The sequence below is a fragment of the Pseudomonas sp. PvP100 genome, from assembly GCF_017833055.1.
GTDB classification, from domain to species: domain Bacteria; phylum Pseudomonadota; class Gammaproteobacteria; order Pseudomonadales; family Pseudomonadaceae; genus Aquipseudomonas; species Aquipseudomonas syringae.
Genome location: NZ_JAFIBO010000001.1, coordinates 5,404,818 through 5,500,000, shown reverse-complemented (window position 1 = coordinate 5,500,000; position 95,183 = coordinate 5,404,818). Strand labels below are relative to the sequence as shown.

At 59.4% G+C, this 95,183-nt stretch carries 90 protein-coding genes and 1 pseudogene (2 of these 91 cut by a window edge); 51 read left to right on the top strand and 40 right to left on the bottom strand.

What is annotated here, in order from left to right; genetic code table 11:
* From msrP to JOE39_RS23790, 5 genes are all read right to left on the bottom strand, one after another.
* On the bottom strand, nucleotides 1–95 hold the 5' portion of the coding sequence (gene msrP, locus JOE39_RS23810) for a protein-methionine-sulfoxide reductase catalytic subunit MsrP (RefSeq protein WP_024691980.1). Its footprint begins 919 nt before the window's first position; only the first 95 of its 1,014 coding nucleotides appear in the window; it begins with the start codon at nucleotides 93–95; its stop codon lies beyond the left edge, outside the window.
* 69 nt (nucleotides 96–164) lie between these two features.
* Nucleotides 165–1,010: a CDP-diacylglycerol--serine O-phosphatidyltransferase gene (pssA, locus tag JOE39_RS23805; protein WP_003317706.1), complete on the bottom strand. Its 846-nt coding sequence runs from the start codon at nucleotides 1,008–1,010 to the stop codon at nucleotides 165–167.
* 146 nt (nucleotides 1,011–1,156) lie between these two features.
* Nucleotides 1,157–2,173 carry a ketol-acid reductoisomerase gene (ilvC, locus tag JOE39_RS23800; RefSeq protein ID WP_003427449.1) on the bottom strand — a complete coding sequence of 339 codons (1,017 nt, stop codon included), beginning with the start codon at nucleotides 2,171–2,173 and terminating at the stop codon, nucleotides 1,157–1,159.
* A 47-nt stretch (nucleotides 2,174–2,220) separates the two neighbouring features.
* Entirely contained in the window at nucleotides 2,221–2,712 is a 492-nt protein-coding gene (ilvN, locus tag JOE39_RS23795; RefSeq protein ID WP_002552075.1) for an acetolactate synthase small subunit, read from the bottom strand.
* A 2-nt stretch (nucleotides 2,713–2,714) separates the two neighbouring features.
* Complete coding sequence (locus JOE39_RS23790) at nucleotides 2,715–4,439, bottom strand: acetolactate synthase 3 large subunit (RefSeq protein ID WP_003317709.1); 1,725 nt, start codon at nucleotides 4,437–4,439, stop codon at nucleotides 2,715–2,717.
* 397 nt (nucleotides 4,440–4,836) lie between these two features.
* Here JOE39_RS23790 and JOE39_RS23785 point away from each other — a divergent pair, with 397 nt between their 5' ends.
* On the top strand, nucleotides 4,837–5,253 hold the full coding sequence (locus JOE39_RS23785; protein WP_003392629.1) for a DUF4124 domain-containing protein: 417 nt from the start codon (nucleotides 4,837–4,839) through the stop codon (nucleotides 5,251–5,253).
* Nucleotides 5,254–5,264: 11 nt separating this feature from the next.
* Here the strand turns inward: JOE39_RS23785 and JOE39_RS23780 are convergent, their stop codons facing one another.
* The 3 genes from JOE39_RS23780 to mrcB are packed head-to-tail and all read right to left on the bottom strand — an operon-like array spanning nucleotide 5,265 to nucleotide 8,691.
* The gene (locus JOE39_RS23780; RefSeq protein WP_003392631.1) at nucleotides 5,265–5,594 is read right to left on the bottom strand and encodes a YqcC family protein; all 330 of its coding nucleotides are present in this window, start codon (nucleotides 5,592–5,594) and stop codon (nucleotides 5,265–5,267) included.
* Nucleotides 5,594–6,352, bottom strand: a complete 759-nt coding sequence (locus JOE39_RS23775; RefSeq protein WP_221033631.1) for a hypothetical protein — start codon at nucleotides 6,350–6,352, stop codon at nucleotides 5,594–5,596. The genes JOE39_RS23780 and JOE39_RS23775 overlap by 1 nt, the downstream gene beginning before the upstream one ends.
* A 17-nt stretch (nucleotides 6,353–6,369) precedes the next feature.
* Nucleotides 6,370–8,691 (bottom strand): penicillin-binding protein 1B, encoded by a 2,322-nt coding sequence (gene mrcB / locus JOE39_RS23770; RefSeq protein WP_003427455.1) that lies wholly within the window; start codon nucleotides 8,689–8,691, stop codon nucleotides 6,370–6,372.
* Between the two features lie 130 nt (nucleotides 8,692–8,821).
* Here mrcB and JOE39_RS23765 point away from each other — a divergent pair, with 130 nt between their 5' ends.
* Together JOE39_RS23765 and JOE39_RS23760 are read left to right on the top strand one after the other, a co-directional pair.
* Entirely contained in the window at nucleotides 8,822–10,360 is a 1,539-nt protein-coding gene (locus JOE39_RS23765) for a bifunctional aminoglycoside phosphotransferase/ATP-binding protein (protein WP_210078205.1), read from the top strand.
* A 100-nt stretch (nucleotides 10,361–10,460) separates the two neighbouring features.
* On the top strand, nucleotides 10,461–10,805 hold the full coding sequence (locus JOE39_RS23760) for a pentapeptide repeat-containing protein (RefSeq protein ID WP_003317715.1): 345 nt from the start codon (nucleotides 10,461–10,463) through the stop codon (nucleotides 10,803–10,805).
* A gap of 356 nt (nucleotides 10,806–11,161) precedes the next feature.
* On the opposite strand, the gene deoC is transcribed toward JOE39_RS23760, so the two are convergent.
* Complete coding sequence (gene deoC, locus JOE39_RS23755) at nucleotides 11,162–11,947, bottom strand: deoxyribose-phosphate aldolase (RefSeq protein WP_003392637.1); 786 nt, start codon at nucleotides 11,945–11,947, stop codon at nucleotides 11,162–11,164.
* Between the two features lie 241 nt (nucleotides 11,948–12,188).
* Between deoC and JOE39_RS23750 the strand changes: the two genes are divergently transcribed.
* Nucleotides 12,189–12,518, top strand: a complete 330-nt coding sequence (locus JOE39_RS23750) for a Rieske (2Fe-2S) protein (RefSeq protein ID WP_003345054.1) — start codon at nucleotides 12,189–12,191, stop codon at nucleotides 12,516–12,518.
* Nucleotides 12,519–12,548: 30 nt separating this feature from the next.
* Here JOE39_RS23750 and sfsA read toward each other — a convergent pair whose 3' ends face one another.
* Together sfsA and JOE39_RS23740 are read right to left on the bottom strand one after the other, a co-directional pair.
* A complete protein-coding gene (sfsA, locus tag JOE39_RS23745) occupies nucleotides 12,549–13,262 on the bottom strand; it encodes a DNA/RNA nuclease SfsA (protein WP_003345056.1) in 714 nt (237 codons plus the stop codon).
* Nucleotides 13,262–14,434, bottom strand: a complete 1,173-nt coding sequence (locus tag JOE39_RS23740) for a pyridoxal phosphate-dependent aminotransferase (protein ID WP_024691975.1) — start codon at nucleotides 14,432–14,434, stop codon at nucleotides 13,262–13,264. Before JOE39_RS23740 ends, sfsA begins: the two co-directional genes overlap by 1 nt.
* 348 nt (nucleotides 14,435–14,782) lie before the next feature.
* On the opposite strand from JOE39_RS23740, the gene dksA reads away from it, so the two are divergent.
* The 12 genes from dksA (at nucleotide 14,783) to JOE39_RS23680 (ending at nucleotide 30,218) form a co-directional block, all read left to right on the top strand.
* Nucleotides 14,783–15,223, top strand: coding sequence for an RNA polymerase-binding protein DksA (dksA, locus tag JOE39_RS23735; RefSeq protein WP_003317723.1), 441 nt, complete (start codon nucleotides 14,783–14,785; stop codon nucleotides 15,221–15,223).
* 513 nt (nucleotides 15,224–15,736) lie between these two features.
* Nucleotides 15,737–16,624, top strand: coding sequence for a tRNA glutamyl-Q(34) synthetase GluQRS (gene gluQRS / locus JOE39_RS23730; RefSeq protein WP_210078207.1), 888 nt, complete (start codon nucleotides 15,737–15,739; stop codon nucleotides 16,622–16,624).
* A 98-nt stretch (nucleotides 16,625–16,722) separates the two neighbouring features.
* Complete coding sequence (locus tag JOE39_RS23725) at nucleotides 16,723–16,899, top strand: hypothetical protein (protein WP_002552060.1); 177 nt, start codon at nucleotides 16,723–16,725, stop codon at nucleotides 16,897–16,899.
* On the top strand, nucleotides 16,883–19,837 hold the full coding sequence (locus tag JOE39_RS23720; RefSeq protein ID WP_004415167.1) for a sensor histidine kinase: 2,955 nt from the start codon (nucleotides 16,883–16,885) through the stop codon (nucleotides 19,835–19,837). The genes JOE39_RS23725 and JOE39_RS23720 overlap by 17 nt, the downstream gene beginning before the upstream one ends.
* A 22-nt stretch (nucleotides 19,838–19,859) precedes the next feature.
* Nucleotides 19,860–21,293 (top strand): sigma-54 dependent transcriptional regulator, encoded by a 1,434-nt coding sequence (locus JOE39_RS23715; protein ID WP_004415163.1) that lies wholly within the window; start codon nucleotides 19,860–19,862, stop codon nucleotides 21,291–21,293.
* Nucleotides 21,294–21,990: 697 nt separating this feature from the next.
* The gene (locus tag JOE39_RS23710) at nucleotides 21,991–23,394 is read left to right on the top strand and encodes a polynucleotide adenylyltransferase PcnB (protein WP_003345072.1); all 1,404 of its coding nucleotides are present in this window, start codon (nucleotides 21,991–21,993) and stop codon (nucleotides 23,392–23,394) included.
* On the top strand, nucleotides 23,387–23,893 hold the full coding sequence (folK, locus tag JOE39_RS23705; RefSeq protein ID WP_003392646.1) for a 2-amino-4-hydroxy-6-hydroxymethyldihydropteridine diphosphokinase: 507 nt from the start codon (nucleotides 23,387–23,389) through the stop codon (nucleotides 23,891–23,893). The genes JOE39_RS23710 and folK overlap by 8 nt, the downstream gene beginning before the upstream one ends.
* A 228-nt stretch (nucleotides 23,894–24,121) precedes the next feature.
* Nucleotides 24,122–24,922, top strand: coding sequence for a 3-methyl-2-oxobutanoate hydroxymethyltransferase (panB, locus tag JOE39_RS23700; protein ID WP_003423024.1), 801 nt, complete (start codon nucleotides 24,122–24,124; stop codon nucleotides 24,920–24,922).
* Complete coding sequence (panC, locus tag JOE39_RS23695; RefSeq protein ID WP_003392648.1) at nucleotides 24,919–25,770, top strand: pantoate--beta-alanine ligase; 852 nt, start codon at nucleotides 24,919–24,921, stop codon at nucleotides 25,768–25,770. Before panB ends, panC begins: the two co-directional genes overlap by 4 nt.
* A 253-nt stretch (nucleotides 25,771–26,023) precedes the next feature.
* A complete protein-coding gene (gene pgi / locus JOE39_RS23690) occupies nucleotides 26,024–27,688 on the top strand; it encodes a glucose-6-phosphate isomerase (protein WP_024664031.1) in 1,665 nt (554 codons plus the stop codon).
* Between the two features lie 377 nt (nucleotides 27,689–28,065).
* Entirely contained in the window at nucleotides 28,066–28,932 is an 867-nt protein-coding gene (locus JOE39_RS23685; protein ID WP_210078209.1) for an oxygenase MpaB family protein, read from the top strand.
* Nucleotides 28,933–29,039: 107 nt separating this feature from the next.
* Complete coding sequence (locus JOE39_RS23680; RefSeq protein WP_210078211.1) at nucleotides 29,040–30,218, top strand: acetyl-CoA C-acetyltransferase; 1,179 nt, start codon at nucleotides 29,040–29,042, stop codon at nucleotides 30,216–30,218.
* Nucleotides 30,219–30,256: 38 nt separating this feature from the next.
* On the opposite strand, the gene JOE39_RS23675 is transcribed toward JOE39_RS23680, so the two are convergent.
* The 3 genes from JOE39_RS23675 to ptsP are packed head-to-tail and all read right to left on the bottom strand — an operon-like array spanning nucleotide 30,257 to nucleotide 35,823.
* Nucleotides 30,257–31,999, bottom strand: coding sequence for a PTS fructose-like transporter subunit IIB (locus JOE39_RS23675; protein ID WP_024663880.1), 1,743 nt, complete (start codon nucleotides 31,997–31,999; stop codon nucleotides 30,257–30,259).
* A gap of 12 nt (nucleotides 32,000–32,011) precedes the next feature.
* A complete protein-coding gene (gene pfkB / locus JOE39_RS23670) occupies nucleotides 32,012–32,953 on the bottom strand; it encodes a 1-phosphofructokinase (RefSeq protein ID WP_024663879.1) in 942 nt (313 codons plus the stop codon).
* Nucleotides 32,953–35,823, bottom strand: a complete 2,871-nt coding sequence (ptsP, locus tag JOE39_RS23665) for a phosphoenolpyruvate--protein phosphotransferase (protein ID WP_122220591.1) — start codon at nucleotides 35,821–35,823, stop codon at nucleotides 32,953–32,955. Before ptsP ends, pfkB begins: the two co-directional genes overlap by 1 nt.
* A gap of 354 nt (nucleotides 35,824–36,177) precedes the next feature.
* Between ptsP and cra the strand changes: the two genes are divergently transcribed.
* Complete coding sequence (cra, locus tag JOE39_RS23660; protein WP_024663877.1) at nucleotides 36,178–37,173, top strand: catabolite repressor/activator; 996 nt, start codon at nucleotides 36,178–36,180, stop codon at nucleotides 37,171–37,173.
* Nucleotides 37,170–37,970, top strand: a complete 801-nt coding sequence (locus tag JOE39_RS23655) for a TatD family hydrolase (protein ID WP_024663876.1) — start codon at nucleotides 37,170–37,172, stop codon at nucleotides 37,968–37,970. The genes cra and JOE39_RS23655 overlap by 4 nt, the downstream gene beginning before the upstream one ends.
* 35 nt (nucleotides 37,971–38,005) lie before the next feature.
* Here the strand turns inward: JOE39_RS23655 and ampE are convergent, their stop codons facing one another.
* The 3 genes from ampE to JOE39_RS23640 form a co-directional block, all read right to left on the bottom strand.
* Nucleotides 38,006–38,842, bottom strand: a complete 837-nt coding sequence (gene ampE / locus JOE39_RS23650; RefSeq protein ID WP_210080215.1) for a regulatory signaling modulator protein AmpE — start codon at nucleotides 38,840–38,842, stop codon at nucleotides 38,006–38,008.
* A 15-nt stretch (nucleotides 38,843–38,857) separates the two neighbouring features.
* Nucleotides 38,858–39,406: a 1,6-anhydro-N-acetylmuramyl-L-alanine amidase AmpD gene (gene ampD, locus JOE39_RS23645; protein WP_003317752.1), complete on the bottom strand. Its 549-nt coding sequence runs from the start codon at nucleotides 39,404–39,406 to the stop codon at nucleotides 38,858–38,860.
* A gap of 206 nt (nucleotides 39,407–39,612) precedes the next feature.
* Nucleotides 39,613–41,868: a DUF1631 domain-containing protein gene (locus JOE39_RS23640; RefSeq protein WP_122220592.1), complete on the bottom strand. Its 2,256-nt coding sequence runs from the start codon at nucleotides 41,866–41,868 to the stop codon at nucleotides 39,613–39,615.
* A 354-nt stretch (nucleotides 41,869–42,222) separates the two neighbouring features.
* Here JOE39_RS23640 and nadC point away from each other — a divergent pair, with 354 nt between their 5' ends.
* Both nadC and JOE39_RS23630 read left to right on the top strand, forming a co-directional pair.
* On the top strand, nucleotides 42,223–43,071 hold the full coding sequence (gene nadC, locus JOE39_RS23635; RefSeq protein ID WP_004415124.1) for a carboxylating nicotinate-nucleotide diphosphorylase: 849 nt from the start codon (nucleotides 42,223–42,225) through the stop codon (nucleotides 43,069–43,071).
* Between the two features lie 47 nt (nucleotides 43,072–43,118).
* Nucleotides 43,119–44,195, top strand: coding sequence for a TIGR00266 family protein (locus JOE39_RS23630; protein ID WP_161421657.1), 1,077 nt, complete (start codon nucleotides 43,119–43,121; stop codon nucleotides 44,193–44,195).
* Nucleotides 44,196–44,418: 223 nt separating this feature from the next.
* On the opposite strand, the gene JOE39_RS23625 is transcribed toward JOE39_RS23630, so the two are convergent.
* The 13 genes from JOE39_RS23625 to JOE39_RS23565 all read right to left on the bottom strand — a co-directional run bounded on the left by JOE39_RS23625 (nucleotide 44,419) and on the right by JOE39_RS23565 (nucleotide 55,963).
* Nucleotides 44,419–44,997 carry a TerD family protein gene (locus JOE39_RS23625; RefSeq protein WP_003317757.1) on the bottom strand — a complete coding sequence of 193 codons (579 nt, stop codon included), beginning with the start codon at nucleotides 44,995–44,997 and terminating at the stop codon, nucleotides 44,419–44,421.
* Between the two features lie 37 nt (nucleotides 44,998–45,034).
* Nucleotides 45,035–45,610 carry a TerD family protein gene (locus tag JOE39_RS23620; protein ID WP_003317758.1) on the bottom strand — a complete coding sequence of 192 codons (576 nt, stop codon included), beginning with the start codon at nucleotides 45,608–45,610 and terminating at the stop codon, nucleotides 45,035–45,037.
* 27 nt (nucleotides 45,611–45,637) lie between these two features.
* A complete protein-coding gene (locus JOE39_RS23615) occupies nucleotides 45,638–46,672 on the bottom strand; it encodes a TerC/Alx family metal homeostasis membrane protein (RefSeq protein WP_003345106.1) in 1,035 nt (344 codons plus the stop codon).
* Between the two features lie 26 nt (nucleotides 46,673–46,698).
* Nucleotides 46,699–47,148, bottom strand: a complete 450-nt coding sequence (locus JOE39_RS23610) for a tellurite resistance TerB family protein (RefSeq protein WP_003317761.1) — start codon at nucleotides 47,146–47,148, stop codon at nucleotides 46,699–46,701.
* A gap of 51 nt (nucleotides 47,149–47,199) precedes the next feature.
* Nucleotides 47,200–48,399, bottom strand: coding sequence for a TerD family protein (locus JOE39_RS23605; RefSeq protein WP_129396262.1), 1,200 nt, complete (start codon nucleotides 48,397–48,399; stop codon nucleotides 47,200–47,202).
* Nucleotides 48,396–48,989 (bottom strand): TerD family protein, encoded by a 594-nt coding sequence (locus tag JOE39_RS23600; RefSeq protein ID WP_003423042.1) that lies wholly within the window; start codon nucleotides 48,987–48,989, stop codon nucleotides 48,396–48,398. The genes JOE39_RS23605 and JOE39_RS23600 overlap by 4 nt, the downstream gene beginning before the upstream one ends.
* A 46-nt stretch (nucleotides 48,990–49,035) precedes the next feature.
* Nucleotides 49,036–49,782, bottom strand: coding sequence for an HAD-IB family hydrolase (locus JOE39_RS23595; protein ID WP_016567167.1), 747 nt, complete (start codon nucleotides 49,780–49,782; stop codon nucleotides 49,036–49,038).
* Nucleotides 49,783–50,733 (bottom strand): HpcH/HpaI aldolase/citrate lyase family protein, encoded by a 951-nt coding sequence (locus JOE39_RS23590; RefSeq protein WP_024664622.1) that lies wholly within the window; start codon nucleotides 50,731–50,733, stop codon nucleotides 49,783–49,785.
* On the bottom strand, nucleotides 50,733–51,827 hold the full coding sequence (locus tag JOE39_RS23585; protein WP_024664621.1) for a cysteine protease StiP family protein: 1,095 nt from the start codon (nucleotides 51,825–51,827) through the stop codon (nucleotides 50,733–50,735). The genes JOE39_RS23590 and JOE39_RS23585 overlap by 1 nt, the downstream gene beginning before the upstream one ends.
* On the bottom strand, nucleotides 51,820–52,578 hold the full coding sequence (locus tag JOE39_RS23580; protein WP_024664620.1) for a trehalose-phosphatase: 759 nt from the start codon (nucleotides 52,576–52,578) through the stop codon (nucleotides 51,820–51,822). The genes JOE39_RS23585 and JOE39_RS23580 overlap by 8 nt, the downstream gene beginning before the upstream one ends.
* Nucleotides 52,571–53,704, bottom strand: a complete 1,134-nt coding sequence (locus JOE39_RS23575) for a phosphoribosyltransferase domain-containing protein (protein ID WP_003392690.1) — start codon at nucleotides 53,702–53,704, stop codon at nucleotides 52,571–52,573. Before JOE39_RS23575 ends, JOE39_RS23580 begins: the two co-directional genes overlap by 8 nt.
* Nucleotides 53,705–53,770: 66 nt before the next feature.
* Complete coding sequence (locus JOE39_RS23570; protein WP_016567162.1) at nucleotides 53,771–54,910, bottom strand: trypsin-like peptidase domain-containing protein; 1,140 nt, start codon at nucleotides 54,908–54,910, stop codon at nucleotides 53,771–53,773.
* Between the two features lie 54 nt (nucleotides 54,911–54,964).
* Entirely contained in the window at nucleotides 54,965–55,963 is a 999-nt protein-coding gene (locus JOE39_RS23565; protein ID WP_003392696.1) for an ATP-grasp domain-containing protein, read from the bottom strand.
* A 119-nt stretch (nucleotides 55,964–56,082) separates the two neighbouring features.
* On the opposite strand from JOE39_RS23565, the gene JOE39_RS23560 reads away from it, so the two are divergent.
* Nucleotides 56,083–56,628 (top strand): DUF1523 family protein, encoded by a 546-nt coding sequence (locus tag JOE39_RS23560; protein WP_003317774.1) that lies wholly within the window; start codon nucleotides 56,083–56,085, stop codon nucleotides 56,626–56,628.
* Nucleotides 56,629–56,675: 47 nt separating this feature from the next.
* Here JOE39_RS23560 and JOE39_RS26600 read toward each other — a convergent pair.
* Both JOE39_RS26600 and JOE39_RS23555 read right to left on the bottom strand, forming a co-directional pair.
* Nucleotides 56,676–56,847, bottom strand: a pseudogene (locus JOE39_RS26600) (DUF433 domain-containing protein); the annotation flags it as partial.
* Nucleotides 56,848–56,986: 139 nt separating this feature from the next.
* Nucleotides 56,987–57,412, bottom strand: a complete 426-nt coding sequence (locus tag JOE39_RS23555) for a pilin (protein WP_003392698.1) — start codon at nucleotides 57,410–57,412, stop codon at nucleotides 56,987–56,989.
* 225 nt (nucleotides 57,413–57,637) lie between these two features.
* Here JOE39_RS23555 and pilB point away from each other — a divergent pair, with 225 nt between their 5' ends.
* Genes pilB through yacG form a run of 5 tightly spaced genes read left to right on the top strand, consistent with a single transcriptional unit; the run spans nucleotide 57,638 to nucleotide 62,252 of the window.
* Entirely contained in the window at nucleotides 57,638–59,332 is a 1,695-nt protein-coding gene (pilB, locus tag JOE39_RS23550) for a type IV-A pilus assembly ATPase PilB (protein ID WP_024648205.1), read from the top strand.
* A gap of 2 nt (nucleotides 59,333–59,334) precedes the next feature.
* Nucleotides 59,335–60,552 carry a type II secretion system F family protein gene (locus JOE39_RS23545; protein WP_024648206.1) on the top strand — a complete coding sequence of 406 codons (1,218 nt, stop codon included), beginning with the start codon at nucleotides 59,335–59,337 and terminating at the stop codon, nucleotides 60,550–60,552.
* Between the two features lies 1 nt (nucleotide 60,553).
* The gene (locus JOE39_RS23540) at nucleotides 60,554–61,426 is read left to right on the top strand and encodes an A24 family peptidase (protein ID WP_057445037.1); all 873 of its coding nucleotides are present in this window, start codon (nucleotides 60,554–60,556) and stop codon (nucleotides 61,424–61,426) included.
* Nucleotides 61,423–62,046, top strand: coding sequence for a dephospho-CoA kinase (gene coaE / locus JOE39_RS23535; protein WP_074909035.1), 624 nt, complete (start codon nucleotides 61,423–61,425; stop codon nucleotides 62,044–62,046). Before JOE39_RS23540 ends, coaE begins: the two co-directional genes overlap by 4 nt.
* Nucleotides 62,043–62,252: a DNA gyrase inhibitor YacG gene (gene yacG / locus JOE39_RS23530; protein WP_002552020.1), complete on the top strand. Its 210-nt coding sequence runs from the start codon at nucleotides 62,043–62,045 to the stop codon at nucleotides 62,250–62,252. Before coaE ends, yacG begins: the two co-directional genes overlap by 4 nt.
* A 126-nt stretch (nucleotides 62,253–62,378) precedes the next feature.
* Here yacG and JOE39_RS23525 read toward each other — a convergent pair whose 3' ends face one another.
* A complete protein-coding gene (locus JOE39_RS23525) occupies nucleotides 62,379–62,840 on the bottom strand; it encodes a hypothetical protein (RefSeq protein ID WP_057445046.1) in 462 nt (153 codons plus the stop codon).
* A 126-nt stretch (nucleotides 62,841–62,966) separates the two neighbouring features.
* On the opposite strand from JOE39_RS23525, the gene JOE39_RS23520 reads away from it, so the two are divergent.
* The 12 genes from JOE39_RS23520 to JOE39_RS23465 all read left to right on the top strand — a co-directional run bounded on the left by JOE39_RS23520 (nucleotide 62,967) and on the right by JOE39_RS23465 (nucleotide 74,790).
* Nucleotides 62,967–63,596, top strand: a complete 630-nt coding sequence (locus tag JOE39_RS23520) for a DUF1780 domain-containing protein (protein WP_003392710.1) — start codon at nucleotides 62,967–62,969, stop codon at nucleotides 63,594–63,596.
* A complete protein-coding gene (locus JOE39_RS23515) occupies nucleotides 63,593–64,126 on the top strand; it encodes an MOSC domain-containing protein (protein WP_003317783.1) in 534 nt (177 codons plus the stop codon). The genes JOE39_RS23520 and JOE39_RS23515 overlap by 4 nt, the downstream gene beginning before the upstream one ends.
* 216 nt (nucleotides 64,127–64,342) lie before the next feature.
* The gene (locus tag JOE39_RS23510; RefSeq protein ID WP_003392712.1) at nucleotides 64,343–65,641 is read left to right on the top strand and encodes an NAD(P)/FAD-dependent oxidoreductase; all 1,299 of its coding nucleotides are present in this window, start codon (nucleotides 64,343–64,345) and stop codon (nucleotides 65,639–65,641) included.
* A 435-nt stretch (nucleotides 65,642–66,076) separates the two neighbouring features.
* Nucleotides 66,077–67,291: a methyl-accepting chemotaxis protein gene (locus tag JOE39_RS23505; protein ID WP_057445044.1), complete on the top strand. Its 1,215-nt coding sequence runs from the start codon at nucleotides 66,077–66,079 to the stop codon at nucleotides 67,289–67,291.
* A 9-nt stretch (nucleotides 67,292–67,300) separates the two neighbouring features.
* On the top strand, nucleotides 67,301–67,669 hold the full coding sequence (locus JOE39_RS23500) for a response regulator (protein WP_002553206.1): 369 nt from the start codon (nucleotides 67,301–67,303) through the stop codon (nucleotides 67,667–67,669).
* Between the two features lie 23 nt (nucleotides 67,670–67,692).
* On the top strand, nucleotides 67,693–67,983 hold the full coding sequence (locus JOE39_RS23495) for an STAS domain-containing protein (protein WP_003347075.1): 291 nt from the start codon (nucleotides 67,693–67,695) through the stop codon (nucleotides 67,981–67,983).
* 46 nt (nucleotides 67,984–68,029) lie between these two features.
* A complete protein-coding gene (locus tag JOE39_RS23490) occupies nucleotides 68,030–70,141 on the top strand; it encodes a chemotaxis protein CheA (protein ID WP_210078214.1) in 2,112 nt (703 codons plus the stop codon).
* Nucleotides 70,142–70,170: 29 nt separating this feature from the next.
* Nucleotides 70,171–71,826, top strand: coding sequence for a methyl-accepting chemotaxis protein (locus JOE39_RS23485; protein ID WP_024663924.1), 1,656 nt, complete (start codon nucleotides 70,171–70,173; stop codon nucleotides 71,824–71,826).
* Nucleotides 71,827–71,862: 36 nt separating this feature from the next.
* Nucleotides 71,863–72,402: a chemotaxis protein CheW gene (locus tag JOE39_RS23480; RefSeq protein ID WP_010415607.1), complete on the top strand. Its 540-nt coding sequence runs from the start codon at nucleotides 71,863–71,865 to the stop codon at nucleotides 72,400–72,402.
* Between the two features lie 9 nt (nucleotides 72,403–72,411).
* The gene (locus JOE39_RS23475; protein WP_024662176.1) at nucleotides 72,412–73,221 is read left to right on the top strand and encodes a CheR family methyltransferase; all 810 of its coding nucleotides are present in this window, start codon (nucleotides 72,412–72,414) and stop codon (nucleotides 73,219–73,221) included.
* The gene (cheD, locus tag JOE39_RS23470) at nucleotides 73,218–73,751 is read left to right on the top strand and encodes a chemoreceptor glutamine deamidase CheD (protein WP_024683886.1); all 534 of its coding nucleotides are present in this window, start codon (nucleotides 73,218–73,220) and stop codon (nucleotides 73,749–73,751) included. The genes JOE39_RS23475 and cheD overlap by 4 nt, the downstream gene beginning before the upstream one ends.
* The gene (locus JOE39_RS23465) at nucleotides 73,714–74,790 is read left to right on the top strand and encodes a chemotaxis response regulator protein-glutamate methylesterase (RefSeq protein WP_003423093.1); all 1,077 of its coding nucleotides are present in this window, start codon (nucleotides 73,714–73,716) and stop codon (nucleotides 74,788–74,790) included. Before cheD ends, JOE39_RS23465 begins: the two co-directional genes overlap by 38 nt.
* A 100-nt stretch (nucleotides 74,791–74,890) precedes the next feature.
* Here JOE39_RS23465 and JOE39_RS23460 read toward each other — a convergent pair whose 3' ends face one another.
* From JOE39_RS23460 to JOE39_RS23450, 3 genes are all read right to left on the bottom strand, one after another.
* The gene (locus JOE39_RS23460; RefSeq protein WP_024960611.1) at nucleotides 74,891–75,694 is read right to left on the bottom strand and encodes a type III effector; all 804 of its coding nucleotides are present in this window, start codon (nucleotides 75,692–75,694) and stop codon (nucleotides 74,891–74,893) included.
* A gap of 165 nt (nucleotides 75,695–75,859) precedes the next feature.
* Nucleotides 75,860–77,143: a cellulase family glycosylhydrolase gene (locus JOE39_RS26595; RefSeq protein ID WP_122220595.1), complete on the bottom strand. Its 1,284-nt coding sequence runs from the start codon at nucleotides 77,141–77,143 to the stop codon at nucleotides 75,860–75,862.
* A gap of 103 nt (nucleotides 77,144–77,246) precedes the next feature.
* Entirely contained in the window at nucleotides 77,247–79,355 is a 2,109-nt protein-coding gene (locus JOE39_RS23450; RefSeq protein ID WP_210078216.1) for an NUDIX hydrolase, read from the bottom strand.
* 706 nt (nucleotides 79,356–80,061) lie between these two features.
* Here JOE39_RS23450 and JOE39_RS23445 point away from each other — a divergent pair.
* The 9 genes from JOE39_RS23445 (at nucleotide 80,062) to JOE39_RS23405 (ending at nucleotide 88,297) form a co-directional block, all read left to right on the top strand.
* The gene (locus tag JOE39_RS23445) at nucleotides 80,062–81,075 is read left to right on the top strand and encodes a LacI family DNA-binding transcriptional regulator (RefSeq protein ID WP_003392734.1); all 1,014 of its coding nucleotides are present in this window, start codon (nucleotides 80,062–80,064) and stop codon (nucleotides 81,073–81,075) included.
* A gap of 258 nt (nucleotides 81,076–81,333) precedes the next feature.
* Nucleotides 81,334–82,278, top strand: a complete 945-nt coding sequence (locus JOE39_RS23440) for a substrate-binding domain-containing protein (RefSeq protein WP_074908996.1) — start codon at nucleotides 81,334–81,336, stop codon at nucleotides 82,276–82,278.
* Between the two features lie 10 nt (nucleotides 82,279–82,288).
* Nucleotides 82,289–83,065 (top strand): ATP-binding cassette domain-containing protein, encoded by a 777-nt coding sequence (locus tag JOE39_RS23435; RefSeq protein ID WP_003392736.1) that lies wholly within the window; start codon nucleotides 82,289–82,291, stop codon nucleotides 83,063–83,065.
* A 14-nt stretch (nucleotides 83,066–83,079) separates the two neighbouring features.
* Nucleotides 83,080–84,099, top strand: a complete 1,020-nt coding sequence (locus JOE39_RS23430) for an ABC transporter permease (RefSeq protein WP_004415063.1) — start codon at nucleotides 83,080–83,082, stop codon at nucleotides 84,097–84,099.
* A complete protein-coding gene (locus tag JOE39_RS23425) occupies nucleotides 84,096–85,211 on the top strand; it encodes a phosphotriesterase-related protein (protein WP_210078218.1) in 1,116 nt (371 codons plus the stop codon). Before JOE39_RS23430 ends, JOE39_RS23425 begins: the two co-directional genes overlap by 4 nt.
* Nucleotides 85,208–85,963 (top strand): glutamine amidotransferase, encoded by a 756-nt coding sequence (locus JOE39_RS23420; protein ID WP_046235462.1) that lies wholly within the window; start codon nucleotides 85,208–85,210, stop codon nucleotides 85,961–85,963. Before JOE39_RS23425 ends, JOE39_RS23420 begins: the two co-directional genes overlap by 4 nt.
* A 12-nt stretch (nucleotides 85,964–85,975) precedes the next feature.
* Nucleotides 85,976–87,118, top strand: a complete 1,143-nt coding sequence (locus tag JOE39_RS23415) for a M20 family metallopeptidase (protein WP_116827524.1) — start codon at nucleotides 85,976–85,978, stop codon at nucleotides 87,116–87,118.
* Between the two features lie 193 nt (nucleotides 87,119–87,311).
* Entirely contained in the window at nucleotides 87,312–87,839 is a 528-nt protein-coding gene (locus JOE39_RS23410) for a hypothetical protein (RefSeq protein WP_057445029.1), read from the top strand.
* Nucleotides 87,840–87,853: 14 nt separating this feature from the next.
* Nucleotides 87,854–88,297, top strand: a complete 444-nt coding sequence (locus JOE39_RS23405) for a YetF domain-containing protein (protein ID WP_003317797.1) — start codon at nucleotides 87,854–87,856, stop codon at nucleotides 88,295–88,297.
* Nucleotides 88,298–88,329: 32 nt separating this feature from the next.
* On the opposite strand, the gene JOE39_RS23400 is transcribed toward JOE39_RS23405, so the two are convergent.
* From JOE39_RS23400 to JOE39_RS23390, 3 genes are all read right to left on the bottom strand, one after another.
* The gene (locus JOE39_RS23400; RefSeq protein WP_057445020.1) at nucleotides 88,330–89,001 is read right to left on the bottom strand and encodes a haloacid dehalogenase type II; all 672 of its coding nucleotides are present in this window, start codon (nucleotides 88,999–89,001) and stop codon (nucleotides 88,330–88,332) included.
* A gap of 104 nt (nucleotides 89,002–89,105) precedes the next feature.
* Nucleotides 89,106–89,261 (bottom strand): hypothetical protein, encoded by a 156-nt coding sequence (locus tag JOE39_RS23395; protein ID WP_003317799.1) that lies wholly within the window; start codon nucleotides 89,259–89,261, stop codon nucleotides 89,106–89,108.
* 157 nt (nucleotides 89,262–89,418) lie between these two features.
* On the bottom strand, nucleotides 89,419–90,339 hold the full coding sequence (locus JOE39_RS23390) for a LysR family transcriptional regulator (protein WP_057445018.1): 921 nt from the start codon (nucleotides 90,337–90,339) through the stop codon (nucleotides 89,419–89,421).
* 131 nt (nucleotides 90,340–90,470) lie between these two features.
* Here JOE39_RS23390 and JOE39_RS23385 point away from each other — a divergent pair, with 131 nt between their 5' ends.
* Genes JOE39_RS23385 through JOE39_RS23375 form a run of 3 tightly spaced genes read left to right on the top strand, consistent with a single transcriptional unit; the run spans nucleotide 90,471 to nucleotide 92,628 of the window.
* Nucleotides 90,471–90,965: a DUF1440 domain-containing protein gene (locus JOE39_RS23385; protein ID WP_003317801.1), complete on the top strand. Its 495-nt coding sequence runs from the start codon at nucleotides 90,471–90,473 to the stop codon at nucleotides 90,963–90,965.
* A gap of 56 nt (nucleotides 90,966–91,021) precedes the next feature.
* Nucleotides 91,022–91,591, top strand: a complete 570-nt coding sequence (locus tag JOE39_RS23380; RefSeq protein ID WP_003317802.1) for a hypothetical protein — start codon at nucleotides 91,022–91,024, stop codon at nucleotides 91,589–91,591.
* A gap of 20 nt (nucleotides 91,592–91,611) precedes the next feature.
* Nucleotides 91,612–92,628, top strand: a complete 1,017-nt coding sequence (locus tag JOE39_RS23375; RefSeq protein ID WP_057445016.1) for an SMP-30/gluconolactonase/LRE family protein — start codon at nucleotides 91,612–91,614, stop codon at nucleotides 92,626–92,628.
* Nucleotides 92,629–92,715: 87 nt separating this feature from the next.
* On the opposite strand, the gene JOE39_RS23370 is transcribed toward JOE39_RS23375, so the two are convergent.
* Complete coding sequence (locus tag JOE39_RS23370; RefSeq protein WP_032661036.1) at nucleotides 92,716–94,293, bottom strand: carbohydrate porin; 1,578 nt, start codon at nucleotides 94,291–94,293, stop codon at nucleotides 92,716–92,718.
* 167 nt (nucleotides 94,294–94,460) lie between these two features.
* Here JOE39_RS23370 and JOE39_RS23365 point away from each other — a divergent pair, with 167 nt between their 5' ends.
* On the top strand, nucleotides 94,461–95,183 hold the 5' portion of the coding sequence (locus JOE39_RS23365; protein ID WP_024960598.1) for an ABC transporter substrate-binding protein. It continues 552 nt past the right edge of the window; only the first 723 of its 1,275 coding nucleotides appear in the window; the start codon lies at nucleotides 94,461–94,463; its stop codon lies off the right edge, out of view.

The following is a 95,183-nucleotide window of genomic DNA, read 5'->3' as shown; positions in this document are numbered from 1 at the left end:
GAGCTGGCGAGCAGTGTGCGTCGCGAGAGATAAATGGATTCAGGCGTGACGTCCGACTCTTTGGAGTCGGACGCAGAAGGAAGCTTGATTAGCATGATGACTCCGCAGGCCAGGGAACTGATGCACCAATAGACTACGGAGTATGGTGGAAATTAGATCATTGACTAGGCTTTGCGGCGACGTAATAGATACTGAATGGGGCCGGACAGAGCGTAAGCGAGGAATATCAGCAGCAAAATGCGCGGCGGGTCGCTGAATACGACAGCAAACACCAAGACCACCGCCAGAATCGCAACGAAAGGCACGCGCCCCTTCAAGTCCAGTTCCTTGAAGCTGTTGTACTTGATGTTGCTGACCATCAGCATACCGGCGGCGGCGACCAGCAACGCAACGAGAAACGACAGCTTGGAGCCCTGAATCCCGAAATCGCTGAATGCCCAGACCGTGCCGGCCACTACACCTGCCGCTGCCGGACTGGCCAGGCCGATGAAGTAGCGCTTGTCAGCCTTGCCGACCTGAGTATTGAACCGTGCCAGACGCAATGCAGCGCCGGCTACATAGATGAAGGCAACCATCCAGCCCACCTTGCCCATGTCGCCCAGTGCCCAGCCGAACGCCAGCAACGCCGGGGCCACACCAAAGGCAACCATGTCGGACAGCGAATCGTACTCGGCGCCAAACGCGCTTTGCGTATTGGTCATGCGCGCCACACGACCATCCAGGCCGTCGAGCACCATGGCCACGAAGATCGCAATCGCAGCGAATGCGAAATACTTGCTCGCACCGGCGGTGTCACCTGCACTCATCGCGCTTTGAGCGCTCATGGAGCTGATGATGGAGTAGAAGCCCGCAAACAGATTTGCAGTGGTAAACAGGTTGGGCAGCAGGTAGATACCGCGATGCCGGACTTGCCGGCCTTCGGCATCATGCCCTTCTTCTACATGTTCATCGATCGGTAGCAGACTTTCAGCGTCAGAGGCCTTGATGGGCTCTTCAGGACGTTCGCTCATGGAGATTACCTTGCAGCGGTATGAAAAGGTTCGACACAGGTCTGCAGCGAGGGTTCGCCTGCAAACAATTGCAGCTTTATACCAGAGCCTGACCCATAACGAAAAAACGCGACCGATGGGCCGCGTTTTTTTGTGAAGCTGAATGCTTAGTTCTTGTCTTTGTCGACGATTTTGTTCGCCGCGATCCAAGGCATCATCGAGCGCAGTTTTTCACCGATGATTTCGATGCCGTGCGCAGCGTTGTTACGACGCTTGGCAGTCATCGACGGGTAGCCAGTAGCGCCTTCGGTGATGAACATCTTCGCGTATTCGCCGTCCTGGATGCGCTTCAGAGCGTTACGCATGGCCTGACGGGATTCGGCGTTGATGACTTCAGGACCGGTCACGTACTCGCCGAACTCGGCGTTGTTGGAGATCGAGTAGTTCATGTTGGCGATACCGCCTTCGTACATGAGGTCAACGATCAGCTTCAGTTCGTGCAGGCATTCGAAGTAAGCCATTTCCGGCGCGTAGCCAGCTTCAACCAGCGTTTCGAAACCGGCTTTGACCAACTCGACAGTACCGCCGCACAGAACAGCCTGCTCGCCGAACAGGTCGGTTTCAGTCTCGTCCTTGAAAGTGGTTTCGATGATGCCGGTACGGCCGCCGCCAACGCCCGAAGCGTAGGACAGGGCAACGTTCTTGGCGTTGCCGGAAGCATCCTGATAAACCGCGATCAGGTCAGGGATACCGCCGCCCTTGACGAACTCGGTACGCACGGTGTGGCCTGGAGCCTTCGGCGCGATCATGATCACGTCGAGGTCAGCGCGCGGCACGACCTGGTTGTAGTGAATCGCGAAGCCGTGGGAGAACGCCAGTGTTGCGCCCTTTTTCAGGTTCGGCTCGACTTCGTTCTTGTACAGCTGGGACTGGAACTCGTCCGGGGTCAGGATCATGACCACGTCGGCGGCAGCAACAGCAGAAGCGACGTCGGTCACTTTCAGGCCATGAGCCTCGGCCTTGGCGACAGTAGCCGAACCTTTACGCAGGCCGACAGTGACATCAACGCCGGAGTCTTTCAGGTTGCACGCCTGAGCGTGGCCTTGCGAACCATAACCGATGATGGCGACTTTCTTGCCCTGGATGATCGAAAGGTCACAGTCTTTGTCGTAGAAAACTTTCATGGAAATCCCCTGTTATCTTGGCCACGCAGGCCATTTGCTTAATTGATTTAAATGCTCAGCACTTTGTCGCCACGGGCAATGCCCGTTACGCCACTGCGTACTGTTTCCAGGATAGCGGCGGTGCCGATGGCCTGAATGAAGCTGTCCAGTTTGTCGCTCGTGCCGCTCAGTTGCACGGTGTAAACGCTGGCGGTGACGTCGACGATCTGCCCGCGGAAAATATCCGTGGTGCGCTTGATCTCGGCACGCTGCGCGCCGGTGGCCTTGACCTTGACCAGCATCAGTTCGCGCTCGATGTGAGCGCTTTCCGACAGGTCGACCAGCTTGACCACTTCGATGAGCTTGTTGAGGTTTTTGGTGATCTGCTCGATCACCTCATCATGACCTACGGTGGTGAGCGTCAGACGCGACAGGGTCGGGTCTTCGGTCGGCGCAACCGTCAGGCTTTCGATGTTGTAATTACGCTGGGAGAACAGACCAACGACGCGCGACAGTGCACCCGGTTCGTTTTCCAGCAGCAGGGAAATGATATGGCGCATGATTATGTCCGCTCCGTCTTGCTCAACCACATATCGCGCATGGAGCCGTCCTTGATTTGCATCGGATAGACGTGCTCGGTCACATCGACCTGAATATCCATGAACACCAGCCGGTCAGTCATGGCAAAGGCTTCTTCCATCTTCGGCTTCAGATCCTTCAGGTCCGTGACACGCATGCCGACGTGGCCATAGGCCTCGACCAGCTTGACGAAATCAGGCAGCGACTCCATGTAGGAGTGCGAGTGACGCGCGCCGTAGCTCATGTCCTGCCACTGGCGGACCATGCCCAGCACACCGTTGTTGAGCAGAATGATCTTAACCGGCAGACCGTACTGCAGGCAGGTCGACAGCTCCTGGATGTTCATCTGGATGCTGCCTTCACCGGTCACACAGGCGACGTGCGCATCCGGAAAGTTCAGCTTGACGCCCATCGCCGCCGGGAAGCCAAAGCCCATGGTGCCCAGACCACCGGAGTTGATCCAGCGGTTCGGCTTGTTGAAGCGGTAGTACTGCGCAGCGAACATCTGATGCTGACCGACGTCCGAGGTGACATAAGCATCGCCCTTGGTAACTTCGCACAGCGTTTCGATAACGGCCTGCGGCTTGATGACCGTGCCATCGCCACGGTTGTACGGGAACAGATCACCCGTACCGCGCCACTCGTCAATCTGCTTCCACCACGCGGCAACGGATGCCTTGTCGGGTGTCTCGCCGATCTCTTTCAAGGTGGCGACCATTTCGGTCAGCACGCTTTCGACAGGACCGACGATAGGCACATCGGCCTTGATGGTCTTGGAGATCGAAGCCGGGTCGATATCGATGTGGATAATTTTGGCGTTCGGGCAGAACTTGCTGGCGCCGTTGATGACACGGTCATCAAAGCGCGCGCCGACAGCCAGGATCACATCGGTATGGTGCATCGCGAGGTTGGCGGTATAGCTACCGTGCATCCCGAGCATGCCGACGAACTGACGATCCGTGCCCGGATAGCAACCAAGCCCCATCAGGGTGTTGGTTACCGGTGCATCGAGCAGTTGCGCCAGTTCGGTCAGTTGCGCCGAAGCATTGCCCATGATCACCCCGCCACCGGCGTAGACGATCGGGCGCTTGGCAGCCAGCAGCATCTCGACGGCCTTGCGGATCTGACCGGAATGGCCACGAACCGCCGGGCTGTAGGAGCGCAGCTTGGCTTTTTTCGGGAAGACGTATTCAAATTTTTCGGCCGGGTTGGTCATGTCTTTCGGAATATCGACGACCACCGGCCCCGGACGACCGGACTGCGCCAGGTAGAAAGCCTTTTTCAGGATTTCCGGGATTTCCGACGGGTGCTTGATCATGAAGCTGTGCTTCACGATCGGCCGGGAGATACCGATCATGTCGGTCTCCTGGAACGCGTCGGTGCCCACCAGCGTACTGGCTACCTGACCGGACAGGACCACCATCGGAATGGAGTCCATGTACGCCGTGGCGATACCGGTAATGGCATTGGTTGCACCAGGACCCGAAGTCACCAGCACCACGCCCGCCTTGCCGGTAGCCCGCGCATAGCCATCGGCCATGTGCGTGGCAGCCTGCTCGTGGCGAACAAGGATGTGGCTCACCGCCGGTTCTTTGAACAGGGCATCGTAGACATGCAGGAGGGCACCACCGGGGTACCCATAGATATGCTCAACGCCTTCGTCACGCAAAAAGCGGACGACCATTTCAGCGCCAGATAAAAGCTCCACGTTGTTCACCTCTAAAACGCCAGAATACCGCCCACTCCGGGACGGGTCTTAATAGGTTTACTGCCAGCAGAGCATGAGCGACGGTGGTCGCCGACTACGTCAGCACTGACTGAGCAAGTATTGGGAGGTCCCTGAGTGTTGCGGAACATTCCCACCCAGCGCGAGGTAACGCGTTGCGGGTGTTACAGGTCGGCGCGGGTGTGCGCCTCATGATCTACCGAGAGGGTCTGCTTCTGGCAGTCCTTCTACAGCGAACTTTGGATTGTTGTGATTCCCCCCCTTCAAGTCAAGCGATCCGTGCGCTTTCTTGAAACCCGGCGAGTGAAATCGCACCGTTTCGGACTGAAATGCACTGTTATGGTAGCTTTCTGCATGCACAGACTTTCAAGGACCCGACATGCATTGGATGATTCTCGCCGCCGCGCTGGCCATCAGCGCAACCAGCCAGGCCGCTTCGATCTACAAGTGGGTGGATGCCCAGGGCGTGACGCACTTTGATGCCCAGCCGCCCACTGGCCAGCCGGTGCAGGAAATCAATGTGCAGACACCGCCACCCGCTGCCGCGCCGGGCATGCCAGCGGACGATGGGGCTGCGCAGCAACGCGAGATTGACCAGAAAGTCAAAAGCCAGGTGAAGGCTCAGGAAGCCAAGCGCGCGGAAAATTGCGAGACCTTGCGCACCAATCTTGCGCAGTTGCAGAACAATCCACGCGTGCGCGAGCAGGTTGGAGGGGAGTCGAGGCGCCTTACGGATGAGAACCGCAAGACGCGTATCGACGAAACCAACAGGGCTATCAGCGAATACTGCCGCTAGAAGCGCGCCGATCAGCGCGCTGCTGTAATCAGCTGGTCGAACCGCGCCAGATGCGCTTGCAGTTGCCGGGTTTCACTCATGCACCCGGCATAAACCATCTCGGCCATTTCCAGAATGCCGGAAGCATTGGGTAATGGCAGGTCACGCTCAAGGATGACCTTCATCCGCGGCAGGAAAATCCATTGCAGCCACTGGGCGAACTCCAGGGTATCGACGCTGAACGGCTCCTGACTGGCGAGCGCCTGCTCACTGGGCGGTGTCGCATCCCACCAGCCCAGCAGGCGCAACTCGCGCTCTATCAACAACAGTTGCTCGGCAACCTCAGGCAAACGTCCGTCCATCAGCGAGCCTTTTGACGAGCCAGGGCAGCACCGGCCGCATCACCTTGCTTTTCGCGTGACTGAGCGATCAATCCCCACAGACTGGCCTGAAGGCTGGTGCGCCCGTTGGCGTAAGTCAGACCACGACGTGCCAGTTGCTCGGCCTGGGCTGCATCGCCCTGAGCCAGACGCACCTGAGCCAGACGATAAAGCACTTGCGGCTCGCGCGGTGCAACCCGCTGCGCCCGCTCGAGACTGGACGACGCGCCGTTGAGATCGCCACTGGTCTGCTGTTGCTGTGCAGTGGTCAGCAATGCCAGTACAGGCCCGTCAAGTTGCTCGTCCTCTGACAGACCGCCACCGCTGGACGGAATTCCGGTCGGGGCAGAGGCGGCCGGCATGCTGTAACTGTTGTTCGCGGGAGCCTGACTGACCGGGGCCTGATTGACCGGGGCCTGATTGACAGGAGCGGCATCGACAGGCGGAGTGTTGACACTGAACGGTGCCTGACTGGCGGGCGCAGAATAACTCTGTCCTGCATCGGCGCCGCCCGCGCCCGGCACCATCACTACGACGCCCGAGTCCTGCGGTACAGCTTGCGGCTGCTGTTGCACCGGAGCGGTGTTGGTGCGGTAAGTACCGTTACGCGAAGCTGCCGCACGTTCGCCGTTGGACACCTTGGAGCTCGAATCCACGACCGGAATCGAGCCGCGTTCCACACTGGCGCAGCCGTTCAGCAAGGCCAGTGCCGTTAAAGCTGGAATCCACCATTTATTCACTTCAAAACCTCGATTGCCTAGTTCAACCAACCCTTGACCCAGTCCATCACCTCAGTGGCAGGTGCCGGAGCGCCGCCGCATGTCGCGCCAGGCTGGGGCTCACTGCCGCGAATATACGGCATCTGCACGGCATTCGGGCAGCTTGCATCCGAACCCTGACCGGTCTGCGCATCGACCCACGCCTGAACGACGTTGTCCGGCATCGCCATGTCCAGCGGCAGCGGACCGGCCTTGCGCATGAAACTGGTCCAGACCTGCAGGGCACCGGTGGCACCGGTAAACGGTGTCTTGCCGTTGTCGTCGCGACCCATCCACACAACGGCCAGCAGGTCCTGACTGAACCCGGCAAACCAGCTGTCGCGCGAGTCGTTACTGGTGCCAGTCTTGCCCGCCAGATTCAACGAGCTCGGCAACACGTTGTAAACAGATTTGCCTGTACCTTCGCGCATGACCCGCTGCATCGCATTCTGCACCAGGTATATGGCACCCGGATCGAAGCGCTGTTCAATCTGGAACGGATAACGCTTGAGCGGCTCGCCTTCAGCGGTGAGCACGCTGCGAATACCACGCATCGGCGTATTGAACCCGCCGCTGGCGATGGTCTGATACATGGTGGCCACTTCCATCGGACTCAAGCCACCCGCACCCAGCAGCATCGACGGATAGGTCGGCCATTCGCGCGTCACACCCAGCTTGGCCAACGTCTTGAACACGTTTGGAATGCCCAGCTCAAGACCCAGCTTGGCGGTCGACAAGTTGTAAGAATGCGCCAGCCCCTGATACAGGAAGATATTGCCGTGTGACTTGTGATCGTAGTTCTGCGGTTTCCAGATCTGGCCATCGGCACCCTTGACCTGGAACAGTTCGTCGGCGATCCAGCTGGTCAAGGTGTACTGGCTTGGCCGTTCGAGTGCCGTCAGGTAAATAGCCGGCTTGACCAGCGAGCCGATCGGCCGAACCGCGTCGATCGCCCGGTTGAAGCCCGAGAACCCGGCCTCACGCCCACCGATCAACGCCTGCACTTCGCCGGTTTCCGGGTTGGTGACGACCATGGCCGACTCCACCTCATCAGAACCCTTGCGCCCGGCGAGCTTCTTGAACGTATCGTCCATGGCAGCCTGGGACTTCATCTGCAGGATCGGATCGAAACTGGTAAAGATCCGCAGCCCTTCTTCGGTCAAGTCTTCGTCGCGATAGTCTTCGCGCAGCTGACGCTTGACCAGATCGAGGAACGCCGGGAACGAGCTGTCGGCGAGGGTCCCGGTCTTGGTCACACCCAGTGGCATTTTCTTCGCAGCGGCAACCACTTCCGGCGTGGCGACGCCCTGCTGCTCGAACAGGTCGAGCACCAGATTACGACGCTCCAGAGCACGCTCCGGATTGCGCCGCGGGTTATAGAAGGAAGGCCCCTTGACCAGACCGACCAGCATCGCCACCTGATGGATTTTCAGTTCGGACAGCGGCTGGCTGAAGAAATACTGACTGGCCAGACCGAAACCGTGAACAGCACGCTGGCCGTCCTGGCCGACGAACACTTCGTTGAGATAGGCCTCGAGGATTTCCTGCTTGCTGTAATGGATCTCCAGCAAAACGGCCATCATGGCTTCGGTCAGCTTGCGGGTCAGGCTGCGCTCGTTGGTCAGGTAGAAGTTCTTGACCAACTGCTGGGTCAGCGTACTGCCGCCCTGGCGCATCTGCCCCTGCGAGGTATTGACCCAGATCGCCCGGGCAATGGACTTGGGCGACACGCCGAAGTGGTGATAGAAATCCCGGTCCTCGACCGCCACCAGCCCGTCGAGCAGATAGGGCGGCGCCTGATCCAGCTTGATCAGAATCCGGTCTTCCAGGTTCTTCGGGTACAGGCCGCCGATCAGCAACGGCTCAAGCCGCGCCACCGCAAGCTTTGCACCATTGCCCGAAGACAAGTCAGCTACGTAGTCACCGGAAAAGCGCACGCGCACCTGCTGCGCTGCGTCAGTGCCTTCGTAGAACTGAAAACCACGCGTGTTGAGGTCGACGGTATTGCCGTTCACCGCTGCGGCGCCGGGCCCGTTCGCCACGCTTTCGCGGCGATAGCCCAGGGCGTCGAGCTCGATGAGAAAGTCATCGCGGCTCAGCTTCTGTCCAACGAACAGCTCCAGCGGCCGTGCATAGACCTTGGCCGGGATGGTCCAGCGCTTGCCGGAGAATTTTTCCTGGACGATTGCATCGAGATAAATGGCCAGGCCGCCGAGCAGAACCAGGCCGACAATACCGAGCTTCAACGCCCAGCCCAGCCACTTGTTAAGGCTGCGGGGAGGTTGTTTTTTTGCAGAACGAGAGGTGCGGGATCGAGTCATGGGCGCGGATTATACGCACTTTACCGAGGATCGACAGACGCCCGAGTCAGCGGTTTGCAGCCTCGCGCCAAGCGGCCATAATGGCAGCATCGTGTACTTACATTTTGAACACATTCCTGAAGGATCGACCGTGAGCCAGTCTTTGATTGCTGCCCTGCAGAACCCTGCCCTCTTCCCCCATCCGGTGGAGAGTTTCCAGGTCATCGAAACGCACATTTCCTGGGTGCTGCTGACGGGTCCGTATGCCTACAAATTCAAAAAGCCGATGAACTTCGGCTTTCTGGATTTCACCACGCTGGCCCTGCGCAAGCATTTCTGCGAAGAAGAGTTGCGCCTGAATCAACGTCTGACCGACGACCTCTACATCGAAGTCCTGCCGATCACTGGCACAGAGAACGCGCCACAACTGGGCGGCGACGGCGAAGCCATCGAGTACGCGCTGAAGATGAAGCAGTTCTCGCAGGATGGTCTGCTGAGCACGCTGCAGGCCAACGGTGAAGTGACGACTGCGCACATCGACGAACTGGCGAGCCAGATTGCCGGCTTTCACCTGACCTCACCGCAGGTCGGGGCCGAAAGCGAACTCGGCTCGCCTGACAGCGTGATGGCCCCGGTGGTACAGAATTTCGAGCAGATTCGCCCGCTGCTGAGCGAAAAATCCGACCTGGCACAGCTTGATGCCCTGCAGGCGTGGGCAGAGTCGAGCTTTGCGCGACTCAAGCCGCTGCTGGCTCACCGCAAGGCCGACGGGTTCATCCGTGAATGCCATGGCGACATCCATCTGGGCAACGCAACGGTGATTGACGGCAAGGTCGTACTGTTCGACTGCATCGAGTTCAACGAGCCGTTCCGCAAGACCGACGTCTACGCCGACATCGGCTTTCTGGCAATGGACCTTGAGGACCGTGGCCTGAAATCGCTGTCGCGGCGCTTGATCAGTCAGTACCTCGTAGTCACCGGCGACTACGCAGGCCTTGAGCTGTTGAACTTCTACAAGGCCTACCGCGCAATGGTCCGCGCCAAGGTGGCACTGTTCACCCAGCCGGCCAATGCCGACGGTTTGCAGCGCGCGGCGACGCTTCGTCAGTACCGCAATTATGCCAATCTGGCCGAGAGCTACAGCGCCATCCCTTCGCCGTTTCTGACTATTACCCACGGTGTCTCTGCCGTCGGCAAAAGCCACGTAGCAATGCGTCTGGTGGAATCGCTGGGCGCCATCCGCCTGCGCTCGGACGTAGAGCGCAAGCGCCTGTTTGCCGGCCAGGGCCAGGATCTGTATGACGCGCAAGCCAGCAGCGCAACTTATGCCCGCCTGCATGAGCTGGCCTCCGCAACTCTGCGCGCGGGCTTCTCGGTGGTAATCGATGCGACCTACCTGAAGCGCGAGCAACGCGATGCGGCGGCAAAGATTGCGGAAAACACCGGTGTGCCGTTCCTGATTCTGGATTGCGAAGCACCACAGGCAGTGATCGCTGGCTGGCTTGCGCAGCGTCAGGCACAGAACAACGACCCCTCCGACGCCACACTGGAAGTCATCGAGGCTCAGCAGGCCAGTCGCGAGCCGCTAGGCGCCGACGAAATCCTGCGCAGCAAGAAGGTTGCAACCAACGTCAGCAGCGACCTGGACAGCCTTATCGACAACCTGCGTCAGCGCCTGCCGGGCCTTTAAACAGACGCATGGCCGTTGAGCGGTTAATGCTTCACGGCCTCAAGATGATGGCGATATACTGGCGCCATAATTCCAACGCAACGACATGTCCGAGGCCATCATGAGCCACCCCAAACAGATCGACTCACCGCTTTATATGCTGCTGCGCAAAGATGACGTCGAAGGTTTCAATCAAGAGAAACCACGAACCGGCACCATCGACATGGTCGGGGGCGACTTCAGAGGGCTGGACCTGCGCGAGCTGGACACCGCCGGCATCGACTTCACCGACGCCTATTTTCGCTCTGCCGACCTTCGCGGCCTGGACCTGCGCAATACGCCGATGGAAGGTGCGAGCATCGCTCACGCACAGATTTCAGGGGTGTTCTTCCCGGCCGAACTCTCGGCTGACGAGATCCTGATGTCGGTGAATTTCGGCACGCGCCTGCGCTACCGTACCCACTGATACCGCAAAAACGTTGCAGCCTGCATGCGCGATGCATAGCGGGCTGGCGATGTATCGCACTCTTTTCATGCCCCCCTTCTCTTGCATGCGCAACCCGGTCTTCGCTGTGCTCAGCACTTTTTAGCCCTCAAATATGCGTGCTGAATCAGGCGCAGGAACCGGCGTCCGGGCCACCAAAAGAAATGTTGACTTACAAATGAGAATCGTTATGATTATCACATCCGGTCGCGAGACTGGACGGTAGCCTGAAAGACCTTGGTTCGGACTTTCAGATTATCTCCTCATCAGGCTAATCACGGTTTTTGACCCGGCTCTTTGCCGGGTCTTTTTTTGCTCGGCACAAAACCACCGGTCATTCAAAAGCCAGCGCCGCCACCATGGGATTCGAGCAGGCCGAGCCTTGCCAGCAAATCGTCCAGCAAGCTCGATCCTCCCAGCCGTAAACGCCCGGCGCTGATCCATTGCAGACCAAATCGCGCGCGGACCAGTGCCATGTAAACACGCGCCTCGTCGAACGTACGGATCCCGCCTGCAACCTTGAGCCCCACTTGTCCGCCTACGTCAGCAATGGACTCCAGCATGATCCGTGCAGCCTGCGGCGTGACATGCGTGGCGGCCTTGCCCGTGCTGGTCTTGATGAAGTCAGCGCCCGAAACAATCGCATCGCGACACGCATCGAGGATCATTTGCGAGTCACGCAAGTCACCGGTTTCAAGGGTAGCGGTAAGCCTGACCTGCCCGGCACACAAAGCCGAACACGCCGAAATCATCGCCAGGCCGGGCTGCCGATCTCCGCCGAGCAACGCGCGAAAGGGATACACGACGTCGATCTCATCCGCGCCAGCCATCAGCGCAGCGCGTACCTGGGCGATGACTGACTGAACATTGCTGCTGCCATGAGGGAAATTGACCACGGCGACGACCTTGATATGACGAGCCTGTAGGCGATCCAGCGTGGTGCGTGCCAGACACACGAAACGTTGCTGGACGCTGACCGCGGCAACCGGCCCCACAGGCGTACAGGCACGCCGACAGATGCCGACAATGCGCTGCTCCGTGTCGTCTGTGTTGAGGGCGAACAGCTCAAGCAGCCCGATGACCTGACGCGCCAGTCGCTCATCATCTGCTGTCATCTCTTTCATAGTATTTCCGCTCTGCAAGACATGAGCGGACGATATATGGCTGCAAGGCCTACAAGCATAGGCGATGCGCTTAGAGACGAAAGCTACAGAAAGACAGGAAAGAACCGACGTACCCTGTAATGACTTCAACGTAACGCAGCGCATCAATCCGAAGAAAATGCCAGACTTGTCCGATCAGGCATCGCCCCTGAAAACTGGCACCCTAAAACGGGCCCTCTAACAACTGGCCTATGGAGGCTTCTTGATATTCCTTTGCACTTCAAGCCACCTGCCCGAAGCCCACAGCAAAGGCTTCGCGCTGGGCGAACATGCACTGTTTGCCGTGCGCCGCCAAGGCCAAGTGTTCGTCTACAAAAACCGCTGCCCGCATCGCGGCATTCCCCTGGAATGGCAACCCGATCAATTTCTGGACAGCAGTGCAAGCCTGATCCAGTGCGCTACGCACGGGGCGTTGTTTCTGATCGAGAACGGCGAATGCGTTGCCGGGCCTTGCGAAGGCCAGTCCTTGACCGTCATCAAAAGCCGTGAAGACGCCGAGGGCATCTGGGTGTCGCTGCATCTGGAGGCATGACGGAGTCTGAACCGCCTGTAGCCAGATGCCTCAATCCAGTCCGTGCACCTGCAGGCGACGGTCGATAAAAATCTCTTCCGACGTCAGTTGCGCACCGTAGGCAAGAATTTGCACACCGGCATCAATAGCTTCACGCAACGCCGCCGCGTAGGCAGGATCAATCTCCTGCGCAGGCCGCACAGCGTCGATACCGGTGAGATTGACGCAATACAGCAGCACGGCGCGCACGCCTTCGCGCGCCAGCGTCGCCAGTTCGCGCAGGTGCCGCGCGCCTCGCTGGGTCACCGCATCGGGGAATGCCGCCACGCTGGAGCCATCGAACCCCAAAGTGACACTTTTCACTTCCAGATACAGGTAGCCATCCGGATACTCCAGACGAAAGTCCACACGGCTTTTTTCCTGTCCGTAGGCCACCTCGCGCTTGAGCGCCGTGAACCCCGTCAGTTCGCTGATGACCCCGGCGCGCAAGGCCTCGTCAACCAGCGTATTGGCCCGTCCGGTATTGATACAGGCCAGGCGACCCTGCGGAGTTTCGCTGATTTCCCAAGTGCCCGGCAGTTTGCGCTTGGGGTCATTCGAGCGACTGAACCACACGCGCCCGCCGGGCATCATGCAGTTGAGCATCGAACCGGTGTTAGGGCAGTGAATGGTCAGCAACTCACCGCTATCGGTTTCGATATCAGCGAGAAAACGCTTATAACGCACCAGCAGACGACCCTGTTCAAGCTGCGGAGAAAAACGCATCAGACGCCCCAGCTACGCAGACCGCGAGCGATTCGCTCGACCGCCTGTTCAAGGCGCGGCAGGCTTTGCGTATAGGCAAAGCGCACGTGGTGCCCTGCCTGAAAACGGCCAAAGTCCAGGCCAGGTGTAAAGGCAACGTGCTCGGTTTCCAGAAAGTGCCGGCAAAAGGCAAAGGCATCGCCGCCAAACGCGGAGATATCGGCATACAAATAAAAGGCCCCTTCCGGCTCGACGGCAATACCGAACCCCAGTTCGCGCAGCGCTGGCAGCAGAAAGTCCCGGCGGCGGCCGAACTCGGCACGCCGTTGCTCGAGTATGGCCAGCGTCTGCGGCTCAAAGCAGGCGAGCGCAGCATGTTGCGCCATGCTCGGCGCGCTGATGTAAAGGTTCTGGGCCAGCTTTTCCAGATCGGCCACCGCATCCTGTGGCGCGACCAGCCAGCCAAGACGCCACCCGGTCATGCCGAAATACTTTGAAAAGCTATTGAGGACGAAAGCGTCATTATCCACCTCCAGCACACTGCTGGCGTCCACACCGTAGGTCAGGCCGTGATAGATCTCGTCCACCACCAAGTGGCCATTGCGGGCTTTCAATGCCTGAGACAAGGCTGCCAGTTCGTCACGACTCAATAGAGTGCCGGTCGGGTTGGCGGGCGATGCCACCAGAGCGCCGACACTGTTCTGGTTCCAGTGCTTGGCCACCAGCTCGGGGGTCAGTTGATAACGCTCCTGGGGACCTACCGGCACCAGCTGCGCCTCGCCTTCTATCAGACGTAAAAAGTGGCGATTGCACGGGTAGCCAGGGTCGGCCAGCAACCAGTGCTTGCCCGGATCGACCAGTAGACTGCTGGTCAGCAACAACGCGCCTGAACCACCCGGCGTGACCAGAATGCGCTGAGGATCAATGTCGACGCCGTAACGCTGGGCGTAAAACCCGGCAATGGCCTCGCGCAGCTGCGGCAGGCCGCGCGCGGCGGTGTAACGCGTCTTGCCGTCTGCCAGTGCCGCCTGGCCAGCCTTAATGATGGGCTGCGCAGTGGTGAAATCGGGCTCGCCGATTTCAAGGTGAATCACATCATGACCCGCCGCCTGCAATTCATTGGCACGCGCCAGCAACGCCATGACATGAAAAGGTTCTATGGCGCGGCTGCGCGCACTGTAAGGCTGGCTCATGGATATTCCTTTGGAGGGCGGGTGTTAAAACATGATTGTCATCACGTCGCGCCATGATTCTACCCAACCACCCGCCCGACGGTGTGTTTGCGGACTGAAAAACCCGGTTCCCGAACGCTGAATAAAAGAAAGCTACGACGGTGCGCAGCGACTAGAGTTCATTTAGATGCAGGGCAGATGCGAAATGGCCATCTCCATAAGAAGACGGCGTCGCCATGCTCGACAACCGGGAGTAGCGCACTCCGATTTGATCTGGTAAGTTCGCCCGCTTGCAGCTGCAGGGCCGACGGGTGTCGGTGATGGAACAATCCTGCGCAATAGATTAGAAGAGTGAGAGGCGGTCCAGACATGCCCACCCCAGAAAAGCAACAGAACCATCTAATCAGCGGCTTTGAGCCCTACGTGCAAACGAAGGGTGAAGAGTACATGGGCGAGCCGATGCGCGCGCACTTCACCAAGATCCTGAACAAGTGGAAGCAGGACTTGATGCAAGAGGTCGACCGAACGGTAGACCATATGAAGGATGAAGCTGCCAACTTCCCTGATCCGGCCGACCGTGCCAGTCAGGAAGAAGAGTTCAGCCTCGAACTTCGTGCCCGCGATCGCGAACGCAAGCTGATCAAGAAAATCGACAAGACGCTGCAACTGATCAAGGACGAGGAATATGGCTGGTGTGAATCCTGCGGCGTAGAGATCGGCATCCGCCGTCTTGAGGCTCGCCCGACTGCAGACCAGTGCGTCGACTGCAAGACACTTGCAGAAATCAAGGAAAAACAGGTCGGTAAATGACCTGGGGCCGCCTTTGACTGAAAAGACGCTTCGGCGTCTTTTTTTGTGCCTGTTGAAAGCACGATGACGGCGAATCTTGTTCCCACTCCTTGCTCATCGCTGTCCACAGCCCAACTGACTCCCATGCGCTCTTTGATCGCGATGGCACTGACGACGCAAATTGCGACGTAAGTGACGGCTGAGTCCTGGCGCTGATCCGGGGGTAGCCTGGCAGGACGCCAGGCTAGCCGCACCGGGCCATGGAGGGCCCGTTGCGGCGACCCCCGGATCAGTGACAGGGCGAAGGAACCCGACGAAGTCGGGCCGGAAACGGAGCCAGGGGCTTTGGTCACTTTGGCCCCTTCAAAGTGACTCGCCGAGGGGCGAAAAGGTGACCTGAGCCGAACCCCGCCCCATCTGACATCGCAGAACCGCTTTCCCATCGCCCGAAAAGCACTTCAAATAGCAGCCCGGCATAACCACACACTGCGTTCCACTTGCCCGCCCAAGCCCGTCACCCGTAACATCCCGCCCATGAAAAAACCGGCCTATATCGGGCGCTTTGCGCCGACTCCCAGTGGTTACCTGCATTTTGGCTCGCTGGTCGCAGCCCTCGCCTCCTATCTCGATGCGCGCGCGGCAGACGGTCAGTGGCTGTTGCGCATGGAGGATCTCGACCCGCCGCGTGAAGTAGCCGGCGCGCAGGCGGGGATTCTCGAGACACTCGAGCGCTACGGTTTTGAATGGGACGGCCAGATGGTGCGGCAAAGCGAGCGTCATGACGCCTACGCCGAGATCCTCCAGCGCTGGTTCAATCATGGCCTGGCCTACGCCTGCACCTGCTCGCGTAAACAGCTCGAAGACTTTCAGGGTGTCTATCCGGGTTTCTGCCGCAATGCCGGGCATTCGCCGGACAACGCCGCAATCCGCATTCGCGTTCCGGAGCTGGAATATCGCTTCGAAGACCGGGTTCAGGGCACCTTCAAAATGCACCTGGGGCGCGAAAGCGGTGACTTTGTAATCCGCCGGCGCGATGGACTGTATGCCTATCAACTGGCCGTGGTCATTGACGACACCTGGCAAGGCGTCACCGATATCGTTCGCGGTGCCGACCTGCTCGACTCGACACCCCGCCAGCTGTACCTGCAGGAACTGCTGGGCCTGCCCCAACCGCGCTACCTGCATGTACCGTTGATCACCCAACCCGATGGTCACAAGCTGGGCAAGTCCTATCGCTCCCCACCACTGCCGGCCGATCAGGCGACGCCGCTGCTGCTTCGGGCCTTGCGCGCATTGGGGCAGCCGCTCGATGCGCACATCACCGATGGCACCGCGCAGGAAGTGCTCGCCTGGGGCATACGTCACTGGAACGCTGACCTGATACCCCGACTGCGCAATATTGAGGAAGCCCGGATAGACTGATCCAGAGCGGTCGCCGCAAACTGCGACGCAAGGATACTTGCAGGTTATCCGGCATCCGTTAACATGCCGCTCCTCATCTACCAGCGCAGGGAGACCAGATGTACATATACCGGTTGGTTTTGCTTCTGGTGGTCGGCATTTATCTGTTCTCACCAGCCATCATGGACTGGTGGATCGATGCCACCGGTGCCTGGTATCGGCCCTACATGTTGTGGCTGATCCTGATTGTGGTGACGTTCATTCTGCAGAGCCAGCGAGATGCCGATGAGCTTTAGTCTGACGCAGATGCTGCTGGTCAGCGCCGCCTACCTGTTGGTGCTGTTCGGCGTAGCCTGGGTCAGCGAACATGGCCTGATTCCGCGCTGGATCATTCGTCACCCGCTGACCTACACCCTGTCACTGGGCGTCTACGCCAGCGCCTGGGCGTTTTATGGCACGGTTGGTCTGGCCTATCAGTATGGCTACGGCTTTCTGTCCAGTTATCTGGGGGTGTCCGGGGCCTTCCTCCTCGCGCCGGTGCTGCTCTACCCCATCCTCAGAATTACCCGCACCTACCAGCTGTCATCACTGGCCGATCTGTTCGCCTTCCGTTTTCGCAGTACCTGGGCCGGCGCGCTGACCACCGTATTCATGCTGATCGGCGTGCTGCCACTGCTGGCCTTGCAGATTCAGGCGGTCGCCGACTCCATCGGCATTCTGACCCGCGAGCCGGTGCAGGACCGGGTCGCAGTGGCATTCTGCGCACTGATCACCCTGTTCACGATTTTCTTCGGCTCACGGCACATCGCGACGCGCGAGAAACACGAGGGCCTGGTGTTCGCCATCGCCTTTGAATCGCTGATCAAGCTGATCGCCCTGGGCGGCGTCGGGCTTTATGCCTTGTATGGCGTGTTCGACGGCCCGCAACAACTGGAACTCTGGCTGCTGCAGAACCAGACCGCCCTCGCCTCGCTGCACACGCCTTTGCAGGAAGGCCCGTGGCGCACGTTGCTGCTGGTGTTCTTCGCCTCGGCCATCGTCATGCCGCACATGTATCACATGACCTTCACGGAAAACCTCAACCCGCGCTCGCTGGTCAGCGCCAGCTGGGGTCTGCCGCTGTTTCTGCTGTTGATCAGCCTCGCAGTGCCGCTGATCCTCTGGGCCGGGCTCAAGCTCGGCGCCACCACCAGCCCGGAATATTTCACGCTCGGCATCGGCATCGCCGCCAACAGCAAGTCTCTGGCCCTGCTCGCCTATATCGGCGGGCTGTCGGCGGCCAGCGGGCTGATCATCGTCACCACGCTGGCGTTGTCCGGCATGGCACTCAATCACCTGGTGCTGCCGCTGTATCAGCCACCCGCCGAGGGCAATATCTATCGCTGGCTGAAGTGGACACGACGCGGACTGATCGTGGCGATCATCGCGCTGGGTTACGGCTTCTACCTGATGCTCGGCGCTCAGCAGGACCTGGCCAATCTGGGCATCGTCGCCTTCGTTGCAACCCTGCAATTCCTGCCGGGCGTGCTGTCGGTACTGTACTGGCCGACCGCCAACCGACGCGGCTTCATCGCCGGGCTGCTGGCCGGCATTTCGGTCTGGGCAGTCAGCATGCTGTTGCCGCTGATCGGCAACCTGCAGGGCTTCTATATTCCCTGGCTGAACATGATTTATGTGCTGGACGACACCAGTTGGCACATGGCAGCCATCGCCTCGCTGGCCGCAAACGTCTTGCTGTTCACCCTGATCTCGCTGTTCACCAATGCCAGCCCTGAAGAAGCCGGGGCCGCCGAGGCCTGCGCAGTCGACAACGTGCGCCGCCCGCAACGCCGGGAACTGCACGCGGTGTCGCCGCAGGAGTTCGCCACCCAACTGGCCAAGCCGCTGGGCGCGAAAGCCGCGCAGAAGGAGGTCGAGCAAGCGCTGCGCGATCTTTATCTGCCGTTCGACGAGCGCCGCCCTTATGCCCTGCGCCGCCTGCGCGACCGCATCGAGGCCAACCTGTCCGGGCTGATGGGGCCGAGCGTTGCACAGGACATGGTGGAAACGTTTCTGCCGTACAAATCAGGCAGCGAAAAATACGTCACCGAAGACATACATTTCATTGAAAGCCGGCTTGAGGACTACCACTCGCGCCTTACCGGCCTTGCCGCCGAACTCGATGCCTTGCGCCGCTACCACCGCCAGACCCTTCAGGAACTGCCGATGGGCGTCTGCTCGCTGGCCGAAGATCAGGAGATCCTGATGTGGAACAGGGCCATGGAAGAATTGACCGGAATCGTCGCCCAGCGCGTAGTGGGTTCACGACTGGAAACCATTGCCGAGCCGTGGAAGGGCCTGCTGACCGGTTTTACCAGCCTGCCCGATGAGCATTTACACAAGCAGAAGCTCGGTCTGGACGGCCAGACACGCTGGCTCAATCTGCACAAGGCCGCCATCAACGAGCCTCTGGCGCCGGGCAACAGCGGGCTGGTGGTGCTGGTCGAAGACCTGACCGACACGCAGATGCTCGAAGACAAGCTGGTGCATTCGGAACGCCTGGCAAGTATCGGCCGACTGGCCGCCGGCGTGGCGCACGAGATCGGCAATCCGATTACCGGTATTGCCTGTCTAGCCCAGAACCTGCGCGAGGAACGCGAAGAAGACGGCGAACTCAAGGAGATCAGCAGCCAGATCCTCGAACAGACCAAACGCGTCTCGCGCATCGTCCAGTCATTGATGAGTTTTGCCCACGCGGGCGCTCATCAGCATAGCGACGAAGCCGTTTGTCTGGCCGTGGTGGCCCAGGATGCTATTGGTCTGCTGGCGCTGAACCGGCGCAATTTCGAAGTACACTTCTACAACCTGTGCAACCCCGAGCATTGGGCTGTCGGCGACTCGCAGCGGCTGGCGCAGGTGTTGATCAATCTGCTCTCCAACGCCCGTGATGCCTCCCCGGCAGGCAGCGCAGTCAGGGTCAGAAGCGAAGTATCCGAGCACACTGTGGACTTGATCGTCGAAGACGAAGGCAGTGGGATTTCAAAGGCAATCATGGACCGATTGTTCGAGCCGTTCTTCACCACCAAGGATCCTGGCGAGGGAACCGGACTTGGCCTGGCGCTGGTCTATTCCATCGTTGAAGAGCATTATGGACAGATAACCATCGACAGCCCGGCCGATCCCGAGCAACAGCGTGGAACCCGTATTCGGGTGACCTTGCCACGCCATGTCGACGCGACGTCCACCGCGAACTGAGACCGTCGAGAGAACTGAATCAATGCCGCATATTTTGATCGTCGAAGACGAAACGATTATCCGCTCAGCCCTGCGTCGCCTGCTTGAACGCAACCAGTATGAAGTCAGTGAAGCCGGCTCCGTTCAAGAGGCTCAGGAACGCTTCAGCATCCCGTCGTTCGATCTGATCGTCAGCGACCTGCGCCTGCCCGGCGCGCCCGGCACCGAACTGATCAAGCTCGGCGAAGGCAAACCGGTGCTGATCATGACCAGTTACGCGAGCCTGCGCTCGGCAGTCGATTCGATGAAGATGGGCGCGGTGGACTACATCGCCAAACCCTTCGATCACGATGAAATGCTGCAGGCGGTCTCGCGGATCCTGCGTGACCGGCAGACGGTCAAGCACCTTCAGGACGAACGCAGCGCCACCGCCAGGACCAGCAATGCTGAAAAAGGCCCGGCTCAGAACCATAACGGCGAGATCGGCATCATCGGCTCATGCCCGCCCATGCTGGATCTCTACAGCAAGATCCGCAAAGTCGCCCCAACTGATTCCAACGTCCTGATTCAAGGTGAGTCAGGCACCGGTAAGGAACTGGTCGCCCGCGCTCTGCACAACCTCTCACGCCGCGCCAAGGCACCGATGATTTCCGTCAACTGTGCGGCCATTCCCGAATCGCTGATCGAGTCCGAACTGTTCGGTCACGAGAAAGGCGCGTTTACCGGGGCCAGCGCAGGCCGCGCAGGTCTGGTCGAGGCCGCTGACGGTGGCACGCTGTTTCTCGATGAAATCGGCGAACTGCCCCTGGAAGCCCAGGCTCGCCTGCTGCGCGTATTGCAGGAAGGCGAGATTCGTCGCGTCGGTTCGGTGCAATCACAAAAGGTCGACGTACGCCTGATTGCCGCGACCCACCGGGACCTGAAAACACTGGCCAAAAATGGCGAGTTTCGTGAAGACCTGTTCTATCGCCTGCACGTTATCGCCCTGAAACTCCCGGCGCTGCGCGAACGTGGCAACGACATCCTGGAAATCGCTCGTGCGTTCCTGGTCCGCCAGAGCAGCAAGGTCGGACGCGACGACCTCAAATTTGCACACGACGCCGAACAGGCGATCCGCCATTACAGCTGGCCGGGTAACGTGCGCGAGCTGGAAAACGCGGTGGAGCGCGCGGTGATTCTCTGCGAGAACCCGGAAATCACCGCTGACCTGCTGGGCATCGACATTGAACTCGACGGGCTGGATGACGACGAGTACATGGGCATGGCACCGTTACCGGGCTCTTCCGGTTCGTCGGGCAACGAGCCCGCCGAAGACCTGTCGCTTGAAGACTATTTTCAGCACTTCGTTCTGGAGCATCAGGACCACATGACTGAAACCGAGCTGGCACGCAAACTGGGCGTCAGTCGCAAATGTCTGTGGGAACGCCGTCAACGTCTGGGTATCCCGCGGCGCAAGGGCGTGGCCAGCGAGACATAAAACCAGCCCAAGGCTCTGGCACGCGGTGCGCAGGGCGGGTACAAACTGTTACCTCAAGCGTTTCACGTAACAAAAGCCGGGTCTTACGGTAACGCAGGCCCGGCTTTTTTGTGTGCGCAAAACCGGCCTGTTGCCCGAAAAGCCCCGGTTTACGGGGCTTGGCAAAAGTTGGCACAGCTTCTGCTATATGCTTAGTACAAGAAGAACAACAAGCAGTACGACACCCACAATAAAAACAATACGAATCGACTCACGCATAACAAGAACAACACGGCGGAGGCGCAGCTAACTGATTCTTTTGGAGAGGAGTTGTATTTGGGCTTGCCCCGCAACCAGGCCGAGAACAACAAAAACTACCCTTAGGTAGCGCCTGAACTGGTTGGATCGAATGATCATTGCAACGCAGCGACCAAAGCAATCCGTTTGCTCTTGACTCCCGACTGGGAGGTTTCACAGACGAAAGTCTCGTGAATGGGCACTCAACAAAAACAAGAAGCCCAGGCAGAAAACAATAATAAAGAGCACACACTTTGGGGGAGCTTCGGCTCCCCCAGTAGCTTCCCCGCCTTGATCCGCGCCATCGTTTACCCTTCCGCGACAGCTTCCTACACCATCACTCGACTAAATGCTAGAATCCCCGCCCATCATGCGGTCATTCCACGTTTTTGGCCGAATATTCCTTCAAACAGTGCATCCCATGCTGAAGAAGTTGTTCCAGTCATTTCGTTCCCCACTGCGCAAACCGCAGCAACATACGCGCACCACGCCTGAAGTGCTCAACAGCAGCCAACATTCGCTGCAACGCAGTCAATTCAGCCGCTATGCCGTGAATATCGTCGAGCGCCTGCAGAATGCCGGCTACCAGGCCTATCTGGTCGGTGGTTGCGTACGCGACATGATGCTCAACATAACGCCCAAGGATTTCGACGTCGCCACCAGTGCCACGCCAGAACAGGTGCGTGCCGAATTCCGCAACGCGCGGATCATCGGCCGCCGGTTCAAGCTGGTGCACATCCATTTCGGTCGCGAAATCATCGAAGTGGCGACGTTCCGCGCCAATCATCCTCAGGATGATGAAGAAGAGGACAGCAACCAGTCCTCGCGCAATGAAAGCGGACGCATCCTGCGTGACAACGTATACGGCACGCTTGAAGAAGACGCCCAGCGTCGTGACTTCACGATCAACGCGCTTTACTACGACCCGGTCAGCGAGCGCGTTCTGGATTACGCCAACGGCGTGCATGACATCCGCAATCGCCTGATCCGCCTGATCGGCGATCCGGAACAGCGTTATAAAGAAGACCCGGTGCGCATGCTGCGTGCCGTGCGTTTCGCGGCCAAGCTGGACTTCGGCATCGAGAAGCACAGCGCTCAACCGATCCGCGCACTGGCGCCGATGCTGCGTGACATTCCATCGGCACGCTTGTTCGAGGAAGTGCTCAAACTGTTCCTCTCCGGGCACGCCGCCCCCACCTTTGAAATGCTGGTGGACCTGGAACTGTTCGAACCGTTGTTCCCAGCCAGCTCCAAGGCCCTGGAATACAACCCGACCTACACCCATACGCTGATCAGCAATGCGTTGATCAATACCGACCTGCGCATCAAGCAGAACAAACCGGTCACACCGGCGTTCCTGTTCGCTGCCCTGCTCTGGCCTGCGCTGCCGGCCAAGGTGCTGCGTGCTCAGGAACGCGGCATGCCGCCGATCGCAGCCATGCAGGAAGCCGCTCACGAACTGATCATCGAGCAGTGCCAGCGCATCGCCATTCCCAAGCGCTTCACGCTGCCGATCCGCGAGATCTGGGACATGCAGGAGCGCCTGCCGCGCCGTTCGGGCAAGCGCGCCGACCTGCTGCTCGACAACTCGCGGTTCCGCGCCGGCTACGACTTTCTGCTGTTGCGTGAAACTGCGGGCGAGCAGACCGATGGTCTGGGCCAGTGGTGGACCGATTATCAGGACTGCAACGACAGCGAACGCCGCGACATGATTCGCGACCTGAGCAACAAGCCTGAAGCGGCGGGCACAGCCCCGCGCAAGCGTCGTCGTAACAGCGGTGCCAAACGCAAGCGCACCACGGGCGAGGCGCAAAGCGGTGAATGAACCGCTGTTGGCCACTGAACGCGTGTACATCGGTCTGGGCAGCAACCTGGCTGCCCCGGCCGAGCAATTGCGCAGCGCCCTCAAGGCCATTGCGCAATTGCCCGATTGTCAGTTGAGCGGCGTATCGTCGTTCTATATCAGCGACTCGCTACTGCCCGGTCAACCGCGCTTCACCAATGCCGTCGCGGCAGTCGACACCTGCATGGCGCCGCTGACACTGCTTGATGCACTACAGGCCATCGAGCTGGATCAAGGCCGCGAACGCCACGAACGCTGGGGGCCGCGCACGCTGGACCTCGATATCCTGCTGTTCGGCGACCGCCTGATCGACGAGCCACGCCTCAAAGTGCCGCATTACCACATGCAGGCCAGGGCCTTCGTGCTGTACCCGCTGGCAGAGCTGGCTCCGGGGCTGACACTGGCCGACGGCCGCCTACTGAATCGTCTGCTCGATGATTGCCCGTTCACAGGCCTTGAACGTCTGCCCGCCGAGGCATGAAGCCTGTCTGTTACCGCGCCGTTGTAACCGGTCGGACGCACAGGTAACACCTTCAATTGACTTCACGCCCCCTCCTCACGAAGATAGGCCTCCCGCCGCCACACCACAGGCGAACGGGTGCGAAACAGGCCTTTGCAAAACACCGCGACACGACGGTGTGCCTGCTTTTCCAGGATGACTCTCACGCGCTGAGCACCCGTCTTCACAGCGCCTGATGGAGGACTTTACATGCCGAACATAACCGTTACGTCGCTGCTGGCCATGAAGCAGAAAGGTGAAAAAATCACCATGCTGACCTGCTACGACGCAACCTTCGCCCACACGGCCTCTCAAGCGGGTGTCGAAGTGCTGCTGATAGGCGACTCGCTGGGCATGGTCCTGCAGGGTCACGACAGCACCCTGCCTGTTACCACGGCTGAAACGGCGTACCACGTTGCGTGTGTGAAACGCGGCAACCAGGGCGCGATGATTCTCGCCGACCTGCCGTTCATGGCCAACGCGACGCTGGAGCAGACCCTGATCAACAGCGCGACGCTGATGCAGGCAGGCGCGCACATGATCAAGGTCGAAGGCGCTGCCTGGCTGGCCGAGTCGATCCGTTTGCTGGCCGAGCGCGGCATTCCGGTGTGCGCGCACATGGGTCTGACCCCACAGGCAGTCAACGTGTTGGGTGGCTACAAGGTGCAGGGCCGGCTGGAGGCGCAGGCGCGGCAGATGCGCGCCGATGCAATCGCACTGGAACAGGCGGGCGCAGCGATGATTCTGCTGGAGTGCGTGCCCAGCGAACTGGCCGAAGAAATCACCCAGGCGGTGAAGGTCCCGGTCATCGGTATTGGCGCGGGCAGCGCCACCGACGGGCAGGTCCTGGTGCTGCACGACATGCTCGGCCTGTCCATCACCGGACGCGTGCCCAAGTTCGTGAAAAATTTCATGACCGGTCAGCCCGATATCCAGTCGGCTATCCGGGCCTACGTGGCCGCAGTCAAAGACGTCAGCTTTCCGGCCACTGAACACGGATTCTCGGCATGAACACAGTAAAAACCGTACAGGACCTGCGCGCCGCTGTTGCGCGGGCACGCAGCGAAGGCAAGCGGATCGCGCTGACCCCGACGATGGGCAACCTGCACAGCGGCCACGCCGCGCTGGTCACCAAGGCGGCGCAGCGTGCCGATTTCGTGGTCGCCACTATTTTCGTCAATCCGCTGCAGTTCGGCCCCAACGAAGACCTGGCCACCTACCCTCGCACGCTGGCTGCCGATCAGGAAAAACTCCTGCAGGCCGGTTGCAACCTGCTGTTCACCCCAAGCGTCGAAGAAATCTATCCGCACGGCATGGCCGACCAGACACTGGTCAGCGTGCCGCACCTGTCGCAAGGCCTGTGTGGCGCCAGCCGTCCCGGCCATTTCGAAGGTGTCGCGACCGTGGTCAGCAAGCTGTTCAACATGGTGCAGCCTGACCTGGCGATCTTTGGTGAAAAAGACTTCCAGCAACTGGCCGTGATCCGGGCCATGGTCCGTGATCTGAACATGCCGATCCAGATCATCGGCGAACCGACGGTACGTGCCGACGACGGTCTGGCGCTGTCCTCGCGCAACGGCTATCTGAGCGACGATCAGCGCGCCGCAGCACCCGCCCTGTATCAGGCGATCCGTCAGATCGCCGACGCGATCAAGGCCGGCGAGCAGGATTTCGACGCGCTGCTGGCAAGCAAGAAGCAGCAACTGGAGGCTGCCGGTTTTCGTATCGACTACCTGGAGATACGCGATGCCACCAGCCTGCGGGCGACGACTGCCGACAATCGCGACCTGGTCATCCTCGCAGCGGCGTTCATGGGCAAAACCCGCTTGATCGACAACCTGCACCTGACCAGAAGCTGACAGGATGTGCGCTGGCAATGAACTAAGACACACCGGTAATGCCATACCGGTACAGGTTGCCTGAACCACAACCGACAGTATTCGAGACCAAACCCCGGTTGCCTGTGTGCGAAAAAGTACCGGGGTCATGTAAGGCGAGGCGCAGACAAACAGGTACGCGAAGGGTAGTCTGCGATGTGTAGCCCGTGAGAAAGCTTGCGACCTCGCTCCAAGAATATCCAAAGACAGAACCAGTTAAAGGAAACCCGCAGCGATGGCGTACTACCGCACTCCTTCCGATGTGACCGCTCTGCCCGCCTGGCAAGCGTTGAACAAACACCGCCAGGCCATGCAGAACTTCAGCATGCGCGAAGCGTTCAACACCGACCCGCAGCGCTTCAGCCAATTCACCCTCAGCAGCGCTGGCCTGTTTCTCGATTACTCCAAAAACCTGATCACCACCGAGACCCGCGACCTGTTGGTCAGCCTGGCGGGCGAAGTGGGCCTCAAGGATGCGATCAAGGCTCAGTATGATGGCGAGCTGGTCAACTCATCCGAAGGCCGCCCTGCCCTGCACACCGCTCTGCGCCGCCCGGTCGGCGACAAGTTGAAAGTCAACGGCGTCGATGTGATGCCGGACGTACACCGCGTACTCAATCAGATGACCGAACTGGTCGGCCGCATCCATGACGGCCTGTGGCGCGGTTACACCGAAAAACCGATCACCGACGTGGTGAACATCGGCATCGGCGGCTCGTTCCTCGGCCCGGAGCTGGTCTCCGAAGCGCTGGTGGCCTACGCGCACAAAGGTGTCCGCTGCCATTACCTGGCAAATATCGACGGCAGCGAATTCCATGAGCTGTCGATGAAGATTCGTGCCGAGACCACGCTGTTCATCGTCTCGTCGAAATCCTTCAACACGCTGGAAACCCTGAAAAACGCACAGGCGGCACGTGCCTGGTACCTGGCGCAGGGCGGCTCGGAAGTCGAACTGCATCGCCACTTCATCGCGGTGTCCAGCAACAATTCTGCGGCCGTAGCCTTCGGCATCCGTGAAGAAAACATCTTCCCGATGTGGGACTGGGTCGGCGGTCGCTATTCGCTGTGGTCGGCCATCGGTCTGCCTATCGCGCTGGCCATCGGCATGTCCAACTTCAAGGAACTGCTGTCCGGTGCCTACACCATGGACCAGCATTTCCAGAGCGCGCCGTTCGAGCAGAACATGCCGGTATTACTGGGTTTGCTGGGCGTCTGGTACGGCAATTTCTGGGGCGCACAAAGCCACGCGATCCTGCCGTACGATCATTACCTGCGTAACATCACCAAGCACTTGCAACAACTGGACATGGAATCCAACGGCAAGAGCGTCCGTCAGGACGGTACGCCGACGTCGACCGACACCGGACCGGTGATCTGGGGCGGCGTGGGTGCCAATGGTCAGCACGCTTACCACCAGTTGCTGCACCAGGGCACGCAGATGATTCCGGCCGATTTCATTGTGCCGATCGTCAGCTTCAACCCGGTTGCCGACCACCACCAGTGGCTGTACGCCAACTGTCTGTCGCAGAGCCAGGCACTGATGATGGGCAAGACCCGCGCAGAAGCCGAGGCAGAACTGCGCGAGAAGGGTATGGACGAGCAAGAGGTGCAGAAGCTGGCACCGCACAAGGTCATCCCTGGCAACCGTCCGAGCAATACGCTGGTGGTCGAGCGCATCAGCCCGCGTCGTCTTGGCGCGCTGGTGGCCATGTATGAACACAAGGTGTTCGTGCAGAGCGTGATCTGGGGCACCAACGCCTTCGACCAATGGGGTGTGGAGCTGGGCAAGGAAATGGGCAAAGCGGTGTACCAGCGCCTGACCGGCGGCACCGAAGAGCCGGCTGACGATGCATCGACACAAGGCCTGATCAACTACTTCCGCGGCCGTCACCGCGGCTGATTGTTTCCCTCTCGTTCCTACGCTCTGCGCTCAGCGTTACGCAGAAGTCTTGATGAGTAGGGGAAACGGGGCTTTTGTAGGAGCGACCGGGGCGGCGATCCGCCTTGTTCGCGAAGGCGTTATGTCAGACGCAGAAACTTCTGCGGCTGCACAGGGCCCTTTCGCGAACAAGTTCGCTCCCACGCCCTTCGGGCAGAAGCCCTGTACATCATCAGCGGATGTACGCTCTCCTTGTAGGAGCGAACTTGTTCGCGAAAGCTTTATTTCGAGTGATACATCTTTAGCGGATGTCCTTTCGCAAGCAAGCGAAGGGTCGCACGGTCCGTTACCACAAAAGTCTCTTTGCCGTACTTCCCTCCCCGATGCCCGAGCACGACATGGAATTCATCCGCACCCGCATCGAAAACCAGGTCATCAGCCTCACCGGCCTTGCCCTTGGTCAACTGGATCTGGAAAGCCCCAAGGGCGACCCGGGTCTGTTTGGCCCTCAGGCGGTGTGCTGGGAAGTGCATGACGATTTCACCAGCATGCTGGTCGGCGGCATCAGCGCATTGATGCTGCAGGCGCTGCACCCTCTGGCACTGGCGGGCATCTGGGACCACTCCAACTTTCGTCAGGACATGCTTGGCCGCCTGCGGCGTACCGGGCAGTTTCTGTCCGGCACCACCTACGGCTCCACGCGCGATGCCAACTGGCTGATCGACAAGGTCCGCAACATTCACCTGAACATCGTCGGCACCGCGCCCGATGGCCGGCCATATGCCGCCAGCGATCCGGATTTGCTGACCTGGGTGCATGTGGCCGAAGTCAGCAGCTTTCTCGCAGCGCATGTGCGCTATCTGAACCCGGACATGTCGCTCGCCGAACAGGACGCGTACTACGCTGAAACGGCGCTGGTTGCCGAGCGACTCGGCGCACGCAACGTCCCACGCTCCCGTCAGGCCATTGCTGACTATCTGGCAGACATTCGTGGCCAACTGGTCTGTGACCAGCGCAGCCGCGAAGTAATGCGCCTGCTGCTCGATGCGCCTGCACCCAACTGGCTGGCCAAGCCGTTTGGCGTATTGATGATGCGCGCCGGTATCGATCTACTGCCGGACTGGGCCAGCGACATGCTCGACGTCACGCAAAGCCCCTGCAAACGCCGAATGATCCGCTTGGGCGTCAACAGTACTGCGCCCATTCTGCGCTGGGCTGTGCGCGACGGATCGGCGCAACGTGCCAGACGCCGCATGGGCGTTTGAACGAGGCATGACGGTTTTCGGCAAACCGTGACCGGGCGGTTCACGGTTGGAACCTGCCTGCCTATCTGTGCCACCATGAGCGCTCAATAACAATGAGGATCAGCACCATGCACGACGTCGTTATCGTCGCCGCCACCCGTACCGCCGTGGGCAGTTTTCAGGGCTCACTGGCCTCTGTCGCCGCAGTCGATCTCGGCGCAGCGGTCATTCGTCAATTGCTTGCCTGCACCGGCGTGGACGGCGCGCAGGTCGATGAAGTCATCATGGGTCAGGTGCTGACCGCGGGCGCTGGTCAGAACCCCGCGCGGCAGGCAGCCATCAAGGCCGGCCTGCCCTTCTCGGTACCAGCCATGACCCTGAACAAGGTCTGCGGCTCTGGCCTCAAGGCCCTGCACCTGGCGACCCAGGCGATTCGTTGCGGCGACGCCGAGATCATCATCGCCGGCGGTCAGGAAAACATGAGCCTGTCCAACCACGTGCTGCCGGGCGCACGCACCGGACTGCGCATGGGCCACGCCAGCATGGTCGATACGATGATCACTGACGGCCTGTGGGATGCATTCAATGATTACCACATGGGCATCACTGCCGAGAACCTCGCGCAGCAGTACGACATCAGCCGTGAAGCCCAGGATGAGTTCGCCGCCTTGTCTCAGCAGAAAGCGCTGGCTGCGATTGAAGCCGGACGCTTCGTCGATGAGATCACCCCGATCCTGATCCCGCAGCGCAAGGGTGATCCGCTGTCCTTTGCAACAGACGAGCAGCCCCGCGCCGGCACCACCGCCGAGACCCTGGCCAAGCTCAAGCCTGCCTTCAAAAAGGACGGCACGGTCACTGCCGGCAATGCTTCCTCGCTGAACGATGGAGCTGCCGCCGTGATGCTGATGAGTGCTGCCAGAGCCGAGCAACTGGGCTTGCCGGTGCTGGCGCGCATCGCCGCCTACGCCAACGCCGGTGTCGACCCGGCCATCATGGGCATCGGCCCGGTCAGTGCCACGCGTCGCTGTCTGGACAAGGCTGGCTGGTCGCTGGCCGAACTGGACCTGATCGAAGCCAACGAAGCCTTCGCCGCACAGTCCCTGTCGGTGGGCAAGGAGTTGGGGCTGGATCCGCAAAAGCTCAACGTGAATGGTGGCGCTATCGCCCTTGGCCACCCGATTGGCGCGTCGGGCTGCCGCGTGCTGGTGACACTGCTGCACGAGATGATCAGGCGCGATGTGAAGAAGGGTCTGGCCACGCTGTGTATCGGTGGTGGTCAGGGGGTTGCTCTGGCGCTGGAGCGCTAGGGCAGGAAGAAGGCGCGGGTCAGCCCGCGCCTTGCCTATCAGGCGGCTGCGGGCGCCACTTCCATGTCAGCGGGCTCTGGACGCTTGATCAGCGCGTAGATCACACCGGTCAGGACACTGCCGGCGATGATCGCCAGCAGATAAAGCAGCGCATGGTTGATGGCGTTGGGGATCAGCATCACGAACAGGCCGCCATGCGGTGCCATCAGCTTGCAGCCGAAGTACATCGACAACGCACCAGTCAGCGCGCCACCCACGACACTGGCCGGAATCACCCGCAACGGGTCCTTGGCAGCGAAGGGAATGGCACCTTCCGAGATGAAGCACAGCCCCAGCACGAACGCCGCCTTGCCTGCCTCACGCTCGCTTTGGGCGAACTTGCGGCGAGCCAGAATCGTGGCGATGCCCATACCGATGGGCGGCACCATACCGGCAGCCATGGCAGTGGCCATCGGCGCGTAGCTCTGGGATGCCAGCAAACCGACCGAGAACGCATAGGACGCCTTGTTGATCGGCCCACCGAGGTCGACGCACATCATTGCGCCCAGCACCACGCCCAACAGGATCGCGTTGGTGGTGCCCATGCTGTCGAGGAAGTGCGTCAACGCTTCGAGCATCCCGGCAACCGGCTTGCCGACCACGTAGATCATCACCAGACCGGTGAACAGGCTCGACAGCAACGGGATGATCAGAATCGGCTTGAGCGCTTCGACGCTGGCCGGCAGACGTGCGTAGCGGTTGATCGCGGCAGCACTGTAGCCGGCCAGAAAGCCCGCGACGATACCGCCGATGAACCCGGCACCCAGCGTACTCGCCAACAGGCCACCGATCATGCCGGGTGCCAGCCCCGGACGGTCAGCAATCGAATAGGCGATGTAACCGGCCAGCAACGGCACCATCAGTTTGAACGCCGCTTCCCCACCGATCTGCATCAGTGCCGCAGCCAGCGTGCCCGGCTCTTTGAACGCAGTGATACCGAACACGAAGGAAAGAGCGATCAACAGCCCGCCCGCCACGACCATCGGCAGCATGAACGACACGCCGGTCAGCAGGTGCTTGTAGACGCCCGCCTTCTCTTGTCTGGCCGGCGACTTGGCGGCGGCCTCATCGGACTCCACTTGCCCTTCTGCCAGGGCCTTTTTCAGGGTGGCTTCGGACTGCTTGAGCGCGATACCGGTGCCGCAACGGTAGATCTTCTTGCCGGCAAAACGGTCGGTGTTGACTTCGATATCCGCCGCCAGCAGCACAACGTCGGCATCGGCGATGGCCTTGGCGCTGAGCGGATTGCGTGCGCCTACCGAGCCCTGGGTTTCAACTTGCAAGTCGTAATTCAGACGCTTGGCAGCCTGCTGGATCGCTTCGGCCGCCATGAACGTATGCGCTACACCGGTCGGGCAGGCCGTGATCGCAACGATGCGCGGTTGCCCGCCGGTGCCGCCGCTTGCCTGAGGCGCCGCGGCTTCGGACGCCACATGCACCTGGGCTTCTCGCTCGGCGCGCTGCAGAAAGCTGTCGACATCCTGCAAGGCATGCGCAGGCGAATCCTGAAACAGGCGCTTGCCGACAAAGCGGCTCAGGTCCACAGGACCGGTATTGACCACCAGAACAAGATCGGCGGCTTCGATGTCCTGGGCGGACAACTGTTGATCGGCCTTGTTGTGATCGATGATTTCGACGCTGGTTTCCCAGCCTTGGCGCAGGGCCGCCGCTTCGAGCAATCGTGCGCTGAGTACGCTGCTGACCTTGCCGCTCGGGCAGGCCGTAACTATGGCTAACTTCATGACGATCCTCTCTTATTGTTCTGAAAGGCTGCGTACAGTGACGCCGCCTTCAAGCCGTTTGAGTTGCGCGGCATCGGTGATGCCGAAACCGATCTGGGTCACCGCCATGGCGGCAATCGCTGTGGCAGTGCGCAGGGTCTTGTGCGGCTCTTGACCGGTGATCAAGCCGTGCACCATGCCTGCCAGCAGCGAGTCACCCGCACCGACCGTACTGGCCACGGTGACCTTGGGCGGCAGCGAATGCAGCGCCACGCTCGGGCTGAACCAGTGCACGCCTTCGGAGCCTTGAGAGATCACCACATGCTCGATGCCCTGCGCCTGCAAACGCGCAGCCGCCTCGGCTTGCGCAGCGATGGAGATGATCGGTGCGTCGAGCGCATCAGCCAACTCCTCGGTGTTGGGTTTGATCAGCCAGGGCCCGGCCTTAAGACCGGCGCGCAAGGCCAGACCACTGCTGTCCAGCGCCACTTTCAGACCGAGGTCCTTGAGCATCACCAGCAGTTTTTGCAGCCACTCCGGGGTGACGCCGCGCGGCAGGCTGCCCGCCACGACCACCACGTCGAAACCCTGTGCGATCTGTTCGACGCGGGTGAACAGCGCTTGCTGCGCCTCTTCACTGACCTGCGGCCCGGGGCCGTTCAAATCGGTGATGCGGCCACTGCCTTCGGCCAGCTTGATATTGCTGCGCGTTTCGCCCGGCACCCGGACAAACTCGTCGACGAACTGACGACGCTCGAACAACGCTTCGAACGCTTGCTGATTGTCGACGCCGAGAAAGCCGGCAACGGTCAGGTCATGGCCCAGATCAGCCAGCACCTGCGCCACATTCAGGCCTTTGCCGGCAGCGTGAGTGAGCATCGCCGTGCTGCGGTTGACCTGGCCCAGCTCCAACTGCCCCAACTGCACAGTCAGATCCAGCGCCGGGTTCATAGTCAGGGTAAGAATCTTCGCCATTACACAGCCTCCACAAGCGCGCGGACTTCGGCGGCGCTGCCCGCCGTCAGCGCATTTTGCGCCAGTTGCTGAGCGCTGCTCAGGGTCAGTTCACGTACGCAGGCCTTGACCTCGCCAATGCTGCGCGCCGAGACACTCAATTCATCCACGCCCAGGCCGACCAAGATCGGCACGGCCAGCGGGTCTGCAGCCAGTTCGCCGCACACGCCCACCCATTTGCCGTTGGCATGCGCAGCACGCACGGTCATGTCGATCAGTTGCAGCACCGACGGGTGCAGGCCGTCAGCCTGGGCCGACAGTGTCGGGTGGCCGCGGTCGATGGCCATGGTGTATTGCGTCAGGTCATTGGTGCCGATGCTGAAGAAGTCCACTTCCTTCGCCAGCACCGGAGCGATCAGCGCCGCCGATGGTACTTCGATCATGATCCCCAGTTGCAGGTCGCTGACCGGAATTTCCTCGCGCAGACGCTGGGTCATGTCCCGCGCCTGACGCCAATCTTCAAGCGTGCCGATCATCGGGAACATGATGCGCAGCGGGCCGCTGTCTGCCGAACGCAACAGGGCGCGAAGCTGGCTTTCCATGACATCCGGGCGCTGCAGGGTAAGACGGATACCGCGGACACCGAGGAACGGGTTTTCCTCTTTGGCGATCGGCCAGTAAGGCAGCGGCTTGTCGCCACCGACGTCCAGTGTACGCACCACCAGCGGACGCCCGCCCAGATCGGTCAGCACGCGGCGGTATTCCGCTTCCTGCGTGGCCTCATCCGGCGCCTGGGAATGCGCCATGAACAGCAATTCGGTGCGCAGCAGGCCGACGCCTTCCGCGCCCTGCTCCACGGCAGCCGGTGTGCCCGTACTGTCGCCGATATTGGCGAAGACTTCGACGGCATGACCGTCACGCGTCACAGCAGGCTCCATGCGCGCTTCGGCGGCTGCCTTGAGACGCTGCTCACGCGCGTCACGGTCCTGAACTGCGCGCTGCAGGGTTTCCTCGTCAGGTGCGACGGTCAGCCGTCCGCGCTGGCTGTCGATCAACAGTACGGTACCCGGCTTGAGCAGCAGCACTTCATCTCCGGCCCCCACCAGTGCGGGAATGCCCAGCGCACGCGCCACGATGGCACTGTGCGCGGTGGCACCGCCGCGTGCGGTAAGAATGCCAGCGACCTGCGCCGGGTCGAGGCGGGCAACGTCGGATGGGCCGACTTCATCCATCACCAGAATGTAGGGTTCGTCCGGGGCCGCAACGGTTTCGACGCCACAGATCTGCGCGAGCACACGGCGACCGACATCACGCAGGTCTGCGGCGCGCTCGGCCAGCAGTGCGTCCTGCAGTTGTTCCTGCTGAACGGCAGCGGTCTCGATAACCGTAGCCCACGCAGCAGCCGCGCTTTCGTCGTTATTGAGGCGCGCCTCGACTTCGTTGGTCAGTTCCGGGTCTTCGAGCATCTCCTGGTGAGTGATGAAGATTTCCCGGATAGCCTTGGACTTGCTGCGCTGAATGAGATTTTCGATATCGCTGCGCACCTCGCCGATCGCCTTGTGCAGGCGCTCGCGCTCGGCAGCCACCGACTCGCCCCGCTGGGGATAATCGAAGCTTTGCAGCACTTGAATATGCGCCGGCCCCATGGCAATGCCCGGTGAAGCAGACACAGCCTGCAACACGCTACCGGCTGGCGGAGCACTAAGCGGTTTGGCAGCAGCCGGGGTCGGCGCTGGCGCAGCCTCGGCCTGCGAGACGGCGGGCAAGGGTTCGACCTCCTCGCCCAGACCTTGCTCCACGGCTGCGATCAGGGCGGGTAGCGCGTCGTCGGCGATGGTCGGTTCGGCAATGAACTCCAGCGTCTGACCACGGCGGGCGCCGAGGCTGAGCAACTTGCTCAGGCTCTTGGCCGACACGGCGGCTTCGCCGGTTTCCAGCACGCGCATGCGGATCTCGCCGTCAAACTCCTTGGCCAACTGCGCCAGTATCTTCGCCGGGCGGGCATGCAAGCCATGGGCATTGGCCAGCTGAATCTGCCGGGTCGGCCACTCGGCTGGCAGTTCGCCGCCCAGCGCTTCGAGCACGGCGCGACTATTGGTGGCGTGCCCCAACTCGTGGCCACGGCCTTCGATCAGTAACAGGCACAGACGCTCGAGCAGCGCCTGATGCGCCTCACCGAGGCTGGCCAGGCAGAACAGACCGGTCAGCGGCTGGCCCAGATAGCGCATGGGTTTGTCGGGGGTGACGAACGCCAGGCCAGGACGATTGACGGTTTGCTCGCTGTGCAGCCACCAGAGGCCATCACCCAGCGACAACGCTTCCACTTGCTGGAGCACGGCGGCAAAGCCGTTACTCACGCAGTCGGCCTTGCGCAACAGGCGTGCGCCGCGCCAGACCAGTTCTTCAAAATCGTCGGCAGATACGCCGAGGCTGATCATCTGTGCGTCGAGCGCCAGTTCCTGCGGAGCGCCCTGCAATAGCTTGAGCAGGTCTTCCGGGGTCTTCGCTTCGCGCAGCGCCTGGCCAAGATCCTCTTCACCCAATGCGCGAGTCAGCAGTTGCAGCAGGCGCAAGTGCTCGTCGGATTTGGCAGCGATACCAATCGCCAGGTAAACCATTTGTCCGTCGCCCCAGTCCACCCCTTCGGGGAACTGCATCAGACGCACACCGGTGGTAAACACCAGGTCGCGGGTTTCGGGTGTACCGTGTGGGATGGCGATGCCCTGACCGAGGAAGGTCGAGCCTTGCTGCTCACGGTTCATCAGCCCGGTGAGGTAGCCCTCGGCAACCAGACCATCAGCGACCAGGTGGTCGGCAATCAGCTTAAGTGCGGCAGTTTTATCCACAGCCGACTGGGCCATGGATATTTGCTCCAGAGTGAGTTCGAGCATTGCCTTGACTCCTGTGCAGCGCCGAGGCGCCACCTGATTCTTGTTTTAATGGCGATCGTGTGATCGACAGCTTGGGGGGATGAAGGTGATATTCGTCCGAGTATCGTATCGGACATCACTTTCATCTCGATTGCAGCAGACAACAGGCGTGCTGAATCGTTTAATCTAGAATTGTCCGGCACGTTACTCGATTCTGGGGATTCATTGAAGCCCGGACGGTGCGATCACTGTGGGACAATTCCCAAAATACGTGAAGTACTTGGGAGTTTCCTACGGTCTGGTGTAAAGATCAGCGCCATGAAAAAAATAATTCGATTGTCCTGAGCCGCGTACCTAATAAAAGGAAACTCCGGGGTGAAACTGAGCGATATCGCACGTCTGGCAGGTGTTTCTGTCACTACGGCCAGTTACGTCATCAATGGCAAGGCCGAAAAACAGCGTATCAGCCCGGCAACGGTCGAGCGTGTCAAAGCCGTGGTCGAGCAGCACGACTTCCGACCCAACCCGCAAGCGGCGGGCCTGCGCAGCCGCCATAGCAAGACACTGGGCTTCATCCTGCCCGACCTGGAAAACCCCAGCTATGCGCGCATCGCCAAACTGCTCGAGCAAGGCGCGCGCAGCCTCGGCTATCAACTGCTGATTGCCAGCTCCGACGACGACCCCGCCAGCGAGTTGCAGCTTTTGCAGCTGTTCCGCGCACGCCGTTGCGATGCGTTGCTGGTCGCCAGCTGCCTGCCACCCGGTGACGACAGCTACCGCGAATTGCAGCTCAAGGGCATGCCGATCATCGCCATCGACCGGGAAATGAATCCCGAGTTTTTCTGCTCAGTGGTCAGCGACGACCATGACGCCTGCCTGCAACTGACCCACAGCCTGCTGCAAACCCGACCGCGCCACATCGCCCTGATCGGTGCACGTCCTGAACTGAGCATCAGTCGCGCGCGTGCCGCCGGCTTCGAACACGCACTCGACGGATTTACCGGAGCCACCATCGTCGAGCACGGCGAAGCGTTCAGTCGCCAGTGTGGTCAGCGTTTGATGACCGAGATGCTACAGCGCCAGGGACATTTTCCGGACGCGTTGATCACCACGTCCTACGTACTGCTGCAAGGCGTGTTCGATGTGCTGCAAAGTCAGGCACTGCAATCGACCCCACTGCATCTGGGTACCTTCGGCGATACGCAATTGCTGGATTTCCTGCCGCTGCCTGTCAACGCCATGGCCCAGCAACACCAACTGATCGCCGACAAGGCCCTGCAACTGGCGCTGGCCGCTATCGAGAAGGATGATTACAAGCCGGGCGTGCACGCTATTGCCAGGGCCTTCAAGCAACGTATTCACGAGGCGTGAAGGTGACGCTGATCGATACCCATACCCACCTGGACTTTGCGGACTTCGATGCCGACCGCGCTCAAGTGCTGGACAACTGTCTGGCGCTCGGCGTGCAGCGCATGGTGGTGCTCGGGGTGTATCAGCGTAACTGGCAGCGGCTGTGGGAGCTGACCGAAGCCAACCCATCCCTGTACGCGGCGTTCGGCATGCATCCGGTGTACATCGATGAGCACCGCACAGCACACCTGACCGAGCTGGGCGACTGGCTGACGCGCCTGCAAGGCCATCCGCAGCTGTGTGCGGTGGGTGAGATCGGTCTGGATTATTACGTCGATCAGCCGGACAGAGCGCGTCAGCAGGCGCTCTTTGACGCGCAATTGCAGTTGGCTAACGACTTCAACCTGCCCGCCTTGCTGCACGTGCGCCGCAGCCATGCCGATGTGATCGCGACGCTCAAGCGCCACAGGCCAAAGCGCAGCGGCATCATTCACGCCTTTGCCGGCAGCCGCGAAGAAGCGCGCGAGTACATCAGGCTGGGGTTCAAACTGGGTCTGGGCGGCGCCGCAACCTGGCCGCAGGCGCTGCGCATGCATCGGGTCATCGCCGAACTGCCGCTGGATAGCGTGGTGCTTGAAACCGACTCACCGGACATGGCGCCGGCCATGCATCCCTATCAGCGCAACAGCCCGCAGCACTTGCCCGACATTTGCGAGGCCCTTGCGGGGCTGATGAAGATCAGCCCCGAGCGCCTGGCCCAGGTGAGCACGGACAATGCCTGCGAACTGTTCGACTGGCCTCGCCTGTCACACAGCTGATATCACATGCTTGAGCCTGCGCAGCCAGGATCGGATCAGAGCAGAAGGGTCCACAGGGCGAACCCTGCGTACCAGACTACCGCGGCACGTACCAGCAGCTCCCAGAGCATGTCGAGGCCGGTGACGCCCTGCGCGCCCATCATCGGCGGCGGAACCTTGCTGGCGGCGCAGCCAACGCGCGTAATCAGTTGTGCAGCACTGATGTTCCAGTTCAACAGCTCATGCAGCATCACCCGGGTGACCGCGACAAAATTGCCGACCAATGCGAAGCTGGCGGCGAGCAGCCTGACCGGTACCCAGTCGAAGGCATGACGCAACTGCCCTGCGCGCTCCACCAGTGCGGGTGTCTTGCCGTGCTCGGCGGCAAGCGCCAATAGCCTGTAGGCCAGCGCAGCCACCGGGCCAAGTACGAAGTACCAGAAAATCACGGCGAAGAAACTCTGAAACGCCTGCCAGAGCAGGTAGCCCTGCACACCCTGCAGCAATTGCTCGCTGTTGTCCGCCTGCACGCCCATGTCGCGCTCGGCCACGTGCACCGCAGCCTGCGCATCGCCACGTCGGCAAGCATCGCGAAACGGCCCGAGCACCGCGATCAGGTCAACCCGGCCAAGGCTGTAGATCAACACCAGCAGGTGAATGGGCAGAACCAGCCAGCCATAGGCCACCGAGCCGATGATGGTCAGCGCCAGTTGCAGGATCAGCACGGGCACAAGCACCAGCAGCGCCAGCATTACCCAGGGACGTGTCGAGGTCCGCGGGCTGGCCTCGAGTTTTGCCAGTTCTTTCAGCCACGGCCCGTCACGCTGAACGCGCTGACGCAGGGCAGAAAACTTTTCGATAAGAACGGCCAGCAGTAACACCAGAAAACTCATTGTTCGTCCCTCACATCAATCCAGCAAAGCCGCTCGAAACCTGGCCCAGTCAAAACAGGGCCCAGGATCAGTCTTGCGTCCCGGCGCCACGTCACTGTGGCCACAGATACGCTCGGGGGTGATCGCCTCGAACGCCTGACGCAACTGTCGCGCCAGGTCGATCAGCGTGTCGTATTGCGCATCGGTGAAAGGCTGGTCATCCGTCCCCTCCAGTTCGATGCCGACGGAAAAGTCATTGCACCCTTCCCGGCCCTGAAAACTGGAAACACCGGCGTGCCACGCACGATCAAGACAAGAGACGAACTGAACGACCTCGCCATCACGTTCAATCAGAAAATGCGCTGAAACGCGCAGATCGGCAATCCCCACAAAGTAGGGATGCTCGTCGATGTCGAGCTGGTTCTGAAAGAAAGCCTGCACCTTGCCGGTCTTGAACTGTGCTGGGGGCAGGCTGATGTTGTGAATCACCAGCAGCGAGATTTCGCCTTCGGGTCGCGCATTGAAGTTGGGCGAGGGGCAATGCTGCACGCCGTCGCACCAGCCGCTTGCGGAGTCCAGTTGCATGAATGCTCCTTGAACGGGGGAAAATAAGTAGCGCTGATTATGCCCGTGACAGAAGCTAATATGGGGGCTTGGGTACAGATTCGCGATGTAGGAAACGCGCTGTAGACACCAAGGATCCGTGGCGGCGCGGCGTGGACTGCAGGCCGACGCGGGGCGTCGGCACCGCAGTCAAATGTGCGTCTGGCGACAGACAACATCGCCGCCAGTCAGGCGCCCTTGAGCTTGCGCAGGTTGCTGATGACGGACTCCAGGGCCCGATCGAAGAGCAGCGCATCATCGAGAATACGTACCGCGCCGCGGCGAAACTCTATGGCAAGACCGGTACGGGTCTTTTCCAGAACCTTCATGCCGGTCCGATTGACGAACACATAACGCCCGGTCGGCTCGACAATCGCGGTCAACTTGCAACGCAGTTTGTGCTCTTCATCTTCCTGAATCTCGACCCAGCAACCGACCCGCAGCTTGTCGACCATCTGCAGGCCTGCGTCGTCATCAGGTAGCTGGACCACCGGCTCATTGAGCATCTGCTCTTCAGCGGTAATCAGAACGATTTCCTCGATCACCTCCATCATCGGCGGGCCCTCTACGGCCTGGCCGTCTGCCTGCGTGGCATCGCTTTGCGCAGTGTCGCCCTCACTTTCCTGCAAGCGCGAGAAGTGCTGGAACGCTTTCACGTGCAGCGACTCCAGCTGACTGAAAAATTCGCTGGTGGCAAACGGGTCGAAAGCGGCACTGCTCAAGCCGTCACGCAGCGACTTGAGCAGTCCCGGAACCAACTCCAGCAGGCGCTGCAGGGCCTGCGGATCATCATGCAGCTCGACGCTCCAGATCAACTCGTCCATGGTCTCCAGCCCAGCCTGCCACTCGCTGGACTCTTCGCCATGCTTGAGGCAAGTCAGCAGGAGTACCTTGCTCCAGGCCTCCTGCAGCAGCCGCACAACAACCTCGGGCAAGGTTTTGCCCAGCAGGCGCTGATTCAGCTCGTGCTGCACCTGCTGCCGAGCCAGTTCGGCACGGGCGCGACCCTCTTCGGCATCGCGGGTACGCTGCTCAAGCAGTTCGCTGCGGCGACGTTCGTCACTGGTGAAGGCCAGAAAATCCGCCAGTAATTCGGAAAAGATCGCCGGATCATCTACAAAATCATTGAGCAGGCGCTGCACGATCTGCTCGACGCGCTGATACAGCGAGTCGCGCTGATAGTCGTCGCGGCCACCCCAGCCCAATGCGGCAGTGGCAATTTCGTTGAGCAGGCGACGGGCAGGATGACTGCCGCGGCTAAAGAAACTTTTGTCGATGACCGCCACTTTGAGCATCGGAATCTGCAGGCGTCCGATCAGAGCACGCAATGAAGGCGTCAGGTTGCGGTCATCGAGAATGAACTCGAACAGCATGGCGATCAGGTTGATGACATCTTCGTCACCGACACCGACGATTCTGGATTTTCCGGTCTTGACGTTGACGCGCGTCAGCAGTTGTTCCAGCTGATTGCGCAGGTCGAAATCGTCTGAAGTGTCCTGCGACGGCACATATTGCTGCAGGTGAGACAGCAGGCGCAGCAGGTCCCGGCTGGAAATCGGACGCACTTCGGCATTGGGCTCATGACGCGGCGCGAGGTGGCCGCGCACGTGCAGCAGCAGTTCCTGCAAAGCCGAGAACACCTCCTGCACACCCTTGTCGAGCTTGTCGGCGGCTTCGTTCAGGGCAGGGTCGGACATCTCGGCGGAGCGACTTCTGGGTGCCGCCCGGTCGGATGAGCGACGGGCCGGCAACGCTTTCATGTCCGGCAATACACCCGTGGCAATCAGCAACTGATTGGCTTCGCTGTACAGATCGTCCGTATTGGCCAGGACGTACTTCTCGAACAGTTTGAGAATGATCAGCTTGACCTTGATCTCGACGCCAAGGCTGCGCCCTGCCTCCAGAAAGAATCTGCAGAGCATCGCCGGCCCCAGCGGGTTGGAGTCTTCGGCAATGGCTTGAGGAATGAGGACGTTCAGGCGGGCAGTGAGCTGGCCCAGAGCGAGGGCGTCACGGCTCATGACTTTGCTGACCATGGCGTCCACGGCCACGGTCTTCTCGAGATCATCGTTGTGCACCAACGACAGCTTGTCGAAAGACACAGCGGCCGGAAGCACGGGTTCCTGAATCTGATACTGGCCCAGGACCAGGAAAGACTCGTAAAACTTGTCGAGAAAACCACGTTCTATGCTTTTGCGCTTGAGGCGCAGGTCACGCATGGCTTCAAAAAAGATGTTCTGCTCAGTATTGCTGCGGGCGCGGTCAGCCATTTCGAACAGCGTATCGTCAGCGTTATCGAACAACGCCTGCAATGCATCCTTGAGCTGCTGGGCCGCCTTGTCGCGAACCTGCAACAACACAACAGGTAATCGGGCCAAAGGAGTCCCCACCCCCTGCAAAGGGAACGATTTGCTCAACGGCACTACTTTTTCGTCGTTCGGCATTACACCCCCTGACAGGAAACAACCTGAACCCCATCACAAACGTGGCTTGCTACCCCCGCACTGTGAAGCGACCCTCTTGACCTTGCACAACGTCAAACCCATGGCGTCAATTACAAGTCGGATTATCTTTCAAAACTTGTCATCGACGCCAGTGAGACTTTTCTTTCATTCTCGCGAAAGAACCGGCAAGGCATTCGTGTGCAGCGATAGACCGCGATATTCGCGTTCCATCGCAAACGAATCTGCCAAACCGACCAACTGCACGTCTCCTGGGGTAACACCTTGGCAATGGCGCAGGTGGGTAAGCGGAATGCGGTGCCTTATACTCGAACGACTTTGCTACTGGAGCCCGCCATGCCGAATTTACGAATTGCCGACCTGACCGCCGAGATCGAGGCCAATGTGCGTCGCGCATTGCTGGAGGATGTCGGCAGCGGCGATATCACCGCCCAATTGATTCCGGCAGAGCGACTGGCCAAGGCCACCATCATTTCCCGCGATGCAGCGGTGATCGCGGGTACTGCCTGGGTCGATGCAGTCTTCCGGCAACTGGACCCGCGTGTCGCTGTGCACTGGCAAGTGACCGATGGCGATCGCGTCAGCCCGAATCAGGCGCTGTTTCACCTAGAAGGCCCGGCCCGCTCCCTATTGACCGGCGAACGCAGCGCGCTCAATTTCCTGCAGATGCTCTCGGGAGTGGCCACGCGTGCGCAGTACTTCGCGGACATGGTGGCAGGCACTCAGGTCAAACTGCTGGATACCCGCAAGACCCTGCCGGGCCTGCGCATGGCGCAGAAATATGCGGTCACCTGCGGCGGCTGTCATAACCACCGCATCGGGCTGTACGACGCGTTTCTGATCAAGGAAAACCATATCGCAGCCTGTGGTGGCATCGCTCAGGCAGTAGAAGCGGCGCACCGGATTGCACCCGGCAAGCCTGTGGAAGTCGAGGTGGAGAGTCTGGGTGAACTCCAGCAGGCGCTGGACGCAGGCGCCGACATCATCATGCTCGATGAACTAAGCCTTGATGACATGCGCAAGGCCGTGCGCCTCACCGCAGGCCGTGCCAGTCTGGAAGCCAGCGGCGGCATCAACGACGATACCCTTCGAGTGATTGCCGAAACGGGTGTCGATTACATTTCCATCGGTGCGATGACCAAGGATGTGAAAGCCGTGGACCTGTCCATGCGCCTGAGCCTCTGACACATCGCGCACAGCCAACTGTCACTGTTCGCTCGGGAGTAGACGCTTTGGAACAATGGTTTGTGATGAACGCGGGCAAGCAACTCGGCCCGATGGACGCGGATGCTGCGCGGCTGATCGCCCGTGAGTCGCCCGGTGCCTGGTGCTGGAAGCAAGGCATGCCGGACTGGCAGCCGATCTATCAGGTGCCGCAGGTGCGCGCCATGAAGAAGGACGGTGTGACGCCTTTTCCTGATCCGATGCCGGAGATGATCCAGCCCAAGCCGTCCGCGCTGCCCGCGCAGGCAGCCCCGACAAACGCGCCTGTCTCTGTACCCGCCAGACGCCCTTCCTTTACGCCCGACCCGAACGCCTCCGGCGGCTATGGCCTGGCGCAGACCACCGATGGCGTGGACTTCAAGCTCTACGGCACGGAAACCCAGTTCATCGAACTGGAGCTTGACCCTGGCGAAAGCGCCGTTGCCGAAGCCGGGGCGATGATGTACAAGACCTGCGACGTGCAGATGGAAACCATCTTCGGCGACGGCAGCAATCAATCGTCCGGGCTGCTGGGTTCGCTGTTCGGTGCAGGCAAGCGCATGCTGACCGGCGAGAGCCTGTTCACCACGGTGTTTTCGCAACAGGGTTCGGGTAAGGGCCGCGTGGCGTTTGCAGCGCCCTACCCCGGCACGATCCTGCCGCTCAACCTGCGTGATTTCGGCGGCAAGCTGATCTGTCAGAAAGACAGTTTCCTGGCCGGCGCCAAAGGCGTCTCCATCGGTATCCAGTTCCAGAAGAAAATCCTCACCGGCCTGTTCGGGGGCGAAGGTTTCATCCTGCAAAAGCTGGAAGGCGACGGCTGGGTGTTCGTGCATATGGGCGGCACGGTGCGCAAGATCGAACTGGCGGCGGGCGAAGCGCTGGATGTCGACACCGGCTGCCTGGCGGCCATGACCCAGACGGTCGATTACGATATCCGCATGGTCGGTGGCGGCATCAAGTCGATGCTGTTCGGCGGCGAAGGGGTGTTCTTCGCCAGACTGACCGGCCCTGGCACGGTATGGCTGCAAAGTCTGCCCTTCTCTCGACTGGCCGGGCGCATGCTGGCCGCAGGGCCATCGGGTGTGGGCAGAAGCGAACGCTGACTTCAGCACTACGTTATTAGACCGGAGACTGTGCTGCGCACTGGCGACTATCGTGCGGCGCTCTGCGTCGCATGCCTTTCTGGACGCTCCGCGTGCTCTTGCGACGCAGAGCGTCGTGAACTGCACTCCCACGCTGGAGCGTGAGGAACGATAGCGGTAATCAGCACCCAATAAAAAACCCCCGCCATCGCTGGCGGGGGTTTTTATTGGGCGCTGCTCGGGTTTAGCCGATTGCCACGCCGTGAGCTTCTGCCAACGGCTTCAGACCGCCGGCAAAGCCCTGGCCAATGGCCTTGAACTTGAACTCTTCGCCATTGCGATACAGCTCGCCGAAGATCATCGCGGTTTCAGTGGATGCATCTTCCGACAGGTCGTAACGAGCGATTTCCTTGCCGTCAGCCTTGTTCACAACGCGGATGTAAGCGTTGGAAACCTGGCCAAAGCTTTGCTTGCGCTCTTCGGCGGAATGGATGGTGACCGCGAAAACCAGCTTCTTCACTGCCGCTGCCAGGCCAGTGAGCTTGACCGTTACCGACTCGTCATCGCCTTCGCCAGCGCCTGAACGGTTATCGCCCAGGTGCTCGACCGAGCCATCAGCCGACTTCTTGTTGTTGTAAAAAATGAAGCTGTTGTCGTCCAGCACTTTGCCATTTTCGCCAACGATGAAGATCGACGCATCCAGGTCGAACTCGGTGCCATCGGTCACACGCGGATCCCAGCCCAGGCCCACGGTGATTTCTGTCAGGCCAGGAGCCTCTTTGGACAGGGAAACGTTGCCGCCTTTACTCAGACTTACTGCCATGTTCTTGATCCTTTCCAGAAAAGTGGTTGGGCGTGAATCAGAAATTCATGCCGAAAGAGTTGGCTACGGCTTTCAGTCCACCGGCAAAACCGCTACCCACGGCGCGGAACTTCCACTCGCCATTGTTGCGGTACAGTTCGGCGAAAATCATCGCGGTTTCAGTGGAGGCGTCTTCTGCCAGGTCGTAGCGAACGACTTCAGAGCCTGACTGCTCATTCAATACGCGAATGAACGAGCCACCCACTTGACCGAAGTTCTGCTTACGGCTGTCTGCGTCGTGAATGGTCACGACGAAAACAACTTTCTCCACATCGGCAGGGACACGGGCCAGATCGACCTTGACCACTTCGTCATCGCCGTCGCCAGCACCGGTACGGTTGTCACCGGTGTGCTCGACAGAACCGTCAGCGCTCTTGAGCTGGTTGTAGAAAATGAAGTCAGCTTCACTGCGGACCTTGCCATTGGCGGCCAACAGGAATGCGCTGGCGTCCAGGTCGAAATCCTGTCCGTCAGTGGCTCGCGGATCCCAGCCCAGACCGATCAATACTTTGGTCAGGGTAGGGTCGGTTTTCGACAGCGAAAGGTTGCCACCTTTTTGCAGAGTCAAAGCCATGATTCGTTTATCTCCTTTATCCAGTGTTTACGCTTTTTCTTCCGCGGATTCGTCTTTGCCCGGGAAGAGCAGGCTTGCAACGATACCGATGATCAATACGACGACTACCACCAGCAGGCTGGCATTGGCGCTGATCTCGTAACCGTGATGGAACAGGTGGTTGGTAGCATTCAGGCCCAATTTCAAGGCAATGAAGAACAGCAAGGCGATAACCGCTTTCTCCAGGTGCACCAGATAGCGCTTGAGGGCTTCCAGAACGAAATACAGGGTACGCAGACCAAGAATCGCGAACAGCATGGCCGAGAATACGATCAGCGGCTCGCGGCTCACGGCAATGATTGCAGGCACGGAGTCGAATGCGAACAGCACGTCGGAGATTTCCGCCACAACCAGACACAGGAACAACGGGGTCGCGAACAAAGCGCCTTTGGCCGCCAGCGTGATACCGGCGTTTTCAGGCTTTTTGACTTCCTGCTCCAGAACCGAGCGGCTGACGAAGAAGTTGCTGCCGTGCAGTTTTGGCCACACCGGGAACAGCTTCTTGGCGAAGCGATAAGCCATGTGTTGCGAGTAGTCGACTTCTTCGTCGTCGTCATCGCCCGCCCTGAGCATCATGATGGCTGTCCAGGCAACGATGACCGCAAACACCACTTCGACCCATGGACCCAGCGCCAGGAGGCCGGTACCGATGGCGACGAAGATGCCGCGGAAGACGATGGCGCCGATGATGCCCCAGTACAGAACGCGGTGGCGCAGGCCATCCGGAATCTTGAACCAGGAGAACAACGCCATGAACACGAACAGGTTGTCGACGCTCAGCACTTTTTCCAGCGCGTAACCGGTCACGAACAACGTGGCGACTTCAGAGCCGTGCTGGACATACAGGAAACCCGCGAAGGCCAGCGAAATGGCGACCCAGAAAATCGACCACGCCGAGGCTTGCGCGAGGGTGATTGGCTTGTTCCCCCGGTGGGAGAACATGTCGATAGCCATGGCCGTAACGGCCAGACCGACGAAAACCGCCATCGTGAGTGGAGGGAAGCCTAGAGAGGTGCTTTCCATTTAACTGCGTTCCTTAGGGTAAAAAATTACAGGTCGAAATCGGACGGGTTGAGGCCAAGCTCTCGACAGATCGTGCGGCAGACTTCCCGCTCTTTCTCATCGAAGCTGCCATCGGCGCCACCGATAGCACAGCAGACGCGCACCAGCAAACGGGCTGCATCTTCTTTCTTTTTGATCTTGCCGATGGTTTTCAAGGCCTCGGCGCGACCAATTTCAAAATCGAACTCGAACTTGGAGCAGGCTTCCTGGAAGCCCTGGATGACGTCCTTCATGTCGAAAACTTTCAGTTCCTGAGAGTTCTGAATGAAGCCGGCCATTTTCTGCTTTTCACTGGAGCTGATATCACCGTCTGCGGCCGATACCAGAGCACAGCCGGAAACCACAGCCTCCATGAATTCGCGATTCTTGAACTTCGAGACTTCCGAAGCCAGCTTTTCGCGAGCAGCTGTTGCGTTTGTTTTCAACCAGTCCAGCATGTCTATCTCCCATGAGGCGGCACAGCCAGCCCAGAAATACCACGGTATTGTTTACTTGGAACCGGCAGCCCAGCGCATGCCCCAGCCGTAGGCTTTGTCCATGTTGCTGTGGCCGTTGTGGAAATCCACACGACGCGTCACCTTGACCGCACCGTTGTCATTTTCCAGCAGGGCAATGGCACACATGCCCTGACGACCGCCCTCTTCATTGAGGCGAACCTCGATGGGCGGCTGGCCAGGCGCGTGAATGGTGACGACCCCGTCGGTTTCCTTCCAGTTCGGCGCACCTTCATAGATGAACGCGTAGACCAGAATGCGACGGATCTTGCTCCAGTGCGCGCCATTGATGTGCAGCCACTCACCGTCGCTGATCGAGCCGGTACGGTCATCGCCCATCAACTTGATGAACGGCTCGGTGTTGAGTGAACCGAACGAGTTGCCCAGCGCCTGAACAGCGCCTTTGAGACCGTCCTGCATTTCGAAGAGGCAGCCTACATCAAGGTCAATGGCATTGCTCTTCTTCATAGAGAAGAAGCCGCCGCCCTTGCTGTCGTTACGACGGTTCCAGTTCAGGTTGACCCGAATCTCACCGAAACCGGCACTGGATTTTTCCAGGCTGATCGAAGCACGGGTCTTGTCGAGCGTAATCTTGCTCAGACTGACGGTCGACTTGGGTGCAGGCACCGGAACAGGTGCAGGTGCAGGTGCAGGTGCAGGTGCAGGTGCAGGTGCAGGCTCATCCTGAGGCGCGGCGACTTCAACGCCGAAGTTTTTCGCCAATGGCTCAAGGCCGCCGGCAAAACCCTGGGCCACGCAACGGAATTTCCATGCACCCTGACGCAGGTAGAACTCGCCCAGAATCAGCGCGGTTTCTTTCATGCCACTGGTCGGGATATCGGCTTCGATACCGCCGGTGATGTTCAAGGCCAGGCGTGACACGCTGCCAAAACTGGCCTTGTTCTCATAGATGGTCGCCGTCAGGGCCACCTTCTCGATGACCGAGTCGAGACGGCTCGGGTCAAGACTGAACACCGCGCGTCCGGCCGACGCTTCCGTCTGCTGCAGCGCACCGCCGTTCACGCTTTTCTGGCCGTAGAAACACATGTCCTGATCGCCACGGACCTTGCCGGACGCGGTCAGCAGAAAAGCGGAGACGTCGATATCCGCATCCGCGATCGGAGAGTAGATAATTTCCACCGTCAGCGGGCCGGCAGCGACCGGCGCGTTTGCGCCCGGGACGAGTTGGGTCATGCGCGTACAGCCCCGATCGCCAGCTCGACCAGATCATCAGCAGTGCGACCGTTGGTGACCTGGCCTACTGCAGTGAAGTCCCAGCCCGACGGCGTGCGCGCCAGATAAGACATCACCACGCCGGTGTGCTGACCTTTTTCGGACAGATCAAAGCGACCCAGTTCGTTACGGCTGCCCAGATCGACAATACGGCAGTAGGCGTTAGCAACTTTTTCGAAATTCTGACCGGTGAACGAATTGACGGTGAACACCAGGTATTTGACGGCGGCAGGCAGTTTTTCCAGATCGACGCTGATGGTTTCATCGTCGCCCGCGCCTTCGCCGGTACGGTTGTCACCCGAATGCTGAATGGCACCGTCACGCGATTGCAGTTGGCGGAACCAGACCAGGTCGAGGGGCTTTTTGTCGGCGTCGAGCATGATGCACGAGGCATCCAGGTCGATATCGCCGCCGCCACCACCGAGCAATTTACCGAAGAAACCACTAGCTTTTTCAGGGTCCCATCCAAGTCCCATGCTGACTTTCTTGAGGCCTGTACCAGCAGTTTTCTCGAGTGAGATCGTCTGGTTCTTTGCCAAAGTGAGTGCCATTTTTCGCTCCATGTGACGTTGGATTTCGGATAAAAGTGTTACAGCCTTACCGTGTTGGCCCGTCTTTGCCATCAGGATTGTGTAACTTGGCGTTAACGGGGCCTTTATAACGGCCTCGACGCCACGTCGGATGGAACAAACGCCAGTGCGCATCCTGAGCAGCGGCGAGCAATTCGTGGTCACCTCGGGTGTCGCCCCAGGCGCGAACCCGGAACTGGGTCAGCGGCCCATAGACGCTCTCCAGCCGTGCAACTTTCGAGTCGCAGCGGCAGTTGCTGCCTTCGATCAAGCCGGTCAACTTGCCGTCGATCACTTCCAGATTGGTACCGATCAGCTCTACTTTCAGGCGATCAGCGAACGGTTGCAGGACCATAGCAGGCGATGCTGAACAAAGCGTGACAATGGCGCCCTTCTCGATTTCAGCGGCGATGGACTCCAGCGCAGCAGGACGCATCAGGCGTTTCCAGTGCGACTTGCAGAACGCTTCAGCCTTCTGCTGCAGCCATTGCACTTCGACGCCACTGAGGAAGGCCTTGATCAGGCGGCCCTTGAGTTCGTCGCGGGTCAGGCGCTTGGCCAGGTAGCCGATGCTGGGCAGCACCAGCCGCGCCATGCGCACCGAAAAGGCACGTTGCCCGAAGGCGAATTTGAGAAACGGGACAAAACTGTCGTGGCGGGTAATGGTCCCGTCGAAATCGAAAACCGCCAGCAGGCGCTGTTCCACTTCGATTTCAAGGTCGGGCCCTACAGGCTCAAGATCAGGTCCTGCGGTTTCAAGGTCAGGTTCTATCATCTAGCTAACTGCCTCAGCGAGTCGAATGCTGGCATCCATGATCGAAGCGGGTGCGGATAACACTCCATGCCATTTGGCGCGCTCCATGATGTGGGTTGCCCATTTGTAGTGGGTAGCCGGTTCACACATCGCGTCGTTGTACTTGAACACTGCGGGGGCCACAGAGTTCAAAATCATCCGGGCGGAGTTCATGTCCTCCAGACTGACGCGTAGCGCATTCTGAATGATATTGACCTGCGAGGGGTGAATTGCCGTTTTACCGACCAACCCATTGGTAATATCCAGCGCCAGTTCATGCTGCAGAATGTCAGGAGTGGCCAGTTGCTCGAACACCGGTGCGGTGAGCGAAAAGCCCTGCGCACCCATGACCCCCGCCAGCATGGGGATGACATACCCCATCGGCGTCGAATACAGGGTCATGGCCGGATTGCGGCGCAGCCCCAGGCAGCCCATCAGGTCATTACCCCCGATGCGCAGCGCAATGATCCGCTCGTACAGACTGGCCTTCAAGGCTTCCCCCAACTCGACCATCGCGGTCGGATTGAACACCTCGGGGGTTTCCAGTGTAGGCATCAACGCCAGCGAAGGATTGGTGACGGCCTGCTCCCAACTCGTCAGACTTTTCAGCGAGAGCTTGGGCACAACGAAACCGTCGACGTGCGCCATCAGCGGCCAGTCGTTGAGAATGCGCGCCATCGCTGCGTCCCTCGGACGCACGAACAGCAGCGGACCGTTGGCCGGACGACCGCCACGATCGCGGATTCGGGTGAGTACCTGACGAAGATTGATCAGCGCCGTGTCGACATCGGTCAGCGCCACGGCGTCTTCCAGACAGACGACCAGCGAACGCAGCTCGGGAATCTTTTCACCGAACACCACATCGACGATGTCGTCCCGGGTCGCGGGCATATACAGCGTTGCCCCCAGCGCATACGGCGAGAATAAGGCCATTAGCTCAGACTCCGAATGATGGTCACGGCCCGATAGGGCCCCAGGAGATCGCCCACTTCTTCGACGGGGATCCCCGCTTTTTCGGTCAGGTGCAACAGCAATTGCACGTCGCTGTCAGCCAGGTTGCGCACCAGTACATGATCCGGCACGCGGCGCATGACCGCTCTGGTGGCTTCGGCAATGCCCGGCTTGATGCGATTGAAGTTAGTGATCCTGAAGCGCTCGGCCAGACGGTCGACCACCTGTGATGCGGCGGCCTTGAGTTCGGTTCGCTGAGACAGCGTCCAGGGTGTCAGTGTGAGCGTAGAACTGTTTTGACGACGCTGGCTGTCGATCTGTTCAATAAAAGACTGCGTGACGTCGTGCTCCAGCAACTGCTCGTACACCACGCAACCGTGCAGCCCGCCGTCCGTCGGCCAGATAGAGCGCGACACCAGACCGGACACCGTGGCACCGAGAATGCCGGACGGAATCACCCAGTCTTCTGCCGACGCTGCCAGCCAGGCGCTGCCGCACGGATCGGCCAGCACCACCAGCCGAGGTTGATCCGGGAAGCGTTTATCGCCCGCCAAGCTGCGACGGATCTCCCCCGAAATCGCGCCCTTGCCGGTCCAGCCGTCGACGAACACGATGTTCTGCGCGCCGTGGGCCTGAATGATGGCTTCAAGCGCCACCGTATCAATGCCGCGATCACGGACGATACTGATGCCGTAGTGGTGCGCTTCGCGGCCCAGATCGATCAGCGCCCGTCGCAACAGCACACCCAGCGGCAGACCGGCGCGCACGAACGACACCAGAATGATTTCAGCACCTGCGCACTCGCGGGCGAGCGCCTGGGCCAGGGCCTGTACATCGTCGGCCATGCGCGCGCCGTTCTGCTCGAGCGCCCGCTCATACAGCGCCTTGTGGGCGACGCTTGGGGCCGACTCTTCGCTGATCATTTCCGAATAGTGTTTCTGTCGCGTCTGAATCAGGCGCTCCTTCTCCTCGACGCTGGTGGTCTGTAGCGCCACGCCGCGCAACAGAAAATGCACATCATCGTGCAGGTAACTGCCGCTGCCGACCGTATCGAGCCCGTGAACGGGGTCACTCATGCGCTGCTCCGACAAACATTTTCGCCAACTGACTGCGGGCAGGTGTCGCCCACCAGTGGCACTCGTCCATGAAACCCAGATCGGTAATGCTGTCGCCAAAACCGAGCACCGGGCGTTCGCCATTGGTCGCTTTGTCGCGCCGCAGCCACTCCTGGACCGCGTAACGCTTGGCCAGCCCTTCGGGCAGGAAGGCCAGATTGTTGCCGTTGCCGTGGATATGCATGCCGTCGAGCAAGCCCCGCGCCTGCACTTCGGCCAGTACTTTGCCGAGGATGCTGTCATCGCTCTCGTTGTGCTTGGTCACCACGTAATGGAACAGCTGCGCCTCTTCGACCACCCAGCCGCGCAGTGAAAACCCCAGCTCCTGACCGATCGCCAGCGTCGTCGCCGACAGCTCATGCAGGCGCGACTGGTAACTGGCCAGGGTCTTTTTCATCTGTTCGTTCCAGTCATGGTCCAGCCGTCCCATGACATCGAGCATCACCCCACCATGGGAGCAGATCGCGCCTGCGGTGAACGGTAGTTTGACCCGGCTGTAGGCCTCGACACTGCGCGCCGTCACCGGCACCACATCGGAATGCGCCAGCAGCCAGTGCGCGAACGACTTCTGCACGTTGGTCATGTAGCCGTTGGCATTACCCGTGATGTCCAGGGTTGCGACGTGCTTTTCAATGTCAGCCGGCGTTTTGCGCGCGGTCTGGAACAGGGTGTCGTCCAGATCGACGAAGATCAGCGGGCGGTCGTTACTCATCGCAGATGACCTCGGCGTTCAGTGCTTCGATCAGCTCGGCAGGCACGGCCTGCCTAGGTGTTTCGGTACAGATCAGCACCCGGTCGAACTGCCCCGGCCGCACGTTGTAGAGGAAGTTGGGAATGCCCAGGCCATAGTTGTCGGAGAACGACAGCGCATGGTCGATGGCGTGACCGAGTGCAATCGGTGAACGGCTGGTGGAACTGAAATGCACGTCGGCTCCGGCTTTTTCCAGACGCTCGGCGAGCAGGAACGGGCGCCAGACGAACTCACTGGTGCCAACCACCAGAATGCGTTCGCCCTTTTTGACGGTAATGCCGGGCGCCAGCGTATCGGCCACCGACAGCACACCCATGCGCCCCCAGTCGTTGGCAGTGACCAGCGGCCAGTCACCCATGGCGACGGTGCCGACTTCCGGCATCTCCGGCAGCGGCGCGCTTAGGTCTTCATCAAAGGAGTACGAGCCTTGCAGCAGCGAGACCTGCTCTGCCACTGCGCCCATCGAGGTACTGACCGCGCCCGCCGACCAGTCGGTGAGCACGCAGGTCACTACCCGCTCGATCTTGCTCAAGCCGGCATCGACCAGCGCCTGATGCAGATTGATGAAGGTCTTGCCTGTCGACGCCTCGTCATCGACCAGCACCAGCGAACGGGCACCGAGCATCATCTCGCGTAACGCCGGATCAACGGGCAGGTGGATCAGATGAGCGCTGGCGTGGCTGTGCTCTTCTTCAAAGCGGGCGAACAGCGCGCTGCCGGTCGGATGGCGCGTACTGACCATGTACAGGGCATCCGGGCGCGTTGCGCTGTAGGCACGGTGTACCCCGGCGCCGAGGCCCACGGCGGTTTCGGCCATGCCGATGACCAGCACCGGGCCGGGCAGGTCTGCGGGGATCTTGTGCGCCAGGTCCTGAAAACTTTTCAGCATCACGCTCGGGCGCGCAGGGATGTGGCGTCCCAAGACTCGGGACACGAAGAGAAACGCGCGCTTGGGGTTACGCCGCTCGGCAAAGCCGAACAGGGAATCCGGAGCGATGGTCGACGAATCGACGCTGACATCGAGACGACCACGAAGCAGATCAGCACGAAGCTTTGTAGGGTTGGAAAAAGCTGCGCTGCTGTCCATCGATAAATTCCTGATTAGCGGGGCCGCAGCCCCTGACGCCTGCAGACCAGCCAGGCAACACCGACTTCATTGGCGAGAGGCTTCAACGAGCCATAACGACGACTGAGCGGTGCGTGAGATTTCTGTGGTGGTGTAGGACCTTTCCGGGCGGGCATGCGCAGCGTCGATGCGGCACGCCTGCAGAAAGGCCAGCAACAGTGCGGACTTCACGGCGAAGTTCATGTTTTGCCCGTCCGGTACGGTTGAGGTCACCATGCCAATCACCGCGCCCCCGTTGTCGAATAACGGGCTGCCACTGGACCCCGGCTGTATCGGTGCCGTGAACTGAAACAGGCTGGCATCGTTGTGCAGGCCGAACAGACCGGAGATCCCGCCCTGAGTCACCTGCAACCCGCCACCTGAAATGGACGCCAGTGGATAGCCCAAAACCGCTACGGTATCACCCGGCTCACAGCCCTGCCCGTCCCGGAATGTAACCGGAGACAACAGCGGTGCGCCCTGCACGCGCAGCAGCGCGATGTCATTGCGACGGTCGATGACCACTGGCTCGGCCTTGTAACGGCCCTCCAGTGAAGTGATGTAGAACACGCCCATGTCTTCGATGACATGCGCACAGGTCATGACGTGCGCCGGGCCGACCACGAACGCTGTGCCGGTCGCCGACTCATGCCGTGGCCCGCCACCCGAACCCGCAGACGGGCGGCGCGGATGACGGTCGTCCACGTCCAGACCGATCTTGCGCCCGAACGCCGACAGTCCATACGCCGAGCCTTCGCTCAGCGCGCGGAATTTCCATTGCTCATTGCGCTGGTAGAACTCGCCGATGATGATCGCCGCTTCGCCGTTATCGCGCAGGTCCAGGCGGTGCTCGATATCGCCATCCACTTTGAGGTGCAGGCTGCCGATATCACGGATCGGCCCCATGGCCGCATAGACATAGACCATCAGCAGCACGCGATCACTGCCTGTCGGCAACCTGTCCAGCCTTAACGTGCAGCCAACGTCCTGAGGGCCGCCGCTCCACTCCATCCAGCCTTGTTCCTGATGCAGCAACGCTGGATCGCCCATCGGCTGGCGCTTGTCGTTGACCGCCAGCAAGGCGACCGCTGCGTACTCACCAAAAACCGAAGACTTACCGCTCTCCAGGTTCCAGGTGCAGTGGGCGTTAGCTAAAGCAGTGTTTGCACCTGGCGCAAGAAGCTTCATGCCCGATCCTCCCTGATAAGAGCGATTAGTGATAGCAAAAATCTATTATCACGATCAAACCGAGGCCCGTACAGCGACCGTGATGGCCTTGACGCGGATATCTTCGAGCCAATGTGTTTCCGGTTCTTTCAAGCCGAGACGCCGTGCCGCGAAAATACCCGGCAGGTTGATGCCGGTTTCACGGGTGTAGCCAATGCCGCCTGAATAACGCGGGTTGATCTCCAGCAAGCGCGGCTTGCCATCCGCGTCGTCGCGGGTCTGCACATTGATCAGCCCGTCGCAGGCAAAATGCTCCGCCGCGCGGACTGCCAGTTTTACCGCTTCGCTGTCACGCTCGAAGGTCTGATTGAGCCCAACCTTGCGCCGCCCGACGAAGGCAACCGCCTTGCCGTGCTCGCAGACCATGTCCACCGAACACTCACTGCCCGGCATGTACGGCATGAGCAGCATGGCGGGAACATCATCAGCCTGACGATAAGCATCAAGGTACGCCTGAAAGGTCGTCTCACGCGCATCGGGGTTGGCGAAACAACGAAAATCGTCAACGTCGGTCTTGAAGCGCCAGAAGCCGCGGCCGTAAATCCCGACCACCGGCTTGATGCACACCTCGCCAGACACCGCCAGCGCATCGTAAGCCGCCTGCAACTCCTCGGCATTGCTGACGGCAATCCCCGGAATACACGCCAGCCCCGCCGCCTCGGCCGCTGCCGTGAAACGACTCTTGTCATCGACATCCATGAAGGTCTGCAGGGACGTTCCGCCGGTAACGAGGTCCAACCCTTCAGCGACAAAACGCGCACGCTGCGCTTCGTAAAAGCTGCCTATCCGGCCGGCGACAATAATCTTGACGCCCAGCGAGCGAGCAGTCTGCAGCACCCAGTCGATACGCTCTTCGTTATCGACCGGCTCTTGCAGCGCCACATCGGCCTGCCCGGTGATTTCGGAACGCTGCTGGCGATGCGAAGCGATGATCTGCACCGACACAGGCAGCGCATCGCGCGCGCCCATGATCACTTCACGCTGGCTGGATTGCCCTTCAAGGAACCAAATCATGTCAATCTCCGGGAGACAACGCCGTCAGCAACGGCCTTGTCGAATTTTGTAATAACTGTTTTGCTTCGAAATGTTCGGATTAGGGCAAAGTCACGCAATTTTAAACAGAGGACGCTGGTATGAAGTGGCTGAGAAGGTCGATTTGGCTTGTGGTATTCGTTGCACTGGGGATCGGCGCATTAAGCCTCTACTACGTCCTGCCGCGCCATGATGTCGTGATGATCACCGGCGTGGAAGTCAAAAGAATGGACGCCGACGGCGTCATCAACGCCGAAAACCCGGCAGACGGCCCGACCCGCGACGTGTACTTCATCAACACCGAAGACCCGGACAGCAAGAAAGTCGTGGTCTACCGCAACGAAGACACCGGCTGGAGCTTCCCGTGGTACTTCAAATTCGACTCCGCCGACATTCAGGCCAAAGCCCAGGGCTACTCGCGTGACTCCCAGCAACTGGCGCTGATCCGTTACTACGGCTGGAGGATAACCATCCTGTCGATGTTTCCCAACGTGACAGAGGTTGAAGCGGTGACGAGTCGCGATCAGCCGTTTCCGATTTTTAACACGATCTTTTTTGTGGTGGTGGGGTTGCTGGTGGTGATGGTTGTGGTTGGGGTTAGGAGGAGGTTTAAAGGGCGGGCGCGGGTTGATGGGGTGGTTAGGTAGAAGCCAATCCCTGACCTGAGCAGTCAGTAACTGCCTGGCCACGTATCTTAAGCTGCGTGGCTACGCTCATAGGTAACAGCCGCTTTCACTGCGACAGGCGCAATCTCATAGATTAAAGCCACACGCTTCGCGTTCTGGCCTTCAGCTAGATAAGAATGATAGATCGTTGCTGTGTCGATTCCCGTTGTTGCCAAAATTCCTTGCCTGATCCAAAACAACTCAGTAAACAGTTTTTTGAAAAGGTATCCCGACCAAAAAGGTCGGGACATTTTGATCTATAATCTAAATTCTTTTTTATCAGGGAAAATCAAATTAGCAACCCGATTAAAAAAGATTTTAAATATCACAAAATAGATACTTATCGGCAGCTCGTCGGACGGAAACGCTGGTCAATAGTACCGCCGCATGTCCATGTAACGACATTATTACCTGCGGCTGCCACAGCCGGAGCTAGCGTAATGGTCTGACCACGAATTGCAGGGTTCGAGTTTACAGCATCAGCTGTAGCGGTAATCAATCCATTAGCACCAATCACTACAGAAGTCGTATAGCGACCAGTTGCTCCGCCATAGCCAGCAGCTTGGTTAGAAGCAGGAAATGCACCTGTTGATTGATAATTTTCAGTAACTGCGACCTTAGCACCATCAGTCAGACCGATCAGCTCAGCCACTTGGGCTCGAACCGTATAATCCTGATATGCAGGCAGTGCGACCGCCGCCAAGATACCGACGATTGCAACAACAATCATCAATTCAATAAGGGTAAAACCTTTTTGTGATCTCATATCTATTTCTCCGAGGCGTCAATTTGGGTGCCTTGATGAGGTCCAAGCACACCTCATGCCAAAATGTAGCCAGCCGAGAATTTCCCTCTTGCATCGAAGAAAATGTTTGTTCCACTGTCCAGAAATTTTCAGAAACTGACAATTTTCGTCACACACGTCGTTGCCATTTGGCAGCAAAGCCTGACTGCGCTATAAACCCTCAGACTGTCTGTGTCCGGTGGTTTTATGACTGATGCTGTTCTCACTGGCTTGGCCAAACAATTGGTCTTAGCCGAGCTGCTTACTGAACCTGTTGCGCTGCAAGCGTATCAACAGGCGCGTCGTGACAAAATTTCGTTAGTGAGCTATTTGGTTCAGAACGGACTAGTCAAAAGCCTGACGCTGGCAGAAATGGCTTCCGATCAGTTTGGCGTCCCCTTCATGGACCTAGCCAGCCTGGACAAAGAAAGCCAGCCTAAAGGCCTGGTGAGTGAAAAGCTGGTTCGACAACATCACGCGCTGCCGCTGTGGCGACGCGGCAATAAACTGTTTATAGGGATTTCGGACCCTACGAATCATCAGGCGGTGACTGATATTCAGTTCAGCACAGGTCTGAACACCGAAGCGATTCTGGTCGAAGATGACAAGCTGACGACCGCGATAGATCGGTTCTTTGACAATGATAGCGGTCTGGGCAATCTGGAAGATGTCGATCTTGGTCTGGATATCGAACCGGCTGATGGCAAGGAAACTTCCCTCGCTACGCAGAATGACGCAGACGATGCCCCGGTGGTGCGATTCGTCAACAAAATGTTGATGGACGCTATTCGGTTAGGATCGTCCGACCTGCACTTTGAGCCTTACGAAAAGATCTTCCGCGTGCGGTTGCGTACCGACGGCATCTTGCATGAAGTCGCTAGACCACCAATTCATTTGGCGAACCGTATCGCCGCGCGCTTGAAAGTGATGGCCAGCCTGGATATCTCGGAACGACGCAAACCGCAGGACGGAAGGGTCAAGTTGCGGGTGTCCAAAACAAAGGCCATCGATTTTCGTATGAATACCTTGCCCACACTGTGGGGCGAAAAGATCGTGATGCGGATCCTCGACCCGACCAGCGCTCAGATGGGTATCGATGCGCTGGGCTATGAGCCAGAACAAAAGGCTTTGTATCTGGAGGCGCTGAAGCAGCCGCAAGGTATGATTCTTGTAACCGGCCCGACAGGCTCCGGCAAGACCGTGTCCCTGTATACCGGCCTGAATATCCTTAATACCGTGGATATCAACATTTCCACAGCTGAAGACCCGGTAGAGATCAACCTGGAAGGCATCAATCAAGTCAACGTCAACCCGCGCCAGGGACTGGACTTTTCCCAAGCCTTGCGCGCATTTTTGCGTCAAGATCCCGACGTGATCATGGTCGGCGAGATACGAGACCTGGAAACTGCCGAAATCGCCATCAAAGCTTCGCAGACTGGCCATATGGTGCTTTCCACACTGCACACCAACAGCGCGGCGGAAACATTGACTCGCCTGCACCATATGGGCGTTGCAGCATTCAATATTGCAACAGCGATCAACCTGATTATTGCGCAACGACTTGCGCGGAAGCTGTGTAGCCATTGCAAGAAAGAACTGGATATCCCTCGCGACACACTGATTCAGGAAGGTTTTCCAGAAGCTAAAATCGGCACCTTCAAGATCTTTGGACCGGTGGGCTGTGAGCACTGCAATGGGGGCTACAGAGGCAGGGTCGGTATTTACGAAGTGGTCAAAAAAACACCGGAGCTGGAGCGCATCATCATGGAAGAAGGCAACTCACTGGAGATCTCCAGACAGATGCGCAAGGACGGCTTCAATGACCTGCGTACCTCCGGACTGTCAAAGGCCATGCAGGGCATAACCAGTCTTGAAGAAGTCAACCGCGTGACCAAGGATTAAGCATGGCCAGCAAGGCAGTCAAAGTCATCGTTTACACTTGGGAAGGTGTTGACAAGAAAGGCACTAAAACCAGCGGCGAACTGAGCGGCCATAATCTGGCGCTCGTAAAGGCCCAGTTACGCAAGCAAGGCATCAACCCTACCAAGGTGCGTAAAAAGTCTGCGTCGATATTCGGTAAAGGTAAAAAAATCAAGCCATTGGACATCGCGTTTTTTTCTCGGCAGATGGCAACGATGATGAAGGCTGGCGTACCATTGCTGCAGTCGTTCGACATAATCAGCGAGGGTGCAGAAAACCCGAACATGCGAACATTGGTAAACTCTCTGAAGCAGGAAGTTTCAGCAGGTAACAGCTTTGCGACGGCTTTGCGGCAAAAGCCCGAATATTTCGACGACCTCTTTTGCAATCTTGTGGATGCTGGTGAGCAAGCCGGCGCACTTGAGAGTTTGCTGGACCGAGTTGCGAGCTACAAAGAGAAGACCGAAAAGCTCAAGGCAAAAATCAAAAAGGCTATGACCTATCCCGCTGCAGTATTAATAGTAGCAGTTATAGTTTCAGGAATTCTGCTTATCAAAGTTGTACCACAATTTCAATCAGTGTTCGCTGGATTCGGAGCAGAGCTGCCGACCTTTACTTTGATGGTTATTGGACTATCCGTTTTCGTACAGGAGTGGTGGCTAGCGATCATCGGGATTTTTTTTGCTTCGATATTTATGTTCAAAAAATCGTATAAAAAGTCTCAAAAATTTCGCGACAGTCTGGATCGTTTTTTATTAAAAGTGCCGATTATAGGACCGCTAATTTTTAAATCTTCAGTAGCCCGCTACGCACGCACACTAGCGACGACGTTTGCAGCTGGCGTCCCGTTGGTAGAGGCGTTGGATTCAGTCGCAGGAGCGACCGGCAATGTCATATTCAAGAACGCAGTCAACAAGGTCAAGCAGGACGTCTCGACCGGTATGCAGCTTAACTTCTCAATGCGCTCCACCGGGGTTTTTCCTAGCTTAGCAATTCAGATGACTGCTATAGGTGAGGAGTCCGGCGCACTTGACAGTATGCTCGATAAAGTTGCGACCTATTACGAGGATGAGGTAGATAACATGGTAGATAGCCTGACCAGTCTCATGGAGCCTATGATAATGGCAATCCTAGGCGTGGTTGTAGGAGGTTTAGTAATTGCTATGTACTTACCGATTTTTAAATTAGGAAACGCAGTCTAATATGCCCCTACTCGACCTACTGGCCAGCTCCCCCCTGGCCTTCGTCACCACCTGCTGCATTCTCGGCCTGATCATCGGAAGCTTCCTCAACGTGGTCGTCTACCGCCTCCCGATAATGATGGAGCGCGACTGGAAAGCCCAATCCCGAGAACTGCTCGGCCTGCCCGCCGAACCCGATCAGCCCGTCTTCAACCTGAACCGCCCCCGTTCCAGCTGCCCGCATTGCGCGCACAAAATCCGCCCGTGGGAAAACCTGCCGGTGATCAGCTATCTGCTGCTGCGTGGCAAATGCTCGCAGTGCAAAGCGCCGATCAGCAAACGCTACCCGCTGGTCGAGCTGACCTGCGCAGTGCTATCAGCCTACGTGGCCTGGCATTTCGGCTTTGGCTGGCAGGCGGCGGCGATGCTGGTTTTGAGCTGGGGGCTGCTGGCGATGAGTCTGATTGATGCTGATCACCAGCTGTTGCCTGATTCTCTGGTGCTGCCACTGCTGTGGCTGGGCCTGATCGTCAACGCTTTCGGGCTGTTTACCTCGCTGAATAATGCGCTATGGGGAGCGGTGGCCGGCTATCTAGCGCTGTGGTCGGTGTTCTGGCTGTTCAAGCTGGTGACCGGCAAGGAAGGCATGGGTTATGGCGACTTCAAGTTGCTGGCCATGCTGGGCGCGTGGGGCGGCTGGCAGATTTTGCCGTTGACCATCCTGTTATCGTCGCTGGTGGGCGCGGTGCTTGGGGTGATCATGATGCGTGTGCGCAGGGTCGAAAGCGGTACGCCGATTCCCTTTGGTCCTTATCTGGCCATTGCGGGGTGGATCGCTTTGCTCTGGGGTGGTCAAATAACCGACTCTTACATGCAGTTTGCCGGTTTCAGATGACTCACCCTGATGAAAAACCCTGGATTCTTGGCCTGACTGGCGGCATCGGTAGCGGTAAAAGTGCAGCGGCAAAGTGTTTTAGCGACCTTGGCGTCGACACTGTGGATGCCGACCATGCCGCCCGCTGGGTAGTAGAGCCCGGGCGCCCGGCGCTGGAGCAGATAGCGGCGCACTTCGGTACAGGCGTGTTGCAGACCAGCGGCGAGCTGAATCGAGGCGCGCTGCGCAAGCTGATCTTCGAAAACCCCGAGCAGCGGCGCTGGCTGGAAGCGCTGCTGCATCCGCTGATCAATCAGGAAATCGTCAGCCATCTGGCCAAGGCCAAATCGCCGTATGCCATTTTGGTCTCGCCATTGCTGGTCGAGTCCGGGCAATACCGCATGGTTCAGAGGCTGCTGGTGATCGATGCTCCGGCGCACCTCCAGATAGAACGCACCATGCTGCGCGACAGCTCCAGCCAGGAGCAGGTCGAAGCCATTCTCAAGGTGCAGATCCAGCGTGAAGACCGCCTGCGTCATGCCAACGATGTGCTGGTCAACGACCGCGATCACGCCTGGCTCAGCAGCGAAGTCGAGCGGCTGCACCACTTTTACCTTACTTTGCGTGGAGGCCAATCATGAGCCAACCAATGACCGTTCAATGCCCAACCTGCGACGCCCCGGTGGAATGGAGCGCAGCCAGTCCGAGCCGCCCGTTCTGCTCCGAGCGCTGCAAACTGATCGACCTGGGAGCCTGGGCTTCTGAAGAGCATGCGATTCCGGTGAGCCCGGATGCTGAGGACGAGTTGTTCTCGGGTGATCTGGAGGCTCCGCACAGGGGGCATTGATAACAAGTCGATGCGAAGCAACTCGCTTATACGCAACTACGAGGGCTATCTTTCAGTCGCATCTCAGGACGCCTGTGATGGCCCTTTCGCGAGCAAGCTCGCTCCCACGACGCTCATGTCTCTCGATCATTTACGGTCCAACGCAGCCCTCAATGCATCAGCACTGCCAAACTGCTGCTGACTGACCAACTGCCCGTCGCGCAACTGTAACCACAGCACCTTATCGTCATCGCCTGCGTACTGCGGCACGATGCGCGCCTCTCGATCGAGCATCACGCGATAGCTGTAGTCACGCATTTTGGGGATGGCGAACATGTTGGCGATGATGGTTGGCATTTTCTGGATGTCAGCGACAAACACCGTGTGGCGTGATTCCAGAAAGCCTTTTGGCTTGTCCTGAAGGGCGGCATTCACCAGCTTGGCGGCGTCCATGCTGCGTGCGACCAGCAGGGTTTGTGTCTGGTTGTTCAAGGTGTAGGGTTGATCGTATTGATCGAGCAGTGTCCAGGAAGATAGACGCTCACCGACTTGCAGGGCGTTGGCGGTGAGGGGCAGCAAGGCCAGCAGCAGGATGGGCAGAAGCTTCACAGGTCGATTCTCGATAAAAACGGCGCCTGCGAACATTTATGGCAAGCGATCAAAAAATGAATTGCCAGTCTACACCCCTGCATTCACTCTTCCAGTCATGGCAACTTGAACGCTAAGCTTGGCCCTATGGATGACTCAGACTACCTGCGCCTGTTGACGATCCAGGCCGAACAAGCCAACGCCTTTCTTTCCAATGCGCGGAAGTGGGAGCGTGAGCGCTGGGTTTGTCAGCGCCTGTTGCAGGGGCTGAACATTACGCATCGTAATGAGGACTTCATGCCTGCCAGTCAGGAGCCGCCGGATGTGCTGTTTCGTGACGGGCGCTTCGAGGTGTTTTTCGTGCTGGATGAGGGGCGGCGTCTCAATGACGAGTGGCGCGAGGAGCTGGCGCGACGACGAAGCGCGTTCTCGTTGAGCCAACTGGTACGTCGGGAGGCCAAGCCTAAGCGGATTCCGGCCTCTGAACTGCTGCACCGACTCGCCCCTACCCTGCGTAAGAAATCCACCAACTATCGCGAACGCGGCATTGATCTGGGCGGGCTGGATATCATTGCCTTCGCCAGCCTCAAGCGCGAGGTGCTGGACCTCAACAGCCACTTTCCACCACCGACCGAGTACCTGCGTCAGGGCTGGCGTTCGTTGTCGCTGGTGGGGCCGACCTTCGCTCGGGTATTGTTCGCGCATCCCGGCGCTCCGGATTTTCTGCGTACCAATCTGGGGCGCAGTGTCGTTTTCGATGTTGGAATCAGTTTATGAGCCCCTTGCAGGAACTGCTGGCCGATGTGCCGCAACAAGGTCGTGTGCGCTGGATAGGCGTGCGTCCGCAATCGCGGGTCGAAATGATCGAGCTGGATGCCGTGGAAGCACGTCGTGAAGCAGGTCTGACCGGCGATCACTCGCGGCCTGGCCCGCGCAATGCGCGGCAGGTGACGTTGATCCAGTGGGAGCATCTGGCGGTGGTTGGCTCGTTGCTGAACCGCGCGGCGGATAACCCCATCGTGCCGCAGGATTTGCGGCGCAATCTGGTGATCAGTGGCATCAACCTGTTCAGCCTGAAGAATCGACGCTTTCGGATCGGTCAGGCGATTTTCGAAACCACCGGCTGGTGTCAGCCTTGTGCGCGACTTGAACAACGCCTTGGTCACGGGACGTTCCAGGCGGTGCGCGGGCATGGTGGAATCACCGCGCGAGTGTTACAAAGCGGAATCATCCGCCTGGACGATACGCTGCAGGTCGAGCCGCTGGAAATCACCGATCCGTGGCCCCCTGCCCGACAGCACGCCTGAGACAACGGATAAATTGAGCAGACACCTGAACCCGGGACCGCAAAGGTGTGTCGAAGAGTACCTTCAGGCACACCGGCATCCAGTCGAGCGCAGACCGCTCCTGACCCGGACAGTGTCGTGACGAACCCATTATTGAGCCTTCTGACGCTATGAGCTGCCTTGCGCTCGCGAAGATCGAGCTCCCCCCGAATTCCTTAAACCTTCCGAGTAATCCTTATGACGCATCGTATTGTTATCGTTGGCGGAGGCGCTGGCGGTCTGGAGCTGGCTACCAGTCTGGGCAAGACCCTGGGCAAGAAAGGCACGGCCAGTGTCACGCTGGTTGATGCCAACCTGACGCATATCTGGAAGCCGCTGTTGCACGAAGTGGCTGCCGGTTCGCTCAACTCGTATGAGGACGAGCTGAACTACGTGGCTCAGGCCAAGTGGAACAACTTTCAGTTTCAACTCGGGCGCATGACCGGTCTGGACCGCGCCAGCCGCCAGATTCATCTGGCCGAGACGCTGGATGAAAACGGCGCAGAACTGGTTCCGGCACGCAGCCTGGGTTACGACTCGCTGGTCATCGCCGTGGGCAGCACCACCAACGACTTCGGCACCAAGGGCGCGGCAGAGCACTGCCTGTTTCTCGACAGCCGCAAGCAGGCCGAGCGCTTTCACCAGCAACTGCTCAACCACTACCTGCGCGCCCACGCCGGTCAGGCCGACAGCGCGCAGGAAATCACCGTGGCCATCGTGGGTGCCGGTGCAACCGGTGTCGAGCTGGCAGCAGAGCTGCACAACGCGGCGCATGAGCTGGCGGCTTACGGGCTGGGTCAGATCAAGCCGGAAAACCTGCGCATCACGGTGATCGAAGCCGGCCCACGGGTGTTGCCCGCGCTGCCTGAGCGCATCGGCGCGCCGGTGCACAAGACGCTGGAAAAACTCGGTGTGACGGTGCTGACCAATGCAGCAGTCAGTGAGGTGACGGCTGATGGCTTGATCACCGCTACCGGGCAGGTCATCCCGGCCAGCCTGAAGGTCTGGGCGGCAGGTATTCGTGCCCCGGCCTTCCTGCATGAACTGGATGGGCTGGAAAGCAACCGGATCAACCAGTTGCAAGTGCTGCCGACACTGCAAACTACTCGTGACGAAAATATCTTCGCCTTCGGTGACTGCGCGGCCTGCCCGCAAAAAGGCACCGACCGCAACGTCCCGCCGCGCGCTCAGGCCGCCCACCAGCAGGCATCCTTGCTGGTCAAATCGCTGCGCTTGCGGATCGAAGGCAAGACGTTGCCTGAGTACACCTACAAGGACTACGGCTCGCTGATCTCGCTGTCGAGCTTCTCGGCCGTCGGCAATCTGATGGGTAACCTGATGGGCAGCGTGATGCTTGAAGGCTGGCTGGCGCGGATGTTCTATGTGTCGCTGTATCGCATGCACCAGATGGCGCTGTACGGCACCTTCCGCACCCTGATGCTGATGCTGGGCAGCAAGATCGGCAAAGGCACCGAACCGCGGATGAAGCTGCACTAAGGCACGCAAGACTCATCGTCATACACCGGCCCCCACCGACTCTCATGCCAATGCCCTGCATTGGCATGCAGCCTGAGACGCTTCTGCGTCCCTTCTTGAATTCACCTGTGCAGCGCAGAACTTGCGACGCAGAGCATCGTGAAACGCATTCCCACGCTGGAGCCTGAGGAACGATCACCCCACTATCGTGCGGCGCTCTGCGTCGCATGCCGTTCCGGACGCTCTGCGTCCTCTCCCAAGTGAATCCGGCTGTTCTGCCAACGCGTTTGCGGCGCCGACTTGCGGTGCCCCGAATACCCGCTATTTTTAACAGGATCGGGTTGTGCGCCAAGCAATCGGACGGAAGGCTCTCGTACTGTTATCAAGTTTGTCTGCGGCGCGCAGATAACCATTGAGTCGTGTACAACGCTGCACTGTTCAGGGATCGAACCCATGATGTCGAATCAATACAGTAGTACTCCTGCACAAAATCATCCGCGTTTCATCTGGTTCTCACTCATTCCCGTCATACCCGCCATTGCCTGGATTCTCACGCAGTTCGGCACAGGTACGGCCAATCTGGTGGCTTGCGCTGTACTGCTGGCGATCGGTCTAGGCGCGTGTGCCTGGGCTGCACGTTCACAGCAGATCGAAGTGCGCCGCGCAGTGGCTCAGGCGCTGGATCTTCACCAGGCGCATAGCGCACAAAGCAGCGCCATGGCGTCCAACGCCCAGTTCAATGAGATCCTCCTAGGTGCCATGCCGATCTGGGCCAAGCAGGTCGAAAGCTCGCGCCAGCAGACCGAAACCGCGATTGTCGAGCTGAGCACGCGTTTCATGGGCATTTCCGAGCGCCTGCAGGAAACCGTACAAGCGTCGCAACACGCTGCCGGTGAACTGGACGGTCAGAACGCCGATGGTGCGCTGAAAGTGTTGTCGCAGAGTGACAGCGAGCTGAGCCAGGTAATCGACTCGCTCAAATCCACTCAGGCCAGCCGCGACCAGACGCTCTCCCAGGTTCGCAGCCTCACCGCCTACACCGGCGAATTGCGCACCATGGCCGCCGACGTTGCAGCGATTGCCGCACAGACCAACCTGCTGGCCCTCAACGCGGCCATCGAAGCGGCGCGCGCCGGTGAGGCGGGCCGTGGCTTTGCCGTAGTGGCCGATGCGGTGCGCAGCCTGTCGAGCAAGTCCAGCGAAACCGGTCAGCAGATGTCCGCCAAGGTCGACATCATCAACAACGCCATCACCCAGCTGGTGCAGGCCGCATCGAGCGGCGCCGATCAGGACAGCCATTCGGTGGCCGCTTCCGAACAAAGCATTCAGAACGTACTGGAGCGCTTCCAGAGCATCACCGGTCGCCTGGCCGAGTCCGCCGACCTGCTCAAGCAGGAGAGCTACGGGATTCGCGACGAAATGACCGAGGTTCTGGTGAACCTGCAGTTTCAGGACCGGGTCAGCCAGATTCTCGCCCACGTACGCGACAACATCGACTCGCTGCACGCGCACCTTCTGCAGGCCAGCCAATCCCCTGATGAGGCGGTCGCCATCGACGCCCGGCAATGGCTGGCGCGCATGGAGTCCACCTACGCGACCGACGAGCAACGTCGCACTCACCGAGGTGAATCGGCAGCACAGCAGGATTCGCAGGAAATCACGTTTTTCTAGGAGTAAATCATGGCTAAGAGTGTATTGGTGGTCGACGATTCAAGCAGCGTCCGGCAAGTCGTCGGTATCGCGCTGAAGAGTGCCGGATACGACGTTATCGAAGCCTGTGACGGGAAGGATGCACTGGGCAAGCTCACCGGGCAGAAAGTGCACCTGATCATCAGCGACGTGAACATGCCGAACATGGATGGCATCACTTTCGTCAAGGAAGTGAAGAAGCTGGCCAGCTACAAGTTCACGCCCATCATCATGCTGACCACCGAATCCCAGGAATCGAAAAAGGCTGAAGGTCAGGCCGCAGGCGCCAAGGCGTGGGTCGTCAAACCGTTTCAGCCGGCACAAATGCTCGCAGCGGTTTCCAAGCTCATCCTGCCCTGAGACCCAGGCCCATGGAGGCCAGCATGCCCACGCCAGACGAAAACGCTACCGACACTGCACGCGTGCAGATAGATGGCGAGTTGACGATCTACACCGTGACCGAACTGGCCGCCAGGCTATTGCCACAGATCGGCGCTGCGGCACGCCTGGAGGTAGACCTTTCTCAGGTCACCGAGATGGACGGCGCCGGTCTGCAACTGCTGGCTGTGATTCAGCGCGAAGCCGGCAAGACCGGGACTTCGCTGCATTTGACCGGGCAAAGCAAGGCGGTCAGCGAAACCTTCGAGTTATGTAATCCGGGTGTGGTGCTGTAGCGCGTCCATTTGCAGTACTGCCCAGTGATCGATCAAGGAAGTCATCGTGAGTATTAATCTCGATCAGGCACAGCAGACGTTTATCGTTGAAGCGCGTGAGCTTTTGCAGGCCATGGAGGAATCCCTCCTGCAACTCGAAAGCGAGCCCGGCGACCAGGACGCGATCGGCGCGGTTTTCCGCGCAGCGCACACCATCAAAGGCTCGGCCGGACTGTTCGGGCTGACGCCTATCGTCAGTTTTACTCACATCGTCGAAGACGTGCTGGATCGTCTGCGTGAAGGCAGCGTTTCGGTAAACGCCGAGCTGATCGCCGTGCTGCTCAAATCCGGCGATCACATGCTTGAGTTGATCGACGTGGTCGCCAGCCGTGGCGAGCAGATGCAGCAACCTGCACTGGAGCGCGAGGCAGCGCTGCGTCAGGCGTTGCAGGTCTTCCAGGCACCGGCCAGCGCCGGGGCCGCTGACAGCGCGAGCGCGTCGGTCGTCAGCGATGATGAACCGTCAGCCGAAGTGCTCTGGCATATCTCGTTGCGCTTTGGCGTGGATGTGTTTCGCAACGGCATGGAGCCGCTGTCGTTCCTGCGCTACCTCAATACCCTGGGGCGGATGGTCCAGGTCACGACGGTAACCGACAGTATTCCCGCAGTTGAGGCGTGGGACCCGGAATCCTGCCACTTGGGTTTCGAGATCGACTTCCGCTCTGCTGCCGGGCACGCCGCGATCAACGAAGTCTTCGATTTCGTGCGTGAAGACTGCGCCGTGGAAATCACCCCGGTGAACGAGACGCCAGACCCTGTCGAGCCCACCGGCACCGAACTGGTCTCGCAGCCCGAGCACAGCCCTATGGTGGCCAGCGGCGAACTGCTGGGCGATCAGCGCGCAGTGCCACGTACGCCCGCAACCGCAACCGCAACCGCTGTAGAGCGCCCTTCTTCGGCCGGCGAGCAGAAAAACAAGGATGGCCGCTATGTGCGCGTCAACGCCGACAAGCTCGACGAGCTGATCAATCTGGTCGGCGAGCTGGTCATTGCCAGCGCTGGTGCCAGCCTGCTGGCCAAGTCGTGCGACAACGACCCGCTTCAGGAAGCCAGTTCCACTGTATCGGGGCTGGTCGAGCAGATTCTGGATGGCGCGCTGCACCTGCGCATGATCCCCATCGGCGACACCTTCAATCGCTTTCGCCGTGTGGTGCGCGATGTCAGCCAGGAACTGGGCAAGGACATCGACCTGATCATCAATGGCGCGGAGACCGAACTGGACAAGACCGTCGTCGAAAAGATCGGCGACCCGCTCATGCACCTGCTGCGCAATTCCATGGACCACGGCATCGAGAGCGCCGAAGCACGTCGCGCAGCAGGCAAACCGGCCAAAGGTCATCTGAGCCTCAACGCGTACCATGACTCGGGCAGCATCGTCATTGAAATCGCCGACGACGGGGCCGGACTCAACCGCGAGCGCATCCTCGACAAGGCCCAGCAACGCGGACTGGTGGCGGCCGGCGCAAGCCTCACCGATCAGGAGATCTACAACCTGATTTTCGAGCCAGGTTTTTCCACTGCCGAGGCCGTCACCAACCTTTCGGGGCGCGGTGTCGGCATGGACGTGGTCAAGCGCAACATCACCTTGCTGCGCGGCACGGTGGATCTGGACAGTCAGCCCGGTCAGGGCACCATCGTGCGCATCCGCCTGCCGCTGACGCTGGCGATCATCAACGGTTTTCTGGTCGGTATCGATCAGTCGACTTACGTGATCCCGTTGGACATGGTGCAGGAATGCATCGAGCTGGACGAACACAACCGGCAGTTGACCCGTGACAGCGGCTACCTGGACCTGCGTGGCGAAGTGCTGCCGCTGGTCTACCTGCGCGACCACTTCAATCATGAAGGCCCGGCCGCCAGGCGCCAGAACGTGGTGGTGGTGCGTTACGCCGAGCACAAGGCCGGACTGGTGGTCGATGAACTGCTGGGCGAGTTCCAAACCGTTATCAAACCTCTGGGCAAGCTGTTCGGCGCGCTGCGCGGCATCAGCGGCTCGACGATCCTGGGCAGTGGCGCGGTGGCGTTGATTCTCGACATCCCCGCCCTGCTCAACCAGATCGTAAACATGGAGGCCCGCTCGACCCAGGCGCCTCAATCCCTGTTGCCCACTTCTCGCTGACGGATTCGCAATTCCCAAGGAGTTACTTCATGAAATGGTTCTACGATCTGAAGATTTCCACCAAGCTGATTACCTCGTTTCTGGTGGTTCTGGCGTTGACCGCGGCCATGGGAGTCTTTGCCATCCTCCAGCTCGGCCAGGTCAACCAGGCCGCTCAGGATATCAAGGAAAACTGGATGCCGTCGATGCGTGCGGCCGCGGGCATGCGCTTCTACGCGGCCAACTACAGGCTTAAGGAAAACCGTCATATCGCCGCAGACGCTGCCCCGGAAAAAGCTCAGATGGAGCTTGAGGCTGCAGAAGCGCGCAAGCAGTTTGAAGCGCGACTGGCCATTTACGACAAGTTGATTTCCAGTGATGACGATCGTCAGTTGTTCAATAGTGTGAGCGCGTCATGGGCCGCCTACTTGAAGGTCAGCAACGACCTGTTCGATCAGTCACGCCAAAACCTGGAGGCTCAGGCGCGGGCGTTGCTCAAGGGCGAATCCAAGACGCATTTCGATGAAGTGACCACTCAATTGCAAAAAATGGTCGAGCTGAATGAAGCTGGCGCGACTATCGCTGGCAACAAAGGCACCAGCCTGTACGAAACCTCCCGCATCTCGATCATCGTGGTACTGATTGCAGCCTTGCTGATCGGCCTGGGTCTGGCGCTGTTCATTGCCAGGATCATCTCCCGCCCGCTGAAAGAGGCCGCAACGGCCGCCGAGCAGCTGGCAGAGGGCAATCTCAACGCTCACATCGGCCACGGTTCCAAGGACGAGACCGGCATGGTGCTCAACGCCATGCGCAACATGGTCGGCAAGCTGTCGCACATCATCGGCGAAGTGCGTAACGCCGCCGACAACCTGGCCAGCGCCTCGGAAGAAGTCAGTGCCACCGCGCAGTCGATGAGCCAGGCCACCAGCGAGCAGGCCGCCAGTGTCGAAGAGACCAGCGCGTCGGTCGAGCAGATGAGCGCCAGCATCAACCAGAACACTGAGAACGCCAAAGTCACCGATGGCATGGCCAGCAAGGCCGCCAAGGAAGCCACCGATGGCGGCGAATCGGTGCAGCAGACCGTCGTGGCGATGAAGAAAATCGCCCAGCGCATCAGCATCATCGACGACATCGCCTACCAGACCAACCTGCTCGCTCTCAACGCTGCCATCGAAGCCGCCCGTGCCGGCGAACATGGCAAGGGTTTCGCGGTTGTGGCCGCCGAGGTGCGCAAGCTGGCCGAACGCAGCCAGGTGGCCGCGCAGGAAATCGGCGAGCTGTCGTCGAGCAGCGTGGACATGGCCGAGAAGGCCGGCAAGTTGCTGGACGAGATGGTGCCTTCGATCAACAAGACCTCCGACCTTGTGCAGGAAATCAGTGCCGCGTCGGAAGAGCAGGCAGCCGGTGTGGCGCAGATCAACACTGCCATGACCCAGCTCAACCAGGTCACCCAGCAAAACGCATCGAGCAGCGAAGAACTGGCGGCTACTGCGGAAGAAATGAGCAGCCAGGCCGAACAACTGCAACAGGCCATGAGTTTCTTTACCCTCGACGCATCGCCACGGGCGGTGGCGCAGAGCAGTACGTTCGACAGCCGCAACAGCCCGAACCGTCAGCCTCCGCGCCCACCGCAACAGGCTCCGCGCAAGGCATTTGCGCAAAGCATGGCGGGCGCACCGGACGAATCGGAATTTACCCGTTTCTGATTGCCGGCTTCGATAGAGACTCCAGGGGAGAACGACATGGGCTCATTGGTCACGACTCGGCAGGCCGCAGCGACGGTCGAAGAAGAGGCGCAGTACCTGACTTTCATGCTCGGTGGCGAGATGTTCGCCATCGGCATTCTGGGCATCAAGGAAATCATCGAGTACGGCAGCCTGACAGTGGTGCCGATGATGCCCGCCTTCGTGCGCGGGGTGATAAACCTGCGCGGTGCGGTGGTGCCGGTGGTTGATCTGTCGGCGCGTTTCGGGCGGCAGAACTCGGCCATCACCCGGCGCTCGTGCGTGATCATCATCGAGGCCAACAGCGAGGACGGCCAGCCGCAGGACATCGGTCTGCTGGTCGACAATGTCTCGGCGGTGCTGGAGATTCCGGCGTCGCAGATCGAGCCGCCGCCGAACTTCGGTGCGCGAATTCGCGCCGACTTCATCAGCGGCATGGCCAAGGTCGACGGCAAGTTCGTGATCGTTCTTGAGGTCGACCGCGTGTTGTCCATCGATGAAATGTCCAGCCTGGCCGAGGCAAGCCAGTCGCTGCCGACCGACGTCGACGCGACGTGAGGTCTGCACATGCCTGATACAGCGTCGCTCACCGATCGAGAATTCGGCCAGTTCCAGAACTGGCTGTACAACGCTGCGGGCATCAAACTGACGCTGGCCAAGAAAGCGCTGGTCGCCGGCCGTCTGTTCAAGCGTCTCAAGCATTACGAGCTGGACAACTATGGCGAGTATTTCAAGCTGATCATGAACGATCAGCGCAACGGCGAGCTGCAAGTGGCGCTGGACCTGCTGACCACCAACGAAACGTACTTCTTCCGCGAACCCAAGCACTTCGATTTTCTGCGTCAGCAGGTGCTGACCAAGGTGACACCCGGCAAAATGTTCCGCATCTGGAGCGCCGCCAGTTCGTCTGGCGAAGAGCCCTACAGCCTGGCCATGACTCTGGCCGAACAACTGGGCACCACCCCTTGGGAAGTGGTCGGTTCGGACATCAGCACTCGCGTGCTGAGCAAAGCGCGCAGCGGTCACTACCCCCTGGAGCGTACCGAAACGTTGCCGCAACCTTTGCTGTTCAAATACTGTCTGAAAGGCATAGGTCGCCAGGAAGGGACCTTTCTGATCGATAAGTCGTTGCGCAGCCGGGTCAGTTTCGTGCAGGTCAATCTCAATGACACCCTGCCGGATCTGGGCGAGTTCGACGTCATTTTCCTGCGCAACGTGATGATCTATTTCGATCAGGAAACCAAAAGCAAAGTGGTCGCGCGGTTAATTCCGCGTCTCAAGCCAGGAGGCTATTTCATCATCAGCCACTCAGAAAGCCTGAACGGTATAAATGACATGTTGAAAATGGTCTCCCCTTCGATTTACCGCAAACCATGAACACGCCTGTGGGTGTCGCCGAAATAGTACTCGGGCCTGGCGAAGTGGTCTTTCAGACCCGGCCGACCCGCCTGCGCACGTTGCTGGGTTCATGCGTGGCGATTACCTTCTGGCACCCGTGGCGGCGTATTGGCGGCATGTGCCACTTCATGCTGCCCGGGCGCATACGCCGGCATCAGCCACTGGACGGCAGGTACGCTGACGAGGCGATGGAAATACTCATTCGCCATGCACTGGCCAATGGCACCCTGCCCGAGGAATATCAGGTCAAGCTGTTCGGCGGTGGCGAAATGTTTCCTGCTCATCGCCATGACCTGCACATGCAGAACGTCGCTGACAGCAACGTTCACGCGGCACTTGCGCTGGCCGAACAAAACCGTCTGAAACTGATGGCTCAGGACCTGGGCAGCACCGGCCATCGCAGCATCATCTTCGACCTGTGGGACGGAAACGTATGGGTCAGGCACCAACCAATGGAAGCAATGGAAAAAGATGCCAAACAAAAAAATCAGCGTACTGCTGGTCGATGATTCGGCTGTAGTTCGTCAGGTACTGGTGGCCATTCTCAACGATACCCCCGACATTCATGTCATGGGTGCGGCGTCAGACCCGATATTCGCCATGAGCAAGCTCGCTCAGGAATGGCCGGACGTCATTGTGCTGGACGTGGAAATGCCACGCATGGACGGCATCACCTTTCTCAAGAAGATCATGAGCGAGCGGCCGACACCGGTGGTGATCTGCTCGTCGCTGACTCAGAAAGGCGCGGAAACCTCATTGCAGGCGCTGTCTGCCGGGGCGGTGGAAATCATCACCAAGCCCACCACCGGCCTGAAGAACTTCCTCATCGATTCGGCTGCCGAGCTGGTTGCCGCAGTACGCGCAGCAGCCAACTCCAACGTCAGAAACCTCGGCAAGCGCACCGCCGCCCCGGTGCTGACCCCGGCCAGCAAACTGACCGCCGATGCCATTCTGCCGGCTGCCAGCGGCCATGCCATGGCGCAGACCACTGAACGCATCGTTGCCATCGGCACCTCGACAGGCGGTACACAGGCACTCGAAGCGGTGCTTACGGCCCTGCCTCGCGTGTGCCCGGGCATGGTCATCGTCCAGCACATGCCGGAGAAGTTCACCGCATCGTTCGCCGAACGCCTGAACAGCCTGAGTCAGATCGAGGTGCGCGAGGCCAGAAACAACGACCGCATCCTGCCCGGCCTCGCGTTGATCGCCCCCGGCGGCAAACACATGATGGTCACGCGCAGCGGCGCCTACTACCACGTCCAGGTCATCGACGGCCCGCTGGTCAACCGCCATCGTCCTTCGGTGGACGTGCTGTTCCGTTCGGTGGCCAAATTCGCCGGCAAGAACGCCACCGGCATCATCATGACCGGCATGGGCGACGACGGCGCACGCGGGCTCAAGGAAATGCTCGACGCCGGCAGCGCGACAGTGGCTCAGGACGAAGCCAGCTGCGTGGTGTTCGGCATGCCCAAGGAAGCGATCAAACTGAACGCGGCGCAGCGGATCATTCCGCTGCAGGAGATTCATCAAGCGATCCTGCACCGGTGAACCCGAAGCTGTCGCCGTGCAGCCAGCGTTTCTTTCGACACTCACGTTTCACGACAGAAACCCCGGGCGCACGGCAAAGGCAGTGCTCAGAAAAACAGCCTTACCGGGCCCACGGCGGCGGCAGCAAGGCCTGATGGTCAGCGCTGGACCTGGATGACCCTGAAGCCCCGTCAGAGAATGAGACCAACTGGAAAAAAGGCTCGGCCTCCAGGTTCCTGTGCTGATTGGAAGTCCCTGATCTGTTGCTTTTATGCTCATTGCGATAAGACGCATAGCTCCAGTGCCCCGGGGAGACATCGGAGTCCGGGCGATGGCTGCTCTGCCTTACACCGGCGGCGCTCAGCTCCTGTTCGATACTGCTGATCATCCCCCTCATTTTGCCCATGTACTCTGGGCTGTAGGTGTTGTCTTCACGGTCGGGCTTGGCGTAGATCGTGAACTGAGCGCCCAGCGCCACGCGCTGCTTTGCCGCCGGCATCTCTGCTTGCAGGCATTTCATGTCAGTCACTTTCCACGAGTCAACCGGGCTGTCGCTCGCCTGCAGTATTTTGCCTATCGCATTGAATGCATCCGGTACATCCTCAGGTGCAACGCTGAGGTGGATCTTGTCTCCGGCAAACTCCCCCTTGCAGTTCGGCTCCAGGCGATCCATATGGATGAAGACCTCAGACCCCGTCATCTTGAAATGATTGGCGGCAGTCCAGCCACCGTGATTTTCACCCAGCGCGCTTTGCGCGACGTCATAAGTGGGGGCACGGTGATTAACGGCAAAACGTGTCTGTGTGTTGGCACGCACTTCGCTCTGATTCAAACGGCGCAATTCCGCACCTGCATCCTTCTTCAAAGTCGGCTGGGCAATGGCCGTATTGAGTTTTAAATTGAAGGCGGGTCTGTTGATAGGCATAGCTTTTATACCTGCTACTTATCGGTCATGAAAACAGGGGGTTGCGCAGACAGCGCAGCATCTGTGCAACCTCTCCAACTCGCCGCTCTGCACTGGTCGTTGTCGACCTCACAGATAGCTGCCCGCTGAGTGGTCAACAGACAAATCAGGTTCCATGAAACAGGATCAGGAAAACTGATCGCCTTTCGAGAAACCGACATCGTGTTTGATCTTGCCGTTCTCGAACTGGTCCATCCATGGCAGCACATCGGCGCCGGCCGCTTTCAGGGCGCCCATGTTGTCCTTCACGGCCTGGTTGGCGCCGTCGCGCTGTTCGAAGTTACCGCCTCCGGTCCAGTTGGCGTTACCGACTTCACCGATTTGCGGCTTGAAGCCCGCGCTCGTAAGCGCCTTGATCTCCGATGACAAACGTGAGGAGGCATCGGCACCGCTGGCGTACTCATGGATACTGCCGATCAGGCCAGGGTTGTTGCTGCCGTTGGCGGCTTTCAACTGATCAGCGTATTTGACCAGTCCGCTTTCCCCGCCGGCGGTCAGACCACCACCCCAATTGCTGTCCTCCACCACGATGTCGCCTTTGTAACCTGCGTCGCGGGCTGACTTGATCAACGTGCTCTGCATATCGGCCCAACCTTGAGTGGCACTCTTGCCGCCCTCATTGAACGTATCGAGTACAAAACTCGGATGGTGTCCAAGGGCAGAAACCACGTTTTTGACATCGTCGGCGGCTTGTTTGAGCTTGTCGCCGGACAAGACATTGCCACCACCGCCATTGGCGTTGTCACGAAACGTAAACTGAATCTTGACCCCTTGTTTGTCGCCGGCATCGACCATCGCCTTGAGTTTGGCCATTTGCGCCGGGTCATTGATCTGGTCATGGGTCATCTGGATGCGAAGTGTTTCCCCTCCGGCATTTTTCACGTCCTCGACCATTTTTTGCGCTGCCTCAGGAGACGCAATCCGGTCAGGAACCGTATTCGCGCCGCCATGAGAACCCAAGCCAGTGTTATTGAACGGTTGGGCTTGATTTGGCTGCTCAGACAGTCCTGAGTCTGGCGTCGAACTGGCAGCACCGCCGGGAGAAGCAGAAGCCCGACCTGGCCCGGACGAAGCAGGGGACGGGTTCTCGGAAGGGTTATTTGCAGAAGAGTTACTTGCGAAAGAATCACCGAGCAAGCGTTTCAGCAGCGCCTGAATCAGCGTCGTCAACGCCTCGATCAAGTCACTTTGATCGCCCCCTCCTGCTTGTCCATTCACGGTGGTGGCGGTTGTCGGCGCGCCATTCCCCCAACTCACCGTGTTCGGCGAGCGCTGGGTACTTTCCGGAGGAAGAAAGTGCACGGCATTGCTCGACGATTTACCTGAATAGTCCGGACTCGGAGCCTGGTTGCCCGATGAGACAGGCGACCACCCCGGGCTGTTGTTGCTTACAGAGGTATTCATGCTCATTTCATTACTCCTTTTTTGTGGAGGTAACGCGTTTGGGTGAACGGGTTTTTGTGCAGGACTTCAGAAATCCTTTATCGTCTTTCCGCGTTCAAGCAGATGAAATTCATTTGAAAGGACCCTTTAGATAAGCCCGTTCGGCGTCTCGCAAGATGGCAATATCCAGGGCGTTGGGTAGCAGTCTTTTGGCCTCGGTAATGTTTGCCAGCTTGACGCTTTGAGATTCAAAACCCATATCGGACGGTGTGCCATCTATGCGTTTGGCAAGGTAATAACGAGTACGGGATGTTGTTCGGTCGTAGTCACCGATAAAGCCGTGGAATTCCACCAGAAGCCCCGTCTCTTCGTAGACTTCCTTGAGCGCATTGGTCCTCAAGTTCAGACCGGCTTCCTGCTTTCCCTTGGGAAAAGCGTGCGTTGCGCCGAACGGGTGATTGGTCGGCTCGGTGATCCATACCCTGCCGTCGGGCTCAAAAATGATCGCTCCACTGGCGGGAGCAAGGTGCGGAGAACGCTTAAATTCCGGCTCTGTGAAGTTGACCGCCCGGGTTGTAAATCGGCGCCAGCCATCCATCGTGTTCGGGGGTGTAAATGATCTGAAAGGCAGGTTGTTCATGCTGCCACGGACAGCGCTGTGGGGTACAAAAACGGCTGTTGCGTATCGATCACGCCACGTATCCAAAGCGCTGGGAGACGTGGGGTTTTTAACAGTGACAACATTGCCGCGCTCGTTCTTTTGGCGATGAATATAAGGAAGCGTCTGCTTCATATCGACCAGCCACTTCTTCCGACTGATCAGTCTTTTACCGAGCTCAATGCGTTCGCTGTGATTGCCAGGGCCGTGTTCTGCGCAAAGTGCTGCAATACGCGCGTCCGGTATTTTTTCTATCGCTGCAATACCCTCGCGGATGTCATGACGCTCGATTTTCCGGAAGGCAAGACTGGACGAATTGTCTTCACGAGACAGCATCGTAACCAGCTCCATGGGCGTGGTACCGAACTGATTACCCTTGTGCTCCCCTTGGGCGCGGAATACCAGCGCACCGCCAAGGTCGATGCGCACAGGTTTGTTACGGTGATTGAAGATGACATTGTCCCCCGTCAGACCGATGACATCCCAGTTCGCCAGCCAGGCATCCACCGCGAAGCCGCACTTCAACTGGCTATTTTTCGCCAGCGTATCGAGGTCTTTGGGGTTCCCTACTATCAGTTTTGAAATCAGTGCGGGCTTGCCTTTGCGGGACGCCAGTTCTATGTCAGGAACATCGATTCCTGCGGCACGGTACAGCCTGGAGGCAAGCACCTCGTTTCGAAGCCTATTGGCAGACGGGTTGGTTTTTACATACCACTTAACGCCATTGGGCGCTTGAAACAATCCACCTGGATTAGAGCCCTTGGCGCCAGAGAGTTGTTTCCATTTATCAGTCTCGACGAGGGCGAATTCACCTCCCCTCTTGGACCGCCCTAAAACAGTCATGTCGACGACAATGAACTCACCGCTCCGGCGAGCCTGCGTAATTTCGTACCGGTTGGTGATATCCAGAATGACTTCATGTTCACTCTTGCTGGCCACCGATAACGGCAACCGGCTCTCACTGAGTGTCACACCCTTTGCACCACTGTGGTTGAGCGCGGGAACGGCAGGCATCGCTTTCAGTACAAAAAGAACCGGTGTTTCTTTTTTCCTGTTCGCGTTCACCAGCGCAAAGCCTTGCGAAACAGCTGACACTGTCGAGGCGCTGGCCACCCCGGTCGCGGTGTAAACGCCTTTAACCACGCGCAGGCCGTGAATAAGACCATGGGCTATTTCGCGACTGCGGTAACCCTTGGAGGTATTCAGTAAAAGCGACGCCGCCTCATCATCCAGAGATATCCCCCGATAAAGCACTTTAGGATGATCCGACTTGGCCAACTCAATGGAGTAGCGCGGTATGGAGGCTCTCAGGTCCGCAAATTCTTCTTCGGTTGTTTCAGAGGCCGTGTACTTCTGCAGCAGTCGCATGAACTCTTTGCCGTCTATCGAATCCAGTACGCTGTCCTGCCGACCCGCCAAACGACACTCTTCGGCAGTATTGAATTCCTCCACTGGAACTCCCTTGCCTCGCCCTCGCGAAACAAAGTTGGGCACTTTATTACTGGCAGGCCCCAGTGCCGAGGTACTTTGAGCGTTTGAAAACCCAAGGTGACTGAAGTTGTGTTTTACGGGATTTATCATTAAGCCCTCCTGAGCGTTCGTCTTGGGGCACGCGATGAACATTCGTCCTTGGAGTTACAGGCATCAGGACTGTTATCAGACTCGAACGCCATCAGCCGATACTCACAAGGCACATAGCCACTTTTCGGGTTGATCCAATCATGGATAAAGCCTGCTGATAATGAAGAGACCCCAGAAAGCAGCCAGTTGCTATCACCGAGAGAATATTGAAAATAAGCAGCGCTTATAATTGGCTGAATGGCATTCATCGCAAACACTCATCGCCCGCATTTATTGGAAAATTGAGTAACTGAGTGTCGCAGTGTGCTATGCGGTTCCATTAAGCACACAAGAGGGGCTTCTTTAATGGAGAGCTATCACTGTAAGTGATCTACATTCGTGGCGAATGTCTTAAAGCCAATGCAAGGAATACCTGGACTACTTGCGTGACCGTAGTATGTGAAGTGATCAGACATACGTCATACGACAACATATAAATAATGAGCCATAGTTAGTTACGTACCAACAGCTCAAGACGGCACACATTCGCTTCAGCAGAGCGTGTCGCAAACGTGCAAAAAGTCAACGGTAGCTGGCGGACCAACGCCCCACATGGATTTTTTCGACGCAACCCGCAGAGAAAATCGTCGGGCTGTTCGGGTACGCATGAGAAGATACCGGCACATCACTTCAATGCTTCGTTTTTCAGGCATCAAAGCCGACCGCTATGACCAGACCCGTAACGCTCAAGGATGTTGCCAACCATGCAGGTCTTTCCAAGGCTGCGGTGTCGCGCTATCTGAACCGAAGCATCAGCCTGCCGCCGGAGACCGCGAAGCGTATCGATACGGCGATCAAGGCGCTGGACTACCGGGGCAACAGTCTGGCCCGGCGCCTGAGCAAAGGCGGCAGTGAGACCATTGGTCTGGTGCTGCCGGACATCGCCAACCCGTTTTTTGCCGAGCTGGCAGACGCGGCCGAGGAAGAGGCGTCCGCACATGGTTACAACCTGGTGCTGTGTGTCACCCGCAACCTGCTTGAACGCGAAAGCACTTTTGTGCGTTGGCTGGATTCACGTAACGTCGATGGCTTGCTACTGGTCAGCAACCGCCCGGATGACGGCACGCTGGCCAGCCAGCTGATGAGCTACCGCAATATCATTCTGCTCGACGAAGATGTTCCCGGCACGTCGCAGCCCAAAGTCTTCGCCGACAACCATCAGGGCGGTCGACTGGCGACGGACTATCTGCTCCGCCATGGACATCGACGCATCGCTCATGTGTCCGGGCCGTCGGCCTTGATGAGTGCCCGCGAACGTTATGCAGGCTACCGGGAGGCGCTGGCGCTGGCGGGCATCGCAGAAGTGCCGGAATACCTGTGCTTTGGGGATTACAGCCGTGAGTTCGGGCGTATCGCAACCGCTCAGCTACTCGCCCTGCCCCATCCTCCGGAGGCGATTTTCGCCGCCAGTGACTTCATCGCCCTGGGCGTGCTCGATGTCCTGCGTGAGCGCAATATCAGCGTGCCCGATGCCATGTCGCTGGTGGGTTTCGACGACGCCGTCTACGCCAGCCTGCTGACCCCGCCGCTGTGTACCATCCGCCAATCCTCTAGAGAGCTTGGCCGTCTCGGTGTGGCGCAATTGCTGCAGCGAATGACCGGCGGCGACTGTGCGCAGGACGTCGTGCGCGTACCCGTAGAGCTGGTCTGCCGGGGTACGGTAGCAACGCGCAGTGACTGATTGCGGGGCAACCAGTAACACCCGGCATTAAATCAGTGCACTGCCGTTTGCCTCCTGAAAAGCCGATGATTGCGGAAAACTGTGGCGCATCAAGGATGTATGGTCACTGGAAGGCGTCACGAAAAAAATGGCACACAATCTGCTTTCTCCAGTTCTTAAACCTGAAGACAAAGCTCATTTGTCTTTTTTTTGAGACGACTGGTAAACCGGTTTACCGATCTGATTTGCCACACCGGCAATCAGGCTAGGAGGATGGCAATGCTGCGTTTGAGCAAGCGTTTCACCCTGACCCTCGGCGTTGTTTTGGCCTTGGCGTTGTCACCCATCATTCAGGCCCAGACCGGCAAACGTCTGGCTCTGGTACAGGTCAACCAACAGGCGCTGTATTTCACCCAGATTACCCAAGGCGCACAGGCGGCGGCGAAAGCTGCCGGAGCAGAGCTGGTGGTGTTCAACGCCAACGACAATCCGTCAGCCCAGAACGACGCCATCGAGGCCTATATTCAGGACAAGGTCGACGCGATTCTGGTCTGCGCCATCGACGTCAACGGTATCAAGCCGGCAGTCACCGCAGCCGCGCAGGCGGGAATCCCGGTGGTGGCAATCGATGCTGTGATCAATGGTGACAATGCCGTGCAGGTCGGCGTGGATAACCGCGAGGCAGCCCGACAGATCGGCCAGTACACCGGCGAATACATCAACCGCGAACTGGCGGGCCAGGCCAGCATCGGCGTGGTCGGAGCCCTCGGCTCCTATGTGCAGAATCTGCGTCTGGACGGCTTCCGCGAGGGTCTGGCAAAGACCGCCAGCCAGGCGAAGATCGTCAATACCGTCGACGGTAACAATGTGCAGGACACCGCCCAGGCGGCGGCGGAAAACCTGCTGACCGCCAACCCTGATCTGCAGATCATTTATGCCACTGGCGAACCCGCCCTGATTGGCTCGGTTGCCGCGAGCGTGTCGCAAGGTGCCGGCGAGCGGGTCAGGATTTTCGGGTGGGACCTGTCCTCTCAGGCAGTGCAGGGTCTGGATGACGGCTCTGTCGCGGTGGTGGTGCAACAGAACACGCAGGCCATGGGCAAGACGGCGGTGGAGTCGGCACTGGCGCTGTTGTCCGGAAAGACCGTGGCTCGCGAACAGAGTATTCCCGTCACGCTGGTGACCAAAGCCAACCTGGCAGCCTATCGCGCCGAATTCAAATAAGGGGCTCAGCATGCAGACGCCTGGCGAAGTGCCTCGGGTACAGATGAGTGCCATCACCAAACACTACGGCTCGATAGCCTCGTTACGCGGTGTCGATCTGCTGTTGCAGCCCGGTGAAGTGCTGGGGCTGGTGGGCGACAACGGCGCAGGCAAATCCACGCTGACCAAGATTCTGTCAGGTGCGGAGTTACCGACCAGCGGACGAATCGTCATCGATGGCGAGGAAGTCAGTTTCAGCGGCCCGGCAGATGCGCAGCGCTGCCATATCCAGATGGTGTATCAGGACCTGTCGCTGTGTGACACCGTCGATGTGGCCGGAAACCTCTTCATGGGCCGCGAACCGATGCGCCGCGTGCTCGGCGTGCCGTTGCTCGATGAGACGCGCATGCACCACGAAGCTCGGCAGATTCTCGAAGCATTGGGCATCACCATTCCGGATACCCGCGCGCAGGTACGACACCTTTCCGGTGGCCAGCGCCAGGCCGTTGCGATTGCCCGTGCGGCAGCCTTCGGGCCTAAGGTTCTGATCATGGACGAGCCCACCGCTGCCCTCGCGGTAGCCGAAGTCGAAGCGGTTTTGGAGTTGATTCGTACCATCAGCCGCCAGGGCGTCAGCGTGATTCTGATCACCCACAGGTTGCAGGACCTGTTTCTGGTCTGCGACCGCCTCATGGTGATGTATGACGGCGCCAATCTGGCCGAGCGAAGGATCGCCGACACCGACCTTAACGAGGTCGTCGAACTCATCGTCGGGCATAAATTCACTGCCCGCTCCGCTAGCGCCTGAAAGGATATGACGCCATGAAAACGCTCGATCTCACGCGCCAACGCATTCTGCCGCAGTCGCTGTTCAAGCGCCTGCTGCACGACTTTCCCGGCGTGGTCAGCATCGGCCTGTTTTTCGCCCTGTGCTTTGTGCTGTTCGCGCTGGTGACCGATAACTTTTTAAGCGGCGCCAACCTGCTCAACGTTATCCGGCAAAACGCACCGTTGCTGATTGTCGCGGTGGCGATGACGCTGGTGGTCACTACCGGCGGCATCGACCTGTCGGTCGGCTCGACCCTGGCGCTGGTCGGTGCGCTGGCGGCCATGGCGCTCAACGCCTGGCACCTGCCCTGGCCGCTGGTTCTGCTCGGCGGACTCGCTGTGGGCGCGATGATCGGGGCGCTGAACGGCTACTTCATCGCCTACGCGGGCATCCCGGCCTTTATCGTCACCCTGGCCACCCTGACCATTATTCGTGGCCTGGCGATGCTGCTGACGCAAGGCTATTCGATCCCCGTTCCACGCGAGGAAACGGCATTTCTGGCCCTGGGTCGCGGCTGGTTTCTCGGCGTGCCGCTGACTGCCTGGCTGGCCTTGCTGGTCACACTGGGCGGGGTGCTGGTGCTCGGCAAAATGCGCTTTGGCCGCTACCTCACGGGCATCGGTGCCAACGCTGAAAGCGTGCGCCGCGCCGGGGTGAATCATCGCGGAGTATTGCTGCGGGTCTACATGCTCAGTGGCATGGCGGCCGCCCTGGCCGGCATGATCGTCACGGCCAGGCTGGGCAGTGGCTCCTCGAATCAGGGCGAAGGTTTCGAACTGGAAGTGATTGCCGCCGTGGTCCTCGGCAGCACCAGCCTGTTCGGTGGCTTCGGCACGATTGTCGGCACACTGTTAGGGGTGCTCACCATGGCTGCAATCAAGAACGGGCTGATTCTGGCCCACGTCTCACCGTTTTACACGCAAATCGCCACGGGCCTGATCGTACTGCTGGCGATCTGGCTGAACACGCGCATTCTACGTACCGGCCGCCCACTCGGGAGGGCTGGAGCATGAGCCTGTTTCGTCATCCTTCACCCCTGCCCCTTGGCGTCGACAGCGGCCATGCCATGACCGTGCTGGGGCCAGTGCCGGTCGAGCGTCTTGGCGTCACCCTGATGCACGAACACATTCTGCTCGACGCTTCGGGCAAATGGGTCGCACCCAGTTGCTGCGGCGAACGGCACCTGGCCGAGCGCCCGGTAAGCATCGAACTGCTCGGCGAGCTGCACATGAACCCGTTGGTCAGCCGCGACAATTGTCAGCTGTTCGATGTCGACCTCGCGTGCGAAGAACTGCTGAAGTACCGGGCGCTGGGCGGGGAAACGGTGGTCGATCCGACCAATCTGGGCATCGGCCGCGACCCGCAGGCCTTGCAGCGGATTTCCCGTATGACCGGCCTGAATATCATCATGGGTGCCGGTTTCTATCTGGAACCCTCGCACCCGCATTACGTGCACGAACGCTCGGTGGAACAACTGGCGGAGCAGATCATTCATGACGTGGGCGGTGGTGAAGAGAAGCCCGAGGTGATTGCCGGCCTGATCGGCGAGATAGGCGTTTCCGCCGCGTTCACGGCTGACGAAGAGAAATCACTGCGCGCCGCAGCCCGTGCAAGTGCCGCGACCGGCGTGCCGCTCTCGGTGCATCTGCCTGGCTGGGAGCGTCTCGGCCACCGGGTACTGGACATCGTTGAGGCAGAAGGCGCCGACCTGCGCCACACAGTGCTGTGCCACATGAACCCGAGCCACAGCGACCCCGCCTATCAGCATGCGCTGGCAGCACGCGGCGCGTTTCTGGAATACGACATGATCGGCATGGGTTACTACTTCGCCGACGAGCACGCGCAGTCGCCCAGCGATGAGGAAAACGCGCGGGCCATCGTCGCCCTGATCGAGCACGGTTTCGGCGCGCAAGTGCTGTTGTCTCAGGACGTCTTTCTGAAAACCATGCTGACTCGTTACGGCGGTCATGGTTATGGCTACCTGCTGAAACACTTTGTCCCGCGCCTGCGCCGTCATGGCGTTACCGGTGAACAACTCGAAAACCTTTTGATCGACAACCCGCGCCGGGTCTTTCAGCGCGGCTTCCAGGCTCCTTTTTCATCGCAGAGGAATGCAACGTCATGAAACAGTCCGTATTGCTGGCTGGCGAATCATGGGTCAGCACGTCAACCCACATCAAAGGCTTCGATCAGTTCGACAGCGTCACTGCGCACAATGGCGCACGGCGTTTGCTCGCGGAGATGGCAGACAGCGACTATCAGATCACTCAAATGTGCGCCGATCAGGCCCAGACCGACTTTCCGGCCACGGTTGAAGCACTCAGTCAGTATCAGGCGGTGATCCTCTCCGACATCGGTGCCAATACCCTGCTGCTGCACCCGGACACCTGGCTGCGTGGCAAGCGTACACCCAACCGGCTCAAAGCCCTTCGCGAGTACGTTTTGCAGGGCGGCGCATTGATGATGGTCGGCGGCTACTTCAGCTTTCAAGGCATCAACGGCGGCGCACGCTACCGCGGAACGCCTGTCGAGGAAGTCTTGCCCGTGCGCTGCCTGCCTTACGACGATCGTGTCGAAGTGCCGGAAGGCTTTCTGCCGCAGATCAACAGTGGTCACCCGATACTGCAAGGCCTGGGCGGCGAATGGCCGTACCTGCTTGGCTACAACGAAGTTGAATTACATCCCGAAGCTCAATTGCTGGCCACCGTCGAAGGCTCTCAGCACCCGCTGCTCGCCGCGCGTGAGGTCGGTGCCGGACGCACTCTGGCGTGGACCAGCGACCTTTCCGAACACTGGCTGCCGGAAGCGTTTCTCGACTGGGAAGGCTATCGCCGCTTCTGGATCAACAGCCTCGACTGGCTGACTCGCCGCACCTGACCGGAGGCTCCGATGCTTGATGACCCGATAGCCCTGACCCGAGCCCTGCTGGCGTTCCAGACCCTCAACCCGCCGGGCGATGAAGAAGCGTGTGCGGCTTTTCTTGCCGAACAGCTGACCCGCCACGGGTTTGTCTGCGAGCTGCAGCGTTTCGGTGAGCGCCGTTTCAATCTGGTCGCCTGGCTTGAGGGCGACGGACACGGCAAACCGCTGGGGTTCACCGGCCACCTGGATACCGTACCGCTCGGCAATGCCATTTGGAGTCACTCGCCGTTTGCCGGTGAGATCGTCGACGGCCGGCTGTACGGGCGAGGGGCCAGCGACATGAAAGCGGGCATTGCCGCCTTCATCGTGGCCTGCCAGCGCAGCCGTGATTCCATTCAGCGCGGGCCCGGCGTTCGTCTGATACTTACCGGCGGAGAGGAAACCGGCTGTGACGGCGCCAAGGCCCTGTGCAGTGACGCGCCCCATTTGCTCGGTGAGCTGGGCGCACTGCTGATCGGAGAGCCTACAGCCAACTACCCGATACTCGGGCACAAAGGCGCGCTATGGCTGCGCTGCGCCAGCCATGGCCTGACGGCCCACGGCGCCATGCCGGAAGAAGGCGTGAACGCTATCTACCTGGCCGCCGAACACATTGGCCGCGCGCAGACCTTTGAAGTAGGCCCTGCACATCCGCTCATGCGCAAGCCGACGCTGAACGTCGGCACCATCAGCGGCGGCCTGAACATCAACTCGGTGCCGGACTACGCAGCGTTTACCCTGGACCTGCGCACTGCACCGAATCTGGACCACGATGAAATTCGCGGACGGCTGGCGGCCCACCTGGGCAGCAGCGCGGAGTTGAGCACCCTGATTGATCTGCCTGGTATTTGTGCCAGCCCCGACGAGCCTTGGGTGCAACAGGTTTTTGCACGCTGCCAGGCCTTGCATGACGCTCCCCTGGAGGAAAAGGCAGTGCCCTACTTTACCGATGCTGCCGTGCTGCTCCCCGCCATCGGCTATCCGCCCACCCTTATTCTCGGCCCGGGGGAGCCCGCTATGGCGCACAAGGTCGATGAGTATTGTGAAGTCGACAAACTTCACCAATGCGTCGAGTTGTATGCCGGATTGATCGAAGACTGGACAGCCATGCACGCGCCGATGAACGACTGACGCAAGACTCTCACCAGCCCTTCATAGCCCTCCTCGTCGGCATTCGCTCGACTCACATTCGAACCGGCTGCGCAAGGCGGCCACTCACCCGGAACGGCCATAGTCATGACAAGGATGTAAACCGTTCTGGACAGCGGACGGGGTGAACGCGTAATAAGGTGTCTACAAAATTTCCCTAATGGACAGCACGTTAATGGCACTAAGCGGTGATGAGGCGGACGACCATGAGTTCCGCAGCCGGTCATATCCCGTCCAGGAAGATATGGCGCAGCAGCGTCGAGTCTGGCGCTTTGAGCGCATCGGCTGGGCAGGCCTGATTGTACTGATAGTGCTGACCCTGGCCGGCTTGTTTTCCAAAGGGCCGTTGAGCCAGGTCGAGCCTCAAACGGCAGACGGCAAACTGCAGGTGAGCTACGAGCGTTTCAGCCGCAACGGCAGTCAGGACGATATGATTGTCACGTCCAAAGGCGCCTCCTCCGAGATGCGTTATCTGGTCGTCGGCAGTGGGCTGCTCGAAGGCGTGTCGATCGAGAAACTTAATCCCCAGCCTGCACCCCTTCACAGCGAAGGCCGTGATCTGGTCATTCCGATGCAGGCCGACAAGGACGGTTTAGCCACTTTGTACCTGACTGTTCGCAGTAACGGGGTGGGACTGTACCGAGGGCAAATGCATATGCTGGGTGGCGAAACCCTGCCGATGCCCAGGTTTATCTACCCGTAGAGAGAAAGCGATTTATGGATGCAGTGCTCAGAGCAGCAGCGATTTATTTTGTCTTGATGGTCTTGTTTCGTGTTGCCGGACGCCGCTCCCTTACCGACCTCACCACCTTCGATTTCGTCCTGTTGCTGATCATTGGCGAGGCCACTCAGCAAGCGCTGCTGGGCGATGATTTTTCGGTGACTAACGCGATACTGATTATCTCCACCCTTATCGCCATAGACGTCGGCTTTTCCCTGGCCAAACGTCGATCGAAGCGACTGGCCAAATTTCTGGATGGCGGCCCCACGGTCATCGTGGAAGACGGCAAGCCACTGACCAAGCGAATGAGAGAGGCGCGCATCAGTGAATCCGATGTGATGGAGGCAGCACGAACCACGCAAGGGATCGTGGAGATGAAGGACATCAGGTACGCGATCATTGAAAGGAATGGCGAGATATCGGTCATCCCCTTTAAATAAGGGACGGCTTGAGGACGACTCGCGAATCAGCGCTAAAGCTTACCTGCGCAGAGTTTAATGGCGACATCCTGAACATCTTTGCCGATCAAGTCAGGCTGGGTGCCTATCGGGTTGAGCACCTTTCCCGGACGCTCGACAAACGCAGTGCGACACCCAGCCTGGGCGGCGCCGGCGATGTCCCAAGCGTGCGCAGCGACCATGACCATCTGATCGGTGGCGATGCCCAAGCGCTGTGCGACCATTTGGTAGGTTGCCGCGGCTGGCTTGAATTGACTGATTTCGCTGCCTGCCATGATGTGCTCGAAGCAGCCGGTCAATCCTGCAAATTCGAGCTGTTGCTGCAGCGCCTCCAGCGCGCCATTGCTCAGGGCAATGAGCACAAATCCGTTGTCGTTCAATAACTGCAGTGCCTGATGAACGTCCTTGTGCGCAGGAAGAGATTTGATGGCAGCGGCCAAGGCGTGGCACTGATCGTCGCCCACTTCCACCTGGTGCCGTGCGGCAACCATTCTCAAAGCGCCCTGCGCCAGATCACCAAACGCCTGGTACTGGCCGGTTATGGTGTTGGTCATCCAGCACTCTTGCAGCGTCAGGAACCATTCGGTGCGCAAACGGCTGTCGCCGAACAGTCCCGCGAAGAAAGCGTCGAGCGCGGCCAGATCCAGCAGCGTCTCGTTTACGTCAAAAATGATGTGTTTGAGCATGCTATGAGCCCCTGTTGCCTGCCTGAAGTGCTGACCTCGAAGGAGTAGCCCAGCGGATGCTGACATCAGCCAGCACCGCCAAAGGTCACGATCAGATCACTGGCTTACGCCTGTTCTTCCTGCTCGTCATCATCATGCTTGAGTGCCGGCTTCATGCCTGGCTGAGGCGCATGCTCGGCATTCGGCGCGATTTCTTCGCCGTGGTTCTTTTTCTCTTGCTGGACTTTTTTGTCGTGGGCAACGTTACGTGGATCGGTCATGGGAATTCCTTGATTGGCAGAGGATTCGAACACCCATCGACGTGATGCATGGGTTTGAGCGCCGGGGCAAGATTTGGAGTCAGGCCGTAGCAAGGCGTTCAGTGCATTTGAACCGGCATGCGAATAGCGGGTTTGGGCCTGAGCCCAGGCGACGGTGTCATGACTCGGCGGACGCCAGCTTGAACGCCGGCGACTGAACCAGCTCCATGATCACGTCGCGCAAGGACTGCGCACACGGAGACAGCTCGCGATACGCCAGCGCCAGTACATAGGCAACAGGTGTGCCTGGGCCCGTCAGCTCCCGACAGGCCAACCGCCCCGGCTGTCGTCGGGCATAGCGCTGCGGCATGAGCGCCACGCCCATTCCTCCGGCGACCAGCGCGGCGGTGGTCTGCATCTGGCGAGGCTGTTGCACGACCCGGGGGGTAAAGCCCGCACTGGCGCAGGCCAGCAAAATATGCGAGTGCATGCCCGGGCCATGATGCGGGGCGAACAGAATCCAGGATTGGTCTGCCAACGCCGCAAGACCGATGGATGTCTGCTCGGCCAAGGGATGATCCTGCGGCAGCACCGCAACCATGCGGTCCTCGAACAACGGCTCGATCTGGATGTTGCCCGGGTCGATGACCGGCAACACCAGAATGCCGACGTCCAGCCGGTCATTGCGCAGGCCTTCAAGCTGCTCGGGTGGGGTGGCCTCCTGCAGTTGAATATCGACGTTCGGGTTCGCGGCCTGATAGCGACGCAGCAGCGCCGGCAGTAAACCATCGACCACGCTGTCGACAAAGCCCAGGCGAATCGTACCGAGCATGCCGGCCGCTGAGCGACGTGCCATTTCGCAGGCCCGTTCGGCCTGCAGCAGTGTCTGCCGCGCCTCGGCCAGAAACACGACGCCCGCAGTGGTCAATTGCGTAGAGCGCGTACTGCGCAGCAACAACTGCACGCCCAGGCATTCTTCCAGACGACGAATCGCAACGCTCAGGGGCGGCTGTGACATGTTCAAGCGCTGCGCAGCCTTGCGAAAATTCAAGGTTTCAGCGACCACCACGTACTGACGCATCAATTTCAAATCAATCATCTGATATTTTTTTAGTATCAATGAGCTATCAAATTAGTATGTTACAAATAAATGAGCGTTGCACATACTTCGTGGTTCAACGGCTGGGGCGAGATCGCTCACAGCCTGGTCTATGAAGAAGGGGCGCTGATTTGAACACGCGAGCGTATGGTGTCGCCGCACTGGCCGGCTTTGTCGGGGGCAATGTTTCCAGTTTCATCAAATGGGGCACGGAAATACCCTTCCCGCCTCGCACGCCGGACCGCCCGGTCCCGCCCGTGGAGATGCTTGATTCGCTGGGCATCAACGCTCAGCAGCTGACTTATGTGTATTCCGAGCATGTGGTGAATTACGGCAGTGCTCTGGTCCACCATGGCTTTTCCATCTTCTTCGCCATGTTCTATTGCCTGCTTGTACTCAGGTATCCGCGCACCGCCCTGTGGCAGGGTCTGGGTTTCGGCCTGTTGATGACCCTGGGGTTTCACGGCGTCATCCTGCCCGCGTTCCATTGGGCACCGCCGCTGTGGGAGCTGCCCGCGTCGGAGTTGCTGTCTGAAACGTTCGGGCACTTGCTGTGGATGTGGGTGATCGAAGTCATACGGCGGGACTTGCAGCAGCGCTGGCTGCCTCACACCCGACCGGCCTGAGCAGCGCGCTGCCTTGCGACAGACACATGGAATTTCCCTGTAAACGGAGTGACCCGATGAAATCTCTATACACACTGGCTCTGGCCTGCGCCGCCTGCGCGGGCATGGCGAGTGCCAATGCCGACGTGCAATCGGTGCCGAAAGAGTCTACGCAAATGACTCACAGCAACGGTCAACTGCAACCGCCTGTTTCGTATGCAACGCTGTGGGCTGACGAAAAAGGTGCCACGCATGTGGGCCACTGCCGCCTGGAAGGCCTGGAGTTCAAAAGCTATGCCCCGCCAGCCGCGCCGCAATGGGTCGGCGTCTCTCCTGACGATATTGAAAGCATCGCTTATGCGGTGCTGCCGGTGGGATACGTCGGCAACTGGCACCACGCGCCGGGTCCACAATGGGTCATCACCCTGCAGGGGCAATGGTCAGTGGAGACCACCGATGGCAGTGTGCTGGTGCAAGGACCGGGAGAGATGCAGTTCAATGCCGACACCCGGTCCCGGCCGCGTCCGGATGACGAGCGTGTAGGCCACCTGACCCGCACCGTGGGTGATCAACCCAATGTTCAACTGATCATCAAACTTAAACCAAGTGCGGCTGACAAACGTACCAATGGCAGCTGTGCCTATTGATCGCCTACGGACCTGAACACATGAAACCGACCCGTAAAAAACACTTTCTGCGCCCCTCCTCATGGTTATTGGGCGGTGCGCTCCTGGCCGCAGGTTCAGCAGGCGCAGCCGACGCCGTCGCCCCTGTTCGGCAAGTGGTTATCGATCCAGCCTTCAGTCAACTGGTTGCCCCCCAGGCCCGCGTCGAGCTGCTGACCGATCAGGCGAAGTGGGCAGAAGGCCCGCTGTGCCTGGCCGATGGCCGTTTGATCTGGAGTGACATCAAGGCCAACAAAGTCAGCAGTTGGCAGGCAAAGGGTGGCGTGTCTACCTGGCTGGAAAAGGCCGACTTTCAAAATGGGCATACGCTCGACGGCCAGGGCCGTGTGGTGGCAGCCTCGCATGGCAAGCGCGGCATCGTGCGACAGGAGCCTAATGGTGAGTGGCATACGTTGGTCGACACTTACCAGGGCAAACGGCTGAACAGCCCGAACGATGTCGTGGCGGATAAGAGCGGCGCTCTCTGGTTTTCCGATCCCACCTTCGGGGTGCTGAGCAAAAGCGAGGGCTATGGCGGCAAGCCCGAGCAAGGCGGCGAGTTCATCTATCGCTACGTACCCGACACTGGGGAAATCACCCGCCTCGACACCTCCGAAGTCCACTCGCCCAACGGCCTGGCTTTCTCGCCGGATCAACAGCTGCTTTATGTGGCCGACTCACAAATGGCCCACGACTTCACCAACAAGAAGCTGGCACATCGCATCATGGTCTATCAGGTGCGCGACGGTCGCTTGATCAACGGCAAAGTGTTCGCTGACATCGAGCCCGGCATCCCTGACGGGATCGCAGTCGACGCGCTGGGTAATCTGTGGAGCAGCAGCAAGGAAGGTATTCAGGTGTTTTCCGCAGCAGGCAAGCCACTCGGCAAACTGCTGGTCTCGGCTGCCGATACCAGCAACCTGACGTTCTGCTCCAGCGAGCAGACAAGCTGGGCGTACATTACCGCTGCCAACAAGGTGCTCAGGGTGGAGGTGACGAAGAGCGTTGCGGGTCAGTAAGACTGCCTCGATGCTCATTTAGTCAGGCCCACCATTGCTAGACAGATTCAAAGCCCGGCACATCGCGCCGGGCTTTGAATACCGTGCCTAGAACCAAGTCTCCATCTGAATGCCGAACTGCCAAACACCTCCGGCGTTGAAGTCGCTTTTGCCGAAGTTGCCGGTCGTGCTGTAGCGGTCCAGGTCCGAAGACCAGTTCATGAGGCTTGCGAACACTCGCAGTTCGGGACGTGTGAGCAGGTCACCCATGTCCGGCTTGAAGGTCGGCGCAACCGTAAACTTCCAGAAGTTACCGTCGACCGCATTGCGTTGCAGGTAGCCTTGGGGGTTGAGGTCCATGGTTTGCCAACTCAGTTCGTAGGCCATCTCGAAGTTGCTGTTGATCTCGTTGGCCAGGCGCATGTTCAGCGTGAGCCAGCGGTAGTCGTCGCCTTTGACATAGCGGTCTTTGCTCTGCTCGGCCAGCAGGCTCGGTCCGATGCGCCATCCCGGCGCGATAGGCGTCTCGCCATACATGGCCAGACGCAACGCGCGGGCGTCGTCGAGCAGTTCGCCATCCGAGCCAATGTCCTTGACCTGTGCACCCAGGCCCTGCCCATAGAGCAACGCCGTCTTGAAGAAGCCTTCGCGGCCGAAAAAGTCCTTCTGGTGATTGGCCAACATGGTGTGCAAGCCTGAATCTGCGGGTGCGAAACCGGCTTGATTGGTGCGCGTACCGACGTCGTTTTTCTTTGCGCCAATGGCGTTGAACATCCACTGCCACTGACCATTGTCGAAGAACTGGTTGGAGGTCAGGATGTAGCTTTCCACATCGGCATCGACGCCGCCCTCACTGAAATCTCCGTAGTTACGTCCGATCAGGGAATAGTTCGAGCGCCAGTCCTTGGTCATCTGCACATCGTAGATACCGCCACCGGTACCGGCCAGAAAGACCACGTCCGAGTCCAGCCAGTGGATATCGAAATTATCCCTGTCGAAGCGCTTGCCGGCCCACAGGGTGGAGTTCTCGAACACCGAATTACCCTTGAAGGCGGCGATGTGGTCGAGTTCGGTAAATACCTGACGCACGTTCAGCTTGCTTTCGGTAGCCGTCCAGTCGTTATAGCTCTCAACACCATCGGCGATGGAGACGGTGAACTTGGAACGTGTGCCGTTCTGCGCATAGATTTCTTTCGACAGATCGAAGCGCATGTAGGTGTCGTCTTCGTTACCCAGACGCCCGACTGCTCCACCCACTGAACCCGCGGGGGTTGTATAAGGCCCGCCGCGACCGCCGCCCAGGCCGTCGTTGATCAACAGACCGGAGCGAGCATAGCCCTTGAAGCTGAACCCGTCGGTGAGGTGTCCGACACCGCTTGGCTTCTCCATGCTTTGCTGGCGGGCTTCGAGTTTTGCCACGCGATCATCCAGAGCGGGCTGGGGACTGGCTGCCACAGTCGGCGTGGAAGTGGGCGCGGCAGCCTGCACAGCGGGGGTGGCGAGCTTGAGTTGCTGAAGCTCCCGGGCGAGCGCCTGGGTCTGCTGTTCGGCTGCGGCTGCACGTTTTTCCGCAGCGCTGGCACGGGCTTCAAATGCGGCCATCCGCTCTTCCAGCGTCGCGGCCTGGGCGACGGTTGTCGACGTACCGAGTACCCCTGCGAGTAGCCATCTTGATGCGTTCTGCATGTGGACTTCCTGTTTTGTTTTTATTGTTTTCGTGACGTTGGCCGAGCCTTTTCTCTTCAGCGAAAAATTGTGCAAATCGAAGAAAAAAGGGTGCCACATCGAAAATACGCTGCTACATTGACGATGTTAACGTTAACTTTTATAAAAACAAAAATAAAGAGGGCTCTATGAAACAGCTGAAATCTCTTCTTCCCGCCGCGCTGCTCACCCTGTCTGCCGGTTTTTCTGCGCTGTCGAACGCAGCCGATCTGACGATCTCGTGCGGGGCCGTCGGCGCTGAATTGCAACTGTGCAAGGAGGCAGTCGATAGCTGGTCAAAACAGACCGGCAACAACGTTCAGGTGGTTTCCACGCCTAACTCTGCGACCGAGCGCCTGTCGTTCTACCAGCAGATCCTCAGTGCCCAGTCCACCGACATCGACATCATTCAAATCGACATGGTGTGGCCGGGGATGCTCGCCAAACACCTGACGGACCTGCGCGAACTGCTTCCGGCGACTGCGACACAAGGCTATTTCCAGGCCCAGGTGGACAACGCCACCGTCGACGGCCGGCTGGTGTCGATGCCCTGGTTTACCGATTCGGGGCTGCTGTACTACCGCAAGGATCTGCTCGACAAGTACCAACAGCAGGTCCCCCAGACCTGGGAGGACATGACCGCTACCGCCAAAAAAGTGCAAAAAGCCGAACGCGATGCCGGGAACGCCACTATGTGGGGCTACGTGTTCCAAGGGCGCGCCTATGAAGGCCTGACGTGCAACGCCCTGGAATGGATCAGCAGCCAGCCGGACGGCGGACTGGTCAACCCGCGCGGAGACATCGTGGTCAACAGCCAGGCCTCACGAGTCGCGCTGACCCTGGCCAAAAGCTGGGTCGGCGACATTTCCCCG

Coding starts and splice junctions, on each gene's coding strand:
- dksA (WP_003317723.1), top strand. CDS start 14,783: ATGCCCACCCCAGAAAAGCAACAGAACCATCTAATCAGCGGCTTTGAG.
- JOE39_RS23585 (WP_024664621.1), bottom strand. CDS start 51,827: ATGAGTGACCCCGTTCACGGGCTCGATACGGTCGGCAGCGGCAGTTAC.
- JOE39_RS23780 (WP_003392631.1), bottom strand. CDS start 5,594: ATGGACGGACGTTTGCCTGAGGTTGCCGAGCAACTGTTGTTGATAGAG.
- JOE39_RS23475 (WP_024662176.1), top strand. CDS start 72,412: ATGCCTGATACAGCGTCGCTCACCGATCGAGAATTCGGCCAGTTCCAG.
- sfsA (WP_003345056.1), bottom strand. CDS start 13,262: ATGCGTTTTTCTCCGCAGCTTGAACAGGGTCGTCTGCTGGTGCGTTAT.
- pilB (WP_024648205.1), top strand. CDS start 57,638: ATGACTGATGCTGTTCTCACTGGCTTGGCCAAACAATTGGTCTTAGCC.
- coaE (WP_074909035.1), top strand. CDS start 61,423: ATGACTCACCCTGATGAAAAACCCTGGATTCTTGGCCTGACTGGCGGC.
- JOE39_RS23680 (WP_210078211.1), top strand. CDS start 29,040: ATGCACGACGTCGTTATCGTCGCCGCCACCCGTACCGCCGTGGGCAGT.
- JOE39_RS23590 (WP_024664622.1), bottom strand. CDS start 50,733: ATGGCCTTATTCTCGCCGTATGCGCTGGGGGCAACGCTGTATATGCCC.
- deoC (WP_003392637.1), bottom strand. CDS start 11,947: ATGAAAGAGATGACAGCAGATGATGAGCGACTGGCGCGTCAGGTCATC.
- JOE39_RS23445 (WP_003392734.1), top strand. CDS start 80,062: ATGACCAGACCCGTAACGCTCAAGGATGTTGCCAACCATGCAGGTCTT.
- panC (WP_003392648.1), top strand. CDS start 24,919: ATGAACACAGTAAAAACCGTACAGGACCTGCGCGCCGCTGTTGCGCGG.
- JOE39_RS23370 (WP_032661036.1), bottom strand. CDS start 94,293: ATGCAGAACGCATCAAGATGGCTACTCGCAGGGGTACTCGGTACGTCG.
- JOE39_RS23605 (WP_129396262.1), bottom strand. CDS start 48,399: ATGACCCAACTCGTCCCGGGCGCAAACGCGCCGGTCGCTGCCGGCCCG.
- ilvN (WP_002552075.1), bottom strand. CDS start 2,712: ATGCGCCATATCATTTCCCTGCTGCTGGAAAACGAACCGGGTGCACTG.
- JOE39_RS23505 (WP_057445044.1), top strand. CDS start 66,077: ATGTCGAATCAATACAGTAGTACTCCTGCACAAAATCATCCGCGTTTC.
- ampE (WP_210080215.1), bottom strand. CDS start 38,842: ATGAGTTTTCTGGTGTTACTGCTGGCCGTTCTTATCGAAAAGTTTTCT.
- JOE39_RS23465 (WP_003423093.1), top strand. CDS start 73,714: ATGCCAAACAAAAAAATCAGCGTACTGCTGGTCGATGATTCGGCTGTA.
- JOE39_RS26595 (WP_122220595.1), bottom strand. CDS start 77,143: ATGAGCATGAATACCTCTGTAAGCAACAACAGCCCGGGGTGGTCGCCT.
- JOE39_RS23430 (WP_004415063.1), top strand. CDS start 83,080: ATGAAAACGCTCGATCTCACGCGCCAACGCATTCTGCCGCAGTCGCTG.
- JOE39_RS23620 (WP_003317758.1), bottom strand. CDS start 45,610: ATGGCTTTGACTCTGCAAAAAGGTGGCAACCTTTCGCTGTCGAAAACC.
- JOE39_RS23715 (WP_004415163.1), top strand. CDS start 19,860: ATGCCGCATATTTTGATCGTCGAAGACGAAACGATTATCCGCTCAGCC.
- JOE39_RS23595 (WP_016567167.1), bottom strand. CDS start 49,782: ATGATAGAACCTGACCTTGAAACCGCAGGACCTGATCTTGAGCCTGTA.
- JOE39_RS23725 (WP_002552060.1), top strand. CDS start 16,723: ATGTACATATACCGGTTGGTTTTGCTTCTGGTGGTCGGCATTTATCTG.
- JOE39_RS23570 (WP_016567162.1), bottom strand. CDS start 54,910: ATGAAGCTTCTTGCGCCAGGTGCAAACACTGCTTTAGCTAACGCCCAC.
- JOE39_RS23515 (WP_003317783.1), top strand. CDS start 63,593: ATGAGCCCCTTGCAGGAACTGCTGGCCGATGTGCCGCAACAAGGTCGT.
- panB (WP_003423024.1), top strand. CDS start 24,122: ATGCCGAACATAACCGTTACGTCGCTGCTGGCCATGAAGCAGAAAGGT.
- gluQRS (WP_210078207.1), top strand. CDS start 15,737: ATGAAAAAACCGGCCTATATCGGGCGCTTTGCGCCGACTCCCAGTGGT.
- JOE39_RS23405 (WP_003317797.1), top strand. CDS start 87,854: ATGGATGCAGTGCTCAGAGCAGCAGCGATTTATTTTGTCTTGATGGTC.
- JOE39_RS23785 (WP_003392629.1), top strand. CDS start 4,837: ATGCATTGGATGATTCTCGCCGCCGCGCTGGCCATCAGCGCAACCAGC.
- JOE39_RS23375 (WP_057445016.1), top strand. CDS start 91,612: ATGAAACCGACCCGTAAAAAACACTTTCTGCGCCCCTCCTCATGGTTA.
- pssA (WP_003317706.1), bottom strand. CDS start 1,010: ATGAGCGAACGTCCTGAAGAGCCCATCAAGGCCTCTGACGCTGAAAGT.
- ampD (WP_003317752.1), bottom strand. CDS start 39,406: ATGCAACTGGACTCCGCAAGCGGCTGGTGCGACGGCGTGCAGCATTGC.
- JOE39_RS23580 (WP_024664620.1), bottom strand. CDS start 52,578: ATGAGTAACGACCGCCCGCTGATCTTCGTCGATCTGGACGACACCCTG.
- JOE39_RS23500 (WP_002553206.1), top strand. CDS start 67,301: ATGGCTAAGAGTGTATTGGTGGTCGACGATTCAAGCAGCGTCCGGCAA.
- JOE39_RS23395 (WP_003317799.1), bottom strand. CDS start 89,261: ATGACCGATCCACGTAACGTTGCCCACGACAAAAAAGTCCAGCAAGAG.
- JOE39_RS23720 (WP_004415167.1), top strand. CDS start 16,883: ATGCCGATGAGCTTTAGTCTGACGCAGATGCTGCTGGTCAGCGCCGCC.
- JOE39_RS23545 (WP_024648206.1), top strand. CDS start 59,335: ATGGCCAGCAAGGCAGTCAAAGTCATCGTTTACACTTGGGAAGGTGTT.
- JOE39_RS23435 (WP_003392736.1), top strand. CDS start 82,289: ATGCAGACGCCTGGCGAAGTGCCTCGGGTACAGATGAGTGCCATCACC.
- JOE39_RS23485 (WP_024663924.1), top strand. CDS start 70,171: ATGAAATGGTTCTACGATCTGAAGATTTCCACCAAGCTGATTACCTCG.
- JOE39_RS23640 (WP_122220592.1), bottom strand. CDS start 41,868: ATGCCGAACGACGAAAAAGTAGTGCCGTTGAGCAAATCGTTCCCTTTG.
- JOE39_RS23380 (WP_003317802.1), top strand. CDS start 91,022: ATGAAATCTCTATACACACTGGCTCTGGCCTGCGCCGCCTGCGCGGGC.
- JOE39_RS23520 (WP_003392710.1), top strand. CDS start 62,967: ATGGATGACTCAGACTACCTGCGCCTGTTGACGATCCAGGCCGAACAA.
- JOE39_RS23575 (WP_003392690.1), bottom strand. CDS start 53,704: ATGGACAGCAGCGCAGCTTTTTCCAACCCTACAAAGCTTCGTGCTGAT.
- JOE39_RS23415 (WP_116827524.1), top strand. CDS start 85,976: ATGCTTGATGACCCGATAGCCCTGACCCGAGCCCTGCTGGCGTTCCAG.
- JOE39_RS23560 (WP_003317774.1), top strand. CDS start 56,083: ATGAAGTGGCTGAGAAGGTCGATTTGGCTTGTGGTATTCGTTGCACTG.
- JOE39_RS23460 (WP_024960611.1), bottom strand. CDS start 75,694: ATGCCTATCAACAGACCCGCCTTCAATTTAAAACTCAATACGGCCATT.
- cheD (WP_024683886.1), top strand. CDS start 73,218: ATGAACACGCCTGTGGGTGTCGCCGAAATAGTACTCGGGCCTGGCGAA.
- JOE39_RS23410 (WP_057445029.1), top strand. CDS start 87,312: ATGGCACTAAGCGGTGATGAGGCGGACGACCATGAGTTCCGCAGCCGG.
- JOE39_RS23450 (WP_210078216.1), bottom strand. CDS start 79,355: ATGATAAATCCCGTAAAACACAACTTCAGTCACCTTGGGTTTTCAAAC.
- JOE39_RS23480 (WP_010415607.1), top strand. CDS start 71,863: ATGGGCTCATTGGTCACGACTCGGCAGGCCGCAGCGACGGTCGAAGAA.
- JOE39_RS23440 (WP_074908996.1), top strand. CDS start 81,334: ATGCTGCGTTTGAGCAAGCGTTTCACCCTGACCCTCGGCGTTGTTTTG.
- JOE39_RS23740 (WP_024691975.1), bottom strand. CDS start 14,434: ATGAGCCAGCCTTACAGTGCGCGCAGCCGCGCCATAGAACCTTTTCAT.
- JOE39_RS23685 (WP_210078209.1), top strand. CDS start 28,066: ATGGAATTCATCCGCACCCGCATCGAAAACCAGGTCATCAGCCTCACC.
- nadC (WP_004415124.1), top strand. CDS start 42,223: ATGCCGAATTTACGAATTGCCGACCTGACCGCCGAGATCGAGGCCAAT.
- JOE39_RS23600 (WP_003423042.1), bottom strand. CDS start 48,989: ATGGCACTCACTTTGGCAAAGAACCAGACGATCTCACTCGAGAAAACT.
- JOE39_RS23675 (WP_024663880.1), bottom strand. CDS start 31,999: ATGAAGTTAGCCATAGTTACGGCCTGCCCGAGCGGCAAGGTCAGCAGC.
- JOE39_RS23615 (WP_003345106.1), bottom strand. CDS start 46,672: ATGGAAAGCACCTCTCTAGGCTTCCCTCCACTCACGATGGCGGTTTTC.
- JOE39_RS23420 (WP_046235462.1), top strand. CDS start 85,208: ATGAAACAGTCCGTATTGCTGGCTGGCGAATCATGGGTCAGCACGTCA.
- mrcB (WP_003427455.1), bottom strand. CDS start 8,691: ATGACTCGATCCCGCACCTCTCGTTCTGCAAAAAAACAACCTCCCCGC.
- JOE39_RS23400 (WP_057445020.1), bottom strand. CDS start 89,001: ATGCTCAAACACATCATTTTTGACGTAAACGAGACGCTGCTGGATCTG.
- JOE39_RS23760 (WP_003317715.1), top strand. CDS start 10,461: ATGAGCCACCCCAAACAGATCGACTCACCGCTTTATATGCTGCTGCGC.
- JOE39_RS23565 (WP_003392696.1), bottom strand. CDS start 55,963: ATGATTTGGTTCCTTGAAGGGCAATCCAGCCAGCGTGAAGTGATCATG.
- yacG (WP_002552020.1), top strand. CDS start 62,043: ATGAGCCAACCAATGACCGTTCAATGCCCAACCTGCGACGCCCCGGTG.
- JOE39_RS23510 (WP_003392712.1), top strand. CDS start 64,343: ATGACGCATCGTATTGTTATCGTTGGCGGAGGCGCTGGCGGTCTGGAG.
- pgi (WP_024664031.1), top strand. CDS start 26,024: ATGGCGTACTACCGCACTCCTTCCGATGTGACCGCTCTGCCCGCCTGG.
- JOE39_RS23425 (WP_210078218.1), top strand. CDS start 84,096: ATGAGCCTGTTTCGTCATCCTTCACCCCTGCCCCTTGGCGTCGACAGC.
- pfkB (WP_024663879.1), bottom strand. CDS start 32,953: ATGGCGAAGATTCTTACCCTGACTATGAACCCGGCGCTGGATCTGACT.
- JOE39_RS23390 (WP_057445018.1), bottom strand. CDS start 90,339: ATGATTGATTTGAAATTGATGCGTCAGTACGTGGTGGTCGCTGAAACC.
- JOE39_RS23710 (WP_003345072.1), top strand. CDS start 21,991: ATGCTGAAGAAGTTGTTCCAGTCATTTCGTTCCCCACTGCGCAAACCG.
- ptsP (WP_122220591.1), bottom strand. CDS start 35,823: ATGCTCGAACTCACTCTGGAGCAAATATCCATGGCCCAGTCGGCTGTG.
- JOE39_RS23495 (WP_003347075.1), top strand. CDS start 67,693: ATGCCCACGCCAGACGAAAACGCTACCGACACTGCACGCGTGCAGATA.
- JOE39_RS23555 (WP_003392698.1), bottom strand. CDS start 57,412: ATGAGATCACAAAAAGGTTTTACCCTTATTGAATTGATGATTGTTGTT.
- ilvC (WP_003427449.1), bottom strand. CDS start 2,173: ATGAAAGTTTTCTACGACAAAGACTGTGACCTTTCGATCATCCAGGGC.
- JOE39_RS23625 (WP_003317757.1), bottom strand. CDS start 44,997: ATGGCAGTAAGTCTGAGTAAAGGCGGCAACGTTTCCCTGTCCAAAGAG.
- JOE39_RS23610 (WP_003317761.1), bottom strand. CDS start 47,148: ATGCTGGACTGGTTGAAAACAAACGCAACAGCTGCTCGCGAAAAGCTG.
- JOE39_RS23540 (WP_057445037.1), top strand. CDS start 60,554: ATGCCCCTACTCGACCTACTGGCCAGCTCCCCCCTGGCCTTCGTCACC.